The 114756-nt window shown below is 58.8% G+C and carries 104 protein-coding genes (2 of these 104 cut by a window edge); 64 read left to right on the forward strand and 40 right to left on the reverse strand.

Features of this window, described 5'->3' with window-relative positions; translation table 11 throughout:
• From ABDX87_RS13530 to coxB, 3 genes are all read right to left on the reverse strand, one after another.
• Positions 1-138: the 5' portion of a cytochrome c oxidase assembly protein gene (locus tag ABDX87_RS13530; protein ID WP_346833279.1), read on the reverse strand. 426 nt of this gene lie to the left of the window's left edge; only the first 138 of its 564 coding nucleotides appear in the window; its start codon is at positions 136-138; its stop codon lies off the left edge, out of view.
• A 14-nt stretch (positions 139-152) separates the two neighbouring features.
• Complete coding sequence (gene ctaD / locus ABDX87_RS13535; RefSeq protein ID WP_346833280.1) at positions 153-1739, reverse strand: cytochrome c oxidase subunit I; 1587 nt, start codon at positions 1737-1739, stop codon at positions 153-155.
• A 178-nt stretch (positions 1740-1917) separates the two neighbouring features.
• On the reverse strand, positions 1918-3045 hold the full coding sequence (gene coxB / locus ABDX87_RS13540; protein ID WP_346833281.1) for a cytochrome c oxidase subunit II: 1128 nt from the start codon (positions 3043-3045) through the stop codon (positions 1918-1920).
• 419 nt (positions 3046-3464) lie between these two features.
• Here coxB and ABDX87_RS13545 point away from each other — a divergent pair, with 419 nt between their 5' ends.
• Positions 3465-4115: a hypothetical protein gene (locus tag ABDX87_RS13545; protein WP_346833282.1), complete on the forward strand. Its 651-nt coding sequence runs from the start codon at positions 3465-3467 to the stop codon at positions 4113-4115.
• 1135 nt (positions 4116-5250) lie between these two features.
• Here the strand turns inward: ABDX87_RS13545 and ABDX87_RS13550 are convergent.
• The 3 genes from ABDX87_RS13550 to ABDX87_RS13560 all read right to left on the reverse strand — a co-directional run bounded on the left by ABDX87_RS13550 (position 5251) and on the right by ABDX87_RS13560 (position 9062).
• Positions 5251-6780: a SulP family inorganic anion transporter gene (locus ABDX87_RS13550; protein ID WP_346833283.1), complete on the reverse strand. Its 1530-nt coding sequence runs from the start codon at positions 6778-6780 to the stop codon at positions 5251-5253.
• A 140-nt stretch (positions 6781-6920) separates the two neighbouring features.
• Positions 6921-7649 carry a carbonic anhydrase gene (locus tag ABDX87_RS13555; RefSeq protein WP_346833284.1) on the reverse strand — a complete coding sequence of 243 codons (729 nt, stop codon included), beginning with the start codon at positions 7647-7649 and terminating at the stop codon, positions 6921-6923.
• Between the two features lie 354 nt (positions 7650-8003).
• Positions 8004-9062, reverse strand: a complete 1059-nt coding sequence (locus tag ABDX87_RS13560) for a PA0069 family radical SAM protein (RefSeq protein ID WP_346833285.1) — start codon at positions 9060-9062, stop codon at positions 8004-8006.
• Between the two features lie 203 nt (positions 9063-9265).
• Between ABDX87_RS13560 and ABDX87_RS13565 the strand changes: the two genes are divergently transcribed.
• Positions 9266-9943 (forward strand): dual specificity protein phosphatase family protein, encoded by a 678-nt coding sequence (locus ABDX87_RS13565; RefSeq protein WP_431061254.1) that lies wholly within the window; start codon positions 9266-9268, stop codon positions 9941-9943.
• Between the two features lie 62 nt (positions 9944-10005).
• Here the strand turns inward: ABDX87_RS13565 and ABDX87_RS13570 are convergent, their stop codons facing one another.
• Both ABDX87_RS13570 and prlC read right to left on the reverse strand, forming a co-directional pair.
• Complete coding sequence (locus ABDX87_RS13570; RefSeq protein WP_062386358.1) at positions 10006-10293, reverse strand: YheV family putative zinc ribbon protein; 288 nt, start codon at positions 10291-10293, stop codon at positions 10006-10008.
• The gene (gene prlC, locus ABDX87_RS13575; protein ID WP_346833287.1) at positions 10290-12341 is read right to left on the reverse strand and encodes an oligopeptidase A; all 2052 of its coding nucleotides are present in this window, start codon (positions 12339-12341) and stop codon (positions 10290-10292) included. Before prlC ends, ABDX87_RS13570 begins: the two co-directional genes overlap by 4 nt.
• Positions 12342-12431: 90 nt before the next feature.
• Between prlC and ABDX87_RS13580 the strand changes: the two genes are divergently transcribed.
• Positions 12432-12980 carry a gamma carbonic anhydrase family protein gene (locus tag ABDX87_RS13580; protein WP_346833288.1) on the forward strand — a complete coding sequence of 183 codons (549 nt, stop codon included), beginning with the start codon at positions 12432-12434 and terminating at the stop codon, positions 12978-12980.
• Positions 12981-13151: 171 nt separating this feature from the next.
• On the forward strand, positions 13152-13802 hold the full coding sequence (locus ABDX87_RS13585; protein WP_346833289.1) for an HAD family hydrolase: 651 nt from the start codon (positions 13152-13154) through the stop codon (positions 13800-13802).
• Positions 13803-13838: 36 nt separating this feature from the next.
• On the opposite strand, the gene ABDX87_RS13590 is transcribed toward ABDX87_RS13585, so the two are convergent.
• Positions 13839-14900 carry an aminopeptidase gene (locus ABDX87_RS13590; protein WP_346833290.1) on the reverse strand — a complete coding sequence of 354 codons (1062 nt, stop codon included), beginning with the start codon at positions 14898-14900 and terminating at the stop codon, positions 13839-13841.
• A 111-nt stretch (positions 14901-15011) separates the two neighbouring features.
• Between ABDX87_RS13590 and ABDX87_RS13595 the strand changes: the two genes are divergently transcribed.
• Complete coding sequence (locus ABDX87_RS13595) at positions 15012-15428, forward strand: hypothetical protein (RefSeq protein WP_346833291.1); 417 nt, start codon at positions 15012-15014, stop codon at positions 15426-15428.
• Between the two features lie 151 nt (positions 15429-15579).
• Here the strand turns inward: ABDX87_RS13595 and ABDX87_RS13600 are convergent, their stop codons facing one another.
• Both ABDX87_RS13600 and ABDX87_RS13605 read right to left on the reverse strand, forming a co-directional pair.
• Positions 15580-15813: a DUF1161 domain-containing protein gene (locus ABDX87_RS13600; RefSeq protein WP_346833292.1), complete on the reverse strand. Its 234-nt coding sequence runs from the start codon at positions 15811-15813 to the stop codon at positions 15580-15582.
• 132 nt (positions 15814-15945) lie between these two features.
• A complete protein-coding gene (locus tag ABDX87_RS13605; RefSeq protein WP_346833293.1) occupies positions 15946-16377 on the reverse strand; it encodes an OsmC family protein in 432 nt (143 codons plus the stop codon).
• A 290-nt stretch (positions 16378-16667) separates the two neighbouring features.
• Between ABDX87_RS13605 and ABDX87_RS13610 the strand changes: the two genes are divergently transcribed.
• Complete coding sequence (locus ABDX87_RS13610; RefSeq protein ID WP_346833294.1) at positions 16668-17669, forward strand: LLM class flavin-dependent oxidoreductase; 1002 nt, start codon at positions 16668-16670, stop codon at positions 17667-17669.
• A gap of 60 nt (positions 17670-17729) precedes the next feature.
• Here the strand turns inward: ABDX87_RS13610 and ABDX87_RS13615 are convergent, their stop codons facing one another.
• Positions 17730-17954, reverse strand: a complete 225-nt coding sequence (locus ABDX87_RS13615) for a DUF1161 domain-containing protein (RefSeq protein WP_346833295.1) — start codon at positions 17952-17954, stop codon at positions 17730-17732.
• Positions 17955-18103: 149 nt separating this feature from the next.
• Positions 18104-18319 carry a dodecin gene (locus ABDX87_RS13620; RefSeq protein ID WP_346833296.1) on the reverse strand — a complete coding sequence of 72 codons (216 nt, stop codon included), beginning with the start codon at positions 18317-18319 and terminating at the stop codon, positions 18104-18106.
• A gap of 202 nt (positions 18320-18521) precedes the next feature.
• Here ABDX87_RS13620 and ABDX87_RS13625 point away from each other — a divergent pair, with 202 nt between their 5' ends.
• Positions 18522-18848, forward strand: a complete 327-nt coding sequence (locus ABDX87_RS13625) for a DUF883 family protein (protein WP_346833297.1) — start codon at positions 18522-18524, stop codon at positions 18846-18848.
• On the opposite strand, the gene ABDX87_RS13630 is transcribed toward ABDX87_RS13625, so the two are convergent.
• Positions 18849-19748: a LysR family transcriptional regulator gene (locus ABDX87_RS13630; protein WP_346833298.1), complete on the reverse strand. Its 900-nt coding sequence runs from the start codon at positions 19746-19748 to the stop codon at positions 18849-18851.
• Positions 19749-19868: 120 nt separating this feature from the next.
• Here ABDX87_RS13630 and trpB point away from each other — a divergent pair, with 120 nt between their 5' ends.
• From trpB to ABDX87_RS13645, 3 genes are all read left to right on the forward strand, one after another.
• Positions 19869-21095: a tryptophan synthase subunit beta gene (trpB, locus tag ABDX87_RS13635; RefSeq protein ID WP_346833299.1), complete on the forward strand. Its 1227-nt coding sequence runs from the start codon at positions 19869-19871 to the stop codon at positions 21093-21095.
• Positions 21095-21907, forward strand: a complete 813-nt coding sequence (gene trpA, locus ABDX87_RS13640) for a tryptophan synthase subunit alpha (RefSeq protein ID WP_346833300.1) — start codon at positions 21095-21097, stop codon at positions 21905-21907. The genes trpB and trpA overlap by 1 nt, the downstream gene beginning before the upstream one ends.
• A 125-nt stretch (positions 21908-22032) precedes the next feature.
• Entirely contained in the window at positions 22033-22533 is a 501-nt protein-coding gene (locus tag ABDX87_RS13645; protein ID WP_346833301.1) for an anti-virulence regulator CigR family protein, read from the forward strand.
• A 136-nt stretch (positions 22534-22669) separates the two neighbouring features.
• On the opposite strand, the gene ABDX87_RS13650 is transcribed toward ABDX87_RS13645, so the two are convergent.
• Positions 22670-23002, reverse strand: a complete 333-nt coding sequence (locus ABDX87_RS13650) for a DOPA 4,5-dioxygenase family protein (RefSeq protein ID WP_346833302.1) — start codon at positions 23000-23002, stop codon at positions 22670-22672.
• Between the two features lie 87 nt (positions 23003-23089).
• Here ABDX87_RS13650 and ABDX87_RS13655 point away from each other — a divergent pair, with 87 nt between their 5' ends.
• Entirely contained in the window at positions 23090-23758 is a 669-nt protein-coding gene (locus tag ABDX87_RS13655) for an NAD(P)-dependent oxidoreductase (RefSeq protein ID WP_346833303.1), read from the forward strand.
• Positions 23759-23811: 53 nt separating this feature from the next.
• Here ABDX87_RS13655 and ABDX87_RS13660 read toward each other — a convergent pair whose 3' ends face one another.
• Both ABDX87_RS13660 and ABDX87_RS13665 read right to left on the reverse strand, forming a co-directional pair.
• Positions 23812-24735 carry a hypothetical protein gene (locus tag ABDX87_RS13660; RefSeq protein WP_346833304.1) on the reverse strand — a complete coding sequence of 308 codons (924 nt, stop codon included), beginning with the start codon at positions 24733-24735 and terminating at the stop codon, positions 23812-23814.
• Positions 24736-25175: 440 nt separating this feature from the next.
• Positions 25176-26126 carry a choline sulfate utilization transcriptional regulator gene (locus tag ABDX87_RS13665; RefSeq protein WP_346833305.1) on the reverse strand — a complete coding sequence of 317 codons (951 nt, stop codon included), beginning with the start codon at positions 26124-26126 and terminating at the stop codon, positions 25176-25178.
• A gap of 114 nt (positions 26127-26240) precedes the next feature.
• Between ABDX87_RS13665 and betC the strand changes: the two genes are divergently transcribed.
• Complete coding sequence (gene betC, locus ABDX87_RS13670) at positions 26241-27746, forward strand: choline-sulfatase (RefSeq protein WP_346833306.1); 1506 nt, start codon at positions 26241-26243, stop codon at positions 27744-27746.
• A gap of 38 nt (positions 27747-27784) precedes the next feature.
• Positions 27785-28711 carry a choline ABC transporter substrate-binding protein gene (gene choX, locus ABDX87_RS13675; protein ID WP_346833307.1) on the forward strand — a complete coding sequence of 309 codons (927 nt, stop codon included), beginning with the start codon at positions 27785-27787 and terminating at the stop codon, positions 28709-28711.
• Positions 28712-28905: 194 nt separating this feature from the next.
• On the opposite strand, the gene aroE is transcribed toward choX, so the two are convergent.
• Positions 28906-29733 carry a shikimate dehydrogenase gene (gene aroE, locus ABDX87_RS13680; RefSeq protein ID WP_346833308.1) on the reverse strand — a complete coding sequence of 276 codons (828 nt, stop codon included), beginning with the start codon at positions 29731-29733 and terminating at the stop codon, positions 28906-28908.
• Positions 29733-30653, reverse strand: a complete 921-nt coding sequence (hemF, locus tag ABDX87_RS13685; protein WP_346833309.1) for an oxygen-dependent coproporphyrinogen oxidase — start codon at positions 30651-30653, stop codon at positions 29733-29735. The genes aroE and hemF overlap by 1 nt, the downstream gene beginning before the upstream one ends.
• 214 nt (positions 30654-30867) lie before the next feature.
• On the opposite strand from hemF, the gene ABDX87_RS13690 reads away from it, so the two are divergent.
• Positions 30868-31845, forward strand: a complete 978-nt coding sequence (locus ABDX87_RS13690) for an NADPH:quinone reductase (protein WP_346833310.1) — start codon at positions 30868-30870, stop codon at positions 31843-31845.
• A 472-nt stretch (positions 31846-32317) separates the two neighbouring features.
• On the opposite strand, the gene ABDX87_RS13695 is transcribed toward ABDX87_RS13690, so the two are convergent.
• The 3 genes from ABDX87_RS13695 to ABDX87_RS13705 form a co-directional block, all read right to left on the reverse strand.
• The gene (locus tag ABDX87_RS13695; RefSeq protein WP_346833311.1) at positions 32318-32875 is read right to left on the reverse strand and encodes an L-threonylcarbamoyladenylate synthase; all 558 of its coding nucleotides are present in this window, start codon (positions 32873-32875) and stop codon (positions 32318-32320) included.
• A 39-nt stretch (positions 32876-32914) separates the two neighbouring features.
• On the reverse strand, positions 32915-34027 hold the full coding sequence (dprA, locus tag ABDX87_RS13700; RefSeq protein ID WP_346833312.1) for a DNA-processing protein DprA: 1113 nt from the start codon (positions 34025-34027) through the stop codon (positions 32915-32917).
• A 124-nt stretch (positions 34028-34151) separates the two neighbouring features.
• Positions 34152-35177 carry a LysM peptidoglycan-binding domain-containing protein gene (locus tag ABDX87_RS13705; RefSeq protein ID WP_346833313.1) on the reverse strand — a complete coding sequence of 342 codons (1026 nt, stop codon included), beginning with the start codon at positions 35175-35177 and terminating at the stop codon, positions 34152-34154.
• A 142-nt stretch (positions 35178-35319) separates the two neighbouring features.
• Between ABDX87_RS13705 and def the strand changes: the two genes are divergently transcribed.
• From def to ABDX87_RS13730, 5 genes are all read left to right on the forward strand, one after another.
• Entirely contained in the window at positions 35320-35826 is a 507-nt protein-coding gene (gene def / locus ABDX87_RS13710; protein ID WP_346833314.1) for a peptide deformylase, read from the forward strand.
• Between the two features lie 125 nt (positions 35827-35951).
• Positions 35952-36911: a methionyl-tRNA formyltransferase gene (gene fmt, locus ABDX87_RS13715; protein ID WP_346833315.1), complete on the forward strand. Its 960-nt coding sequence runs from the start codon at positions 35952-35954 to the stop codon at positions 36909-36911.
• Entirely contained in the window at positions 36908-38230 is a 1323-nt protein-coding gene (gene rsmB, locus ABDX87_RS13720; RefSeq protein WP_346833316.1) for a 16S rRNA (cytosine(967)-C(5))-methyltransferase RsmB, read from the forward strand. Before fmt ends, rsmB begins: the two co-directional genes overlap by 4 nt.
• Positions 38231-38384: 154 nt before the next feature.
• Complete coding sequence (trkA, locus tag ABDX87_RS13725) at positions 38385-39758, forward strand: Trk system potassium transporter TrkA (RefSeq protein ID WP_346833317.1); 1374 nt, start codon at positions 38385-38387, stop codon at positions 39756-39758.
• A gap of 36 nt (positions 39759-39794) precedes the next feature.
• A complete protein-coding gene (locus tag ABDX87_RS13730) occupies positions 39795-40085 on the forward strand; it encodes a tetratricopeptide repeat protein (protein ID WP_346833513.1) in 291 nt (96 codons plus the stop codon).
• Between the two features lie 149 nt (positions 40086-40234).
• Here ABDX87_RS13730 and ABDX87_RS13735 read toward each other — a convergent pair whose 3' ends face one another.
• Both ABDX87_RS13735 and ABDX87_RS13740 read right to left on the reverse strand, forming a co-directional pair.
• Positions 40235-41122 (reverse strand): lysophospholipid acyltransferase, encoded by an 888-nt coding sequence (locus ABDX87_RS13735; protein WP_346833318.1) that lies wholly within the window; start codon positions 41120-41122, stop codon positions 40235-40237.
• A gap of 200 nt (positions 41123-41322) precedes the next feature.
• Positions 41323-41910, reverse strand: a complete 588-nt coding sequence (locus ABDX87_RS13740) for a DNA-3-methyladenine glycosylase I (protein ID WP_346833319.1) — start codon at positions 41908-41910, stop codon at positions 41323-41325.
• Between the two features lie 82 nt (positions 41911-41992).
• Between ABDX87_RS13740 and glyQ the strand changes: the two genes are divergently transcribed.
• Genes glyQ through ABDX87_RS13760 form a run of 4 tightly spaced genes read left to right on the forward strand, consistent with a single transcriptional unit; the run spans position 41993 to position 46396 of the window.
• The gene (gene glyQ, locus ABDX87_RS13745; RefSeq protein WP_074757446.1) at positions 41993-42940 is read left to right on the forward strand and encodes a glycine--tRNA ligase subunit alpha; all 948 of its coding nucleotides are present in this window, start codon (positions 41993-41995) and stop codon (positions 42938-42940) included.
• The gene (gene glyS / locus ABDX87_RS13750) at positions 42937-44991 is read left to right on the forward strand and encodes a glycine--tRNA ligase subunit beta (protein ID WP_346833320.1); all 2055 of its coding nucleotides are present in this window, start codon (positions 42937-42939) and stop codon (positions 44989-44991) included. The genes glyQ and glyS overlap by 4 nt, the downstream gene beginning before the upstream one ends.
• Before the next feature lie 26 nt (positions 44992-45017).
• Positions 45018-45569: a D-glycero-beta-D-manno-heptose 1,7-bisphosphate 7-phosphatase gene (gmhB, locus tag ABDX87_RS13755; RefSeq protein WP_346833321.1), complete on the forward strand. Its 552-nt coding sequence runs from the start codon at positions 45018-45020 to the stop codon at positions 45567-45569.
• A gap of 56 nt (positions 45570-45625) precedes the next feature.
• On the forward strand, positions 45626-46396 hold the full coding sequence (locus tag ABDX87_RS13760; protein WP_346833322.1) for a lysophospholipid acyltransferase family protein: 771 nt from the start codon (positions 45626-45628) through the stop codon (positions 46394-46396).
• A 183-nt stretch (positions 46397-46579) separates the two neighbouring features.
• Here the strand turns inward: ABDX87_RS13760 and ABDX87_RS13765 are convergent, their stop codons facing one another.
• Both ABDX87_RS13765 and ABDX87_RS13770 read right to left on the reverse strand, forming a co-directional pair.
• On the reverse strand, positions 46580-47767 hold the full coding sequence (locus tag ABDX87_RS13765; RefSeq protein ID WP_346833323.1) for an MFS transporter: 1188 nt from the start codon (positions 47765-47767) through the stop codon (positions 46580-46582).
• Between the two features lie 71 nt (positions 47768-47838).
• Entirely contained in the window at positions 47839-50484 is a 2646-nt protein-coding gene (locus ABDX87_RS13770; protein ID WP_346833324.1) for an MGH1-like glycoside hydrolase domain-containing protein, read from the reverse strand.
• 270 nt (positions 50485-50754) lie between these two features.
• Between ABDX87_RS13770 and ABDX87_RS13775 the strand changes: the two genes are divergently transcribed.
• Complete coding sequence (locus tag ABDX87_RS13775; RefSeq protein ID WP_346833325.1) at positions 50755-51870, forward strand: acyltransferase family protein; 1116 nt, start codon at positions 50755-50757, stop codon at positions 51868-51870.
• Between the two features lie 58 nt (positions 51871-51928).
• Here the strand turns inward: ABDX87_RS13775 and gyrB are convergent, their stop codons facing one another.
• Genes gyrB through dnaA form a run of 4 tightly spaced genes read right to left on the reverse strand, consistent with a single transcriptional unit; the run spans position 51929 to position 58146 of the window.
• A complete protein-coding gene (gene gyrB / locus ABDX87_RS13780) occupies positions 51929-54346 on the reverse strand; it encodes a DNA topoisomerase (ATP-hydrolyzing) subunit B (protein WP_346833326.1) in 2418 nt (805 codons plus the stop codon).
• 4 nt (positions 54347-54350) lie between these two features.
• Positions 54351-55454, reverse strand: coding sequence for a DNA replication/repair protein RecF (gene recF / locus ABDX87_RS13785; protein WP_346833327.1), 1104 nt, complete (start codon positions 55452-55454; stop codon positions 54351-54353).
• 14 nt (positions 55455-55468) lie between these two features.
• Positions 55469-56572, reverse strand: coding sequence for a DNA polymerase III subunit beta (gene dnaN, locus ABDX87_RS13790; protein ID WP_346833328.1), 1104 nt, complete (start codon positions 56570-56572; stop codon positions 55469-55471).
• 35 nt (positions 56573-56607) lie between these two features.
• On the reverse strand, positions 56608-58146 hold the full coding sequence (gene dnaA / locus ABDX87_RS13795; RefSeq protein ID WP_346833329.1) for a chromosomal replication initiator protein DnaA: 1539 nt from the start codon (positions 58144-58146) through the stop codon (positions 56608-56610).
• 588 nt (positions 58147-58734) lie between these two features.
• Here dnaA and rpmH point away from each other — a divergent pair.
• The 24 genes from rpmH to ABDX87_RS13915 all read left to right on the forward strand — a co-directional run bounded on the left by rpmH (position 58735) and on the right by ABDX87_RS13915 (position 82624).
• Positions 58735-58869, forward strand: coding sequence for a 50S ribosomal protein L34 (rpmH, locus tag ABDX87_RS13800; protein ID WP_002551315.1), 135 nt, complete (start codon positions 58735-58737; stop codon positions 58867-58869).
• Between the two features lie 16 nt (positions 58870-58885).
• Complete coding sequence (rnpA, locus tag ABDX87_RS13805; protein WP_062386236.1) at positions 58886-59287, forward strand: ribonuclease P protein component; 402 nt, start codon at positions 58886-58888, stop codon at positions 59285-59287.
• Positions 59280-59525 carry a membrane protein insertion efficiency factor YidD gene (yidD, locus tag ABDX87_RS13810; RefSeq protein ID WP_062386233.1) on the forward strand — a complete coding sequence of 82 codons (246 nt, stop codon included), beginning with the start codon at positions 59280-59282 and terminating at the stop codon, positions 59523-59525. Before rnpA ends, yidD begins: the two co-directional genes overlap by 8 nt.
• 2 nt (positions 59526-59527) lie before the next feature.
• Positions 59528-61207, forward strand: coding sequence for a membrane protein insertase YidC (gene yidC / locus ABDX87_RS13815; RefSeq protein WP_346833330.1), 1680 nt, complete (start codon positions 59528-59530; stop codon positions 61205-61207).
• 78 nt (positions 61208-61285) lie between these two features.
• On the forward strand, positions 61286-62656 hold the full coding sequence (gene mnmE, locus ABDX87_RS13820; RefSeq protein ID WP_346833331.1) for a tRNA uridine-5-carboxymethylaminomethyl(34) synthesis GTPase MnmE: 1371 nt from the start codon (positions 61286-61288) through the stop codon (positions 62654-62656).
• A 529-nt stretch (positions 62657-63185) separates the two neighbouring features.
• The gene (mnmG, locus tag ABDX87_RS13825) at positions 63186-65084 is read left to right on the forward strand and encodes a tRNA uridine-5-carboxymethylaminomethyl(34) synthesis enzyme MnmG (protein WP_346833332.1); all 1899 of its coding nucleotides are present in this window, start codon (positions 63186-63188) and stop codon (positions 65082-65084) included.
• A 5-nt stretch (positions 65085-65089) separates the two neighbouring features.
• Positions 65090-65725 carry a 16S rRNA (guanine(527)-N(7))-methyltransferase RsmG gene (gene rsmG / locus ABDX87_RS13830; protein ID WP_346833514.1) on the forward strand — a complete coding sequence of 212 codons (636 nt, stop codon included), beginning with the start codon at positions 65090-65092 and terminating at the stop codon, positions 65723-65725.
• Between the two features lie 18 nt (positions 65726-65743).
• A complete protein-coding gene (locus ABDX87_RS13835; protein WP_062386221.1) occupies positions 65744-66538 on the forward strand; it encodes a ParA family protein in 795 nt (264 codons plus the stop codon).
• A gap of 9 nt (positions 66539-66547) precedes the next feature.
• Positions 66548-67420 (forward strand): ParB/RepB/Spo0J family partition protein, encoded by an 873-nt coding sequence (locus ABDX87_RS13840; RefSeq protein ID WP_346833333.1) that lies wholly within the window; start codon positions 66548-66550, stop codon positions 67418-67420.
• A gap of 146 nt (positions 67421-67566) precedes the next feature.
• Positions 67567-67974, forward strand: a complete 408-nt coding sequence (locus ABDX87_RS13845; protein ID WP_074757410.1) for a F0F1 ATP synthase subunit I — start codon at positions 67567-67569, stop codon at positions 67972-67974.
• Positions 67975-67990: 16 nt separating this feature from the next.
• Positions 67991-68860 carry a F0F1 ATP synthase subunit A gene (gene atpB, locus ABDX87_RS13850; protein ID WP_074757408.1) on the forward strand — a complete coding sequence of 290 codons (870 nt, stop codon included), beginning with the start codon at positions 67991-67993 and terminating at the stop codon, positions 68858-68860.
• Positions 68861-68997: 137 nt separating this feature from the next.
• The gene (gene atpE, locus ABDX87_RS13855) at positions 68998-69255 is read left to right on the forward strand and encodes a F0F1 ATP synthase subunit C (RefSeq protein ID WP_002555987.1); all 258 of its coding nucleotides are present in this window, start codon (positions 68998-69000) and stop codon (positions 69253-69255) included.
• A gap of 57 nt (positions 69256-69312) precedes the next feature.
• Positions 69313-69783, forward strand: a complete 471-nt coding sequence (locus ABDX87_RS13860) for a F0F1 ATP synthase subunit B (protein ID WP_062386210.1) — start codon at positions 69313-69315, stop codon at positions 69781-69783.
• A 12-nt stretch (positions 69784-69795) separates the two neighbouring features.
• Positions 69796-70332 carry a F0F1 ATP synthase subunit delta gene (locus tag ABDX87_RS13865; RefSeq protein ID WP_346833334.1) on the forward strand — a complete coding sequence of 179 codons (537 nt, stop codon included), beginning with the start codon at positions 69796-69798 and terminating at the stop codon, positions 70330-70332.
• Between the two features lie 21 nt (positions 70333-70353).
• Entirely contained in the window at positions 70354-71898 is a 1545-nt protein-coding gene (gene atpA, locus ABDX87_RS13870) for a F0F1 ATP synthase subunit alpha (protein ID WP_074757406.1), read from the forward strand.
• A gap of 50 nt (positions 71899-71948) precedes the next feature.
• Positions 71949-72809: a F0F1 ATP synthase subunit gamma gene (gene atpG / locus ABDX87_RS13875; protein WP_110951681.1), complete on the forward strand. Its 861-nt coding sequence runs from the start codon at positions 71949-71951 to the stop codon at positions 72807-72809.
• Between the two features lie 28 nt (positions 72810-72837).
• A complete protein-coding gene (gene atpD, locus ABDX87_RS13880; protein ID WP_062386203.1) occupies positions 72838-74214 on the forward strand; it encodes a F0F1 ATP synthase subunit beta in 1377 nt (458 codons plus the stop codon).
• 44 nt (positions 74215-74258) lie between these two features.
• Positions 74259-74684, forward strand: coding sequence for a F0F1 ATP synthase subunit epsilon (locus tag ABDX87_RS13885; RefSeq protein WP_081564627.1), 426 nt, complete (start codon positions 74259-74261; stop codon positions 74682-74684).
• A 124-nt stretch (positions 74685-74808) separates the two neighbouring features.
• Positions 74809-76176, forward strand: a complete 1368-nt coding sequence (glmU, locus tag ABDX87_RS13890; protein WP_346833335.1) for a bifunctional UDP-N-acetylglucosamine diphosphorylase/glucosamine-1-phosphate N-acetyltransferase GlmU — start codon at positions 74809-74811, stop codon at positions 76174-76176.
• Between the two features lie 189 nt (positions 76177-76365).
• The gene (locus tag ABDX87_RS13895) at positions 76366-77133 is read left to right on the forward strand and encodes a DeoR/GlpR family DNA-binding transcription regulator (RefSeq protein WP_346833336.1); all 768 of its coding nucleotides are present in this window, start codon (positions 76366-76368) and stop codon (positions 77131-77133) included.
• A gap of 11 nt (positions 77134-77144) precedes the next feature.
• Positions 77145-78980, forward strand: coding sequence for a glutamine--fructose-6-phosphate transaminase (isomerizing) (glmS, locus tag ABDX87_RS13900; RefSeq protein WP_346833337.1), 1836 nt, complete (start codon positions 77145-77147; stop codon positions 78978-78980).
• Between the two features lie 194 nt (positions 78981-79174).
• Positions 79175-79984, forward strand: a complete 810-nt coding sequence (locus tag ABDX87_RS13905) for a helix-turn-helix transcriptional regulator (RefSeq protein ID WP_346833338.1) — start codon at positions 79175-79177, stop codon at positions 79982-79984.
• Between the two features lie 96 nt (positions 79985-80080).
• A complete protein-coding gene (locus ABDX87_RS13910; protein WP_346833339.1) occupies positions 80081-81490 on the forward strand; it encodes an NAD-dependent succinate-semialdehyde dehydrogenase in 1410 nt (469 codons plus the stop codon).
• A gap of 39 nt (positions 81491-81529) precedes the next feature.
• A complete protein-coding gene (locus ABDX87_RS13915; RefSeq protein ID WP_346833340.1) occupies positions 81530-82624 on the forward strand; it encodes an alkene reductase in 1095 nt (364 codons plus the stop codon).
• Positions 82625-82825: 201 nt separating this feature from the next.
• On the opposite strand, the gene ABDX87_RS13920 is transcribed toward ABDX87_RS13915, so the two are convergent.
• Positions 82826-83746 (reverse strand): LysR substrate-binding domain-containing protein, encoded by a 921-nt coding sequence (locus ABDX87_RS13920; protein ID WP_346833341.1) that lies wholly within the window; start codon positions 83744-83746, stop codon positions 82826-82828.
• Positions 83747-83936: 190 nt separating this feature from the next.
• Positions 83937-84860, reverse strand: a complete 924-nt coding sequence (locus ABDX87_RS13925; protein WP_346833342.1) for a DMT family transporter — start codon at positions 84858-84860, stop codon at positions 83937-83939.
• 157 nt (positions 84861-85017) lie between these two features.
• On the opposite strand from ABDX87_RS13925, the gene gcvA reads away from it, so the two are divergent.
• From gcvA to ABDX87_RS13970, 9 genes are all read left to right on the forward strand, one after another.
• The gene (gene gcvA, locus ABDX87_RS13930; RefSeq protein WP_346833343.1) at positions 85018-85926 is read left to right on the forward strand and encodes a transcriptional regulator GcvA; all 909 of its coding nucleotides are present in this window, start codon (positions 85018-85020) and stop codon (positions 85924-85926) included.
• Positions 85927-86241: 315 nt separating this feature from the next.
• A complete protein-coding gene (locus ABDX87_RS13935; protein WP_346833344.1) occupies positions 86242-86685 on the forward strand; it encodes a cupin domain-containing protein in 444 nt (147 codons plus the stop codon).
• The gene (locus tag ABDX87_RS13940) at positions 86685-88193 is read left to right on the forward strand and encodes a methionine--tRNA ligase (RefSeq protein WP_346833345.1); all 1509 of its coding nucleotides are present in this window, start codon (positions 86685-86687) and stop codon (positions 88191-88193) included. The genes ABDX87_RS13935 and ABDX87_RS13940 overlap by 1 nt, the downstream gene beginning before the upstream one ends.
• Before the next feature lie 15 nt (positions 88194-88208).
• Positions 88209-89333: an NAD(P)/FAD-dependent oxidoreductase gene (locus ABDX87_RS13945; RefSeq protein ID WP_346833346.1), complete on the forward strand. Its 1125-nt coding sequence runs from the start codon at positions 88209-88211 to the stop codon at positions 89331-89333.
• Entirely contained in the window at positions 89330-90277 is a 948-nt protein-coding gene (locus tag ABDX87_RS13950; RefSeq protein ID WP_346833347.1) for an ABC transporter substrate-binding protein, read from the forward strand. Before ABDX87_RS13945 ends, ABDX87_RS13950 begins: the two co-directional genes overlap by 4 nt.
• Positions 90278-90330: 53 nt before the next feature.
• Positions 90331-91689 (forward strand): SidA/IucD/PvdA family monooxygenase, encoded by a 1359-nt coding sequence (locus ABDX87_RS13955; RefSeq protein ID WP_346833348.1) that lies wholly within the window; start codon positions 90331-90333, stop codon positions 91687-91689.
• Positions 91686-92705 carry a 2,3-diaminopropionate biosynthesis protein SbnA gene (gene sbnA, locus ABDX87_RS13960; protein WP_346833349.1) on the forward strand — a complete coding sequence of 340 codons (1020 nt, stop codon included), beginning with the start codon at positions 91686-91688 and terminating at the stop codon, positions 92703-92705. The genes ABDX87_RS13955 and sbnA overlap by 4 nt, the downstream gene beginning before the upstream one ends.
• A complete protein-coding gene (sbnB, locus tag ABDX87_RS13965) occupies positions 92698-93705 on the forward strand; it encodes a 2,3-diaminopropionate biosynthesis protein SbnB (RefSeq protein ID WP_346833350.1) in 1008 nt (335 codons plus the stop codon). The genes sbnA and sbnB overlap by 8 nt, the downstream gene beginning before the upstream one ends.
• Positions 93696-95495 (forward strand): FAD/NAD(P)-binding protein, encoded by a 1800-nt coding sequence (locus tag ABDX87_RS13970; protein WP_346833351.1) that lies wholly within the window; start codon positions 93696-93698, stop codon positions 95493-95495. Before sbnB ends, ABDX87_RS13970 begins: the two co-directional genes overlap by 10 nt.
• Positions 95496-95674: 179 nt before the next feature.
• Here ABDX87_RS13970 and ABDX87_RS13975 read toward each other — a convergent pair whose 3' ends face one another.
• From ABDX87_RS13975 to ABDX87_RS13995, 5 genes are all read right to left on the reverse strand, one after another.
• Positions 95675-96460, reverse strand: a complete 786-nt coding sequence (locus ABDX87_RS13975) for a substrate-binding periplasmic protein (RefSeq protein ID WP_346833352.1) — start codon at positions 96458-96460, stop codon at positions 95675-95677.
• 168 nt (positions 96461-96628) lie between these two features.
• Positions 96629-97912 (reverse strand): hypothetical protein, encoded by a 1284-nt coding sequence (locus ABDX87_RS13980; protein ID WP_346833353.1) that lies wholly within the window; start codon positions 97910-97912, stop codon positions 96629-96631.
• Positions 97913-97927: 15 nt separating this feature from the next.
• The gene (locus ABDX87_RS13985; RefSeq protein WP_431061255.1) at positions 97928-99229 is read right to left on the reverse strand and encodes a hypothetical protein; all 1302 of its coding nucleotides are present in this window, start codon (positions 99227-99229) and stop codon (positions 97928-97930) included.
• Positions 99230-99678: 449 nt separating this feature from the next.
• Positions 99679-101298: a glucan biosynthesis protein D gene (locus ABDX87_RS13990; RefSeq protein WP_346833355.1), complete on the reverse strand. Its 1620-nt coding sequence runs from the start codon at positions 101296-101298 to the stop codon at positions 99679-99681.
• A gap of 180 nt (positions 101299-101478) precedes the next feature.
• Positions 101479-102108 carry a LysE family translocator gene (locus ABDX87_RS13995; RefSeq protein ID WP_346833356.1) on the reverse strand — a complete coding sequence of 210 codons (630 nt, stop codon included), beginning with the start codon at positions 102106-102108 and terminating at the stop codon, positions 101479-101481.
• A gap of 152 nt (positions 102109-102260) precedes the next feature.
• On the opposite strand from ABDX87_RS13995, the gene ABDX87_RS14000 reads away from it, so the two are divergent.
• Positions 102261-102734 (forward strand): Lrp/AsnC family transcriptional regulator, encoded by a 474-nt coding sequence (locus tag ABDX87_RS14000; protein WP_431061256.1) that lies wholly within the window; start codon positions 102261-102263, stop codon positions 102732-102734.
• 171 nt (positions 102735-102905) lie between these two features.
• On the opposite strand, the gene lpdA is transcribed toward ABDX87_RS14000, so the two are convergent.
• Both lpdA and ABDX87_RS14010 read right to left on the reverse strand, forming a co-directional pair.
• Positions 102906-104306 carry a dihydrolipoyl dehydrogenase gene (gene lpdA, locus ABDX87_RS14005; RefSeq protein ID WP_346833358.1) on the reverse strand — a complete coding sequence of 467 codons (1401 nt, stop codon included), beginning with the start codon at positions 104304-104306 and terminating at the stop codon, positions 102906-102908.
• 232 nt (positions 104307-104538) lie between these two features.
• Positions 104539-105219 carry a CDP-alcohol phosphatidyltransferase family protein gene (locus tag ABDX87_RS14010; RefSeq protein ID WP_346833359.1) on the reverse strand — a complete coding sequence of 227 codons (681 nt, stop codon included), beginning with the start codon at positions 105217-105219 and terminating at the stop codon, positions 104539-104541.
• A 284-nt stretch (positions 105220-105503) separates the two neighbouring features.
• Between ABDX87_RS14010 and hflK the strand changes: the two genes are divergently transcribed.
• The 5 genes from hflK (at position 105504) to cfaB (ending at position 112998) form a co-directional block, all read left to right on the forward strand.
• Positions 105504-107465, forward strand: a complete 1962-nt coding sequence (hflK, locus tag ABDX87_RS14015) for a protease modulator HflK (RefSeq protein WP_346833360.1) — start codon at positions 105504-105506, stop codon at positions 107463-107465.
• Between the two features lie 11 nt (positions 107466-107476).
• Positions 107477-108517 carry a protease modulator HflC gene (gene hflC / locus ABDX87_RS14020; protein WP_346833361.1) on the forward strand — a complete coding sequence of 347 codons (1041 nt, stop codon included), beginning with the start codon at positions 107477-107479 and terminating at the stop codon, positions 108515-108517.
• Positions 108514-109581: an SPFH domain-containing protein gene (locus ABDX87_RS14025; protein WP_346833362.1), complete on the forward strand. Its 1068-nt coding sequence runs from the start codon at positions 108514-108516 to the stop codon at positions 109579-109581. Before hflC ends, ABDX87_RS14025 begins: the two co-directional genes overlap by 4 nt.
• Positions 109578-111533 (forward strand): cation-translocating P-type ATPase, encoded by a 1956-nt coding sequence (locus ABDX87_RS14030; protein ID WP_346833363.1) that lies wholly within the window; start codon positions 109578-109580, stop codon positions 111531-111533. Before ABDX87_RS14025 ends, ABDX87_RS14030 begins: the two co-directional genes overlap by 4 nt.
• A gap of 280 nt (positions 111534-111813) precedes the next feature.
• On the forward strand, positions 111814-112998 hold the full coding sequence (cfaB, locus tag ABDX87_RS14035) for a C17 cyclopropane fatty acid synthase CfaB (RefSeq protein ID WP_346833364.1): 1185 nt from the start codon (positions 111814-111816) through the stop codon (positions 112996-112998).
• A gap of 129 nt (positions 112999-113127) precedes the next feature.
• Here the strand turns inward: cfaB and cls are convergent, their stop codons facing one another.
• Positions 113128-114567, reverse strand: a complete 1440-nt coding sequence (cls, locus tag ABDX87_RS14040) for a cardiolipin synthase (protein WP_346833365.1) — start codon at positions 114565-114567, stop codon at positions 113128-113130.
• A gap of 170 nt (positions 114568-114737) precedes the next feature.
• On the opposite strand from cls, the gene ABDX87_RS14045 reads away from it, so the two are divergent.
• Positions 114738-114756, forward strand: partial view of a DUF3617 domain-containing protein gene (locus ABDX87_RS14045; RefSeq protein ID WP_346833366.1) — the 5' portion only. It continues 503 nt past the right edge of the window; the window shows 19 of its 522 coding nt (coding positions 1-19); the start codon lies at positions 114738-114740; the stop codon falls past the right edge of the window.

Consider the following 114756-nt stretch of genomic DNA (forward strand, 5'->3'; position numbering starts at 1 on the left):
GGTCTTGCCGTTGATGCCCAGCGCCTTGCACATCACGTCATACAGCGGCACCAGCGCGAAACCGAACGCGAACATCGCCACCACCAATATCAGCAGGCGGGTGACGAGTCGCTTGTTCGGGCGCGGTGTATCGCTCATCTCACGTCGCTCTCTTATTTGACTTCCGGCGGCGTCACGAAGGTGTGATACGGCGCAGGCGAAGGCACCGTCCACTCCAGCCCGTCGGCGCCGTCCCAAGGTTTGGCCGGTGCTGGCGGACCGCCACGGATGGTCTTGATCACGATGAACAGGAAGAAGATCTGCGTGGCGCCGAACGTAAACGCGCCGATCGAAGAAACCATGTTGAAGTCGGCGAACTGCAGGTTGTAGTCCGGTACCCGACGCGGCATGCCCGCCAATCCGACGAAGTGCATCGGGAAGAACGCCATGTTCATGCCGATGAAGGACAGCCAGAAATGCAGCTTGCCCAAGGTTTCGTCGTACATGTGGCCGGTCCATTTCGGCAGCCAGTAATAGGCCGACGCGAAGATGCCGAAGATCGCACCCGGTACAAGCACGTAGTGGAAATGCGCGACGACGAAATAGGTGTCCTGGTACTGGAAGTCAGCCGGCGCGATGGCCAGCATCAGCCCGGAGAACCCGCCGATGGTGAAGAGGATCACGAAAGCCACGGCAAACAGCATTGGCGTCTCGAACGTGAGTTCGCCTTGCCACATGGTGCTGACCCAGTTGAACACCTTCACCCCGGTCGGCACGGCGATCAGCATGGTCGCGTACATGAAGAACAATTCGCCCACCAGCGGGATGCCGACCACGAACATGTGGTGCGCCCAGACGATAAACGACAGGAACGCGATGCTCGCCGTGGCATAGACCATCGAGGTGTAGCCAAAAAGCGGCTTGCGCGAAAACGCCGGAATGATCGAACTGACCGCGCCGAATGCCGGCAGGATCATGATGTACACCTCAGGGTGCCCGAAGAACCAGAACACATGCTGGAACAACACCGGATCACCGCCACCCGCCGCGCTGAAGAAGCTGGTGTGGAAGTGAATGTCCATCAGCATCATGGTCACGCACCCCGCGAGCACCGGCATCACCGCGATCAGCAGGAACGCCGTGATCAGCCAGGTCCAGACGAACAGCGGCATTTTCATCAGGGTCATGCCGGGCGCGCGCAGATTGAGGATGGTGGCGATGACGTTGATCGCCCCCATGATCGAGCTGATCCCCATCAGGTGAATGGCGAAGATGAAATAGGTGACGCTTTCCGGCGCGTATGTCGTGGAGAGCGGGGCGTAGAAGGTCCAGCCAAAATTGGGTCCGCCGCCCGGCGTGAACAGGGTCGACACCAGCAGCAGGAACGCCGCAGGGAGGAGCCAGAAACTGAAGTTGTTCATGCGCGGCAACGCCATGTCCGGCGCGCCGATCATCAGCGGGATCATCCAGTTGGCCAGCCCGACGAAGGCCGGCATCACTGCACCGAACACCATCACCAGCCCGTGCATGGTGGTCATCTGGTTAAAGAATGCTGGCTCCACGATCTGCAAACCGGGCTGGAACAGTTCGGCACGGATCACCATGGCAAACGAGCCGCCGAGCAGGAACATGCAGAAGCTGAACCACAGGTACAGCGTGCCGATGTCCTTGTGGTTGGTGGTCAGCACCCAACGCATCAGGCCCTTGGCCGGACCATGCGCATGGCCCTCGTGGCCATGGTCGTCAATCACTGCACTCATGTCCTGTCTCCTGCGCAAATCTCGCGCCAAGCTCTGAATCCGGTGAAGATACACACCCCTGTGGGAGCGAATTCACTCGCGATGCTGTGGTACAGCCGATCAATAGGTATCGGATGTACCGCCCTCTCGCGAATGAATTCGCTCCCACAGGTTTCCCGGCGTGCTTGCTTTATTGCGTTCATTTCGCGGCCGCCTGTTTGAGCGCCAGCACGTCTTTCGGGGTCACCATGTCGCCCTTGTTGTTGCCCCACGCATTGCGTTCGTAGGTCACGACGGCGGCGATATCGACTTCCGATAGTTGCTTGCCGAACGCAGCCATCGCGGTGCCCGGCCGGCCGTTGAATACGGTGGCGAGGTGTTCTTCTTTCGGGCCCAACACGGTTTTTGAGCCTTTGAGCGCCGGGAACATCGGTGGCAGGCCCTGACCTTCGGCCTGGTGACAGGCCACACAGGTGGTGTGATAGACCTTGTCGCCTTGGGCAACCAGCTCTTCAAGCGTCCAGTCCTTGCTGGTCAGCTCCTTGAGTTTGGCGGATTCAGCCTTGCGCTCGGCTAGCCAGGTGTCGTAATCGGCCTGGGTCTTGGCCTCGACCACGATGGGCATGAAGCCGTGATCCTTGCCGCACAGTTCCGAACACTGGCCGCGATAGATCCCGGGTTTCTCGATCCGGGTCCAGGCCTCATTGACGAAACCGGGAATGGCGTCGCGCTTGACCGCGAACGCAGGCACCCACCAGGAGTGGATAACGTCGGCGGCCGTCACCAGAAAGCGGATTTTCACACCCACAGGCACCACCAACGGCTGATCCACCTCAAGCAGGTAGTGCTCGCCCTTGGCTTCCTTGTTGTGGATCTGATCGGCGGGAGTGGCCAGGTTGCTGAAGAACTCGACGTCCTGACCCAGGTATTTGTACTGCCACTTCCACTGGTAACCGGTGATCTGGATATCCAGACCCGATTCAGTGTTGTCATACATTTGGATCAGGGTCTTGGTCGCAGGGATTGCCATGACGACCAGAATCAACAAAGGCACGACGGTCCAGAGAATTTCCACCGTGGTGCTTTCATGAAATTTGGCGGCAACCTGCCCGGTTGAGCGCCGATGAACGATCATCGACCAGAACATCGCGCCGAACACGATGATCCCGATCACCACACATATCCAGAAAATGGTCATGTGCAGGTCAAAGACCTCGTGACTTACCTCGGTCGCTCCAGGTGCCATATTCGTGGTCCAGGCGGCATGCGCCTGACCGAATATCGACCACAACAGGAGGCCCATCCAGACATGTGGATGTCGCATCATTGCGGGTTCCCCTCTTGTTCTTCTTATTAGCCAGCAGTCATTTCAGGCGGGGTGAAAACGATGCCGAGCGCAGCGTCGTCACAAGTGCCTGTGCGGGCGAGGGAGCGGTCAAGTAAGCAGCTAGAGGACCGGGGCCAGGCCTGCGTCACATTCCAGTTTCATCAGCCAACTCATCACAAACCCGAGTATAGACACGGGCAATCCGTCCGCAATGCACTGGAGAATCCGCAAAATCCAGCTATACGCACGCGCATTTACTGAAAAAAAACGAGAGAAAACGGGGAAAAGTGGCCTTTTAATAGCGGATGCACATAACCATGAAGTGGTTATGACAATTACGTCTTAGCGTCGTTGATAAGCAAGCTAACGTATGACTTCCCTATAATGACCGCCTGGTTTTATTGCCTTATGGAGCATCCATGAACACCGCCGCATTGCGCGAGCAGATCACACGAGCACAGGAACACGAGACCCAGACCGGTCAGTTATTGCGCCAACTCGAATCGCAACTTCCCCATCTGCACCCTGCCATCCATTTGCCCGATGTCGATGCCAGAGGTGTACTGGCGCGTTTTGTGATCGCTTATATCGAACAGGTTCCGGATTTGCTGGACGCCGCCCACGACGTGGCGCTGCAAGCCGGGATCGACAGCCAGATCAAACCCGTGCTGAAAATCGCCGAGCAGTTCTTCAGCGCACCGCCAGCAATCATGGACGGCCATGAAGGCCTGGATGGCCTGCTCGACGAAGCCTACCTCGCTCATCGTCTGGTGGAAGAGGTCAACGACCTGTACATCGTGCATTTCGGACAGCCGCTGATCCCGGTGAACACGACCGTCGCCAGCGTCATCGCGCATCAGTTGATCGGTGAGGACTTCGCCAACCAGCTCGATGAAGTGGTGCATCACGCCATCGATGAATTGCTGGACGAGGACAGTTTCTCGCTGGAGTCGGTAGAAGCCTACCGCGACCAGCTCGCCAGCCCGGACACCGAAGCGGCCTGGAAGCGCTGGCCGAGTCTGTCTCGCCAGCTAGGGGTAGGGCTTGAGATGGAATGCACCAAAGATTGACGGGGTTGGGGTCATAACGCAGGCATGATGCCGCAACGCGATTCCCGTGGGAGCTTGCCCGGTATAACTTGTGGGAGCTGCCGGAGGTTACGACGGTGGCGAATGCGGTCTTTGGGCCGGCAGAGGTGTGTTGACTGCCCCGGCCCCTTCGCGACCCTCGTAACCTCGGATTGCTCCCACAGAGACCGCGTGTTCGCCATCGACACCCAGCCTTTTGGGGCTGCCCGGCACAGAACCTTTGGAGGCATCCGGCACAGACCCTGTGGGAGCTGCCGGAGGTTACGACGGTGGCGAATGCGGTTTTCGGCCGGCAGAGGTGTGTTGACTGCCCCGGCCCCTTCGCGACCCTCGTAACCTCGGATTGCTCCCACAGAGACCGCATGTTCGCCATCGACACCCAGCCTGTTGGGGCTGCCCGGCACAGAACCTTTGGAGGCATCCGGCACCGACCCTGTGGGAGCTGCCGGAGGTTACGACGGTGGCGAATGCGGTCTTTTGGCCGGCAGAGGTGTGTTGACTGCCCCGGCCCCTTCGCGACCCTCGTAACCTCGGATTGCTCCTACAGAGACCGCGTGTTCGCCATCGACACCCAGCCTTTTGGGGCTGCCCGGCACAGAACCTTTGGAGGCATCCGGCACAGACCCTGTGGGAGCTGCCGGAGGTTACGACGGTGGCGAATGCGGTCTTTTGGCCGGCAGAGGTGTGTTGACTGCCCCGGCCCCTTCGCGCCCCTCGTAACCTCGGATTGCTCCCACAGAGACCGCGTGTTCGCCATCGACACCCAGCCTTTCGGGGCTGCCCGGCACAGAACCTTTGGAGGCATCCGGCACAGACCCTGTGGGAGCTGCCGGAGGTTACGACGGTGGCGAATGCGGTCTTTTGGCCGGCAGAGGTGTGTTGACTGCCCCGGTCCCTTCGCGACCCTCGTAACCTCGGATTGCTCCCACAGAGACCGCGTGATGCGATGGATACCGCCCGGCACAAACCCTGTGGGTGTTGCCCGACACAAATCCTGTGGGAGCGAGCTTGCTCGCGAAGAGGCCAATACAGTCGACATCCATCTGTCGGCTGTCATGTCGCTTCGCGAGCAAGCTCGCTCCCACGGGGAATGGTGGAGGGCTGCCTCACTCTGACATCAATGCAACGCCGCGCCACCAATCGACGTCCGGATCCGCCCTTCAACGCGCCGCTTGAGCAAGCGCTGTTCCAGCAATAAGCGCGAGCCTTGCGCGGCATTGGCGCGCCCCCATTCCTCCAGCAACTCAAGACAGGAATGGTCGATGTAACTCAGGTTACTCAGCGGTACGTGCAGCGTTGTGCCCGGCGGCACCGCCCCCAGCGCCTGGGTCAGCGCCGGAACCTTGAGGAACGTCGCGGCGCCGTTCAGACGCAACTCCATCTCTCCCTCGGCCTCCAGGTCCACGAGGTTAATCTTCAGACGGGATGCATTGAGCGCCAGCTTCACCAGTGTCAGTCCGAAGCCAATCAGCACGCCGGTCAACAGATCCGTCAGGATGATCGCCGACGCTGTCGCGCCGTAGATGAACATCGGCATCCGGCCATAACGACCCAGACCCCGCAATGCCTTGAGGTCCACCAGTTTGAAACCGGTGTACACCAGCACGCCCGCCAGACTCGCCACCGGAATGCTTTGCAGCACGCTGGACAGCAGCAACACGAACGCCAGCAGCCACAGGCCGTGGAACATCGCCGAGAGGCGCGTTTTCGCACCGGCTTGCACGTTGGCCGAGCTGCGCACGATCACGCCTGTCATCGGCAGCGCGCCGACCAGACCGCAGAGCATATTGCCAACACCTTGAGCGCTGAGTTCCTTATCGAAATCCGAACGCTGGCCGTCGTGCATGCGATCCACCGCAGCAGCGGACAACAGCGTCTCGGCGCTGGCAATGAATGCCACGGCGATGGCCGCGATCAGGATCGCAGGGTCAGCCAGGTTCAGCAGGTCGGCAGGGCGCAGCCAGTCGATGGCTTCAGCGAGGTTGGCCGGCACTTCCACGCGCTTGACCTGCAAACTCATGAACAGACTCACCGCCGTGGCAATGCCCACGCCCAGCAGCGCACCTGGCACAAAACGCAGTGCATGAGGCCGGCGCTTTTCCCACAACCACATCACAGCGATGGTGCCCAGGCCGAGCAGACCGGCTTGCATGCCGCTGCCCGGACCGACAGCGCCCAACAGGGTCTGCGGGAAGGCGATCAGGTTATCCAGACCGGAGGGTTTGGGCCCGCTGTCGAACATCACATGGGCTTGGGATAGCACGATTAAAACACCAATCCCGGCGAGCATCCCGTAGACAACCGCAGGCGCCGTCACGCGAAACCAGCAACCGAGCTTGAAGCGGCCCGCCAGCAGTTGCAGGGCGCCGGCCAACAGCAGAATCGGCCCGAGCATCGCCATCCCATGCTCACGAACCAGCTCGAACACCAACACCGCAAGACCTGCCGCCGGACCGCTGACCTGCAACGGCGAACCCGCAAGCCAGCCGACCACCAGGCCGCCAATGATGCCGGTGATCAGGCCTTTGGCTGGCGGCATGCCCGAGGCGATGGCGATACCCATGCACAGTGGCAGGGCCACCAGAAACACCACCACGGAAGCCAGCAGCTCCCGTGGTAACAAGGATTTGAGATCAGTAGTAGCCATGACGACTCTCCGGTAAATCTTCAGACGTGACAACGCCCGACGGCACGCGCAAAGCGCGGCCGCTACGAGCTTGAATGAGGTTCGAACCGTCAGTTGTGAAGTGGATTCACAGGCTCTTGGGTGTGATCAGTCGCTGATCGTCAATAGCGCTTTCGAGGCGTCGCCATTGGAATGGAGTGTTCGCCGTCGAGGGGCAGGAATGTCCCTTGCTCGGCATCGTACGCCCGGATTTCACTGGTCTCGATGTCGTACACCCAGCCATGAATGAACAACTGCCCGGCGGCGATCTTCGAGGCCACCGAAGGATGCGTCTGCAAATGGCGCAATTGCGCGATAACGTTTTCTTCGGTCAGCACGTGCATGGTTTCGTGCTCGCCCGTGCAGCTGCAATTGTCCTGCACAACGGTCTTGGCGACTTCGGCATGACGCAGCCAGGCTTTTACCGTCGGCATCTTCTCCAGGGTGTCCGGGTTGAGTACGGCACGCATGGCGCCGCAATCGGAATGTCCGCAAATGATGATGTGCTGCACACCCAGCGCCAGCACGGCGTACTCGATGGCGGTTGAAACGCCCCCGTTCATCGGCCCGTAAGGCGGTACGACGTTGCCCACGTTACGCGTCACGAAAAGATCGCCCGGCGAGCTTTGGGTAATGAGCTCAGGAACGATGCGCGAATCGGCACAGGTAATGAACATCGCTCTTGGATGCTGTGCCGTCGCGAGTTTCTTGAACAGCTCTTCCTGCTGCGGGAAAACGTCATGGCGGAAATGCTTGAAGCCATCAACGATGTGCTGCAGCGCTACATCAGCGGACTCTGTAGTCGAAGCGCCTGCCGAGGCGGCCGACTGCGGCTTATCCTGGTTACTCATGTCTGATCCTCACTGTCGGATTGAAGTGGATTTTCCCGTGTTTCCCGGTGGACGACCCACTTTTTTCTGGCATTACGGACAATTCCCTTTGCACGCGACCAGCCGGTCACTTGCGGTTACCCTAACGGCCCAAACTTAATTGAAACTGAATGCATCGCTCTAGACCGCGGGTCTTGCTTAAGAAAATCTTAATCTCGGCAAGTCTGCAGGCGCGTGGCTTGTCCCGCGATTGCTTCGGGGTCGCTTCCGAAGGTAGCCGTCGTGCTACCGCTTCGCGGCAGATCGTCCGGATGCGGCCCAGAAACAGCCACGCGCCTACAGATCAGCCGCAATACAGTTAAGACGCCACTCGAGTCACAACAGCGACATCTGCCCACCCGGAGGACAGAACGCCTCGCAATCGAGTTTGAAACTGTCTCGCGCGTTCAGGCCCAGTTTCTTCACCGCAATACTGTAGCGCTGTGCCAGCAGCTCTGCGAATACTCCTTCGCCGCGCATTCGCGAACCGAAGCGGCTGTCGTACACCTGACCGCCACGACTCTGCCGGACCAGGCTCATCACGTGCTCGGCCCGTTGCGGATAGTGCGCCTGCAACCACTCCTCGAACAGCGGCGCGACCTCCAGCGGCAGCCGCAGCATCACGTAGCTCGCACTCAAGGCACCGGCGGCCTTGGCCTCGCTCATCAGCTTTTCAAGTTCCATGTCGTTGATCATGGGAATGATCGGGGCCAGGAGCACGCCCACGGGCACACCGGCGTCGCGCAGCACCCTGATGGCCCGCAATCGGGCCTTGGGCGCCGCCGCTCGCGGTTCGAGAATGCGTTTGAGCTCGTCGTCCAGTGACGTCAGGCTGATGAACACCGATACCAGGCGTTGCTTTGCCAATTCCGCCAACAGGTCCAGATCGCGCAGAATCAACGAACCTTTGGTGATGATCGTCACCGGATGACGGTAGCGCAGCAGCACTTTCAGCGTGGCGCGAGTGATCTTGTACTCACGCTCGATGGGCTGATACGGGTCGGTGTTCGCGCCCAGGGTGATCGGCGCAACACTGTAGCCCGGCTTGGACAATTGCTGCTCAAGCAACGCCGCAGCGTTCGTCTTGGCAATCAGCTTCGTCTCGAAATCCAGCCCCGGCGACATGTCCCAGTAGGCATGACTGGGCCGCGCGTAGCAGTAGATACAGCCGTGCTCACAACCACGGTAAGGATTGATCGACCGATCGAAAGGAATGTCCGGCGAGGAATTACGCGCAATGATGCTTTTGGCGGTTTCCAGCGTGACGGTGGTGCCTTGAGTGACAGGGACCTCCTGATACCAGCCATCGTCCTCGGCCACTGATCGATTCGGCGCAAAACGATTATGCGGATTGGTGGCGGTGCCGCGACCGCGCGGGGGCAATGAAGTGGACATGCGATCAATCCCGATAACTGTTTATACATACAGTACAGCGGAAATTCGACGCCCTCCACGCTTGCGCCGCAGAAAGGTCGGTTCGCTGATGAGCGGCAGCTACCCGTTCCACAAAGTTTTTACACAGCCCTCACATCGTCTTGACCCTGGACGGCAGAGACTCGCCGCACCTTTTAACCCTTCATTCGCACGGTGTGTTTTCGATGCGCATTCGCTTGCTTGCCCCATTGGTTGCCTGCTTGTTGGCGCTTTCTGTTTTGGATATTGCTCAGGCCGACGAGACATTGCCCACACCAACCACGCGTCCGAGCGAATGGGCGCAGCCGGTCGATCCCCACTACAACCTCTATCGCATCACGCCGACGCTGTACCGCAGCCGCCAACCGGACGCTGCTGCGCAGCCGTTGCTCGAACACCTCGGGGTGCATACAGTCGTGAACTTCATCAAGGTGAGCGACAGCAACTGGCTGTCGGACCCATCGATCACGCAAGTACAGATCCCGCTGCAAACCGTACACGTCGACGATGCCGACATGATTGAAAGTCTTCGCGCGATACAGAAGGCCCAACAAAACGGACCGGTATTGATTCATTGCAAGCACGGCCTGGACCGTACGGGTCTGGTGGCGGCGATGTATCGCATTGTCGTGCAGGACTGGAGCAAACAGGCAGCGCTCGATGAGATGGAGCACGGCGGGTATGGCGATGAAGACAACCTCAAACACGGCATCGACTACATCAACAAGGTCGATGTAAATGCGCTGAAGACAGCGCTGGACAGCGGCGCGTGCAGCACCAGCGCATTTGCCCGTTGCGCGATAAAAGGCTGGTTTCAGAAGACTGATGTTGTGGGGGTGCAGACCATTCTGTGGCGGTTGTGAGGTTACACGCCGCCCCCTGTCATGCCCACGGGTGAGGCATGACAGGATTTCCACGTTTTTTTCTAGCTGGGATCCACCGGCTTTTTCAGCTTCGGGTTCGGGAAGAACTGCACGCCCTGAACCTTCGGATCGGCGGGTTTTACCGGCGCCTTGTTGACACGAGTCCCCAGTTCCTTCGGGATCGACTGACCCTGGGCATTGAGCGTGTCGGAATACCCGCAGGCCACGCATTCGCGGTGCGGGACATCGTCTTCGCTCCACATCATCAACTTGTCAGGCTCGCTGCACGCCGGGCAGACCGCCCCGGCGATGAAGCGTTTCTTGGTAATCACGTGCGGTGTATCGGTCATGCTGCCGCTTCCTCACTCAAGCCGGAGTGGCGCAAGAGTGCGTCAATCGAAGGCTCGCGTCCGCGGAAATCGACGAACAGCACCATCGGCGCCTGGGAGCCGCCACGGGCCAGAATCGCTTCACGGAACGCGCGACCGGTTTCGGCATTGAGTACGCCGTCTTCTTCGAACTTGGAGAAGGCGTCTGCCGACAGCACTTCAGCCCACTTGTAGCTGTAATAACCTGCCGCGTAACCGCCCGCGAAGATGTGCGCGAAGCTGTTGGGGAAGCGGTTGTACGCAGGCGGACGCATCACTGACACCTCGTCACGCACGCCTTCCAGCACTTGCAGCGTGGTGCGACCGTCGCCGTGGGTGGCGTGCAGTTCGAAGTCGAACAGCGAGAACTCCAGTTGGCGGACCATCATCAGGCCGGACTGGAAATTCTTCGCCGCGAGCATTTTTTCCAGCAGGTCCTGTGGCAGCGGCTCGCCGGTTTCGTAGTGACCGGAGATCAGCGCCAGACCTTCCGGCTCCCAGCACCAGTTCTCCATGAACTGGCTTGGCAGCTCGACCGCATCCCACGCCACGCCATTGATGCCCGAGGCGCCCGCATGTTCGACGCGAGTCAGCAGGTGATGCAGACCGTGGCCGAATTCGTGGAACAGCGTCGTGACTTCATCGTGGGTCAGCAGGGCAGGTTTGCCCGGTGCCGCCGGGGTGAAGTTACACACCAGATTGGCGACAGGGCTTTGCAGCGAGCCGGCCGACGTGCGACGACGGTCACGCGCACCGTCCATCCATGCGCCGCCACGCTTGTTGGCGCGGGCATAGAGGTCGAAGAAGAAGCGGCCGACGTGCTGACCGTTTTCCTTGATCTCGAAGAGGCGAACGTCCGGGTGCCACGTATCAAAGCCTTTCTGCTCGGCGATTTCGATGCCGTACAGTTTTTGCACAATGGCAAACAAGCCGGTCAACACCTTGTTGATCGGGAAGTAAGCGCGCAGTGCTTCCTGAGAGACGCTGTAACGCTGTTCACGCAGTTTTTCGCCGTAGAAGCCGCTGTCCCAGCTTTGCAGGTCCGGGCAGCCCTGTTCGGCGGCATAGGCTTTCAGCTGTTGCAGGTCTTGAGCGGCGAACGGCTTGCTGCGTTTGGCCAGGTCACGCAGGAAACTCAGCACCTGATCGCTGGACTCGGCCATCTTGGTCGCCAGGCTCAGCTCCGAGAAGCTCGCGAAACCCAGCAGTTTTGCCAGCTCCTGGCGCAGGTCGAGGATCTGTTCCATGACCGGACCATTGTCGTTCTTGCCGGCGTTCGGGCCTTGGTCCGACGCACGGGTGCAGTAGGCGGCATAAACTTCTTCGCGCAGCGCGCGGTCCTGGGCGTAGGTCATCACCGCGTAGTAGCTCGGGAATTCCAGGGTAATCAGGTAACCGTCGAGGTCTTTGGCCTTGGCCGCAGCGGCCATTTGCGCCTTGGCCGAATCGGTCAGACCGGCGAGAACCGCTTCGTCCGTGACGTGCTTGGTCCAGGCTTGCGTTGCATCGAGCAACTGGTTGGAGAACTGGCTGCCCAACTCCGACAGTTTGCTCTGCACTTCGGCGTAACGCTTCTGCTGCTCGGGCGGCAGGTCGATGCCCGACAAACGGAAGTCACGCAGCGAGTGTTCCAGAATGGTTTTCTGCGCCACGTCGAAACCGGCGGCTTCCGGGCTGTTGGCCAAGGCTTCGAATGCCTGGAACAGTTCGCGGTTCTGGCCCATTTCAGTGGAGTACGCGCTCAATGCGAGCAGGCACGACTCGTAGGCTTCGCGCAGTTCGGCGCTGTTGCACACGGCGTTCAAGTGGCTGACCGGGCTCCAGGCCGCGCCCAGACGATCATTCAGCTCGTCCATCGCCAGCACCAGGCCAGCCCATGTAGGCTGCTTGCCTTGCTTGGCGAGGATGTCGGCAATCGCGGCGCGGTTGTCGGCAAGAATCTGGTCAATGGCAGGTTTTACGTGCTCGGCGCGGATCGCCGAGAAAGGTGGCAGGTCGTACGATTGCAAAAGAGGGTTGTTCGCGCTCACGGTTTGGCACCTTGGCTGGAAGAAACACCTGAGCATCTTAATTACAATCGGCGCTGACCGCAGCTATCAGCGCCAGAGAAGGAGCCTATTGTGGCTATTCGCACTTTCCAGAATCACACCCCGGCCCTTGGCGACCGGGCGTTTGTCGATCATTCAGCCGTCGTCATAGGCGATGTTGAGATCGGCGCTGACAGCTCCGTCTGGCCACTGACGGTAATTCGCGGCGACATGCACCGCATCCGTATCGGCGCCCGCACCAGCGTTCAGGACGGCAGCGTGCTGCACATCACCCACGCCGGGCCCTTCAACCCGGACGGTTTTCCGCTGTTGATCGGCGACGAAGTGACCATCGGCCACAAAGTTATGCTGCACGGCTGCACCATCGGCAGCCGCATCCTGATCGGGATGGGCAGCACGATCATGGACGGCGCCGTCGTCGAAGACGAAGTGATCATTGGCGCTGGCAGCCTGGTGCCGCCGGGCAAGCGCCTGGAAAGGGGGTTTCTGTATGTCGGCCGGCCGGTGAAACAGGCTCGCCCGCTGACCGAGAAGGAAATCGCCTTCTTCCCCTACAGCGCGGCCAATTACGTGAAGCTCAAAGACCAGCATCTGGCCGAGGGTTTCGACAAACCCTGCTGAGCTAGACAGCTTTCCCCTGGACACTGATCAACCTGTGGGAGCGAATTCATTCGCGAGACGTCGGTCCATTCGACGCATTTTCTAAAGAACTACGGGCCTCTCGCGAATAAATTCGCTCCCACAGGCTAAGTGCATCACCCACACATTCTCTTCAAGCTTCTGAGAGACGACATGCATTACCAGAATATTCTGTTCGACCTGGACGGCACGCTGACCGATCCACGCGAAGGCATCACGCGTTCGATCCAGTTCGCCCTGAGCAAACTGGGGATCGATGAGCCCGACATCACTCGCCTTGAGCACTTCATCGGGCCGCCCCTGTTGCAGCAATTCATGCGCGCCTACGATTTCGATGAGGCCAAAGCGTGGGAAGCGGTAGGTTTCTATCGCGAGCGTTTCAAGGTCACCGGCCTGTACGAAAACCTGGTGTTCGATGGCGTTTTCGAGCTGCTCGACTTGTTGTCCGATCAAGGCCGCACGTTGTTTATCGCGACGTCCAAGCCGTGGGTATTCGCCCATGAGATCGCCCGGCATTTCGACTTTGCGCGGCACTTCAAGCTGATCTACGGCAGCGAGCTGGACGGCACGCGGACCGATAAGGTCGAATTGATTCGTCACCTGCTGGACGAGGAAAAACTCGATCCCAAGCAGACATTGATGATCGGCGACCGCAAACACGACCTGATTGGCGGCAAGCGCAACGGGCTGGACGTGGCGGCGGTGGGGTATGGGTTTGGCAGCCGCGAAGAGTTGGAAGCTGAAGCGCCGACGTATCATTTTGAGTCGCTGATGGCGCTGCATCAGGCGTTTCTCAAGTCCTGACAGCCCCGCATCCCGTTGTAGGATCCGAGGTAACGCTCAAGGCTTCGCCAATCGCTCCAGCGCGGCCTTGCGCTCGTCCTTGGGCAAGCCGCCGATCTTTTCGACGGCTGCATAAAACGCCGTCCAGTCACCGTTCACCTGCCTGAACAGCGCCTCGAACGACGGCACCCACTGATCATAAAGCCCGATCGGCAATAGCCGGGCGTTGTTCATGGGCGCGTACACCCACGCGTCGAAACGCTTGTCGCCGCCCCATTGGCTGTCGCGCATCTGTTGGTATTCACTGCGCAGACGCTCGAATTCTGCCGCTTTTCGCTGGCGCATGGCGTCCGCGTCGAGAGGCTCGGCGTAAAGCGCTTTGAGACGATCCCGGGTATTGAGCACAAGTTGCGTGAGTTGATCGCGACGTTGCGTTTCCGACGACGCTGTCTCGGGCGGCAATCCTCGAGCCGCCCGCCACTGCCGAGTGCCTTCTTGTTCAACGAAGGTGGCGTAGGACTCATTGAACTCACTGTCGTCCTTCACATAAAACCGCTGGTGCGCCAGCTCGTGAAAAATCAGCGTCGCCAGCCGTTCATCACCCCAAGTCATCATTGAGCTGATGATGGGGTCGTTGAACCAGCCCAAGGTCGAATAGGCCTCGACGCCGCTGACGTAAACGTCCTTGCCTTCAAGCTTCTGCAACGCCGCTTCCCCTCGCGCCGCGTTCTGGTCGTAGTAACCGCGATAGGCGACGCAACCTGCGATGGGGAAGCAGTGGGTCACCGGATCAAGGGAAAACTCGCCCGTGGCGAAGACGTTCCAGACCACATAGGGCCGGTGGATGTCGGCGAACAGTCGATAGCTTTGGTTATCCGGCAGATGCAAATGCTGGCTGGCGAACTCGCGGGCCTGCTGCGACTTGAGCAACCGGTCGCGCAGCTTGGGATCACGCTGCGGATCGGCAATGACATCGCTCACTGGCTCGCGCGCCCGGAGCAAGGCCAACTGGCCGCTGGCCAACTGCGTGTAATAGGAAAGACTGGAACAGCCGCTGAGGAGTAAAATCGCTAGCATCGGCAAGCCGCGCCGGAACCACGTCATTTTGAATCGATTCATTCAGCGGCCTTAACGAAGAAAAAACACAAGATGCACAGCGTCAGCTGTTATGCCGCAGAGCCGGCCTGCGACGCAACCACCCTCGTCATCAGCCTGAATGCGGAGTCTGCCATGCGCCTGCCCCTGTCGATCATTGCCCTGATTCTGCTGGCCGGATGCGCAGGGCCATTGCCCGCGGTCGATCCGCAACAAGCCTGGGTCGACCTTCACACCTACACCGGCAAGACGCTGATGGCTGACAAGCTGGACGGTGTACGTACGGAAGATGGCCGCTATTTTCAGGTCACGCCAGGCAAGCACAAGCTGGAAGTGCGCTACGACTATGAGTACGCGCCCGGTGGACTGGGGCTTTCGATGGACATTTACAACGAGCTGACCTGCTACGTGACGATCAATTACGACCATTTCGAGGCAGGCCACCGTTATCGCCTCGACGTGCGCCATATCGCCAACAGCATCGACGCCCAGCTACGAGACGAACAACGCAAGGTCTTGGCGGAAGAGGGCGATATTTTCTGTATTCCGTGACATCGCTCGTCGCTACACGGTGTTTTGCCGGGTGATGATTTGTGGGAGAGAGCTTGCTCGAATACTGGGTGACAGACCCGGAAGCGTGATGGTTGTCACGGCCTCTTCGTGAGCAAGCTCACTCCCACAGTAGAGTGTTCGGTGTACGAACTCACTGATCATTCTTTTGGTAAATGATCTTCTTCGTGCCGTTTTCGCAGGTGCCCACGACCATGTTCTGGTCGTGAACTTCTTCGTTGCTGACGACTTCCAGCGTGTATGAACTGACGTTCTGCGCCTGGATCTTGGCTTCGATTTCGGCCTTGAGTTCTTCGCAGGGTTTGGGAGCAGCGAACACGCTGGTGGTCAGTGCACTGATGATCAAGGTTGCGGCGATGCGTTTCATGTTCGACTCCTTCGATGCCGTGCGAGTCGCATCGGCCCTGCATATGACCTTGCCGCGACGAGCCGGTTCTCTCAGGCCCAAAACGCAGATGACCCGCATGTGCGGGTCATCGGGTATTGCAACACCGAAGGATCAGCTCAGCAGCGTGGCATCCAGCGTGATTTTGGCGTTCAGCACTTTGGAGACCGGGCAGCCTTCTTTGGCCATTGCGGTCAATTTCTCGAATTGCTCTTGAGTCGCGCCTGGCACCTTGGCTTTCAGGGTGAGGTGCACAGCAGTGATCGCGAAGCCGCCATCGACCTGATCGAGTGTGACGTCAGCGGTGGTGTCGATGCTGTCGGCTTTCAGGTTTTCACCGCCCAGAATCATCGACAGGGCCATCGAGAAGCAACCCGCGTGGGCTGCGCCAATCAGTTCTTCAGGGTTGGTGCCTTTACCGCCTTCGAAGCGGGCCTTGAAACCGTAAGGGGCTTCACGCAGTACGCCGGTTTCAGTGGAGATGCTACCGATACCTGTTTTCAGGTCGCCTTCCCAGTGGGCGGATGCTTTCTTGACGATGCTCATGGTGTCTCCTCATGAATGAAAAAGTGCGAGTGATCGCACGTGGACCAAAAGTCTGAGGAGTGTAGGCGGGAGTTAGTTCAACGGTTATGACATGCGTGCTGAATTTGTCTTTTTTTTAAGATGGAAAATCCGACCAAATTAGTAGGAATTTTCTCTCTGCCCATTGCAACCTCAAAATCCGGCCTTATCCTATGGCTTAACGCAAATATTTAGGCTTAACGCAGGCTTTGCTCTCACGCCTCAAACGTTTAAGGCGTCAGACCAAGCCCCAAGAGGATCAACGGCGGCCTATGAAACGATTAGCTGATGTGAAGATTTCCACCCTCGACCTGGTGCCGGTTCGCGAGGACAAAGGCCCGGCCGTCTCGCTGCGCAATTCGCTGGACCTGGCGCAACACGTCGAAAAATGGGGATACAACCGATTCTGGGTCGCTGAACACCACAACATGGACGGCATCGCCAGTTCGGCGACTTCAGTGCTGCTGGCGTATCTGGCGGGCGGCACGTCGACCATCCGCGTCGGTTCGGGGGGCGTGATGCTGCCCAACCATGCGCCATTGGTGATCGCAGAGCAGTTCGGCACCCTTGCCAGTCTGTTTCCGGGCCGTATCGACCTGGGTCTGGGCCGCGCGCCGGGCTCCGATCAGATGACCGCACGCGCCCTGCGCCGTGAACGCTCCGGCAGCGCTGACGACTTCCCCGATGACGTCGCGGAACTCATGAGCTACCTCGGTCCGCGCCAGCCGCACCAACGCGTCATCGCCGTACCAGGCACCAACACCAACGTGCCGATCTGGTTGCTGGGTTCAAGCCTTTTCAGCGCCCAACTGGCCGGTCAGCGTGGATTGCCGTATGCGTTCGCCTCGCACTTCGCACCGCGTTACATGCACGAAGCCATTCGGGTCTATCGCAACCACTTCCAGCCTTCCGAGGTGCTCGACAAGCCTTACGTCATGCTTGGCGTGCCGTTGGCCGCCGCCGATACAGACGAGCAGGCGGAGTATCTGGTGACGTCGGTGTACCAGCGCATTCTTAACCTGATGCGCGGGCAGAGCCTGATGCAGAAACCCCCGGTCGAGAGCATGAACGGCCTGTGGCTGCCCCATGAACGCGAAGCGGTCATGGACTTCCTGGGGCTTGCGATGGTGGGCGGCCCGGAGAAGATCCGCGCCAAGCTGGACGTGTTGCTGGAGCAGACCGACGCCGACGAGCTGATTTTTACCTGCGACATGTATGAGCACGCTGACCGGCTGCGCTCTTACGAGATTCTGGCGCAGGTCGCGAAAGGCTAGTTTCCGCACACAAAAAAACCGACGCCAAACGCGTCGGTTTTTTGTGTACAACGGGCTGAATCAGCCGCGCTTGTAGACAATTTCCTTGCTGCCGCCGTCGCAGGTGCCTACGACCTTACCGTCTGCGGCGCTGCCTTTGTCCACCGCCTCCAGCGTGTAGGACGACACACCTTTGGCCTTGATCTTCGCGTCGATGTCCGCCTTCACGTCATCGCACGACTTCCCGGCCGCCAAGGTGGTGCCCGCAATACTCAACAACCCAACCGCCAAAAGAATCTTCTTCATCGGTCACACTCCCTCGTCAGGCGCTTTCAAGCGTAATAGGCCGCTGGTGATCAGCGGCCCGTCACAGAGTCCTCGCGTCCGAGTTCACGAACGGCGGGGTATGTATAGCGAAGGTTGTGGCACTCGGCCAGTCCAAAAGTTCAGGTTTTTCAGCTGTTATCGATGCGGAAGCCCACTTTGATGGTCACTTGAAAGTGAGCCACTTTCCCGTCCTTGATGTGCCCGCGGGTCTCCAGCACTTCGAACCACTCCATGAGCTTGACGCTCTTGGCGGCCTGGGCAATCGCATTCTGAATCGCATCATCAGTGCTGGTGGTCGACGAGCCGACCAGTTCGAGCATCTTGTAGGTGTGGTGATCAGTCATGGCAGTTTTCCTCAAATGGTCTTCGATTGGAGCGTAGCAGCGAATGTGCTGCTGACATCCGGTGTGGCTTGCCTACCTTTGAGGCGCCCAATTGAGCTGAAAAGTTCATAAAAAGCGGCTCTTCGAAACGCGCACTGCACTTTCTGAAAACCCTGTAGTCGGAAACAACACACGCCACTCATCATCGCAGGAGAGTCAAATCATGGCATTCACGTCATCCCGTAAAGCGTCATTGCAAAGCATGGAAGCCGAGATCGAGAGTCTGCTCAAGTCACTTGAGAGCTTGAAGTCGGACGCTTCGGACGAGTCGCGCAAGACCTTGAAGACCCTGAAAGCCAACGCCGAAAGCGCGCTGAGCCATTCGCGCAGCCTGCTGAGCGATGTCTATGAAGACGTCAAAGTGAAAACACGCGAAACCGGCGTTGCCACGCGTGACTACGCCCAGGAACACCCTTGGACCACTGCGGGTGTCGCCGTGGGTGCAATCGGTCTGCTGGCAGCATATCTGCTGGTCAAGCGCGGTCACTGATTACACCTGACCCGAACGCTCAAGCTCGTTTTTGAGCCACTGAGCAAGCTGCTGCGCGCGTCCGTCCGCAGCACGTTTGGGTACCCACAACGCCAGTTGCGCCGGGGTTTCACTGAAACCCCATGGCGCAGCGAGGCGTCCTGCTTTTAGGTCGTCCGCGACCAGCGGCTCCGGGGCGATGGCAATTCCAAGTCCTGCAACGGCAGCCTCCAGCAAGTAATAAAGATGCTCGAAACCCTGGCCGTAGTGCAGCGCGTCGGGATCGATGCCGTTCTGCTTCGCCCAACTGGGCCATGCTTGCAAACGTGACAAGGTTTGCAGAAGAGGCTCGCCCTGCAATGCGTGCGCCGGCGCGTGGCGGAGTGTCTCGAATCGCGCGAAACGAGGGCTCAAGACCGGGCCGATGCGTTCACTCGCCAGTTCGAAGACCTGCATGTCCGCAGGCCAGGGCGGCTCTGCAAAGACCAGCAATGCATCCAGACCCGGTCGTCGTGGATCAAGATCCCCTTCGCCAGCGGACAAATGCAGCCGCAGATCAGGAAGGTCGCTGTTCAGCCTTCCCAGCCGAGGGATGAACCATCGCGCCAGAAGACTTCCCGAGCAGCCGAGTACGAATGGCGCATCGGCGCTGCCCTGACTCAGTTCGGCGCAGACGCTGCGCAGTCGATCGAACGCTTCGCCGCTGACATCTCTCAGACGAATGCCCGCATCTGTGAGTTTCAGGCCGCGACCGTCCTTGCTGAACAGGCTGACGCCCAAGTGCTCCTCCAGAACCTTCAGCTGTCGGCTGACGGCGCCATGAGTCACGTGCAGTTGTTCCGCAGCCTGACTGACGCTGTTAAGACGGGCGGTGGCTTCAAAGGCGCGCAACGCGTTCAGCGGGGGAAGGTCTCGGCTCATGGTATCTGTGAGTTTTCCTGACAGGTTACGGCGATCTTATCGGTTTTCATCTGCCATGGCGCTGTTAAAGTGTGTTCACTGCCTCAACGGCTCACCCTATTCGTCACTTTGGAGGTTCCTATGTCCCAGACTGAGACCCAATATCGCAATGGCCCGGACGTGCGCGGCATGTTCGGCGCGTTTGGCGGTCGCTATGTGGCCGAAACCCTGATGCCGCTGATCCTCGACTTGAACCGTGAGTACGAGATCGCGAAAGAAGACCCCGCCTTCCTCAAGGAACTGGCCTATTTCCAGCGCGATTACGTGGGTCGTCCAAGCCCGCTGTATTTCGCAGAACGCCTGACCGAGCACTGCGGCGGCGCCAAGATTTACCTCAAGCGCGAAGAGCTGAACCACACTGGCGCGCACAAGATCAACAACTGCATCGGCCAGATCCTGCTGGCCCGTCGCATGGGCAAGAAGCGCATCATTGCCGAGACTGGCGCAGGCATGCACGGCGTGGCGACCGCCACCGTGGCCGCGCGTTTTGGCCTGGAATGCGTGATCTACATGGGCACCACTGACATCGAGCGTCAGCAGGCCAACGTGTTCCGCATGAAACTGCTGGGCGCCACGGTGATTCCGGTCGTTGCCGGCACCGGCACGCTGAAAGACGCGATGAACGAAGCCCTGCGTGACTGGGTGACCAACGTCGACAGCACGTTCTACCTGATCGGCACCGTTGCAGGCCCACACCCTTACCCTGCGATGGTTCGCGACTTCCAGGCCGTCATCGGCAAAGAGACTCGCGAGCAGCTGCAAGCGCAAGAAGGCCGTCTGCCAGACAGCCTGGTGGCGTGCATCGGCGGCGGTTCCAACGCCATGGGCCTGTTTCACCCGTTCCTCGATGACACCTCCGTGCGCATCATCGGCGTCGAGGCGGCCGGTCACGGCATCGAAACCGGCAAGCACGCGGCGAGCCTGAACGGCGGCGTTCCGGGCGTACTGCACGGTAACCGTACGTTCCTGCTGCAGGACAACGATGGCCAGATCATCGACGCACACTCGATTTCTGCCGGTCTGGACTACCCAGGCATCGGCCCGGAACACGCGTGGTTGCACGACATCGGTCGCGTCGAATACACCTCGGTCACTGATGATGAGGCCTTGGCCGCGTTCCACCAGTGCTGCCGCCTGGAAGGCATCATCCCGGCACTGGAAAGCGCTCACGCCCTGGCTGAAGTCTTCAAGCGCGCGCCAACGCTGCCAAAAGATCACCTGATGGTGGTCAACCTGTCCGGTCGTGGCGACAAGGACATGCAAACCGTCATGCATCACCTGGATTTGTCCAAGCAGGAGAAACACTGATGAGCCGCCTGCAAACGCGTTTTGCCGACCTCAAAGAACAAAACCGTGCCGCCCTGGTGACCTTCATCACTGCGGGCGACCCGGCGTATGACACGTCGCTGGCGATCCTGAAAGGCCTGCCAAAAGCCGGCGCCGACGTGATCGAACTGGGCATGCCCTTCACCGACCCGATGGCCGACGGCCCGGCGATCCAGCTGGCGAACATTCGCGCACTGGACGCCAAGCAGAACCTGGCGAAAACCCTGCAGATGGTTCGCGAGTTCCGCGTCGACGACAGCACCACGCCGCTGGTACTGATGGGTTACTACAACCCGATCCACAACTACGGCGTGGAGCGTTTTATTGCCGAAGCGCGTGAATCGGGTGTCGACGGTCTGATCGTGGTCGACCTGCCTCCTGAGCACAACAACGAGCTGTGCGACCCTGCGCAGGACGCCGGCCTGGACTTCATCCGCCTGACCACGCCGACTACCGATGACAATCGTCTGCCGACGGTTCTCAATGGCAGTTCGGGCTTCGTCTACTACGTGTCGGTGGCCGGTGTAACGGGTGCTGGCGCGGCAACCATTGAGCACGTGAAGGAAGCCGTGACACGTTTGCGTCGCCATACTGATCTGCCCATCAGCATCGGTTTCGGCATTCGCACACCGGATCAAGCCGCTGCGATCGCCCGTGTCGCCGAGGGTGTGGTAGTCGGGTCTGCGTTGATCGATCAGATCGCCAACGCGCAGTCCGCCGACCAAGCCGTCAGCGGTGTGCTGAAGCTTTGTGCCGAGTTGTCCGAAGGCGTGCGTAAGGCCCGTGTGTCCTGAAGGTAAAGTTTCTGATACAGAGGAATCTCCACCTTTGTTAGCAGACTAAGCAGTACAGCAAAGGGGTTCAGAACCTGATTCTGAACCCCTTTTTGCTGACTCGAATTTGCTCAGGAGCACGCTACATGAAAGTCTCGAATCGTTTGATCGCCGGGTTGGGCGTGCTGATGGTCAGTGCCAGTGCGCTGGTCCACGCAGCACCACCGGATCAACGTGGCGGCAATGACGACCATGGCCCTGGCCAACATCAGGACCGCGGCCCGCAAGGCGGTCCCCAAGACAATCGAGGCAATGATCACGGCAACGACCATCGCAATGACCCGCGTCCTGACAACCGTGGCAACGATCATCGCGGCGGCCGTCCGCCTTCAGATTTCGGCGATGTACGCCGCACGATCCAGGAGCATCGCGAAATCATCGGCCGCGGCCAGCCGCTGCCGCCCAATGTTCACATTGTGAGAGGCCATCCACTGCCACGGGGCTATGGCCGTCGTCTGGATGAACGCTCGCTGCAGTACCTGCCGCGTTACGACGGTTACGAATGGCGTCGTCTGGGGCCAGATATCGTCCTGATCGCGGTAGGCAGCGGGATCGTGTACGAGATTCTGGAAGGTGTTTTGAACTAAGCCACACCCGATCCATGTAGGAGCGCGCTTGCCCGCGATTGCGGTGTGCCAGGCAGCATTGATGTGTCAGAGAAAACGCAATCGTCCGGATGCGGCCCAGACCAAGCGCGCTCCTACAAGGGTTATGCGTCCGATATCACTTCTTGAACATCCCCACATTCAATTCCCGCATCCCGCCCATCCAGATCGCATGCTCGGTGTGGTCGGCGAGGTCATCGCCGGTGTCCGGATGCGTGAAGATCACCAGTCCGTTGCGATTCAGCGCCAGATACAGCATCACATCGGCAAACTTTTCGTGCTCGAACGCCAACTGACAGCTCCAGTCCGGGTGCGGGCCTACGGGACGCTCATGCACTCGCCCCATGCGGATATCGAATTTCGCCGCAACGCTCTCGCACAACGCGCGCGCCTGCTCGATGGTCTGGGCATCGAAATAAACGTGGGCGTGGTAACCCTGAACAGCTGACATGTCCGGTCCTCCTTAAACGTAGAACAGCCCTTTCGCTGCTAGTCTGAATGAAGGATAAGAGTTATCCACAGACCCGGATCAATTGCCATGAAGAATGCAGAAACGCCGGTGATGAAGGTGACGCTGTTTGGCGCGATCAGCAGCTTTGGCAGTGCGCTGATGGCGGAGATGCTGCGTCGCCAGCACGAAGTCATCGCCATTGTCGACGACCTCAATGCGTTGGCACCGCGTCCGGGCCTGCGCACCAAAACCGGCAATCTGTTCGACAGTCAGCGTGTGAGTGAAAGCATCGCGGGCTGCTCGGCGGTGGTCTGCCTGCTCGACGCCAAAGTGCTGCCCGTTGGCGCCGAGCACACCCGCGCACCGATTGGCCTCACCCCCGAAGAACAACTCATCGCCACCCACACGTTGCTGAGGTGCTTGAGGACCGCGCAAATCAGACGCCTGATACTGGTTGCGGACATCCAGCTGTTGCACAACCAGCCATTGGCCGATTACCAAGACCCTGACCTCGACCAGCACCAGGCCTCGGCCCTGATCGTCGATGCCCTGCGTAAAAGCGACGCCGACTGGACGCTGGTCAGCGCGCCGCAGGGCGTTGCGGGCTTGAGCATCGAGCACTTCAGCCACACCAGCAGCATCGTCGAACCCGGGCTGGAAATCCCGCTTGAAGTGCTGGGCAGGGTGGCATCGGGGATTGCCGATGAGCTGAAGCTCAACATGCACGTTCGTCAGTATGTGAATTTCGTGGTTTGAGCCGTAACGGCTTCTTCGCGCGGCACAGCGAAGAAGCCAACAACCATTGCACTCTAAGGGTCCAGTCTAAGCCGAGGACCAGTATTGGCTGAACTGCTTTGCCCATATCCACTGCCTGGATGACCTTGATGAGTCGTGGGCGGCGGAAGTCTCGGTCTTTTACGAGGTTTATGGGCAGGGCTGACGGGCACGTTCGGCGCGGCCGGGATTGAAGGAAGGACGGTTGTCATATTGGGTGTTGGTAACGGGGTCGGCGGAGGAACAGGCACCCAATCGGGAATGATTGCCCCTGGCGGTACTTGGCCAAGAACACTTTCTGATATTTCATTGAAGAATGCGTTAATCCGATCCGCGACCATACCCGCCGCGTTTTTTCCAGTGGCCACGATGGCCGCCGGCGTATCAAGTCTGTCGCGCCAGTTTTGCACTACTTTTTTCACGTCCTGCGACCCTACTACTGATGCAGTTGCCATGAAGCTTTCTGTCCTGACTAAAACGATAGCCTCCGAAACAGGATCACCCGCGGCGGCAAGAATCTCGGACCAGTAACGCTCCCTCACCGTATCATTCGCCATAATTGCGAAAACTGAATTCAGCGTCCACGCATCTGGCGACAATCCAAAAGCGGCAAAGGATTGGCTATGAAAATCCCAAGCTTCGCGATGGCTAATATCTCGATTGACCATTCCCTGCGCCTTATACTGGGCAGTCAGCGCGTCAAGATAACCGCGAGCCATCCGACGGTATATAAATTCTACGATATCGTCGGAGATTGCTATTCCCTCTCCTCGTGCAGTAACGCGCATGAAATGATCGGCGGCGGCCCCTGAGAGTGAGTTGTCACGTACGACACCATCCGCGAGGACAGCATACTTATAACCCTTTGATTGCAACATGGCGTACATGCTTGATGCAGAATCGTAGGTCAGTAAAATCTCAAGTGTGTCTAAATCTTTTTTCGTTAAAATATCTGGCATTGTTATCTCCTTTTATTTTTATTGACTCATAGAAACTTAGAAGAACGTAGACATACTGTAATAACCTGCGAAGCAAAACAGTATGAACGCGATGAGTGAAAACCTGATCAGGTTGAGGAAGACGTTAATATACTGCCTGTTAATCCTTTCACCCAACCATCGCCACGTCGTGATAACGAGTACTCTGATGGCAAAAAATACAGGACTTAGTTTAGTCATCGTTCCTTAACCGCGATGCGGCCATTATCTATTTTTCACTAAGAAAAATGTTGCTGGTGTTCAAGCGACATCAACTAAATAACTCTAATTTTTCGATCATGCATACCCCAATAGGTCCTATCGAACCGTAGGAAATTTCCTAAACAAGCACACTGTTTTATAATCGGCTGACAGTTTGAGCAGGTGTTTCCAGATGGCCCATGCGGGTATTTTTTTAAAGATCAGATAGCAATCGACGGCATTGGCTTGCCGACCAACGAATCCCCACTCAACGCCTGCTCACTTTTTAACCAATCGACGAAACGTTGCACGATCTGCACCCGTCGTTTGCGCTGCGGCAAGACGATGTAATACCCATAACCAGAGATCGCGGTCGCTTCGATGGGACGGCACAACAAGCCTTGATCCAGCAGATCGTCCACCAGGTGCCGCCAGCCAATGGCAACACCTTGGCCACCAATCGCGGCCTGAATCAGCAACGTGTAGTTGTCGAATCGCAGCTGTCCCGGCGCGGGTGCCTGGGCGATGTTCAGCGCGCGGAACACGCCACCCCAGTCGAACCAGTTGGTGCTGTTTTCGCCACGCAGGTGCAGCAAGGGAAATTCCTTCAGCGCCTCATTGGGCAAGGGCAGGGGACGTGCGGCGAGCAGTTTCGGGCTGCAGACCGGGAACACTTCTTCGCTGAACAACCAGTGGCTCTCTCCCTGCTTGAAGCGCCCGTCACCAAACAGCACGGCAACGTCGATATCGGCCCGTAACATGCTGTGGCTGCGTTCACTGGTCACCAGGCTTACGTCGACATCAGGGTTGTCTTTGTGGAAACGATGCAGGCGTGGCATTAGCCAATAAGCGGCAAAGGCAAAGTCGGTCGCGACCTGTAGCACCTCATGCTGACGCTGCTCGGTGATGAGGCTCAAACCGGCATCCATCGACTGCAATCCACTTTGCACGTGGTTGAACAGAATCTCGCCGGCGTCGGTGAGTTCAATGCCTCGGTAGATGCGATCGAAGAGGCGCGTTGCCAGTTGTTCTTCTAACCTTTTGATTTGCTGGCTAATGGCCGGTTGAGTGGTGCCGAGTTCAACGGCAGCGGCCGTAAAGCTGCGAAGCCGGGCGGCGGCTTCGAAACCGCGCAGCAGGTCCAGCGACATATCACCGAGGGCTTCAAACATAAGCGTGGCTTATCCTAGGCATTGCGTTTTATAGGCTTTACCGCTGATCCCATGGGTCTCATTCTCTGGAGCAGCAATTTCGCATAAATATTCACTATGGAATGCCGCGAAGACATGAAGCGCAAGAACATTCTTTTCATCATGGCCGATCAGATGGCCGCGCCGATGTTGCCGATTTACGCCTCATCTCCAATCAAAATGCCGAATTTGAGCCGCCTCGCTGCTGAAGGCGTGGTGTTCGACGCTGCTTACTGCAACAGCCCACTGTGCGCCCCATCGCGCTTTACCCTCGTCAGCGGTCAGCTCCCGAGCAAGATTGGCGCGTATGACAACGCCGCCGACTTCCCGGCCGACGTCCCTACGTACGCCCACTATCTGCGTCGCCTCGGCTACCGCACGGCGCTGTCGGGCAAGATGCACTTCTGCGGCCCGGACCAACTGCACGGCTATGAAGAGCGCCTGACCAGCGACATTTACCCCGCCGACTATGGCTGGGCGGTCAATTGGGACGAGCCTGATGTTCGCCCAAGCTGGTATCACAACATGTCGTCGGTGCTGCAAGCCGGCCCGTGCGTGCGGACCAACCAGCTCGACTTCGACGAAGAAGTGGTCTTCAAGGCGCAGCAATACCTGTTCGACCATGTGCGTGAAGACGGCGACCAACCTTTCTGCCTGACCGTGTCGATGACTCACCCGCACGACCCGTACACCATTCCCAAGTCGTTCTGGAATCTCTATACCGACGACGAGATTCCCATGCCGTCTGCACCGCCCGCGCAGGCCGACCAAGACCCGCACTCCCAGCGCCTGCTCAAGGTCTATGACCTGTGGGACAAGCCGCTCCCGGAACAGAAAATCCGCGACGCTCGCCGCGCGTACTTCGGTGCGTGCAGCTACATCGACGACAACGTCGGCAAGTTGCTCAAGACTCTGGAAGACACCGGCCTGGCCGACGACACCATCATCGTGTTCTCCGGCGACCATGGCGACATGCTCGGCGAACGTGGTCTCTGGTACAAAATGCACTGGTTTGAAATGTCCGCCCGTGTGCCACTGCTCGTGTACGCTCCGGGTCAGTTCAAAGCCGGCCGCGTGAAGGCCGCCGTGTCCACCGCCGACCTGTTGCCGACCTTTGTCGCGATGGCGCAAGGCGAGCTTGAGGCGGGCCTTCCACTCGACGGCCGTTCGTTACTGCCGCACTTGGAGGGGACTGGCGGTCACGATGAAGTGTTCGGCGAGTACATGGCCGAAGGCACAAACAGCCCCTTGATGATGATTCGTCGCGGTGCTTACAAATTCATCTATTCGGAACAAGATCCATGTCTGCTGTATGACGTGTACAACGATCCGAAAGAGCAGGAAGAGCTGAGCCAGTCCGAGGCTCATCGCGACCTGTTCAACGCGTTCCTGGCCGAAGCAAAGGCCAAATGGGACATTCCGGCGATACACCACCAGGTGCTCGCCAGCCAGCGTCGTCGGCGTTTCGTCGCCCAGTCGCTGGCCCTCGGCAAGCTGAAGAGTTGGGATCACCAGCCGCTGGTAGACGCCAGTCAGCAATACATGCGCAACCATATCGATCTCGACGATCTGGAGCGCAAGGCCCGTTATCCACAACCTTGAACCCTGCCAACACTTAGAAAACCAAAAAGGGGCACACCATGAAGAAGTTGTTCACAACGCTGGCGGTTGCGGTGATGAGCTTGAGCAGCGTCGTTGCACACGCCGCTGACGCAAGCTGCAGTACGGTCAAGATGGCCGATCCAGGTTGGAGCGACATCGCTGCAACCAATGCCACGGCGGGCTTTCTGCTCGACGGCATGGGTTACAAGACCAAGGTCGATACGCTGGCAGTGCCGATTGCCTATGGTGGTCTCAAAGACGGTCAAATGGACGTTTTCCTGGGCAACTGGATGCCTGCGCAGCAGGGCTTTTATGACAAGTTCATCGCCACCGGCGATGTAACGCAATACGCGAAGAACCTGGAAGGCACCGAGTTCACCCTCGCCGTGCCGGACTACGTCTACGACGCCGGTGTGCATAACTTTGCCGACCTGAACAAGTTCGCCGACAAGTTCCACAAGAAGATTTACGGCATCGGCTCGGGGGCTCCGGCCAACGCGTCGATTCAGGAGATCATCAAGAAGAACGAGTTCGACCTGGGCGACTGGAAGCTGGTTGAGTCCAGCGAACAGGCGATGCTGGCCGAAGTGCAGCGCAACGTGAAGAAGAAGGAGTTCGTGGTGTTTCTGGGCTGGACGCCGCACCCGATGAACGTGCAGATCAAAGGCATGCACTATCTGAAAGGTGGCGAGAAGTACTTCGGTGACACCGGCAGCGTCTACACCGTGACCCGCAAGGGCTACGCCGATGCCTGCCCGAACGTGGCCAAGCTGTTCTCCAACCTGACGTTCACCCAGGACATGGAAAACACCATCATGAAGAACGTGGTGGACAATAAAGTCAGCAATACCGAAGCGGTCAAAGCCTGGCTCAAGGAAAACCCGGCAGTGCTTGAGAAGTGGTTGAGCGGCGTGAAAACCATCGACGACAAAGATGCGCTGCCAGCGGTCAAAGCCAAGTTGTAAGCGTCCTCCAGACCTTGGGATCAATTTGATCTCAAGGCTGCAGACTGACCTGTGGGAGCGAGTTCATTCGCGAGGCGGCGGTACAGGCGACAGAAATGTGTCTGATGTAACGGCGAATCGCGAATGAATTCGCTCCCACAGTAGATCGACAGCATCAAGTAGATCGGCGACCGCCAGCAGCATCCACTTCTTGATCAACCCTCAGCCATCAACCGCCGCAACTCGGCCAGCACCGGCGCTGAGTCCGGGCGCACGCCGCGCCACAGGAAAAAGGCTTCCGCCGCCTGCTCGACCAGCATCCCCAGACCATCGACGGCTTGCCCGGCTTTATGCTCGGTTGCCCACCGGCAGAACGCCGTGGGTTCCTTGGCGTACATCATGTCGTAGCAGAAGGTTTCGCCCGGTTGAATCAGACTTGGCGCAATCGGCGGGACGTCTCCCGAAAGGCTGGCGGACGTCGCGTTGATGATGATGTCCACCGGCTCTTCAAGCCAGTCGTAACCAGCGGGCAGCACCGGACCAATATCCGCAAATTCCTGTGCCAACCGTTCAGCCTTTTCCACCGTGCGGTTAGCGATGACCAACACGTACGGCTCTTCAGCCAGCAGTGGTTCCAGCGCGCCCCGTACCGCCCCGCCAGCACCCAGCAACAGCACGCGCTTGTCCTTGAGAGTCACGCCGTGGTTGACCGTCAAGTCACGCACAAGACCCGCACCATCGGTGTTATCGCCCAACAGGCTGCCGTCCGCTTGTCTCGCCAGGGTATTCACCGCACCGGCCCGACGACCGCGTTCAGTCAGTTGATCCGCCAACCGATAGGCCTCTTCCTTGAACGGCACGGTGACGTTCGCACCCAGCCCGGACACGAAGAACTGTTTGGCGAACGCCGTGAAGTCATCGAGTGGCGCCAAAGCGGTCTGGTAATCCAGCGCCTGCCCGGTCTGCTCGGCAAACAGGCGATGAATCAGCGGCGACTTGCTGTGTGCGATCGGGTTGCCGAAGACGACGTAATGGTCAGTCATTACTTGTTTTCCTCAGCGAGCCAGTCGCGATCCTGCAGGAAATATTCAGTCAAGCGCGCTTCCTCGCTGCCCGGCGCGGCTTTCCAGTCGTAGCCCCAACGCACCTGCGGCGGCAGGGACATGAGGATGGATTCGGTACGGCCACCCGACTGCAATCCGAACAGCGTGCCCCGGTCGTAGACGAGGTTGAATTCCACGTAACGACCACGGCGGAATTCCTGGAATTCGCGTTGCTGTGCCGTGTAAGGCGTGGCCTTGCGACGCTGCACGATGGGCAGATAGGCGTCCACGAAGGCATCGCCGATGGCCCGCAGGAAAGCGAAGCTGGTATCAAAGTCCCACTCGTTCAGGTCATCGAAGAACAGACCGCCCACGCCGCGCGGCTCATTGCGATGCTTGATATGGAAATACCGGTCGCACCACGCCTTGTAGCGCGGATAGACATCGGCGCCAAACGGGGCGCAGGCCTGCTCGGCAACACGGTGCCAGTGCACACAGTCTTCTTCGACGCCGTAGTAAGGCGTCAGGTCGAAACCGCCGCCGAACCACCAGACCGGCTCTTCGCCTTCTTTTTCAGCAATGAAGAAACGCACGTTGGCATGTGAGGTCGGAACATGTGGGTTATGCGGGTGCATGACCAGCGACACGCCCAACGCCTCAAAGCCGCGTCCAGCGAGTTCAGGACGATGAGCACTGGCCGAAGGAGGGAGTCCTGCACCGAAGACATGGGAGAAATTGACGCCGCCTTTTTCGATAACGTCGCCGTTCTCGATCACTCGGGTTCGTCCGCCGCCACCGGCAGGTCGCTCCCAGGCGTCTTCGACGAAACGTGCGCTGCCGTCTTCCTGTTCCAGCGCGGCGCAGATCCGGTCTTGCAGATCCAGCAGGTAGGCTTTGACGGCGTCGGTGCGAAAGGACATGGCAGTACCTTGAGAGAACGTGAAACCGGTGTTTGTGAGCATCGTTTTGGGCGCAGTCTCCCGCTGAGAAGACCGTTGCTCATCAAAACGCTGCCGCGAAAGTGGCGCGTAGCATATCACCGGCTTGGCCGGTGCCGCAGTTGACGAAGACCGAACGAAGGAGTCCGATAGAGCCCTTTCGTACAAAAGTTTCGATCCATGACGGAGAAAGCAAATGGCAAAGCGTATCCAGTTCCGCGCCCACGGCGGCCCTGAAGTTCTTGAGTACGTTGACTTCGAGCCGGCCGCTCCCGGTCCGAAAGACGTGCTCGTGCGCAACAAAGCGATTGGCGTCAACTTCATCGAAACCTATTTCCGCACCGGTCTGTATCCCGTTGCCTCAATGCCCTCGGGCTTGGGCAACGAAGGTGCAGGCGTGGTCGAGGCGGTCGGAGCAGAAGTCACCCACGTTAAAGTCGGTGACCGCGTGGGCTACGGCACCGGTCCGCTGGGCAGCTACGCGGACCTGCACCTGACGCCGGCCGCCAACGTGGTCAAACTGCCCGACGACATCAGCTTCGAGCAGGCCGCCGCGATCATGCTCAAGGGCCTGACGGTGCAGTACCTGTTCCGTCAGACGTACGAAATTCGTCCTGAAGAAATCATCCTGTTCCACGCCGCCGCCGGGGGCGTAGGCTCAATCGCCTGCCAGTGGGCCAGCGCCATGGGTGTGAAGCTGATCGGCACGGTCAGCTCGCCGGAGAAAGCCGCCCACGCCAAAGCCAACGGCGCATGGGAAGTCATCGACTACAGCAAGGAAGACGTCGCCAAGCGCGTGCTTGAACTGACCGATGGCAAGAAAGTGTCGGTGGTCTACGACGGCGTCGGCAAAGACACCTGGGAAACCTCGCTGGACTGCCTGGAGCTGCGCGGACTGCTGGTGAGCTTCGGCAACGCTTCAGGTGCTGTATCGGGCGTTAACCTGGGGATCCTGGCGCAGAAAGGCTCGCTGTACGTGACCCGCCCGACCCTCGGTTCCTACGCCAACACCCCGGAAGCGTTGCAGGCGATGGCCGACGAGGTGTTCGCGATGGTGTCCAACGGCAAGGTCAAGGTGGACGACCTGAAAAAATTCGACTTGAAGGACGCGGCCAAGGCACACACCGAGCTGTCGGCACGACGCACCACCGGGTCGATTATTTTGGTGCCTTAGTCCGACGACTCAATACCTGTAGGAGCTGCCGCAGGTTACGACGGTGGCGAACGCGTTCTGCCTGACACACCGCATTCGCCACTCTCGTAACCTCGCGCAGCGCCTACAGGGTCGTGCAAACGGCATCACCCCGCTCGCACGACCTCAGCCGTCACCAGATCACGAATCACACTCGGATTACGCCGCCCAGCTGTAGGAGCTGCCGGAGGTTACGACGGTGGCGAATGCGTTCTGCCTGACACACCGCATTTGCCACTCTCGTAACCTCGCGCAGCGCCTACAGGTCGTGCAAACGGCATCACCCCGCTCGCACGACCTCAGCCGTCACCAGATCACGAATCACACTCGGATTACAACGCCCAACTGTGGGAGCTGCCGGAGGTTACGACGGTGGCGAATGCGTTCTGCCTGACACACCGCATTCGCCACTCTCGTAACCTCGCGCAGCGCCTACAGGGTCGTGCAACCGACATCACCCCGCGCGCACGACCTCGGCCGTCACCAGATCACGAATCACACTCGGATTACGCCGCCCACCCAGCGAGCCACCCAGAACCATGTCCAGTTGGTTGTGGAAGTACTGCTCGATCCGCAACCGCGAACGCGCGGCAGGTCGGCCGGTCGGGTTGGCCGACGTTGACACGAGCGGGCCGGTCAAGGCGCATAGCTCACGCACCAGAGGATGATCGCTGACACGCAGCGCCACGGTGTCACGGCCGCCCGTGATCCAGTCAGGCAACAGGCCCTGATGCGGCACCAGCCAGGTGTTCGGACCCGGCCAGGTGCTGGCCATGCGATCAATCCAAAGCTCGGGGAAATCCTCGAAGAGGAAATCGAACTGGCGAATGTTGTCAGCAATCAGGATCAAGCCTTTTTCAACAGGCCGCGCCTTGATTGCCAGCAGGCGGTAAACCGCTTCCGCATCCCAAGGGTCGCACCCCAGCCCCCATACCGCTTCGGTTGGATAGGCAATCACCGCCCCGGCCCGGATCTCTCGTGCGGCTTGTTGCACACGCCAACTGCTGACCATCGTTCACTCTCCGAATTAACGCTGGCGGGCAGTTTAACCTCAGGGGGCCCGGGCAAACCATCGCCCGGCGTCACACGCCACGCTGTTGTCGAGTTCAAGTTCGGTCAGGGCCGCCAGTACCTTGGGCAACGGCCAGCCACTGCTGGCTGACAATCCCTCGCTGGTCTGCGGCGCCGCATGCAGCAACGCCAGAAGGGGATGGGTGGGCCCAGGCTTGGTTTCCCCTGGCTCATTGCTCGGCGGCAGGTTTTTCCAGCCTTGCAGCGCTTCCAGAATGTGATCGATCGTCTCCACCAACACCGCGCCTTCACGGATCAGTTGATGACAGCCCCGAGCGCCCGGGTGATGAATCGATCCGGGAATCGCATAGACCTCCCGGCCCTGCTCAGCCGCCAGGCGCGCCGTGATCAACGAGCCACTGGCGACACTGGCCTCCACCACGAGTACGCCCAACGACAGGCCGCTGATAATTCGGTTGCGTCGCGGAAAATTGCTGGCGTGGGGACCGGCATCCAGCGGAAGCTCGGAAATCACCGCGCCACCCTGCGCCACCATGGTTGCTGCAAGTTGACGATGCCGCTGTGGATAAAGTTTTTCGATGCCTGTGCCAAGTACCCCGATCGTGGCACCTTTTACATCCAGCGCACCCTGATGGGCAGCAGCATCAATGCCGAGCGCGAGGCCGCTGGTGACGACAAATCCAGCCCCCGCCAAGCTGCGGGCAAACGCCTTCGCCGTATCGAGTCCCGGCCTGGAAGCGCGTCGACTGCCGACCATTCCGAGCTGCGGACGATCAAGCAACGTGCGATCACCGGCGATGAAAAGAAGCGGAGGGGGATCGGAAATTTCACCCAGTAAAGCAGGGTAGTCAGCATCGTCCCACATCAGCAAATGCTGGCCCGGACGCTCCAACCAGGCCAATGCGGCGCTGGCGCCGTCACGCACTTCCGGGCTGCGCCGGGCGTCGGAACTGGCGGCCGGCAGCCGCAAGGATCGCCACGCAGAGGCTGGAGCGCTCAGGGCAGCAGAAGCACTGCCGAAGGCATCGATAAGGGTATGAAAACGCTTCGGACCGATTTCGGGCAATCGATGAAGGCGCAGACGCGCCTCCAGCTCTGCAGGCGACTGCCCGGCTTTTTCGAACAACGGCATGAGATCTTCCTTGATCCGTGGCCCACTTCAATGAGTGGGCAAACCTGTGGATAAGTCTGTTAACAACAATTAGATAAGTGAAGCATGCCGGTGGGAAAAAGTGTTTTGGAGCTGATACATAGCATTACGGATTGCGCACCCGGTCGTTCACCGCCAGAGATCTGGACGCATGAAGCACCATCGCGTAGCTCAAGCGATTGTAAGTACGGAATACCATCAGCAGACCGGAACGCTCGTCCGGGATTTTTACCTGCTCGCCCGTGATGCGGTCGCGAACGGTTTCGCCCGCCTTGTAGATCGCCAGCACGTTACCTTCAGCCAGACCGTCGAGGCGTCCACGGTCCAGGGTGACCACGTCAAACTCGCCGATCTGTGTGACGCCGCGCGGCACATCGATGATCATGCCCCTGATCTCCTGCTTCGGCTCACTCGGCAGAAAGTTGGAGTTGATCGCGCGCTCTTCACTGACGAACAGGCGGTCGCCCAGCCGGACCTCTTGAGTCGAACGCTGCATCTGCACCGTCGCCACGTCACCTTCGCGGGCTACCACCTCACCGCTGCCGATGTCGTCGCCGTTGATACCCAAGGGCTCATCGGTTTCTGGATCGTAGTAGGTCTTGCCCTTGCGGAAGATGCCGTAGGACACGTGGGCCGGGTCAAAACTGCCGCGCGCATAAATCCGGTCCCCGGCGCCGCTCAGGACGCGCTCGCCATTGCCGGCGACGATGTACGGCGCATCCTCGAACTGCTCGGCGGTGTCCATGATCCGGTTGTTGAGCAGGAAGGCATTGATGGCACCCAGCGGAATGGTCGGAATCGCATCGGCGATAGGCGTGCTGCGCACGCGCGGGGAGAGTTTGATCGTGCCACGAGACTCACCGCGGTTGAGGACAATCCTCGGCTGGCCGTCCACATAAATGAGGTTCAGCGTGTCGCCAGGGTAGATCAGATCAGGGTCGTGGACCTGCGGGTTGGCGCGCCAGAGCTGCGGCCACTTCCACGGCTGGCTCAGAAACTTGCCGGAAATGTCCCAGAGTGTGTCACCGGCGACAACGGTGTAACTCTGTGGATGGCCATCCCTGAGTTGTACTTGCGCCTGGACAAGGCCTGTCGCGGCCAACAGCAGCAGGGCGAGTAGTGATTTCCTCATGCGGTGAATCCCTTTATCATGTTGGCTTCGCGTGAAACATTGAGTCTTGCGAGACTTCGGTTTTACAAGGGTTGCCCGCTTGTGACGTCCACAGCCTAGCAGCCGATTTTGACTTTACCCTACAAGTGCAGCTCTTACGTATATGGCCATTTTAAACATTCTCGAATTCCCCGATTCGCGCCTGCGCACCATCGCCAAGCCGGTGGTTGCTGTGGACGACGGCATTCGCCAGTTGGTCGACGACATGTTTGAAACCATGTACGAGGCTCCTGGCATCGGTCTGGCGGCGACGCAGGTTAACGTACACAAGCGCGTCGTTGTAATGGATCTCTCCGAAGATCGCAGCGAGCCACGGGTTTTCATCAACCCCGAGATCGAGGCGCTGACCGACGAAATGGATCAGTATCAGGAAGGCTGCCTGTCGGTTCCTGGCTTCTATGAAAACGTCGACCGTCCTCAGAAGATCAAGATCAAGGCGCTGGACCGTGACGGTCAGCCTTACGAACTCATCGCCGAAGGCCTGCTCGCCGTGTGCATCCAGCACGAATGCGATCACCTGAACGGCAAGCTGTTCGTGGACTACCTGTCCAATCTCAAGCGTGACCGGATCAAGAAGAAGCTGGAAAAACTGCACAAGCAGAACGCCTGACCCCTCTCTATCCGTAGGAGCGCGCTTGCCCGCGATTGCAATCTGTCTTTGACGCACCCGGCGGCTGACACCCTGCAATCCCGGGCAGACGCTTTCCTGCGGCCATACTCCTCAACGAGAAGCCCATGACTGAGCCACTGCGCATCGTCTTCGCCGGCACCCCTGAATTTGCCGCTGAACACCTCAAAGCCCTGCTCGACAGCCCTTATGACGTGATCGCGGTTTACACCCAGCCCGATCGCCCGGCGGGCCGTGGCCAGAAGCTGATGCCTAGCCCGGTCAAGCAACTCGCCCTGCAGCACGATATCCCTGTGCTGCAACCGCCCACTCTGCGTGCGCCTGAAGCACAAGCCGAGCTCGCCGCTCTCAAGCCCGATCTGATGGTGGTGGTCGCCTACGGCCTGATCCTGCCGCAGGTGGTGCTGGATATTCCGCGCCTGGGCTGCATCAACAGCCACGCATCTCTGCTGCCACGCTGGCGTGGTGCAGCGCCGATCCAGCGCGCCGTGCAGGCCGGCGATGCTGAAAGCGGCGTCACGGTCATGCGCATGGAAGCCGGGCTGGACACAGGACCAATGCTGCTCAAGACCGTAACCGCGATTACCGGCGAAGACACTGGCGGCACCTTGCACGATCGCCTGGCTGAACTCGGACCCGTTGCCGTTCTACAGGCCATCGCAGGCCTGGCCGAGGGTTCACTGGTGGGCGAAGTGCAGGACGACAGTCTCGCCACCTACGCTCACAAGCTAAACAAAGACGAAGCACGCATCGACTGGACGCGCCCGGCGGATGAACTGGAGCGCCTGGTTCGCGCCTTCAACCCTTGGCCGATCTGCCACAGCACCCTCAACGGTGAAGCGCTGAAAGTGCTCGCTGCTCACGTCGCCGAAGGCGAGGGCGAGCCCGGTACGGTACTCAGCGCCAGCAAGGACGGTCTGGTGGTGGCCTGTGGACAAAACGCCCTGCGCCTGACGCGCTTGCAATTGCCGGGCGGCAAACCGCTGGGCTTCGCGGATCTGTTCAACAGTCGCCGTGAGAAATTCGCTGTCGGCACCGTATTGGGCGCTCAGGTGGACAGCCAATGAATCCGCGTCTCGCCGCTGCCAAGGCATTGGCTGCCGTACTCAGCGGTAAAGCGTCGCTCAACAGCTCGCTGCCCACTCAACTGGACAAGGTCGACGACCGTGATCGCGGCCTGACCCAAGACCTGGCGTTCGGCACCGCTCGCTGGGAACCCCGGTTGTCAGCACTCGCCGCGAAACTGCTGCAGAAACCGTTCAAAACCGCCGACAACGACGTTCAAGCTTTGCTGCTGGTCGGTCTGTATCAGCTCTTCTATTCGCGCATCCCCGCCCATGCGGCCATCGGCGAAACCGTCGGTTGCGCAGACAAACTGAAAAAACCGTGGGCCAAGGCCTTGCTCAACGCGGTCCTGCGTCGTGCTCAGCGTGAGGGCGAAGCGTTGCTGACGGAGCTCGAACACGATCCTGTCGTGAGAACCGCTCATCCGCGCTGGCTGCAAAAAGCCCTGAAAGCCGCATGGCCGGAGCATTGGGAAGCGATTTGTGCTGCGAACAACGCACACCCGCCGATGATCCTGCGGGTCAATCGTCGTCATAAAACCCGTGATCAGTACCTTCAGTTGCTGCAGGACGCAGGCATTGCCGCCACTGCCAGCACCTTCAGTCAGGAAGGTATCGTGCTGACCGAACCGGGTGACGTCCGCTCGCTGCCGGGTTTCGCTGAGGGCTGGATCAGCGTGCAGGACGAAGCTGCACAACTGGCGGCCGATCTGCTGGAGCTGGCGCCGGGTCAACGGGTGCTCGATGCCTGTTGCGCACCGGGCGGCAAGACCTGCCATTTGCTTGAGGTACAGCCGGGGCTCGCGGGCGTTGTCGCCGTGGACCTGGAAGCCAAGCGCATGGTGCGCGTGAAGGAAAACCTGGACCGTCTGGGCCTGAGCGCCGAGCTCATTGCCGCCGACGCCCGTGCGACCGATCAGTGGTGGGACGGCAAGCCGTTCCAGCGCATTCTGCTCGACGCGCCGTGTTCGGCGACGGGCGTCATTCGTCGTCACCCGGACATCAAGCTGACCCGTCAGGCCGATGACATTCCGGCCCTTGCGACGCTGCAAGGCGAACTGCTGGATGCGTTGTGGCCGACCCTGCAAGTGGGCGGGATTCTGCTGTACGCCACGTGCTCGACCCTGCCCACCGAGAACACCGAAGTGATCGACGCCTTCCTCGCCCGCACGCCCGGCGCACGAGAGCTGGACATCGCCGGTCAGCAAGGCAATCCGCCGCCGGGCCTGAAACAGCCCCACGGCCGCCAGCTGCTGGCGCAGGAAGGTGGCCATGATGGCTTTTATTACGCCAAACTGATCAAGATCGCCGCAACGTCATAATCCATTTCTGTAGGAGCGCGCTTGCCCGCTATTGCGGTATGTCTGTGGCGCATTCGTCGACTGACACGACCCTTTCGCCCGGGTGCGGTCCAGACCAAGCGCGCTCCTGCAGAGATCGGCGTCGTGGGAATCATCATTTCAAGGGAGAGATTGATTGAAGATCATCATTCTCGGTGCAGGACAGGTCGGTGGCACGCTGGCGGAGCATCTGGCCAGTGAAGCCAACGACATCACCGTGGTCGACACCGACGCCGATCGGCTCCGCGCGCTGGGTGACCGTCTGGATATCCGCACCGTTCAGGGCCGCGGCTCTTTCCCGACCGTACTCAGGCAAGCCGGCGCCGACGATGCCGACATGCTGGTGGCCGTGACCAGCAGCGATGAAACCAACATGGTCGCCTGTCAGGTCGCCTACACGTTGTTTCATACCCCGACCAAGATCGCCCGGGTTCGGGAATCGGCCTACCTGACCCGTGCCGGACTGTTCGACAACGACGCCATTCCGGTGGACGTTTTGATCAGCCCCGAGCAAGTGGTCACCAATTACATCAAGCGTCTGATCGAATACCCAAGCGCCCTCCAGGTCATAGACTTTAGCGGGGGCAAGGTGCAACTCGTTGCCGTGAAGGCGTATTACGGCGGCCCGTTGGTGGGTCAGCAACTGCGTCAGTTGCGCGCGCACATGCCAAATGTCGACACCCGCGTCGCGGCCATTTTCCGCCGGGACCGTCCGATCATTCCCCAAGGCGATACCGTCATCGAGGCGGATGACGAAGTCTTCTTCATTGCAGCCAAGGCGGACATTCGTGCGGTGATGGGCGAAATGCGCCGTCTGGACGAGAGCTACAAACGCATCGTCATTGCGGGTGGCGGGCAGATCGGCGAGCGTCTGGCCGAGGCCATCGAAAATCGTTACCAGGTAAAAATCATCGAGATGAACCCGGCACGCTGTCGCTATTTGTCGGACACGCTCGACAACACCGTGATCCTGCAAGGCAGCTCTTCGGACCGCGACCTGTTGGTGGAAGAAAACATCGACAATGCCGACCTGTTCCTTGCGCTGACCAACGATGATGAAGCCAACATCATGTCATCGTTGCTGGCCAAGCGGCTGGGCGCGAAAAAAGTCATGACCATCATCAACAACCCGGCGTATGTGGACCTGGTGCAGGGCGGGGAAATCGACATCGCGGTCAGCCCGCAGTTGGCGACCATCGGCACCTTGCTCGCTCACGTGCGGCGCGGCGACATTGTCAGCGTGCACTCGTTACGGCGCGGCGCTGCGGAAGCTATCGAGGTCGTGGCCCACGGCGATGCCAAGTCCAGCAAGGTGATCGGCAAGGCCATCAAGGACATCAATCTACCGCCCGGCACGACCATCGGCGCCATCACCCGCGCCGAACAAGTGTTGATCGCCCACGACAGCACCGTGATCGAATCCGGCGACCACGTGGTGATGTTCCTTGTGGATAAAAAGTACATCCGCGATGTTGAACGGCTGTTTCAGGTAGGGCTGAGTTTTTTTTAAGCCGGGAGGACCGACGTGCTCGAATCGCTGGAAAAGATGCTCGCCAAGGGCATGGACAACGCCTTGCTCAGATTCGGGCTGGGCAAGGGTTATCTCGATGCGGGAGATCATCAGAAAGCCGTCGAGCACTTGCAGCGCTGTGTCGAGTTCGACCCGAAATATTCCGCGGCGTGGAAACTGCTCGGCAAGGCCTGGCTGGCGTCCGGGGATACCGCACAAGCCCGTCAGGCCTGGGAGCAGGGGATTTCAGCGGCAGTCGGCCATGGCGACAAACAGGCCGAAAAAGAGATGACGGTGTTTCTTAAAAAGCTGGATCGCAAAGCGTAGCGCCACAGATCCCACATCGGAATGCAATTGATTGCAGGAGCCGGCTTGCTGGCGAACCCGATGCGTCATTCAACATTGATGCATCAGGACGGCTCCATTCGCCAGCAAGCCGGCTCTTACAGTAATGACCGAGCTTGCTCAGGCCAGACTCAATACCAGCGCGCCTCACCCTCAGGCCGCTTCTTGAAGCGCTTCATGGTCCACATGTACTGGCTCGGGTAAGCGCGCACGTACTTTTCAACGACCTTGCTCATCGCCGCAGCCGAGGTTTCGGTGTCGGTGCTGTACATGTCTTCCGGCGCTGCTTCCAGAACCACTTTGTAGCCTGAGCCGTCGTCCAGGCGCATGGCGTGCAGAAACACACCGACCGCTTTGCCGCCCGCCAGCATATTCGGCACGAACTTGCTGGTCAGCGCCACGGTGCCGCAGAAAGGCACGAAGATACCGGCCGACTCAGCTGGCTCCGGATCCGCCGGAATTCCCACAGAACCGCCTTTGCGCACTTCCTTGATCACGCTGAGAATCCCTTCCTTGGTCGACGCCGCCACGCGGTTACCCAACTGCACGCGCTGCTTACGCAGCAGTTCATCCACTGCCTTGAGCTTGGGTGGACGATAGAAAATGATCGGTTTGCACTGGCTGCAGTAGAAGTGGTTGAGCACTTCCCAATTGCCCAGATGGCTGGTGATACCGACCACACCTTTCCCTGAAGCCAGCGCGTCCTTCAGCACCTGAAGGCCTTCGACTTCCCGGACCAGGTTGATCGATTTTTGAGCAGGCCAGATCCACGCACAGGCGCTTTCGGTCAGGGTCTTGCCGATGTCCATCAGACTGCGACCGACCAGCGCCTCAAGCTCGGCAGGGCTCAGCTCGGGAAAACATTTGGAGAGGTTGATGCGGGCAACTTCGCGGGAACGGTTGGGCAGCTTCCACATCAACCAGCCGATGCCGGTACCGACCCATTGCACAGCACGCCACGGCAACAGGGCAAACAACCGCAACGCCCCGACCATCATGGCGCCTTTGAACTTATCCACAGATCACTCCTGAATCGATGAGTTGGGCATTGTAACCGCTCAGCATTAAAGGTTCGCCAAACCATCGGCACTGCCGCCTATAAAGAGACGCCGCCCCCTGTGGGAGTGAGCTTGCTCACGAAGACTGACACTCAACCGCCAAAGATTTAACGGATGTGCCGGCCTCTTCGTGAGCAAGCTCACTCCAACAGGGATCTTCGCTAGCCAAGTGGCGCTTCAGAGAAACAGACCGCTTGAACCCCAACCAACTGCGCATACCGATCACAATCCACCGTATGGTCCATGACCATCCCTGTGGCTTGCATGTACGCATAGCAAATGGTTGGGCCGACGAAAGTGAAGCCGGCTTTTTTCAGGGCCTTGCTCATGGCTTCGGCCTCGGGCGTGATGGCCGGGACTTCGCTGCGGTCTTTGAAGTGATTGACCTTGGGCTGGCCACCGACGAACGACCAGACGAAAGCAACCGGGTCTTCCAGACGCAGCCAGGCCTGTGCATTCTTTCGCGCGGCGTTGAGTTTCAGGCGATTGCGGATGATGCCCGGCTCAAGCATCAATGCCTCGATCTCGGCATCGGTCATGTTTGCAATGCGCTGCACTTCGAAGTTGAACATCACTTCGCGATACCGCGCGCGCTTCTTCAAAATCGTGATCCACGACAGACCCGCCTGGAACCCTTCGAGCAATAGAAACTCGAACAGCATCTGCGCGTCGCGCAACGGCACGCCCCACTCCTGATCGTGATAGTCCATGTAAAGCGGATCTTCGTTGCACCAAAAGCAGCGTGGCATAGGGCTCCCAAGGGTGGAGGCGCTGCTGAATCGGGTATACTCCCGCTCTTTAAATCGCAGCCCCCCAGTACAGGTGAATTTCGTGAGCCAGCCTACGCCAGCCGTGCGTACCTTCCAAGACTTGATCCTCGCCCTCCAGCAATACTGGGCAGAGCAAGGTTGTGTGGTACTTCAGCCCTACGATATGGAAGTGGGCGCCGGCACTTTCCACACCGCCACGTTTCTGCGCGCCGTCGGCCCGGAGACCTGGAACGCCGCCTACGTACAGCCGAGCCGTCGTCCTACTGATGGCCGTTATGGCGAGAACCCTAACCGCCTGCAGCACTACTATCAGTTCCAGGTTGTTCTGAAGCCAAACCCGGACAACTTCCAGGAGCTGTATCTGGGCTCGCTGAAACATGTCGGCCTCGATCCACTGGTCCACGATGTGCGTTTCGTCGAAGACAACTGGGAATCGCCAACCCTTGGCGCGTGGGGCCTGGGCTGGGAAATCTGGCTGAACGGCATGGAAGTTTCTCAATTCACCTACTTCCAGCAAGTCGGTGGCATCGAGTGCTACCCGGTCACTGGCGAGATCACCTACGGTCTCGAGCGTCTGGCGATGTACCTGCAAGGCGTTGAGTCGGTCTACGACCTGGTCTGGACCGACGGTCCATTCGGCAAAGTGACCTACGGCGATGTGTTCCACCAGAACGAAGTGGAGCAATCGACCTACAACTTCGAACACGCCAATGTCGACAAACTGTTCGAACTGTTCGATTTCTACGAAAGCGAAGCCGTGCGCCTGATCGCTGCTGAACTGCCGCTGCCGAGCTACGAAATGGTGCTCAAGGCGTCGCACACCTTCAACCTGCTGGATGCCCGTCGCGCGATTTCCGTGACCGCGCGTCAGCAATACATTCTGCGCGTGCGCACGCTGGCGCGTTCCGTTGCCCAGGCGTACCTGATGGCCCGGGCCAAGCTTGGCTTCCCGATGGCCGCACCTGATATTCGCGATGAAGTGTTGGCTAAGCTGGAGGCTGCACAATGAGTGCTCAAGATTTCCTGGTTGAATTGGGCACCGAAGAACTGCCACCCAAAGCCCTGAACACCCTGGCCGATGCATTCCTGGCCGGTATCGAAAAAGGCCTGCAGGCTGCGGGTCTGACCTACAGCGCCAAGCAGGTGTATGCCGCGCCGCGTCGTCTGGCGGTGCTGATCACCGAACTGGCGACTCAGCAACCGGACCGCAGCGTCAATCTGGACGGCCCGCCACGTCAGGCTGCGTTTGACGCCGAAGGCAATCCGACCCAGGCAGCACTGGGCTTCGCCAAGAAGTGCGGCGTCGATCTGAGCGAAATCGACCAGAGCGGTCCCAAGCTGCGTTACAGCCAGAGCATCGCCGGTAAGCCGACGTCGAGCCTGCTGCCGACCATCATCGAAGACTCGTTGAATGACCTGCCGATCCCTAAGCGCATGCGGTGGGGTGCTCGCAAGGAAGAGTTCGTTCGTCCGACCCAATGGTTGGTGATGCTGTTTGGCGATCAAGTGATCGACTGCACGATCCTGGCTCAAACCGCAGGGCGTGAGTCCCGTGGTCATCGCTTCCACCACCCTGAAAGCGTGCGCATCACTTCGCCAGCCAACTACGCCAGCGACCTGCGCGCGGCCCATGTCCTGGCCGACTTCAACGAGCGCCGTCAGCTGATCAGCAAGCGCGTCGACGAGCTGGCCACCCAGCACGAAGGCACTGCGATCGTCCCGGCTGCACTGCTCGACGAAGTGACCGCGCTGGTCGAGTGGCCGGTTCCGCTGGTGTGTTCGTTCGAAGAGCGTTTCCTGGAAGTCCCTCAGGAAGCCTTGATCACCACCATGCAGGACAACCAGAAGTATTTCTGCCTGCTGGATGCCGACGGCAAGCTGCTGCCGCGCTTCATCACCGTCGCCAACATCGAGAGCAAGGACCCGTCGCAGATCGTCCTGGGTAACGAGAAAGTCGTTCGCCCACGTCTGACCGACGCCGAGTTCTTCTTCAAGCAGGACAAGAAGCAGAAGCTGGAAACCTTCAACCAGCGTCTGCAGAACGTCGTTTTCCAGGCTCAGCTGGGTACCGTCTTCGACAAAGCCGAGCGCGTTTCCAAACTGGCCGCGTTCATCGCGCCGCGCATTGGCGGCGACGCTCAGCGCGCCGGCCGCGCTGGCCTGCTGTCCAAGTGCGACCTGGCGACCGAAATGGTCGGCGAGTTCCCTGAAATGCAGGGCGTAGCGGGTTACTACTACGCGCTGGCGGATGGCGAGCCGGAAGACGTAGCGCTGGCGCTCAACGAGCAGTACATGCCGCGTGGCGCTGGCGCCGACTTGCCAAGCACCCTGACCGGCTCGGCCGTGGCGATCGCCGACAAGCTTGACACGCTGGTCGGCATCTTCGGGATCGGCATGTTGCCGACCGGCAGCAAAGATCCGTACGCACTGCGTCGTGCAGCGCTGGGCATCTTGCGCATCCTGATCGAGAAGAAGCTGGACCTCGATCTGATCAAGACCGTGCAGTTCGCCGTCACCCAGTTCGGTGCCAAGGTCAAATCGGCCGGTCTGGCCGAGCAAGTCCTTGAGTTCATCTTCGACCGCCTGCGTGCGCGTTACGAAGACGAAGGCGTGGATGTGTCGGTTTACCTGTCGGTACGTGCCCTGCAACCAGGCTCGGCCCTGGATTTCGATCAGCGGGTGCAAGCCGTTCAGGCATTCCGCAAGCTGCCTGAAGCGGCGGCACTGGCGGCCGTGAACAAGCGTGTGTCGAATCTGCTGAGCAAAGCGGAGGGCAGCATTGCCCACACCGTCGAGCCGAAGTACTTCGACAACGCCAACGAGTTTTCGCTGTACTCGGCGATTCAACAGGCTGATCAGGCCGTCGCGCCGATGTCTGCCAACCGTCAGTACAACGAAGCCCTGACACGTCTGGCCGCCCTTCGCGAACCCGTGGACGCCTTCTTCGAAGCCGTGATGGTGAACGCAGAAGATGCGAACGTGCGGGCCAACCGTTATGCGTTGCTGGCACGTCTGCGCAACCTGTTCCTCGGCGTCGCCGACATTTCCCTTCTGGGTTAAGCCGGGCTGAAGCAGGAGAACATGATTTGAAGCTGCTGATTCTCGATCGGGACGGAGTGATCAACGAAGACTCCGATGCTTACATCAAGTCGGTGCAAGAGTGGATTCCGATCCCCGGCTCGATCGAGGCGATCGCGCAACTGAGCAAGGCCGGCTGGACGGTGGCAGTCGCCACCAACCAGTCCGGCATCGCTCGCGGCTATTACGATCTGGCCACCCTGGACGCCATGCACGCACGGTTGCGTGAACTCGTAGCGGCGCATGGCGGCGAGGTCGGTCTGATTGTTTATTGTCCTCATGGGCCGGATGAAGGGTGCGATTGCCGCAAACCGAAGCCGGGCATGTTGCGGACCATTGCCAGCCATTACGCCGTCGATTTGCACGGAATCTGGTTTGTCGGCGACAGCAAGGGTGACCTGGAGGCGGCGGTGGCCGTCGACTCTCAACCTGTTCTGGTCATGACGGGCAAAGGTCACAAGACGCGGAGCAATCCATTGCCCGCGGGAACGTTGATTTTTGACGATCTGGCGGCGGTTGCCGCCGAACTTATCCACAACAGCGCTTCGTTGAACGGCTGACCGGTCGTTCAACGGCACGCTCAATCCGGGCACTGCCCGTAATGGTAAAAGCAGCTATGTCGATAGTGCAGGCCATCAGGATCTTCTTCTTTTACCTGCTGCTGGGCACCAGCGCTCTGCTGTGGTGCTCGCTGAGTTTTTTCATCGCGCCTTTCCTGCCATTCCGCATTCGTTATCGCTTCATCAATGTCTATTGGTGTCGCTGTGCGGTCTGGCTGACCAAGGTGCTGCTCAACATCCGGGTCAATGTCACAGGCCAGGAAAACGTCCCCAAGACGCCTTGTGTGATCGTTTCGAATCATCAAAGCACGTGGGAAACGTTCTTCCTGTCCGCGCACTTCCAGCCGCTGAGTCAGGTGCTCAAGCGTGAGCTGCTGTACGTGCCGTTCTTCGGTTGGGCCATGGCGATGCTGCGACCGATCGCCATCGACCGCAACAACCCCAAGGCCGCGCTCAAGGTCGTGGCGAAGAAGGGCGATGAGCTGTTGAAGGACGGCGTATGGGTAATGATCTTTCCGGAAGGAACGCGGGTGCCTTACGGCCAGATCGGAAAATTCTCGCGCAGTGGTTCAGCGATGGCCGTCAACGCCGAGTTGCCGGTGCTTCCAATCGCCCACAATGCGGGCAAATATTGGCCGAAAGAAGGTTGGGGGAAAAAACCTGGGACCATTGAGCTGGTGATCGGCCAACCCATGTATGCGGAAGGCACAGGGCCGCGCGCTATCGCAGCGCTGAACGACCGTGTCTATGCCTGGAATGAAGCCACTCAGAAGGCTTTGGGCTCGCCAGCCATGCCTGTGCCCACACCTGAAAAATCACCCGCGTGAATTGTGGATAACCTGTGCACCAATTGTGTGAGATTTTTGATAAACCGATCTAAGTGTCTAATTTAATTACTTATTTCTGTCGGTCATTATCAAGCCTAAAACGTGCATAAGTTTTTCTGAGCACTCATTTTCAGCGCTGAACCTACCGGTCTTGAGCCTTCTCGGTCAAGGCCGGTTTTGTTTTCAGGCCGCTTGAGTCCGTTTCGATATCCACAGATCGCACAACGCCGCGATTGCGATTAAAACCAGCCCGCCACACGCCGCTGCCACGAACCCCATTGCGGGTGACAGGCTATCAATTGCATACCCCACCAACGGCATGGACAGGGTCTGGCCCATTCGATTCGCTGAGTCCTGCAGCCCCATGACCTGACCTCGCACACTGGCTGGGGCGAGCTGCGCGACCGCTTCGGAGCTCGCCGCCAGCGTCGGCGTACACAACAGGTTGGTCGGCAACAGCGCCAGTAACAGCCACCACCAGACATGGTCGAAGAAGACGACAGGCAGCAATAACAGACTCATGGTCACTGCCAGCCGGTTCAACGACCAGGACCTGTGGACAATCCCGTGAACGAAACCACCGGCAATCGACGCAATCGACATGGCTGCGATGACATAGCCGGTGTAAGCGATCTCGCCGTTTTCCCGCAACACCGCAATCAACGCCAGTTCCGTCCCGAACAGCACAAACAGTGCGCCCGAGCTGATCAGCAACACGCTGATCAACCGTGCATTGAGCCACTCACGCAACTTCGGCCGGGCAGGCTCCGTCACCGCGACGACTTCATCGGGATTGCGGATCGGCCAGTTCAACAGGTAAAGCGCCACGTACGACAGCGCACGCCAAATGCCGATACCCACCAGCACCGCGGTAGCCGAATAAGCCGTTATCAACAGAATGCCGACAGCAGGCGTGATGACAAAAGAGAGCTCCATCAGCATCGTCGTCAGCGAATAAGCAGGACGACGCTGATCCTCCGGTACCAGACTGGCGACGAACTGCCTTGAGAGGGAGCCGGTGGGTATAGTGAAAACGCCGGCAGCGAAGGCCAGCGCGACGAACAGCGAGTAGTTCACCAGTGGCAGCAGAACCCAGGCGATTGTGGATAACGCACCGCAGACCGCGACCACAGGGCGTAGACCGTGCCGATCCATCATGCGTCCCAGTAACGGTGATCCCACCGCAAATCCCAATGCCGTGGCCGTCGCCACCAGGCCGGCATCGAAATAACTGCGCCCCATCTCATTGAGGACGTGAAGGCTTAACGTCAGCGTCATGATCGTCAGCGGTAGACCCGCGACGAACATAAACAGCGTGGCCGGCAATACCCTCGGGATCGCCAGCACTTTCTTGTATTTGCGAAACGACATCCGGTTACAGCTCCTTGACCCGTCTTTTTCCTGGTACCGCGATTCCGATGTTCACCGAGCGGTTGGCAAGTCTATTCCTTCGGCTGAAGGAGAAGGGCCACCAGCGCACTCCAGCCAGTCTGGTGTGACGCCCCTAAACCGCGCCCGTTTTCGCCGTGGAAATACTCATGAAACAACACCAGATCCCGACTTTCGGGATCTATTTCAAGCTGTGGATAACCCGCCATGGAAGGGCGATTGCCTGCCTCATTTCGTAGGAAAAGGCTGTTTATGCGATGGCTTAGCCCGTCTGCCACTTCATCCAGTGACGCCAGATACCCCGAGCCGTTGGGGTATTCAACGGAAAAATTCTCGCCGTAGTAGCGATGAAACTCTCGCAAGGATTCGATCAGCATGTAGTTCAGCGGCATCCACACCGGCCCGCGCCAGTTCGAGTTGCCGCCGAACAAACGAGAGTTCGATTCCGCTGGCTGATAATCGGCACACAGCGTGCTGCCATCCACCTGCATCTTGAACGGCTGATCGCCATAGTAACGGGACAAAGACCGCACACCGAAGCCCGAAAGAAACTCGCTTTCATCGAGCATGCGCTTGATCAGATCTTTGGTGCGCTGTCCACGCAACAGTGCCAGCAGCAAGCGGTTGCCCTTGCCCGGTTCGGTCCAGCGAGAGATCAACGCCGCAAGGTCGGGGCGATGGTGGAGAAAGCCCAGCAAACGCTCACGCAGTCCCTTCAAACCTTCATGCTCGCGCTGCTCCAGAACACGCACGGCAAACAGAGGGATCAGCCCCACGAAAGAGCGAAGCCGAACGGATTCGCGCAGACCGTCAGGTCGGTGCAGAACATCGTAGAAAAAGCCGTCGTCTTCATTCCAGAGTCCCTCTACATCCTCCTTGTCGACCTCGTTGATCGCCCCGGCTATATAAAGGAAGTGCTCGAAGAACTTCACTGCAATGTCGACGTACACCTCATTGTGCTGAGCAAGCTCCAGCGCAATACGCATCAGGTCCAGCGCGTAGCCCGCAACCCACGCAGTGCCGTCCGCCTGGTCCAGCTGGTAACCGGGGGCGAGGGCGGCTGAGCGATCGAACAGACCAATGTTATCCAGTCCCAGGAAGCCTCCCTGAAAGATGTTGTGCCCCTCGGCATCCTTACGATTGACCCACCATGAAAAATTCAGCAGCAGCTTGTGTAAAACTCGCTCCAGGAAAACCACGTCTCCCTTGCCGGTTTGCGTTTTTTCCATTTGATAGACACGCCACGTCGCCCAGGCATGGACCGGTGGGTTGGCGTCGTCGAAACGCCACTCATAAGCTGGAAGCTGGCCGTTGGGATGCATGAAGCGGTCTTTGACCAGCATCAGTAACTGGTCCTTGGCGAACTCGATGTCGATCAATGCAAATGCCACGGCCTGAAACGCCAAATCCCATGAGGCGTACCACGGGTACTCCCATTTATCGGGCATCGAGACGATGTCGAAATTGCACAAGTGGCGCCACTGGTTGTTGCGAATGTGCGAGCGCCCTGTGGGCACAGGGCCCTTTCCTGAATCACCCTCCAGCCAGGCTTTGACGTCGAAATAGTAAAGCTGCTTGGACCATAGCAATCCCGCCAGCGCCTGACGCTGGACATTGCGGGCATCCTCATCCTTCAGCGCGTGCTGAAGCGCACCGTAATACTCGTTGGCCTCGGACGTGCGCTGTTCAAACAGGGCCCTGGCATTCACGTGAGCCGACCCGGCCGGCGCAAAGCGCAGGTAAACGACCTCAGATGCGCCGGCTTCAAGGTGCATGCGGAAATGCGCGGCAACCTTGGTGCCTGTATCACGTCGAATCGCATCGGGGTGGGCGCCGACAATGTAATCATTGATGCCATCCTTGAAAGGCCCACTGGCAGGCTCGCCGAACAGTCGAGGAGTGTTGGTGCTGTTCTCGCAAAACAGCCAGTCGCAGGGCTGCTTTCCCCAGGCGGTGACTTCCTTGTCAGGCTGTGATGGGTGACGAGCGACCACTCGATCGTTCTGCAGCGAGAGGGCAGGGCGGTCGACGGGCTCGCCGGTCCAGCTCCAAATATCCCGCGCCCACAGCTGTGGCAACACGCGCAGACTGGCCGAGCAATCGGATCGGTTGACCACGGTCACCCGCATGAAGATGTCATCGGGCGTGTGCTTGGCGTATTCGATGGTCACATCAAAATAATGATTGTCGTTGAACACTCCGGTATCGAGCACTTCGTACTCGGGATCGTCCAGCCCGCGTCGTGCGTTTTCTTCAACGAGATCACTGTAAGGAAAGGCAGCTTGTGGATATTTGTAGAGCATGCGCATGTAGGCATGACTCGGCAAACCGTCAACGTGGAAATAAAGTTCTTTCACGTCCTCGCCGTGGTTGCCTTCGGCGTTGTTCAAACCGAACAGGCGCTCCTTGAGAATCGCATCACGCTCGTTCCATAACGCCAGTCCGATACACCAGTGCTGCGACTTGTCAGAGAACCCCGCCAGACCATCTTCGCCCCACCGGTAAGCTCGGCTGCGAGCATGATCATGCGGGAAGTAAGCCCACGCGTCGCCGTCGGCACTGTAATCCTCTCGCACCGTCCCCCACTGACGATCACTGACATACGGTCCCCATTCCCGCCAAGGGTCGGCTGCGTCCCCTACAAGGCGTAATCCCTCGGTGGTCTGCTGCAGGGCTTTACTGATTGTTTCGGCAGGCATGTTCACTTTCCAGAAAGTCAGATTGGCCGGTTCAAGACAGGCGCTGATTGCAAGGAAATCTATCGGGGGCCGCGTTCGGTCAAATTATTGGCAACCCGGTAATTCAAAGGGCGATTACGCATGGCAATTAGACCCTGTACACCGCCGGTGTATGGTTCGAGCGTGGGACCACACTTTTTGCCTCTCGGTATTGCGCGTTGCTCAGGACGTGAAGCATCACAGCGGTGAACGGATCGAAATGCAGTTGCCCTGATCGCGGGCGGAGGCGGTATGAATACATTGGGTGACTTGGCGTCCAGACGAAACAATAACTTCAGCCTGATCAGAATGCTTGCTGCAACGGCGGTTCTGATCTCCCACAGTTATCCACTTGCGTTGGGCAGTACAGCCGTTGAGCCTTTATCCGGTTGGCTGGGGCTGTCGCTCGGTGAGCTGGCGGTGATCACCTTCTTCTGCGTTTCCGGCTTCTTCATTTCCCTTAGCCGTGACCGTGCGCCGACAAATCTGGATTTCTTCTCAGCGCGGTTTCTGCGCATCTACCCGGGTCTGTCCCTCGTCCTGCTACTGAGCGTCTTTCTGATCGGCCCCCTCTTTACGACACTGGGCACGCTGGAATATTTCCGCTCGGGTGCAATTTACAGTTACCTGAGTAATAACCTCATGCTATTCAGCATGAAGTTTCAGCTACCCGGCGTCTTCGAGGATAACCCGTGGCCTGGTATCAACGGCTCACTGTGGACGCTGTTCTACGAAGTGACGCTGTATGTGCTGGTCGGCGGGTTAGGCGCTTTTGCGTTCTACGGACGAGGCGTGCGGTTCGCCGGGTTTCTGCTTGTTTACGCGATCGTCTACATCGCTTTCAAGATTACTTTGGCAAACACCACGATGCTGAACGAACTACACCGGGCACAGTTCTTCTTCACCTGGAGCCTTCCGTTCGTACTCGGCATGTCGCTGTACCGTTATCGTCAGCACATTCAACACCGCTTCGTGTGGTTCTTGCCGCTGGCGGCGTTGGCTGCGTGGTCTTATCAAAAGCCTTGGTTCTTCGAGTGCTTCGTGGCCGCCTGGACTTACCTGATCTTCTACCTGGGCTTCGCCACCAACCGTTTTGTGGACCGCTACAACCAGTTGGGCGACTACTCATATGGCGTCTATATCTATGCCTTCCCTGTGCAGGAGATCCTCGCGCATCAGGTCAAAGGCATTGATCCGATCAGCATGATGCTGGTGGCGTTCCCTATCGTCCTGGTTGCCGCGATCTTCTCTTGGCACGTCATCGAAAAGCCAGCCATGGCGCGACGACATGCATTTGCTGCGCAGCTTGCGTCCACGATGACAGACTTGAAAACGTATTGGGCAGGTGTGCGAAGCGGGTCGGCCTGAAAAATAAAAACCCCGGCCGATGCGTATCGGCCGGGGTTTTTGTTGGGGCGATTGAACCTTAGAAATCCAGGTTCGAGACCGCCAGGGCGTTGGCTTCGATGAAGTCGCGGCGAGGTTCTACGGCGTCGCCCATCAGCGTGTTGAAGATCTGATCGGCAGCGATCGCGTCTTCGATGGTGACCTTCAGCATGCGACGCACGCTCGGGTCCATCGTGGTTTCCCACAACTGATCAGGGTTCATTTCACCCAGACCTTTGTATCGCTGAATGGTGTGGCGCTTGGTGCTTTCGGCCATCAGCCAGGCGAGGGCTTCCTTGAACTCGGTAACCGGCTTCTTGCGCTCGCCACGTTGTACGTAGGCACCTTCTTCAAGCAGCGTGCTGATCTGCGCGCCCAGAGCGGTAACGGTCTTGTAATCGTTACTGCCGAAGAAGTCGCGGTTGAACGTCACGTAGTTGGACAGACCGTGAGAGATCAGTTCGACCTCCGGCAACCATACGTTACGTTCACGGTCTTCCCGCAGGCTGGCCTTGTAAACCAGACCGGATTTTTCGCCGACACGCAGGCGCTCGTCGAACTTGGCCAGCCAGTCCTGCATAGCGGCGTGATCCGACAACTGTTCCATCGCTACAGGCGGCAAGTACACGAAGTGCTCAGTCAGCTCCTGAGGATACAGACGCGACAGACGCTTGAGCGTCTTCATGACCATACGGAAGTCATTAACCAGCTTTTCCAGTGCAGGACCGGAAATCCCAGGCGCCGACTCGTTCAAGTGCAGGCTCGCATCTTCCAGGGCCGACTGCGTCATGTACTCTTCCATGGCGTCGTCGTCTTTGATGTACTGCTCTTGCTTGCCTTTCTTGACCTTGTACAGCGGCGGCTGAGCGATATAGATGTAGCCGCGCTCGACCAGCTCCGGCAACTGACGGAAGAAGAATGTCAGCAGCAGGGTACGGATGTGCGAACCGTCGACGTCAGCATCGGTCATGATGATGATGTTGTGATAGCGCAGCTTGTCGATGTTGTACTCGTCGCGACCGATGCCGCAGCCCAGTGCGGTGATCAAGGTGCCGACTTCCTGCGAGGAAATCATCTTGTCGAAGCGGGCTTTTTCAACGTTCAGGATCTTGCCCTTGAGCGGCAGGATGGCCTGAGTCTTACGGTTACGTCCCTGCTTGGCGGAACCGCCAGCAGAGTCACCTTCCACCAGATACAGTTCGGAGAGGGCAGGGTCCTTCTCCTGGCAGTCAGCCAGTTTGCCTGGCAGACCGGCAATATCCAGGGCGCCTTTACGGCGGGTCATCTCACGCGCTTTACGCGCAGCTTCGCGGGCACGGGCCGCGTCGATCATCTTGCCGACAACTGCCTTGGCTTCGTTCGGGTTTTCCAACAGGAAGTCAGAGAAGTACTTACCCATCTCTTGCTCGACTGCGGTCTTCACCTCGGAAGAAACCAGCTTGTCCTTGGTCTGCGAACTGAACTTCGGATCCGGAACCTTAACCGAGATAATCGCCGTCAAGCCTTCACGCGCATCATCGCCAGTGGTCGCGACTTTGTGCTTCTTCGCCAGACCTTCCTGCTCGATGTAGTTGTTCAGGTTGCGCGTCAGCGCGGAGCGGAAGCCCACAAGGTGAGTACCACCGTCCCGCTGAGGAATGTTGTTAGTGAAGCACAACAGGTTTTCGTTGAAGCTGTCGTTCCACTGCAGGGCAATCTCGACACCCACGCCGTCATCGCGCTGAACGTTGAAGTGGAAGACCTGGTTCACGGGCGTCTTGTTGGTGTTCAGGTATTCGACGAATGCACGCAATCCGCCCTCGTACTTGAACAACTCTTCCTTACCGCTGCGCTCATCTTTAAGGACGATACCTACACCAGAGTTCAGGAACGACAGTTCGCGAATGCGCTTGGCCAGGATGTCCCAGCTGAAGTGGATATTCTTGAATGTCTCGGCGGAGGGTTTGAAATGGATCTCGGTGCCCGTGGTGTCGCTCTCACCGACGATTTTCATCGGCTCTTGTGGAACACCATGAACGTAGGTCTGTTCCCAGATTTTGCCGCTGCGGCGAACGGTCAGGTTCAGCTCTTCAGACAGTGCGTTCACAACGGAGACACCTACACCGTGCAGACCGCCGGATACTTTGTAGGAGTTGTCATCGAACTTACCGCCAGCGTGTAGCACGGTCATGATGACCTCTGCTGCGGAGACGCCTTCTTCCTTATGCACATCAACCGGGATTCCGCGACCGTTGTCGCGCACGGTGATGGATTCGTCCGGATGGATGATGATGCTGATATCGTCGCAGTGGCCAGCCAAAGCTTCGTCGATGGAGTTATCCACCACTTCAAACACCATGTGGTGAAGACCACTGCCATCGTCCGTATCGCCGATGTACATACCGGGACGCTTGCGTACGGCATCAAGTCCTTTCAGCACTTTAATGCTGGACGAGTCGTACGTTTGATTTTCGCTCATGCATTCACTCCCGATGGTCGTGGGTCTGGGTGATACTGCCATGTTCCACGTGGAACAAAGCCACTGGCGTTTCCGTCTGCCAGCCTTCCCTCAACAATTCATGATCTACACAGGTGATAAATACCTGGCAGCGTAATTCTTCCAGCAAGCGACACAATGCGCTGCGGTGATGCTCGTCGAGCTCCGATGGCAGATCGTCGACGAGATAAATACATTGGCCGCGGCGAGCCTGACTAACGAGATGGCCTTGAGCAATGCGTAACGCGCAGACCACGAGTTTCTGCTGTCCGCGTGACAGGATGTCCGCCGCGTTATGGCCACCGAGCCTAAGACGCAAATCAGCGCGCTGCGGTCCTGCTTGCGTGTGACCCATCTGCTGATCGCGATAGAGAGATGAGGCGAGCACAGTGCTCAAGTCTTTCTCTTTGTCCCATCCGCGGTAATAACTCAGGGTCAAACCTTCAAGCTGAACCAGTTCGCTTAACGTCTGCTCGAACACGGGTTTCAGGGCTTTGATATAAGCCCGGCGAAACTCATCGATTTCGTCACTGGCAAGGCACAGTTCCCGGTCCCAGGCCGCCTGCGAAGCGCCGTCAAGTGTACCATGCCGAAGCCACGAGTTTCGCTGCCGGAGGGCCTTCTGAAGACGCTGCCAAGTGGGCATAAAGCGAGGTTCCACGTGGAACACTCCCCAATCCAGGAACTGGCGACGGATCTTCGGAGCACCTTCAAGGAGGCGAAAACTGTCAGGATTGATCAGCTGCAGCGGCAACGTTTCCGCCAGTTGCGCCGCACTTTTAGCGTTTTGCCCGTCGATACGAATTTGAAATTCGCCTTGGCGATCACGGGAAATACCTAGATTGCTGTGCCCACCTTCAGCAAGTTCAACCTGTCCGAAGACGGTGCACGCAGGCTGTTCATACTGGATAACGGGTTGCAGGCGAGCGCTGCGGAACGAACGAGCAAGCCCAAGCAGATGGATCGCCTCGAGGACACTGGTTTTACCACTGCCGTTGGCGCCATAAAGAATATTGATGCGAGGAGAGGGGGAGAAGGTCACCGGGTGCAGATTGCGCACCCCGGTGACCGAGACGCGACTGAGAGACATCTATCGTCTGCTGATTACAGGCGCATCGGCATGACAACGTAAGCCGAATCGTCATTGCCGGACTCTTGAACCAGCGCACTGCTGTTCGAGTCGGAAAGGATCAGACGCACTTGCTCAGTGGTCATAACGCCCAACACGTCGAGCAGGTAGCTTACGTTAAAGCCGATTTCCAACGAGCTGCCGTTGTAGTCCACGCTGATTTCTTCTTCTGCTTCTTCCTGCTCAGGGTTGTTTGCCTGAATTTTCAGCTGACCGCTGGCCAGTTGCAGACGAATGCCGCGGTACTTCTCGTTCGACAGAATGGCGGTACGGCTGAATGCTTCGCGCAGCGCCTGACGATCACCCACCACCAGTTTGTCGCCACCTTTAGGCAACACGCGCTCGTAGTCCGGGAATTTGCCGTCCACCAGTTTCGAGGTGAAGGTAAATTCGCCGGTCGTTGCGCGAATGTGATGCTGACCCAGCACGATACTGACAAGACCGTCCTGCTCGGTGAGGAGGCGTGCCAGTTCCAGGATACCCTTGCGCGGCACGATGACCTGATGACGATCAGCGTGCTCAATCTCTGCAGCCATCGAGCACATCGCGAGACGGTGGCCATCGGTAGCGACAGCGCGCAGAACGCCTGATTGCACTTCCAGCAGCATGCCGTTCAGGTAATAGCGAACGTCTTGTTGAGCCATGGCGAAGCTGGTGCGCTCGATCAAACGGCGCAGCTTGCTTTGCACCAGGTTGAACGTCAGCGAACCTGGACCTTCTTCTACCGTCGGGAAATCATTGGCCGGCAACGTCGACAAGGTAAAGCGGCTGCGGCCGGCCTTCACGACGAGCTTTTGCTCATCGACTTTGATATCGATCAAGGCGTCGTTCGGCAGGCTTTTGCAGATATCCATGAGCTTGCGAGCAGGTACAGTGATCTCGCCCGGTTCAGCAGGCTCTTCCAGCTGAACCCGTCCAACCAGCTCGACTTCCAGGTCGGTACCGGTCAAGGACAGCTGTTGTCCTTCGACAACCAGCAACACGTTCGACAGAACCGGCAAGGTCTGGCGGCGTTCTACAACGCCCGCGACCAGTTGCAGGGGTTTCAACAGGGCTTCGCGTTGAATGGTGAAATGCATGGTCTAGTCCCTTGCCTTGAAAAGCTGCGTCAGCATCACGTAGTCAAAGTACGCAGCAGGTTCTTGTAGTCCTCGCGGATATCCGCATCGGATTCTTTAAGCTCATTGATCTTGCGGCAGGCGTGCAGCACGGTGGTATGGTCGCGCCCACCGAACACATCGCCAATCTCCGGCAAACTGTGGTTGGTCAATTCCTTGGACAACGCCATCGCGACTTGCCGCGGCCGTGCAACCGACCTGGAACGACGTTTCGACAGAAGGTCGGAGATCTTGATCTTGTAATACTCAGCGACAGTGCGCTGAATGTTATCCACACTCACCAGCTTGTCCTGCAATGCCAGCAGGTCCTTGAGCGACTCGCGAATCAGCTCGATGGTGATGTCGCGTCCCATGAAGTGGGAGTGAGCGATGACACGCTTGAGCGCACCCTCCAGCTCACGCACGTTGGATCGAATGCGTTGCGCGATAAAGAAAGCGGCATCGTGTGGAAGTTCGACCTTCGCCTGATCTGCTTTCTTCATGAGGATCGCCACACGGGTTTCCAGCTCGGGCGGTTCGACCGCTACGGTCAATCCCCAGCCAAAACGGGATTTGAGACGCTCCTCAAGCCCTTCGATTTCCTTTGGATAACGGTCGCTGGTCAGGATGACCTGCTGGCCGCCTTCAAGGAGGGCGTTGAAGGTGTGGAAAAACTCTTCCTGTGAACGCTCTTTGCGCGCGAAAAACTGAATGTCATCGATCAGCAGGGCGTCGACAGAGCGATAGAAACGCTTGAATTCATTGATGGCGTTCAGTTGCAGCGCTTTAACCATGTCTGCAACAAAACGCTCCGAATGGAGATAAACAACCTTCGCATTCGGGTTCTTCTTGAGCAGGTGGTTACCCACAGCGTGCATCAAGTGGGTTTTACCCAAACCGACACCACCATAAAGGAAGAGCGGGTTGTACCCATGCTTGGGGTTATCCGCGACCTGCCACGCTGCCGCCCGCGCCAGCTGGTTGGACTTACCTTCGACGAAGTTCTCGAACGTGAAGGTGCGGTTCAGGTAGCTGGTGTGCTTGAGCGCTCCTTCAACCTGAACATTGCGCTGCTCAGCACGAGCCGGGGCCTGCTGAGAGCTTGCGCCTGCCATCGGATCGAAACTTGCGCGCGAAGGTTCGTCATCTACATCCAGCGCTACTTGCACCACCGGCGAAGCAGGTGCTGACGCGGGCGTGGGAGCCGGAGCAGATGAACCGGGGGCGTGGTTTGCTGCGCTTTGAGCAGCCTGCGACGCGGCAGCGGCAGCCGCCAACGGAGCATTGGGCGCGGCCCGGGGAGCAGAGCTTCGTTTGCTGCCTATTAATAAGGAAAGGGAAGGCGCAATGCCCTGGCCTTGTTCCGCCAACAATTCGAGCACGCGACCAAGGTACTTTTCATTGACCCAGTCAAGCACGAACCGGTTGGGCGCATAGACACGCAACTCGTCGCCTTCGGCTTCGACCTGTAGCGGACGGATCCAGGTGTTGAATTGCTGGGCAGGCAGCTCATCGCGCAAAAGCTCCACGCACTGCTGCCAAAGTTCCACTGACACGGATATCCCCTAAGTTTCGAAAGCCGGTGAGGCAAAAACAAGCGCCCATTGTAACCACCCCCAGCAGACTTATCCACATGTAGGTCGCTAACGGGCATCTCAAAATCAACATCTTATGAGGATAAATCCCGACCGGTGGCATGTGCATAAGCCCTGTGGATAACCATAACTCAGCCCATTGCATAACTCGGGTCGGAAATCTGTGGGTAACTGCCCTGTGGATAACGTCACGTTTCACACACAGGTTTTCCGAGGGCGCAGCACAGGACCGACACCGCTTTTAGACAGAGTTGTGATTCTCTGTACACCGCGATTTAAAGGCGCTTAAGCTACTTATCCACAGAGAGCAGCGACCCCAGTCTTTATAAGCTTTACAGAAAAGCTTTAAATACTTTCCTTCTTTATTTTTATGTCTAAGGTTCCGATGTGTCACTCCCGACCGTGCCTGTCCCCTCAGGAATGCACATAAGAAGTAAATGGAAGAAACGTTGGTTGGAAATTGACCTGCGAGCTTGCTTTCTCTAGAATCCCCGGTCTCTTAAAACGGGGGCCATTCCGGCCCGTTGTGGACGAACCAGGTAACACGCCATGAAACGTACTTTCCAACCCAGCACTATCAAGCGCGCCCGCACCCACGGTTTCCGTGCTCGTATGGCCACCAAAAACGGCCGTGCAGTTCTGTCGCGTCGTCGCGCCAAAGGCCGTAAGCGTCTGGCAGTTTGATTAATCGGTACAGGTGGTGAGTCGAGACTTCAGTCGGGAAAAGCGTTTGCTGACACCCCGGCATTTCAAGGCAGTCTTTGACTCCCCCACCGGCAAGGTTCCGGGGAAAAATCTCCTGCTCCTTGTGCGCAACAACGACCTGGATCACGCCCGCTTGGGATTGGTGATCGGTAAGAAGAGCGTGAAGCTCTCCGTCGAGCGCAATCGCTTGAAACGCCTGATGCGCGAATCGTTTCGCCACCACCAAGACAACCTGATTGGTTGGGATATCGTGGTTGTCGCGCGCAAAGGCTTGGGTGACATTGAAAACCCCGAATTGATTCAGCATTTCGGCAAGCTCTGGAAACGTCTGGCGCGCAGCCGGCCAACCTCAGAAGTCAAAACCGAAACTGCGGGGGTAGACAGTCCTGATGCGTAAACTGGCGCTCGTTCCGATCCAGTTTTACCGCTATGCCATTAGTCCTCTGATGGCCAGTCACTGTCGTTTCTACCCCAGTTGCTCCTGCTACGCGTACGAAGCCATTGAAAATCATGGCCTGGTGCGCGGCGGCTGGCTGACCTTGCGTCGCCTAGGTCGCTGTCATCCGTGGAATCCCGGTGGTTTCGACCCGGTTCCACCAGCTCCCACCTCCCGTTCCTCTTCGATGGCCGAGTAATCATGGATATTAAACGCACGATCCTGATCGTCGCCCTGGCAATCGTGACCTATGTCGGTGTCCTGAAATGGAACCAGGACTATGGTCAGGCTGCCTTGCCGACTCAGAATGTTGCCGCCAACACCAATACATCCGCTCTTCCTGACACTCCGCAAGGCACGGCTGCTGCCAACGCAGACGTTCCGAGTGCAACAGGTGAAGTCGCTGCACCGACCGAAACTCCGGTCGTTGCCAGCAAAGACTTGATTCAGGTTAAAACCGATGTGTTGAATCTGGAAATCGATCCAGTCGGCGGTGATGTGGTGCAACTTCGCTTGCCACTGTATCCGCGCCGTCAAGACCATCCGGAAATTCCGTTTCAGCTGTTCGATAATGGCGGCGAGCGTACCTTTCTGGCACAGAGCGGCCTGACGGGCGCAAACGGTCCGGATGCCCGGGCTTCAGGTCGCCCTGTCTACGTTGCGACTCAGAAAAGTTTTCAGTTGGCCGATGGGCAGAACGAACTCGTTGTCGATTTGAAATTCAGCGATGCCGGCGTCAACTACATCAAGCGTTTCACCTTCAAACGCGGCCTGTATGACCTGACCGTTTCTTATCTGATCGATAACCAGAGCGCTCAGGCGTGGAACGGTAATCTGTTCGCTCAGCTGAAACGCGATGCAAGCGCAGATCCATCGTCGACAACCGCCACCGGCACCGCCACTTATCTGGGTGCGGCCATGTGGACACCGTCGGAGCCTTACAAAAAGGTTTCGATGAAGGACATCGATAAAGGCTCGGTGAAAGATACGGTTCAAGGTGGTTGGGTCGCCTGGCTGCAGCACTATTTCGTGACGGCCTGGATCCCGAACAAGGCTGACAGCAACACGGTAACCACTCGCAAAGACAGCGCGGGTAACTACATCATCGGTTTCACCGGTCCAGCATTGACCGTTGCGCCAGGTGCGAAGGCTGAAACGACCACCACGTTGTACGCCGGTCCGAAGAGCCAGGCCGTGCTTAAAGAGTTGTCCCCAGGTCTGGAACTGACCGTCGACTACGGCATCCTGTGGTTCATTGCCCAGCCGATTTTCTGGCTGCTGCAACATATCCACAGCATTGTGGGTAACTGGGGCTGGTCGATTATTTTCCTGACCATGCTGATCAAAGGGCTTTTCTTCCCTCTGTCCGCAGCAAGCTATAAATCGATGGCACGTATGCGTGCCGTTGCGCCACGTCTGGCGGCCCTGAAAGAACAGCACGGCGACGACCGTCAGAAGCTTTCGCAGTCGATGATGGAGCTTTACAAGAAAGAGAAGATCAACCCGCTGGGTGGTTGCTTGCCAATTCTTGTACAGATGCCAGTGTTCCTGTCGCTGTATTGGGTATTGCTGGAAAGCGTCGAGATGCGCCAGGCGCCTTGGCTGCTGTGGATAACCGACCTGTCGATCAAGGACCCGTTCTTCATCCTGCCGATCATCATGGGCGCGACCATGTTCATTCAGCAGCGTTTGAACCCCACCCCTCCGGATCCGATGCAAGCCAAGGTCATGAAGCTGATGCCGATCATCTTCACCTTCTTCTTCCTGTGGTTCCCGGCGGGTCTGGTGCTGTACTGGGTTGTAAACAACACCCTGTCCATCACTCAACAGTGGTACATCACGCGCAGCATCGAAGCCAAGGCCAAAAAAGCCGCCGCTTGATCTACCCTGTGAATAAGTCTCTCAGAACGCCCCCTCGTGGGGCGTTTTGCTATCCGTCAGTTATTCAGGAGCCGGGCCATGAACGTCCCTCGTGAAACCATCGCCGCGATTGCCACCGCCCAAGGACGAGGTGGCGTTGGCATTGTGCGTATCTCCGGTCCCTTGGCCGCCGCCGCCGCAAAGGCGATCATTGGAAAAGAACTGCAGCCTCGTCATGCGCACTATGGCCCATTCCAGGACGAGTATGGGGAGGTGATAGACGAAGGCATTGCCCTGTATTTCCCCGGACCGAACTCCTTCACGGGCGAAGATGTTCTGGAGCTCCAAGGCCATGGTGGCCCTATCGTTCTGGATATGTTGCTGCAGCGCTGTGTACAACTGGGAAGCCGGCTGGCACGCCCCGGCGAATTCAGCGAACGGGCGTTTCTTAACGATAAGCTTGATCTTGCCCAGGCTGAAGCCATCGCTGACCTGATCGAAGCCAGTTCTGCACAAGCGGCGCGCAATGCGTTGCGATCCTTGCAGGGTGCGTTCTCTCAACGTGTGGATAACCTCACCGAGAAACTGATCAGCTTGCGGATATACGTAGAAGCCGCCATCGACTTTCCGGAAGAAGAAATAGACTTTTTGGCTGATGGGCACGTCCTCAGCATGCTGGATGACGTTCGGCTTCAGTTATCCACGGTCTTGAGAGAGGCCAATCAAGGTGCGCTTTTGCGTGACGGCATGACCGTCGTGATCGCCGGTCGACCGAATGCTGGCAAATCCAGCCTGCTCAATGCGCTGGCCGGACGGGAAGCAGCGATCGTCACCGAGATTGCCGGCACGACCCGTGACGTGCTGCGTGAACATATCCACATCGACGGCATGCCGCTGCACGTTGTTGACACTGCAGGCCTTCGCGATACCGAGGACCAAGTAGAACGGATTGGCGTCGAAAGGGCGCTCAAGGCTATTTCGGAAGCTGACCGGATACTCCTGGTGGTGGACGCCACAGCGCCGGAGGCGGTCGATCCGTTTGCCCTCTGGCCTGAATTCCTTGAACAGCGTCCGGATCCCGCGCAGGTCACGCTCATCAGAAACAAGGCCGATCTGAGTGGTGATCCCGTAGGACTTGAGGTCAGTGAAGATGGCCATGTCACGATCAACCTCAGTGCCAAGGCCGGCGGCGAAGGGCTTGAGCTTCTGCGAGATCATCTGAAGGCGTGCATGGGTTATCAACAAACCTCTGAAAGCAGCTTCAGTGCTCGACGTAGGCATCTGGAGGCGCTGCACAAGGCCAGTGCCTCGCTCGAGCACGGCCGCTCGCAGCTGACCCTGGCGGGTGCGGGTGAACTGCTGGCTGAGGATCTGCGCATTGCTCAGCAGTGTCTGGGAGAGATCACCGGCGCGTTCAGCTCTGACGATCTGCTGGGACGAATCTTCTCGAGCTTCTGCATCGGCAAATAATCGCGGTTTTTCTCCACAGACAGGTCATTTTCCGACCTGTCTGCCCTTGCTTTATCCCCCTCCTAAAAATTAATCCACTCCTCTGAGCGTCAGAGCGCATTCGTACGCGCAATTTTCGTCCGTCCAAAGGAGGCTAGCCGGCCGGATAAGCCCTGTGCATAACCACGATTCAGCTCAGTTGATAAGTGGGCCTCAAATCGGAGGATAACCTCGCCTGTGGACAACCATCACTTTAATCCACAGGCTTAGACACGTTATCCAAGGGCCTCATCGGCACATGAACACAGACTTTTAAATCTCTGTACAGCACGTAATATATGGCCTGTAGAAATCTATCCACAGAAAGGGGCCTCTCTAAACATAAACATAAAAACAAAGATTTTATAAATTTCTTTCTTTTTAATTTCTTTAACCGCCTTTCATCCACAGCTGGTTAAATTTTGCGCAAAAGGTTCCTTTCAGGGGGGCGAAGTCCCTATACTTGCCGCCAATTTCCTATTCCCCCCAAAAAACAGGCACGAGGTGCGTGGTGGATTTCCCTTCCCGTTTTGAAGTGATCGTCATCGGCGGCGGTCATGCCGGTACCGAGGCAGCACTTGCGTCTGCACGCATGGGTGCGAAAACCCTGCTGCTTACGCACAACGTGGAAACCCTCGGGCAAATGAGCTGTAACCCCGCGATCGGCGGCATCGGAAAAAGTCATCTGGTTAAAGAGATCGATGCGCTCGGGGGGGCAATGGCCGCCGCCACCGACCTGGGCGGTATTCAGTTTCGCGTGCTCAACAGCCGCAAAGGCCCGGCAGTGCGGGCTACTCGTGCTCAGGCTGACCGAATTCTCTATAAGGCAGCTATCCGCGAGATCATTGAAAACCAGCCGAACCTGTGGATATTTCAGCAGGCCTGTGACGATCTGATTGTCGAGCAGGACCAGGTACGAGGCGTGGTGACCCAGATGGGTCTGCGTTTCATGGCGGACTCTGTGGTATTGACCACCGGCACCTTCCTCGGCGGACTTATCCACATCGGTTTGCAGAATTACTCCGGTGGTCGGGCAGGTGATCCACCGTCCATCGCGCTCGCACGTCGTCTTCGCGAATTACCCCTGCGCGTCGGACGTCTGAAGACCGGTACGCCTCCACGCATCGATGGTCGTTCTGTGGATTTCTCGGTGATGACCGAGCAACCTGGCGATACGCCTATCCCTGTCATGTCGTTCCTGGGTTCCAAGGAACAACATCCACGTCAGGTCAGCTGCTGGATTACCCACACCAACGCGCGCACTCACGAAATCATCGCTGCGAACCTCGATCGTTCGCCGATGTATTCCGCTGCCGGCGAAATCGAAGGTGTCGGCCCGCGTTACTGCCCGTCGATCGAAGACAAGATCCATCGCTTTGCCGACAAGGAAAGCCACCAGGTCTTCATCGAACCAGAGGGCCTGACCACGCATGAGCTTTATCCGAACGGGATTTCGACTTCGCTGCCATTCGATGTGCAGTTGCAGATCGTGCGATCGATTCGAGGCATGGAAAACGCCCACATCGTTCGTCCGGGTTACGCCATCGAGTACGACTATTTCGATCCGCGAGACCTGAAATACAGCCTGGAGACGAAAGTCATCGGCGGCCTGTTCTTCGCTGGGCAGATCAACGGCACCACCGGTTACGAAGAAGCCGGCGCACAAGGTTTGCTCGCCGGTGCCAACGCAGCACTGCGTGCTCAAGGCAGGGAAAGCTGGTGCCCGCGTCGCGATGAGGCGTACATCGGCGTGCTTGTGGATGATTTGATCACCCTGGGTACGCAAGAGCCTTACCGCATGTTCACGTCTCGTGCTGAGTACCGGTTGATCTTGCGCGAAGACAACGCAGACCTGCGCCTGACCGAGAAGGGCCGCGAGTTGGGATTGGTCGACGATGCCCGATGGGCTGCGTTCTGTGCCAAGCGCGAAGGGATCGAGTTGGAAGAGCAGCGTTTGAAATCGACCTGGATCCGTCCCGGGACCGAGCAGGGCGACGCCGTTTCCGCGCATTTCGGAACGCCACTGACCCACGAATACAATCTGCTCAACCTGCTGAGCCGTCCTGAAATCGACTACGCCAACCTCGTTGCGTTGACGGGCCAGGGTTCAATCGATCCACAGGTCGCCGAGCAGGTTGAAATCAAAACCAAGTACGCCGGTTACATTGATCGCCAGCAGGACGAGATTGCTCGTCTACGTGCCAGCGAAAATACAAAACTGCCGGACGACATCGACTACACGGCCATTTCCGGCCTGTCGAAAGAGATTCAAAGCAAGCTGGGGATAACGCGTCCTGAAACGCTTGGTCAGGCTTCGCGCATTCCCGGTGTGACGCCGGCAGCGATCTCGCTGTTGATGATTCACTTGAAAAAACGCGGCGCGGGCCGTCAGTTGGAGCAAAGCGCTTGAGTTCTATGGTCACCCCGCAGCATGCAGAAGAATTGAGCCAAGGCGCCCGCGAGTTGGGCGTTGATCTGAGTGAAGTCCAGCATGAAAAACTGCTGGGCTATCTGGCATTGCTGATCAAGTGGAACAAGGCCTACAACTTGACCGCTGTCCGTGATCCAGACGAAATGGTCTCTCGCCATCTGCTCGACAGCCTGAGCGTGGTGCCGTACATCCAGGGCGAACGTCAACTCGACGTCGGCAGCGGTGGCGGCATGCCCGGTATCCCGCTGGCGATCCTGTTTCCGGACATGAACGTCACGTGTCTGGACAGCAATGGCAAAAAGACTCGGTTTTTGACCCAGGTCAAACTCGAGCTGAAACTCGACAATCTCCAAGTTATCCACAGCCGTGCAGAGGCGTTCCAGCCGGAACAGCCGTTCACGGGAATCATCTCCCGCGCGTTCAGCAGCCTCGAAGACTTCACGCAGTGGACGCGTCACATGGGGGATACCCAGACGCGATGGCTGGCAATGAAAGGTCTGCATCCGGCTGACGAACTGGTAGCATTGCCCGCAGATTTTCGTCTGGAAAGCGCGCAAGCCTTGGCCGTACCGGGTTGCCAAGGCCAACGGCATCTGCTGATACTGCGCCGCACGGCATGACAGGGAACACACGCAAGAATGGCTAAGGTATTCGCGATAGCGAACCAAAAAGGTGGTGTGGGTAAAACCACCACCTGCATCAACCTCGCAGCGTCGCTGGTCGCTACCAAGCGTCGGGTGTTGTTGATCGATCTCGATCCACAGGGCAACGCCACCATGGGTAGCGGTGTGGATAAACATGGGCTGGAACATTCCGTCTACGATCTGTTGATCGGCGAATGCGACCTGAACCAGGCCATGCACTTTTCCGAGCACGGCGGTTATCAACTGCTGCCTGCCAACCGCGACCTGACCGCCGCTGAAGTCGTCTTGCTGGAAATGCAGATGAAAGAAGCCCGCCTGCGCACAGCGTTGGCGCCGATTCGCGAGAACTACGATTACATCCTGATCGACTGCCCCCCATCCCTGTCGATGCTCACGCTCAATGCCCTCGTGGCGGCGGACGGTGTGATTATCCCCATGCAGTGCGAGTACTTCGCACTCGAAGGTCTAAGTGACCTTGTGGATAACATCAAGCGCATCGCCGAGCTGCTCAATCCTCAGCTCAAGATCGAAGGCTTGTTGCGCACGATGTACGACCCGCGCCTGAGCCTGATCAACGATGTCTCTGCCCAGCTTAAGGAGCATTTCGGCGATCAGCTTTACGACACGGTGATCCCACGCAACATTCGACTGGCCGAGGCCCCGAGTTTCGGGATGCCGGCGCTGGCTTATGACAAGACCTCTCGCGGCGCCCTGGCTTATCTGGCCTTGGCGGGCGAAATGGTTCGCCGTCAACGCCGCGGATCCCGCGCCGCCGCCCAGCCCACTTAAGGAAATCCCATGGCCGTCAAGAAACGAGGACTCGGACGTGGGCTGGACGCGCTGCTGAGCAGCCCCACCGTCAGCGCGCTGGAAGAACAGGCTGTTCAAGCCGACCGACGCGAGCTACAGCACATTCCGCTGGATCTGATCCAGCGCGGCAAGTATCAGCCACGCCGGGACATGGATCCGCAGGCGCTGGAAGAACTGGCCAACTCGATCAAGGCTCAGGGTGTCATGCAGCCGATCGTAGTGCGCCCGATCGCCGACAACCGCTTCGAGATCATCGCCGGTGAGCGTCGGTGGCGTGCCAGCCAACAGGCAGGCATCGAAACGATTCCAGCGATGGTGCGTGACGTGCCGGATGAGGCCGCTATCGCAATGGCGCTCATCGAGAACATCCAGCGCGAAGACCTCAATCCGATTGAAGAGGCCATCGCGCTGCAGCGCCTGCAGCAGGAATTTCAGTTGACCCAGCAGCAGGTTGCAGAGGCTGTGGGTAAGTCTCGGGTGAGCGTGGCCAACCTTTTGCGTCTTATCGCGCTGCCAGAGGTGATCAAGACTATGCTGTCCCACGGTGACCTTGAAATGGGTCATGCCCGGGCCTTGTTAGGTTTGCCGGAAGAAAGGCAGGTCGACGGGGCGCGACATGTTGTCGCACGCGGGCTTACCGTGCGCCAGACTGAGGCACTCGTACGGCAGTGGTTGAGTGGCAAGCAGGAGCCTGCCGAACCCGTCAAAGCCGATCCGGATATCACACGACTCGAGCAGCGTCTGGCCGAGCGCCTAGGCTCTGCGGTGCAGATTCGCCACGGTCAGAAGGGAAAAGGCCAGTTGGTGATCCGTTATAACTCACTGGATGAGTTGCAGGGCGTCCTCGCCCACATCCGCTGAAACACATCGTGCGTAGCGTGTAGTCGGAAATCACTACCCGGCAGTTGAATAGGGGCTGAACCGCCCCTATACTCTGCGCGCATTTTGTCGGCACAAATTATGCCAAGTTATTGATTTTGGCGGCTGGCATACGAGGAGCCCATGTGATGGAGACACGCACGCCAAACCGCTTGCCATTCCATCGTCTGGCTGTTTTCCCGGTACTGCTGGCTCAATTGATTGTCTTGTTGCTGGCAGCGGTGACGCTTTGGCAGTGGCATGGAGTCGTAGCTGGATACTCAGGGCTTTGCGGAGGCCTGATAGCTTGGCTGCCCAATTTGTACTTTGCCCATAAGGCGTTCCGGTTTTCCGGTGCCAGGGCTGCCCAAGCCATCGTTCGGTCGTTCTACGCCGGCGAGGCAGGCAAACTGATTTTTACGGCAGTGCTGTTTGCACTGACCTTCGCAGGTGTGAAGCCGCTGGCCCCGCTGGCGGTTTTCGGCGTGTTCATGCTGACCCAGTTGGTCAGCTGGTTCGCACCCCTGCTAATGAGAACAAGACTTTTGAGACCTTAGGGCGTTTGAGGCAACCATGGCAGAGCAAACAGCTTCGGGCTATATCCAGCACCACTTGCAGAACTTGACCTTCGGTCATTTGCCTGACGGCACTTGGGGCTTCGCGCATTCCGCAGCAGAAGCAAAAGAAATGGGCTTTTGGGCTTTCCACCTCGACACGCTTGGCTGGTCGGTGGCGCTGGGCCTGATCTTTGTCCTGCTTTTCCGCATGGCCGCTAAAAAAGCGACCTCCGGTCAGCCTGGCGGTCTGCAGAACTTCGTCGAAGTCCTGATCGAATTCGTCGATGGCAGCGTTAAAGACAGCTTCCATGGTCGCAGCGCGGTCATCGCGCCGCTGGCACTGACTATTTTCGTCTGGGTTTTCCTGATGAACGCGGTCGACCTGGTGCCGGTTGACTGGATTCCACAGTTGGCGGTCATGATTTCCGGCGATCACCACATTCCGTTCCGTGCGGTGTCGACGACCGACCCTAACGCAACCATCGGCATGGCGCTTTCGGTCTTCGCACTGATCATTTTCTACAGCATCAAGGTCAAGGGCATTGGCGGTTTCATCGGCGAGTTGACCCTGCACCCGTTTGGCAGCAAGAACGTTGTCGTCCAGGCGCTGTTGATTCCTGTGAACTTCCTGCTTGAATTCGTGACTCTGATCGCCAAACCGGTTTCTCTGGCTCTGCGTCTCTTCGGCAACATGTACGCGGGTGAACTCGTGTTCATCCTGATCGCGGTCATGTTCGGCAGTGGCCTGTTGTGGCTCAGCGGTCTGGGCGTGGTACTGCAATGGGCGTGGGCTGTATTCCACATCCTGATCATCACCCTGCAAGCGTTCATCTTCATGATGCTGACCATCGTTTACCTGTCGATGGCTCACGAAGATAACCATTAAGACCCGCCTGGCGAGTCTGATGATCCCCTCATTGCGGTGAGGGGGCGCCCGCAAGGGCTTGATGTAAAAAACGATTTTGTTTTACCGCTTTAATCTAAAAAAACCTAACCAATACGACGTAAAAGTCGGGAGGAAAGATGGAAACTGTAGTTGGTCTAACTGCTATCGCTGTTGCACTGCTGATCGGCCTGGGCGCTCTGGGTACTGCAATCGGTTTCGGCCTGCTGGGCGGTAAATTCCTGGAAGGCGCAGCGCGTCAGCCAGAAATGGTTCCAATGCTGCAAGTTAAAATGTTCATCGTGGCTGGTCTGCTCGACGCCGTAACCATGATCGGTGTTGGTATCGCTCTGTTCTTCACTTTTGCGAACCCCTTCGTTGGTCAACTCGCTGGCTAATCGCTCGAATTTTCGAGTTGATTGGTGTGATGGACAACGAACGAGCGAGGTGTTGGCGTGAACATTAATGCAACCCTGATTGGCCAGTCCGTTGCGTTCTTCATTTTTGTGCTGTTCTGCATGAAGTTCGTGTGGCCTCCGGTCATCGCGGCTTTGCACGAACGTCAGAAGAAGATCGCGGATGGACTGGACGCTGCTACACGAGCAGCTCGCGACCTGGAGCTGGCCCAAGATAAAGCGGGTCAGCAACTGCGCGAAGCGAAAGCTCAGGCAGCTGAAATCATTGAGCAAGCCAAGAAACGCGGTACTCAGATTGTCGACGAAGCCCGTGAACAGGCTCGTGTCGATGCTGACCGCATCAAGGCTCAGGCTCAGGCCGAGATCGAGCAGGAACTGAACGGCGTCAAAGACGCGCTGCGCGCCCAACTGGGTAGCCTGGCGGTCAACGGCGCAGAGAAGATCCTGGGTGCCACAATCGATCAAAACGCGCACGCGGAGCTGGTTAACAAACTGGCTGCAGAAATTTAAGCGAGGGCGATCATGGCAGAACTGACCACGTTGGCCCGACCTTACGCTAAGGCAGCCTTCGAGCATGCACAGGCGCACCAGCAACTGGCCAATTGGTCAGCCATGCTCGGCCTGGCTGCTGCGGTGTCGCAAGATGACACCATGCAGCGCATGCTCAAGGCCCCGCGACTGACGAGCGCAGACAAGGCCGCCACTTTTGTTGAAGTGTGCGGCGACAAGTTCGATGCCAAGGCACAGAATTTCATCCACGTCGTTGCTGAAAACGACCGTCTCCAGCTTCTGCCGGAGATTTCCGAACTGTTCGAGCTTTACAAGGCCGAGCAGGAAAAATCGGTAGATGTGGATGTGACCAGTGCTTTTGCATTGAACCAAGAACAGCAAGACAAACTCGCCAAGGTTCTCAGTGCACGGCTCGGCCGGGAAGTGCGCCTGCACGCTGCGGAGGATGCTGCCCTGATAGGTGGTGTCATCATCCGCGCCGGCGACCTGGTTATCGATGGCTCAGTTCGCGGCAAACTCGCGCAACTAGCCGAAGCATTGAAATCTTGAGTTTGAAGGGGCAGCAGAGCAATGCAGCAACTCAATCCTTCCGAAATAAGTGAAATCATCAAGGGCCGCATCGACAAGCTCGATGTAGCCTCCCAAGCCCGTAACGAAGGCACTGTCGTCAGCGTGTCTGACGGTATCGTGCGGATTCACGGTCTCGCCGACGCTATGTACGGCGAAATGATCGAGTTCCCGGGCGGCGTCTACGGTATGGCACTCAACCTGGAGCAAGACTCCGTGGGTGCTGTCGTACTGGGCGCATACACCTCTCTTGCCGAAGGCATGAGCGCCAAGTGCACTGGCCGCATCCTGGAGGTTCCGGTTGGTAAGGAACTGCTGGGTCGCGTTGTCGATGCACTGGGTAACCCTGTGGACGGTAAAGGTCCTCTGAACAACACCGAGACCGACGCGGTCGAGAAAGTTGCTCCAGGCGTTATCTGGCGTAAGTCGGTAGACCAGCCTGTACAGACTGGCTACAAGGCTGTCGATGCCATGATTCCTGTCGGCCGTGGCCAGCGTGAGCTGATCATCGGTGACCGTCAGATCGGTAAAACCGCTCTGGCGATCGACGCGATCATCAACCAGAAAGACAGCGGCATCTTCTGCGTCTACGTAGCAATTGGTCAGAAACAATCGACCATCGCCAACGTTGTTCGCAAGCTGGAAGAAAACGGCGCTCTGGCCAACACCATCATCGTGGCCGCCAGTGCCTCCGAATCTCCTGCGCTGCAATTCCTGGCTCCTTATGCCGGTTGCACCATGGGCGAATACTTCCGCGACCGCGGTGAAGACGCGCTGATCGTTTATGACGATCTGTCCAAGCAAGCAGTGGCTTACCGCCAGATTTCCCTGCTGCTGCGTCGTCCACCAGGACGTGAAGCCTACCCAGGCGACGTGTTCTATCTCCACTCCCGTCTGCTGGAGCGCGCATCCCGCGTTTCGGAAGAGTACGTAGAGAAGTTCACCAACGGCGCAGTGACCGGCAAAACCGGTTCCCTGACCGCGCTGCCGATCATCGAAACCCAGGCTGGCGACGTTTCCGCGTTCGTTCCGACCAACGTGATTTCCATCACCGACGGTCAGATCTTCCTGGAATCGGCCATGTTCAACTCCGGCATTCGTCCGGCTGTGAACGCCGGTGTTTCGGTATCTCGTGTGGGCGGTGCCGCTCAGACCAAGATCATCAAGAAGCTGTCCGGTGGTATCCGTACCGCTCTGGCTCAGTACCGTGAACTGGCGGCATTCGCCCAGTTCGCATCTGACCTGGACGAAGCGACCCGTAAGCAACTTGAGCATGGTCAGCGCGTTACCGAGCTGATGAAGCAGAAGCAATACGCGCCAATGTCGATCGCTGACATGTCGCTGTCGCTGTATGCCGCTGAGCGTGGGTTCCTGACTGACGTCGAAATCGCCAAGGTCGGCAGCTTTGAACAAGCGCTGATTGCTTACTTCAACCGCGATCACGCCGATTTGATGGCGAAGATCAACGTGAAGGGTGACTTCAATGACGAAATCGATTCTGGCCTCAAAGCCGGTATCGAGAAGTTCAAGGCCACCCAAACCTGGTAAGCCGCAGCGGGAGCCGCGAGGCTCCCGCTTGCTAACCTGATAGGTGTTACATGGCAGGCGCAAAAGAGATTCGCAGCAAGATTGCGAGCATCAAAAGCACGCAAAAGATCACCAGCGCCATGGAAAAAGTGGCGGTCAGCAAAATGCGCAAGGCTCAAATGCGCATGGCTGCTAGCCGTCCTTACGCGGAGCGCATCCGCCAGGTGATTGGTCATCTTGCCAACGCTAACCCGGAATACCGCCACCCGTTCATGATCGATCGCGAAGTAAAGCGCGTCGGTTATATCGTGGTGAGCAGTGACCGTGGTCTGTGCGGTGGCTTGAATACCAACCTGTTCAAGGCTTTGGTCAAGGACATGGCGAAGAACCGTGAAAACGGCGTAGAGATCGATCTGTGCGTGGTCGGCAGCAAAGGTGCGGCGTTTTTCCGCAACTTCGGCGGTAACGTCGTCGCTGCGATCAGCCACTTGGGCGAAGAGCCATCGATCAACGATTTGATCGGCAGCGTCAAGGTGATGCTGGATGCCTACCTGGAGGGCCGTATTGATCGCCTGTCCGTGGTATCCAACAAGTTCATCAACACCATGACTCAGCAGCCAACGGTCGAACAGTTGATTCCGTTGGTCGCCACCCAGGATCAAGAACTCAAGCACCACTGGGATTACCTGTACGAACCCGACGCCAAAGAGCTGCTGGACGGCTTGATGGTCCGTTACGTGGAGTCGCAGGTCTACCAGGCGGTGGTCGAGAACAACGCAGCTGAACAAGCCGCGCGGATGATCGCGATGAAGAACGCCACTGACAACGCCGGTGACCTGATCAGCGATTTGCAGCTGATCTACAACAAGGCGCGTCAGGCAGCGATCACCCAAGAGATCTCGGAAATCGTCGGCGGCGCTGCCGCGGTTTAACGGTTCAAATATTCAGAGGATCCAGCTAATGAGTAGCGGACGTATCGTTCAAATCATCGGCGCCGTGATCGACGTGGAATTTCCACGCGACAGCGTACCGAGCATCTATAACGCGCTGAAAGTACAAGGCGCGGAAACTACCCTGGAAGTTCAGCAGCAGCTGGGCGACGGCGTAGTTCGTACCATTGCGATGGGTTCCACCGAAGGCTTGAAGCGCGGTCTGGACGTTATCGACAGCGGCGCAGCCATCTCCGTACCGGTCGGTAAAGCGACTCTGGGCCGGATCATGGACGTCCTGGGTAACCCGATCGACGAAGCTGGCCCGATCGACACCGAAGAGCGCTGGGGCATTCACCGTCCTGCACCTTCGTTCGCTGACCAGGCAGGCGGCAACGACCTGCTGGAAACCGGCATCAAGGTTATCGACCTGGTTTGCCCGTTCGCCAAGGGCGGTAAAGTCGGTCTGTTCGGTGGTGCCGGTGTCGGCAAGACCGTAAACATGATGGAACTGATCCGTAACATCGCTATCGAGCACAGCGGTTATTCCGTGTTCGCCGGTGTGGGTGAGCGTACTCGTGAGGGTAACGACTTCTACCACGAGATGAAGGATTCCAACGTTCTGGACAAAGTGGCACTGGTATACGGCCAGATGAACGAGCCGCCGGGAAACCGTCTGCGCGTTGCTCTGACCGGTCTGACCATGGCCGAGAAGTTCCGTGACGAAGGTAACGACGTTCTGCTGTTCGTCGACAACATCTACCGTTACACACTGGCCGGTACTGAAGTATCCGCACTGCTGGGCCGTATGCCTTCTGCAGTAGGTTACCAGCCGACCCTGGCTGAAGAGATGGGCGTGCTGCAAGAGCGCATCACTTCGACCAAAGAAGGTTCGATCACCTCGATCCAGGCGGTATACGTACCAGCGGACGACTTGACCGACCCGTCGCCAGCGACCACCTTCGCCCACTTGGACGCCACCGTCGTTCTGTCCCGTGACATCGCTTCCCTGGGTATCTACCCGGCGGTTGACCCACTGGACTCGACTTCGCGCCAGCTGGACCCGAACGTTATCGGCCAGGACCACTACGACACCGCTCGCGGCGTCCAGTACGTTCTGCAGCGTTACAAAGAGCTGAAAGACATCATCGCGATCCTGGGTATGGACGAGCTGTCGGAAACCGACAAGCAGTTGGTATCTCGCGCTCGTAAGATTCAGCGCTTCCTGTCGCAGCCGTTCTTCGTGGCTGAAGTCTTCACCGGTGCATCGGGTAAATACGTTTCCCTGAAAGACACCATTGCTGGCTTCAAAGGCATCCTCGCCGGTGAGTACGACCACCTGCCAGAACAAGCGTTCTACATGGTCGGCGGCATCGAAGAAGCGATCGAGAAAGCCAAGAAACTGTAATCCAGGCGCCCGGCAACGGGCGCTAATCAGGTTGAGGCAAGCAAATGGCTATGACAGTCCATTGCGATATCGTCAGCGCGGAAGGAGAGATTTTCTCCGGTCTGGTCGAGATGGTGATTGCACACGGTAACCTGGGTGATATCGGTATTGCTCCAGGTCACGCGCCGCTGATCACTGATCTGAAGCCGGGCCCGATCCGTCTGATCAAGCAGGGTGGAGAAGCCGAGGTGTTTTACATCTCCGGTGGTTTCCTTGAGGTTCAACCGAACATGGTCAAAGTGCTTGCCGATACCGTGCAACGCGCTGCCGACCTGGACGAAGCCTCTGCTCTGGAAGCCGTAAAGGCAGCCGAGCGCGCCCTGAACGAAAAAGGCGCAGATTTCGACTACGGGTCTGCTGCTGCACGTCTGGCGGAGGCCGCGGCTCAGCTGCGCACCGTTCAGCAAATTCGCAAGAAGTTCGGCGGCTAAGGCCGGCGCCTTTCATGCGCGATTGAGTAAAAGGGTAGCCTCGGCTACCCTTTTTCTTTTTTCGGCTCTTTCTCCTGAATCATCAGCCCGGCTCACGCTGCGGCTCGTTCGCCTGGAATCCCTCATGTCTCTCGATATCGTCATTCTTGCCGCGGGTCAGGGCACTCGCATGCGTTCCGCTCTTCCTAAAGTGCTGCATCCGGTGGCCGGTAACTCTATGTTGGGCCATGTTATCCACAGTGCTCGCCAGCTTTCGCCTGACAGCATCCAGGTGGTGATCGGGCATGGCGCCGATAAGGTTCGTGAACAGCTTGCCGCCGACGATTTGAGCTTTGTCTTGCAGGACAAACAGCTGGGAACCGGCCACGCAGTCGCCCAGGCCGTGCCGGCGTTAAGCGCTGACACCGTTCTGATTCTGTACGGCGATGTCCCGCTGATCGAAGTGGAGACATTGCAGCGTCTGCTGACGCTGGTGAACGATCAGCAGTTGGGATTGCTCACGGTGTCGCTGGAAGACCCGACAGGCTACGGTCGCATCGTGCGTGACGCGCAAAACAACGTCAGCGCCATCGTCGAGCACAAGGACGCCACTGACTCTCAGAAAGCCATTAAGGAAGGTAACACCGGGATTCTGGCTGTGCCGGGCAAGCGTCTGGCCGATTGGCTGGGGCGTCTGTCGAACAACAACGCCCAAGGCGAGTACTACCTGACTGACGTGATCGCAATGGCGGTGAACGACGGCCTGGTTGTCGCCACGGCCCAGCCACACGACCCAATGGAAGTGCAGGGTGCCAATGACCGTAAGCAGCTCGCCGAGCTGGAGCGTCACTATCAGCTGCGTGAGGCACGCCGCCTGATGGCGCTTGGCGTGACGTTGCGCGATCCGTCCCGCTTTGATGTGCGCGGTGATGTCACGGTGGGACGCGATGTCACCATCGATATCAACGTGATCCTTGAGGGGCGCGTAATCATCGAAGACGACGTGTCCATCGGCCCGAACTGTGTGATCAAGGACACCACGCTGCGCAAAGGCGCGATCATCAAGGCCAACAGTCACCTTGAAGGCGCCATCGTTGGTGAAGCGGCAGATGCAGGTCCTTTCGCCCGGCTACGTCCAGGAAGCGTCTTGGGCGCTCGGTCACATGTGGGTAACTTCGTTGAACTGAAGAACGCGGAGATGGGCGAGGGCGCCAAGGCCGGTCATCTGGCCTATCTGGGGGATGCAGTCATCGGCGCGCGCACCAACATCGGTGCAGGGACGATCACCTGCAATTATGACGGCGCCAACAAGCACAAGACCGTGCTGGGCGAAGACGTGTTCATCGGTTCGAACAACTCGCTGGTCGCGCCTGTGGATATCTCATCCGGGGCAACGACTGCAGCTGGTTCGACCATCACTCAAAACGTCGCAGCAGAGCAGCTGGCGGTTGCCCGCGCACGCCAACGTAACATCGATGGGTGGAAGCGCCCGGTCAAAACCAAGAAACACTGAAGTTATCCACAGTTGAATCAGGCCTGACTGCCAGCACACGTTCAGGCCTGATTCAGTCCCCCTGTGCCACGCTTTGAGTTATTCACTGTCGTCGGCCAATCCAGAAAAAACATCGATCCCCTTGACGAATATCTTTCGATAGGTTTTTATTCGCTTCGTTATCTTTCGAAACGAAACTTACGGGTCAGCATGTCAAAGCGTAATACCCCTCAACGTCGTCACAATATCCTTGCGTTGCTCAATGAACAGGGCGAGGTGAGCGTCGACGAGCTGGCTAAACGTTTCGAGACTTCCGAAGTTACGGTTCGTAAGGACTTGGCTGCACTCGAAAGCAACGGCTTGTTGCTGCGCCGATACGGCGGGGCGGTCCCCATGCCCCAAGAGTTAATCGGCGAACCGGGTCAGCCGGTGTCCCGATACAAGCAAGCCATTGCTCGCGCTGCGGTGAAGCGCATCCGAGAGCATGCCCGAATCATCATCGACAGCGGCAGCACGACCGCTGCCATGATTCCGGAGCTCGGTCAGCAGCCGGGTCTCGTTGTCATGACCAACTCCTTGCATGTTGCCAACGCTCTCGGGGAACTGGAGCACGAACCGGTGCTGTTGATGACTGGCGGCACCTGGGACCCGCATTCCGAGTCGTTCCAAGGCCAGGTCGCCGAACAAGTGCTGCGTTCGTATGACTTCGATCAGTTGTTCATTGGCGCCGATGGCATTGATCTTATGCGCGGCACCACGACTTTCAATGAACTGCTGGGACTCAGCCGAGTGATGGCCGAGGTTGCTCGTGAAGTGATCGTGATGGTCGAGGCCGACAAGGTCGGTCGCAAGATTCCCAATCTGGAACTGCCCTGGAGCAGTGTCCACACCCTTATTACCGACGATCGACTGCCTCAGGAGGCACGCGATCACATTCAGGCGCGCGGCGTTACGTTGATCTGCGCCGCTGTTTCCTAGGAGAAAAAAACATGTGTGGAATTGTCGGCGCTGTCGCTGAACGTAATGTCACCGCCATCCTGCTGGAAGGCCTCAAGCGTCTGGAATACCGCGGTTACGACAGCGCCGGTGTTGCGCTGTTCAGCAATGCTGGCGTGCTGGAGCGTCGTCGCCGCGTCGGCAAGGTCAATGAGCTCGAGCAATCGCTGGCGGGTGAACCGCTGGTTGGCCGTCTGGGTATTGCCCACACCCGTTGGGCCACGCACGGTGCGCCTTTGGAGCACAACGCGCACCCACACTTTTCCAGCGGCGAACTGGCCGTTGTCCACAACGGCATCATCGAAAACCATGAGCCGCTGCGCGATCGACTGAAAAGCCTCGGCTATCTGTTCACCTCCGATACCGACACCGAAGTCATCGTGCACTTGCTTCACCACAAGATGCAGGACACGCCTGATCTGACCGCAGCGCTCAAGGCAACCGTTAAAGAACTGCACGGTGCTTATGGCCTGGCGGTCATCAGCGCGAAACAACCTGATCGTCTGGTCGCTGCGCGCAGCGGAAGCCCGCTGGTGGTTGGCTTGGGTCTGGGTGAGAACTTCCTGGCCTCCGATCAATTGGCCCTGCGTCAGGTGACCGACCGCTTCATGTACCTGGAAGAGGGTGACATCGCCGAGATTCGCCGTGACAGCGTGCAGATCTGGACCGCTGCCGGTGTTTCGGTGGAGCGAGAAATCGTGCAGTACCGCGAAGGCGCCGAAGCCGCTGACAAAGGTGAGTTCCGCCACTTCATGCTCAAGGAAATTCACGAGCAGCCCAAAGTCGTGCAACGCACGCTGGAAAACCGTCTGGGTCAGGAGCAGGTGCTGGTTCAGGCGTTCGGCCCACAAGCGGCCGAGCTATTCGCCAAAGTGCGCAACGTACAGATCGTTGCCTGCGGCACCAGTTATCATGCCGGAATGGTTGCGCGTTACTGGCTTGAAAGTCTGGCTGGCATTCCCTGCCAGGTCGAAGTTGCCAGCGAATTCCGCTACCGCAAGGTCGTGGTCCAGCCGGACACGCTGTTCGTGTCGATTTCGCAGTCTGGCGAAACCGCCGATACCCTGGCCGCACTGCGCAACGCCAAAGAACTGGGCTTCCTCGCGAGCCTCGCGATCTGCAACGTCAGCATCAGCTCGCTGGTGCGTGAATCCGACCTGACCCTGTTGACGCAAGCCGGCCCTGAAATCGGTGTGGCCTCCACCAAGGCATTCACGACACAGCTGGTTGCGCTGATGCTGCTGACCCTGTCGCTGGGTCAGGTCAAAGGCACGCTGGCTGCTGGCGTTGAAGCTGAGCTGGTTGAAGAACTGCGTCGCCTGCCAACCCGTCTGGGCGAAGCGTTGGCGATGGACAGCACCGTTGAGAAAGTGGCCGAATTGTTCGCCGAGAAGAACCACACGCTGTTCCTCGGACGCGGCGCGCAATTCCCGGTCGCGATGGAAGGTGCCCTGAAGCTCAAGGAGATCTCCTACATCCACGCCGAAGCCTATCCCGCAGGCGAGCTCAAACACGGCCCGCTCGCGCTGGTCGACAGCGACATGCCCGTCGTGACCGTGGCGCCAAACAACGAATTGCTGGAAAAGCTGAAATCGAACCTGCAGGAAGTCCGCGCCCGTGGCGGCGAGTTGATCGTCTTCGCTGACGAACAAGCCGGCCTCAACAACGGCGAAGGCACCCACGTCATCTCGATGCCGCACATCATCGATGCCCTGGCGCCGATTCTGTACACCGTCCCGCTGCAACTGCTCTCGTACTACGTGGCCGTGCTTAAAGGTACGGACGTGGATCAGCCGCGCAACCTGGCGAAGTCGGTGACGGTGGAATAAGTTATCCACAGCGAGTTTCCGAGAATCAAAGCGGTCGCCGGTCAGCGATAAATTGATCGGCGACAGTCTTCACGTTCGGTCCCACCGCCCTGTCCCCACCTCAAGAAACGCCATCACCGGTTTCTCCCCGCAAATTTAAGCGCTATAACGGAACGCTTCAGAACGATTGACCGAAACTGGGCCCCGAGGGCGTTATGGCTAGCAGACCTTCTGTAGAACAACGACGCGAATTCGGTAAGTTTCTCTCCAGCCGACGCGCTCGCCTTGAGCCTAAGGATTTTGGCCTGCCCGAAGGACCCAGGCGAACGCCGGGATTGCGCCGCGAGGAAGTGGCGGTGTTGGCAGGGGTCAGCGTCAGTTGGTACACCTGGCTGGAGCAGGGCCGGGATATTCAGCCGTCTCCCGACGCGTTGCGACGCATCTCGAAAGTGCTCAAGCTTGATCGAGTAGAGTCCGCGCATCTGTTTGCGTTGTCCTCACTCGAAGCACCTCAGGCCGAGACCGGCGGCGGGGTCAGCGCAGGGCTGGAAATGCTCGTGCGGGCGATCAATCCCATTCCAGCTTACGTGCGTAACGCTCGACTCGACATCCTGGCGTGGAACGACGCCATCGCCGATCTGTTTGTCGACTACGGTTCGTTGCAGCCTCATGAGCGCAATACGCTGCGCCTGTTGTTCCTCTATATCCCTTATCGAACCGTGATCCTGGAGTGGGAGCAGATGGCGCGGGGAATGATCAGCGCGTTTCGCGCTTCACGTGCGCTGGCGCAGGACAAGGCGCCGTTCGACAGCCTCATCGATGAGCTGTCGGCGCTGAGCCCGGAGTTCCGCGAGTGGTGGCAGGATACGGAAGTCAAAGGCTTCGACGAAGGGCGAAAGCGTCTGCTGCACCCGGTCAGCGGTTACATCGATTTCACCTACGTAGCTCTGACGCCGGAGGGACGGCCGGATCTTTCGCTGGTCACTTACATCCCTCGACACACTGCCTATGACTCCCGGTCATAGGATAACAACACGCCTTCCTGGCCCTGTCGGGCTTACCTAGAGTGACGGTCATCGCAGCGCAAACCGCGCTGCTCCACCGCCAACGAGGTGATACCGATGAGCAACCCGAACGCAACTTCGACCCTCCCTGCCTTTGCCACGTCGCGTAACCCTGCGACCGGTGAACTGATCGCCACTTACCCGTTTCAGACACAGAGCGAAGTCGAGCAACTGCTGGACGTAAACGCCGCTGCCTTTCGCTTGTGGCGTGCCACACCGATGCGCGAACGTGTCACAGCCTACCGTCGGCTATCCGCTGTCCTGCGCGAGCGTTCGGACATCATCGCTGGGCTGATCACCGCTGAGATGGGTAAAACGCTCGCTTCTGCACGGGCTGAAGTTGAGAAGTGTGCGGCGACCATCGACTGGATTGCCGACAACGGCCCGGCGATCCTGGCCGATGAGCCTGTCAACGTAGACGGTGACGACGAGGTGCACGTTTCCTTCTTGCCGATCGGCACCGTGCTGGCGGTGATGCCCTGGAATTTCCCGCTGTGGCAAGTGATTCGCGCGTCGGGGCCGATCATGCTGTCGGGTAACGGCTTCATGCTCAAGCATGCGCCGAACGTCATGGGCTCGGCCTATGCCCTGCAGGACGCCTATGAGGCCGCAGGCTTTCCCAAAGGTCTGTTCGTCAACCTGATCGCTGATAACGACACCGTCGCTCGCACCATCGAAGATCCACGCATCGCAGGTGTGACGTTGACGGGCAGCATGCGCGCCGGTTCTGCCGTCGCGGCTACAGCGGGCAAGGCGCTCAAAAAGAGTCTTCTGGAACTGGGCGGCTCCGATGCCTTTATCGTGCTGGCCGACGCCAACATCGACCTGGCCGTGAAGGCTGCGGTTGAAGCGCGCTTTCAGAATGCTGGACAGGTCTGTCTGGCTGCCAAGCGTTTTATTGTCGAGCAGCCGATTGCCGAGGAATTCACCCGCAAGTTTGTCGAGGCGGTGAAGCAGCTGAAAGTTGGTAACCCGCTGGACAGCGCCAACAATGTCGGGCCAATGGCTCGCGGCGATTTGCGCGATGAGCTCGACGGTCAGGTACAGCGCACCCTTGCCGCTGGCGCAACCTTGCTGCTCGGCGGCAAGAAGATTGAAGGCCCAGGCAATTTCTACGAGCCAACGGTGCTGGCTAACGTCCAGCCTGGCATGGCCGCATTCGACGAAGAAACGTTCGGCCCCGTCGCAGCGATAACCGTCGCCAACAATGCCGAGCACGCCATCGTTCTGACCAACACCAGTGATTACGGTTTGGGTGGCAGCCTGTGGACCCAGGACATGGATCGCGCACAACGCATTGCGCGTCGGCTGGAAACGGGTGGTGTCTTCATCAATGGCTTCCCTGCAACCAACGCCCGTATTCCGGTGGGTGGCGTGAAAAAGAGCGGTTACGGTCGCGAGCTCTCGCATTTTGGCTTGCGGGAATTCACCAATGCGCAGGCCGTATGGGCCAAGAGCATTGACTGAACACCTCCGTAACGTGTCTGAATGGCAGAGAGAAAAATCATGAGTGATCGTTTCGCAAGCCCAATCCTGCAGCCCGTCAAACTGGGCGGACTGCAACTGAAGAACCGAATTGTGATGGCGCCGATGACCCGCAGCCGCGCGGACGATGCCGGTGTTCAACCTGACTACGTTGCTGAGTATTACGCCCAGCGGGCGAGTACCGGGCTGATTGTGACGGAAGCAACCAATATTTCCGCCCAGGCTCGGGGCTATACGCGAACCCCGGGGATCTGGACCGAAGCGCAGATCGCTGCATGGAAGCGCGTGACCGAGGCAGTGCATCGCCAGGACGGCAAGATCTTCCTGCAACTTTGGCACACCGGACGCATGTCGCACCCCGATATGCACAATGGCGATCTTCCCATTGCGCCATCGGCGATCAAGCCTCACGGACAGATCCGGGTGCACGAAGGCATGAAAGATTTCGTCACGCCACGGGCACTGGAAACCGCTGAAATCCCGCTGATCGTCGAGGATTATCGCCGTGCCGCTGAAAACGCCAAAGTGGCCGGCTTTGATGGTGTGGAGGTGCATTCGGCGAACAACTATCTGCTCGAGCAGTTCGTGCGTGACAGCACCAATGTTCGAACGGATCGGTATGGCGGCTCGCTGGAAAACCGTCTGCGCTTTCCTCTGGAGGTGGTCCAGGCAGTGATCGACGTGTGGGGTGCCGACCGTGTCGGTATCCGCATCTCTCCGGTGACCACCACGCCCGGCGAAACACCGCTGGACAGCAACACCATGGTCACCTTTGGTGCCTATGTTGCCGCGCTGTCAGACCTTGGGCTTCTGTACATCCATGAAATAGAGGGCGTTACTCAACTGAGCCGCGAAGAGGTCAATGGCGTCAACTTTGCCGAACTGCGGCAGCGTTTCAGCGGTGCCTATATTGCTAACAACCAGTACACGCTGGATCTGGCCGAGCAAACGCTGGCGGCGGGCGACGCTGATTTGTTCAGTATTGGTCGTCCTTTCATCGCCAACCCTGACCTGATCTACCGCCTGGCCAGCGGAGCGCCGCTGGCGGAAGCGCCAAAAGTCTATTGGTACGGCGGCGACGCCACGGGTTATTCAGACTGGCCGGCAATGGGCTGACGTCGCATCCCCTCGTTAATCCGCGCTCCATCCCAAGCCGTCGCCCATGCGACGGCTATTTCATGCGCCTGCAAACCCTTCGCCCGTCGCTCATCGACTCTGAAGAAAAAAACCTCCATGCTGGTGATCTGCGGCAACCTGCTGCCCCAGCCACTATTCGAACAGAGACGTCTTTCACGCCTGTTGATAACTCCGATCCGATCAAGCGGCATGCATGGCAGTCACGCGTTTGCCTTCCGATTTGCCCGCCTGCTGCACCGCCCAGTTCATGAATTCCACAATCGCCCATTCCTCGCGCCGTTCCTTGGCGCAGTACACGAAGTAGTCGAATTTCAGCTCTGACGTCGCGTTGGTGACTTGCACCAAGCGTTTGGATTGCAGGGCTTCGGAAGCGAAGACGCTGTTGACCAGCGCGATGCCCTGACCGGCGCACGCGGCACTTATCAACAGGGACTCGTCGCCGTAGCTCGAGCCTTGAATCATTTTGCGATTGCCCATGCCGAAGGCATTCATCCACACCTTCCAATAATTGCGCTCAGTGTCCTGCAGCAGTGGATAAGTCAGGCAATCCTGAGGGCTTTCGATCGTCCGTTGCTGGGTGAGCAAGTTCGGGCTGCAGACGGGGATCAGGTAAGAGGACCACAAGCGGGTGGCGTGATTATCCGGACTGCTGGCCATTTCCCGCTGAATGGAGATATCCACATGCCCGTGCTTGAGGTCCGAAAGGCCGTTGCAGATCTGGATCGAGATTTCGATGGTGGGGCAGCGCTCTTTGAAGTCACTCAGCGCGGGGATCAGCCAGGAGCTTGCGATGGTAGACGTTGTGCCAATGGCCAGCCGGGTTTGCCGAGGTTGTTTAAGCGCTGCACCCGACCAGGCTTTTTCGATGACGTCGAAGGTGTCGGACAGTTCGTCGAACAGGCTGCGGCCGCTGGCCGTGAGCTGAATGCCCTTGGCGTCGCGCTCGAACAGGCGCTTGCCGATCTGGTCTTCCAGGCCCTTGATCTGCTGGCTGATGGCGGCCGGGGAAACACACAGATGGTCTGCTGCACGTTTCATACTGCCGACCTTGCACACCTCGACGAAGGTGCGAAGGGCAATCAACGGGATCGCTCTGCTCATTGCGCATACTCCGCCCACATGTCACTGCCAGTCAGCCAAAGGGTCAATGCGTCTGATCGTGTAGCCATCTCGGTACGTCCTAAAACGGTTCTTGTCCCATGGCCGAGAAGAAAAAGCGGGCACGGCCGGGCCCCGTCTGGTTAGCGCCACCAGACAACTGCGTTTTGGGTTCATCTGTGGATAAGTGAAATCAGGTGGCGGCAGGCGAGTCCTGCGTTGATTGCACCGGCTTGGGCTTGCTCTTGCTGAGCACGAACCACACGGCCAGACAGATCAGGCCGCCGCCGTAGAGGTGGCCGGCGGACAGGTGTTCATCAAGGAACATCACGCCCCACAGCACGCCGAACGGTGGAATCAGGAAGGTCACGGTGAGGGAGCGGACCGGGCCGATGTCGGCGATCAAGCGGAAGTAAAGGATGTAGGCACACGCGGTGCAGATGAAACCAACGGCCGCCAGCGATAGCCAGACGGTGGAGTCACCCCAACTGGCGGGCGGATTAACGGTGGTCGAAATCGCGAAGAACGGCGCTAGGAACAGAGTGGCACCGACCTGACTGCCGAATGCGACCAGTTTGGCATCCAGGCCGCCTTTGTCGGCGATCCATTGACGTGTCAGGAAACCTGCTGCGCCATAGCAACTGGTGGCGACGAGGCAAGCCAGCGCGCCCATCACCACGGTGGTGGTAAAGGTCATCGGACCGGTCGTGGTCAGCAACGTGATCCCCAACAGGCCAATGAAAACACCCGCTGCTTTCTTGGGCGTCAGAGTGTCGTTGAAGAACATCGAGCCAATCAACACGCCCATCAGTGGCGTTGTGGCGTTGAGAATGGCGGAGTAACCCGCTGGCAACAACATGGCCGCCATGCTGTACATCAGGAACGGAATACCGGAATTGATAACGCCCAGTACCATCGTGGCTTTGAGTTTGCCCTGAAAGTCATGCTGCGTCTTGAGGATGGCGAGGATCACCAGTAAGCCGATCGCGCCGAGCAGCACACGAAAGAATGCCGTGGGTAATGCGCCCAGTACGGGAGCCGCTACACGCATGAACAGAAAGCTTGCTCCCCAGATCGCGGCGAGGAGCAGTAGCCGAACATAATCCGATGGCCTCATGAGACGTTCTTCCTGAATCTACTGCATTCAACAAAACGACCCGGAAGGTGTAGATTGACGCTCGCCGAGTCAGGGTGTGATGATTTGAGCAGTGTCTGAAGGCGTGCTCAAGCGAGCTTTTCTTAAGCACATTAGATTTTCTTAACTGAGGACCGGCATGAAATTCCCGCCCCTGCACGCGTTGTTGTGTTTTGAAGCGACGGGGCGTCACGCCAGCATGAAAAGCGCGGCGGGCGAGCTTTTCGTCACTCCAGCAGCCATCAGCCAACAGATTGCCAAGCTTGAAAAGGCGGTCGGCGTCACGTTGTTCATCCGTAACACCAAGCGCCTGGAGCTGACCCCGGAAGGCAAGATTTACCTGCGCGCCATTCGCCCGGCACTCGGACAGATATCCGACGCGACCCAGCGTCTGATGAGCGATAACGGCCCCAATACCATCACGGTCAGCTGCACCAGCGGCTTTGCGATGCAGTGGCTGCTGCCGCGCTTGCCTGATTTCCAGGCCATCTGTCCCGGTATCGAAGTGCTGATCAGCACCACCAACCGGCTGGTTGACCTACTCGGTGACGGCGTGGACTTTGCCGTGCGTCACGGCCTGGGTCGGTACCCAGGGCTTGAGGTTGAGATGCTGATCAATGACCGTCTACAGCCGGTGTGCAGCCCAAGTCTGTTGCCGGATTCGCGTTTTCTGTCGTCCCCCATCGATCTCAAGAACTACAACCTGCTCCACGATGAGCACCGCGAAGACTGGGCCTTGTGGCTCAGGGCGGTGGGGATCGAGGATGCCGAAGCCGCGGTGCACAAAGGGTCGGTTTTTGTGGATTCCAACGGCGTGATCGAAGCGGCCCTGGCGGGCATGGGGATTGCGCTGGTGCGTCGCTCGTTGATCCGCGAGGAACTGGCCTCAGGCCGTCTGGTGGTTCCCTTTCGCGCGACCATCGACACGCCGATCGCGTACTACCTGGTGTATGACGAGACCGCCATCCTGCCTAAGTCCAGCCGGCAATTCAGGGACTGGCTGGTCTCACAGGCCGTCGCCAGCCAGCGCGAATTCACGACGCGCTGATTACCTGCCTCTCAGAGCGCACCACGCTTACGGGCATCATGCTGTCTGCTTTTTTATTCGTTTTTTTGGGGCAGTTAAGCCCTGCTTCAGTGTCGATCGATGGATCAAGACCCACCCAAAACACACCTAATCCATTGATAAGTCAGATGATTAAGCAATGTTGAGTTAAGTCAAACTTAACCGGTAATTGCGTATTTCTTGTTTGCTCCCTCCTGCGATTTTCTTCAGCTTATCCCTCAACTCAACGGCGTTGTGCTGCACGGGCGTACGCCGATAAACAACGAGCAGAAATGCTCCGGGTTGAAGGAGAACTTCATGACTGACTTTCAAATTTTTCGCCCCATGGCCTGGGACAAACTGGTTCATGAATATGATCTGGACGGTTCCCGATTGCTGCCGTGGGACGGTTATCCGACGCCCATCGGCGGCGGCTGGTGCGTCGTGCGCCCGCACACTAAATCGTTGTCGCATACCCAGATCGATCAAGAGTTCTTTATCGGGATAAAAGGGACAGCCAAGTTGGTGGTCGGCGATCAGACGTACCCGTTCACCATGGGCGATATCGCCGCCATCCCCAAACACACCGATCACTACGTGTTGAATGACACGGACGAAGACTTCCACTTTTATGTGGTCTGGTGGGATCGCGATTCAGCCAACCGCTTCCTCGATGAAGACGCTCAGCAAGCCGTGGCTTCAAACGCATTTGCGCTGCAAAAGGCGACGGTACACGACGTGTCCGAACAGAGGGCTTCGTGATGGGCAAGTTACTGGTCACCATCACGCCGCCCACACCTAACGGCGACCTGCACATCGGTCACATGGCCGGTCCTTTCCTGGCCGCCGATATCTTCACGCGCGCGCAACGTCAGCGGGGTCATGACTGCACGCTGGTGTCCTACTCGGACGACTATCAATCGTACATGCTGCGCCGAGGCATCGAACTGGACCGCGCGCCGCAGGAGCTGGCGCTGGAGAACACCGACAAGATCAACGACACCCTGAAAAAAATGGGGATCGAGGTCGATTTCTGGATGCGTCCGTACCGCAACAATTACTTCAAGAAAGCTGTGGAGGAAATGTACGAGTACGCGGTGAAGGCGGGTGCCATTTACAAGAAAGTCAGCCAGGAACCTTACTGCGAGCACTGTGACAAATGGGGCTACGAGGCGTTCGGTCGTGGTAACTGCGACTACTGCGGCTCGGACTCCGATGCGAGCCAGTGCGAAGAATGCGCGCACACGCCCAATGCCCCGAAGATGAGCAACTTCCACTGCAAACTCTGCGCCTCGCAAATGATCTGGCGGCCAGTGGAGCGCGAGTTTCTGGCGCTGTCCAACTTCCGTAATCACCTCAAGAGCAGCTTTGAGCACGCGCCGCTGCGCCCGTTCATTCGTCGCTTTCTGAACGAAGAGTTCGAGCTGGGTCCGCTGGACTGGGCGATCACCCGTCCTCACGACGGCGGTCTGGACCTTAAACCCGATGGCAGTCGGCGTATCCACACATGGGTGATGGGGTTGTCCGGCTACCTGGGGGCCTTCCGCGAATACCTCAACGAGCACAAGCACGCGCCGTGGGAATACGACGAGTACTGCCGCTCTGGCAAGGGCCGGATGGTGCATTTCCTGGGCTATGACTGCGCCTTCAGCCACATGATGGTGTATCCATCGCTGCTGCAGACCATGCATGGCTACCGCATGCGTCAGACCTTCTACACCAACCAGTTCCTCACCCTGAATGGCAAGAACCTGTCCACCAGCCGCAACTATGCGATCTGGGCTCGCGACCTGGTTGACGAAGCCTGCACCGACAGCGCTCGGTTCTACCTGGCATTGATCGCGCCCGAACAGGACACCGATGACTTCGACGTGGAGAAATTCGCCGCCTGGCGCGAAGAGACCTTCAACGAAGTGCTGGTCAAGTTGGCTGCACAGGCCGAGCGCGAGCGTGTCGACGGCGACAGCCTGAAGGTGACATCGGCGGATGCTGCGGCGATCAAGATCCTCGTTGCGCGCTGGTTCGAGGTCACATCGGTGGATCACTTCACCATGAAAGGTCTGGCCGTGTTGCTGTCCGACGTGATCAACGCGGCCCGTGATCGCCAACTGCTCGGCAAACGGATTTTGCCGTACATGGCGTTGATCGGTGCCATTGGCGCGCCGGTGTTTCCGGACCTGGCCCGGCAGATTTTGCGCTACTGCCGTTTCACCGAGAACGAAGTGTTTCAACAGCTGGTGTACGTCAGCGCCGTGGAATACGAGATCTGATCAGGGAGGCCGCTGATGAAAACCTCATTCGATGTGATCGTGATCGGCGCCGGTGTCATGGGCGCCTCGATTGCTGCGGCGCTGGTCGAGAACGGCCTGGACGTTGCACTTATGGAGAAGGGCATCGGCGGCGGTCAGGGCGCGACGCGCGATACCGGTGGCATCGTTAGAGGCCTGGAGCTTGACCCTGAACTGCGTCCGCTCACCCGTCGCGGGGCGCACCATGGCAGCACCGGCATTGTTCATGCGTTATTCGAACAGGCGCTCAAGCGCACCGGTGTCGCTTACATCGCAAGCTCCGAGGTGTGTGGCCAGTATCTGGATGCCGTGGGCACTGAAGGCACTCAGAACGTCGAGTTGCACGCGTCCGTGAGTGCGTTGGATAACGGACGTTTTTCAGCGTTCTGTCCGGACGAATGCCTGCTCATCGAGCGCAATGGCGGCATGGTCGATGCGCGGGTCACGGTGTCCAATCTGTGCCGCTACGTCAGCGAAAAGGCGACGTTCCTGGATCATCTGGCGGTTGACCGCTGCGTCGAGCTCGATGGGCATGTGCAGGTTCACGCGGGCAAATTGTGCCTGGAGGCCACGTGGATCGTTGATGCCTGCGGCGCTGACGGGCCGCTGGCGCGGCCTCATGGGGCGGTGCATGCGCGCACCATCCCGTACACCCGCCTGGGCTGCGACCAGGCGCCGAGCATGCCGGTCATTGCGCATCACCTCAATACCTATCTGCTGCCGCTCGGACGCAGTCTGATGCAAGTCGGCGGTCAACGGCGTCAACGCGCGGCGCATGCGAGTCAGTTGAACCTGTCGTTGATGGACAACGAGCAGGATGTGATGGAACGCGTGGCCAGGCTGGGTTACGACAAACATCACTGCACGCCCGTCGTGACCCAGATCGCCTGGGACGCCTACACCGATGATGGACGCCCGTTGATTGGCCGTTCCTCCAGCAAAAGCCATGTCTACCTCGCGACAGGGTTCTGCGGCATCGGCTTCAAGATGGCGCCGAGCGTCGCCGAGCTGCTGGCATTCGAGTTGGGTGGGTTGATGTCCGGCACGTCGATGGACGCCGGCCATCGCACCATCATGCAAGCCTTCTGCCCGTCGCGATTTACCGAGGTCGCCTTGTCATGATGCGCCTTGGAATCTGTGCGGCGCTGGACGTCGGTACCACCTTGCATGCACGCAGTTTCCTGCGGGGCGTTTACCTCTCCAGCCATTTGTTCAGCAACGTGCGCACGGCGAGGCATTTTTACTTTGATGATGGCGCCAGTGCCGAAGGAGGAAGGGCGGCGGCAAGGTATTTCATCGATGCGAAAGTCGATGCAGTGATCGGCCACTTCGCCTCCGAATCGGCGGCCGCCGTGGTGGAAAGTTATGCACAGGCAGGCATTCCCTTGATTCTTCCGGCGTCCACCTGTGCCGCGCTGACCGAAGACGGCCGCACCACGTTCAGGGTGTGCGCGTCCGACCGTGTGCTCGCCAGGCGCCTGTTGGCATTTGCCGAAACTCAAGGTCTCGTAAGACTCGCGCTGTTCGCCGATCCGAGTCTTCATGGGCAGCAACAGTTACGCGAACTTCAAACCGCAGCGAAGTTATCCACAGTCGAGTTGGTAAACGACAGTGCAGATGCCGACGCCCTGGTATTTTGCGGTCGCTTGAAAGCCAGCCGCCAGTTCCTTGTGGAAAACCGGGCATCGGGTTGTGGATTACCCCTTTTGTTTACCGACGATGCGGCGTCGCCTGCGCTGGTCGCGGGATTGGCACACCCCGGGACCGTCTATGTCGTCAGCTTCCCGGTGGCCAGTGATCTGCCTGAAGCGCAGTCAGTCGACCTGGTTTATCAGCGCCTCTATGGCGAGCAAGCACCGGTCTACGCCATTGAAACGCTGGCGGCGTTTTCGCTGGTGGATCTGGCGGCTCGTCAACGCGGCGGGCTGCTCGATGCGCTGCGCTATGAACAGTTTTCCACGCCTGCCGGCCCTATCAGTTTCAGCAACGGGGAGAACGATCACGCCCGGGTTTCGCTGTGGGTCTACACCGACGAGCACGTCCATGAGCGACGTCTGCTGAGTTGAATCGAGCCGATCCACGGCTCGCCAAGTCTTTAAACCTTTCAGGAAGAACCACCATGAATCAGTTTGAAATCGAGGGTTTGCGTCAGGAGCTGGACGTCGTGTCGGTCGGCTTCGGTCCCGCCGGTATCGCGCTGGCCTGTGCGCTGGAAGACGAGGCAGAGGACAACGGCAAGAAGCCGTTTGCGCGCGTAAGGTTTTTCGAAAAAGGCCGCGATTCGACCTGGCATGGCGCGTTTCTGCTGGCGGGCACCGACATCAACCATCATGTGTTTCGTGACCTGGTGACCCCGCGTAACCCGCGCAGCCGCTTCTCGTTTGCCATGTACCTGAAAGAAAAAGGGCGCCTGTACAAATTCGGGTTGTTGGGTCGTCCGGCCAGTCGAGTGGAATGGTCCGACTACATCGGTTGGGTTGCCGCACAGTTGAAGGACTATGTGTCCTACGACGAAGGCGTGCTCGACGTATTGCCCGTCGCGGAAAAAGGCATTTTGCGCGCTGTCGATGTGGTGACCGCTCAAGGCACCTATCGCACAAAGCGTCTGGTGCTGTCCCACGGCAGCCTGCCGAGAATTCCTGAAGCGTTCAGCGCTCATCTGGGTGGCCGCGTGTTCCACACCTCGCAATACCTCAAGAACATTCATCTGGGCGGCGGCCCCATTGCCCAGCGCTGGTTGGTGCTGGGCTCAGGCCAAAGCGCGGGTGAGGCCGTGGCGCATCTGCTGGGCGCCGCGCCGACCACCCAAGTGCATTCGGTACACCGAGGCGTGGGTTTCCGCGTCGGTCAGTTGGGGCAGTTTCCCAACATGGCGTTCCTGCCCGAACAGGTGGATTACTTCCATGAGCTGGAGCCCGCGCGTCGCAGCAAGGTGTTCGACGAGATTCGTTCGACCAACTATGCAGGCATCGACGCCGACGAGAGTCAGGCCTTGTACTCATTCATGTACGAAGGTGAGGTGAGTGGGCATCAGCGTCTGAATCTTCACACCTGGTCCGACGTGGTGTCTGTGGAAAAAGTCGGTGATGCCTACTCGGTGGTGCTGCGTGACAGCAACACCGGTCTGGAAACCACGTTGTATGTCGACGGCATCGTGCTTGGTACGGGCTACGAACAACTGGCGGTGCCGCCGTTGTTGACGTTGCTGCAACCGTGGCTGCTGCGCGACGAGGACGGGACCCTGGCCGTGGATCGCCACTACCGCGTTGGGTTGCAGAACAGCGAAGGCGTGCAGATTCTCGCCAACGGCACGTCTGAAAAGACTCACGGCATCAGCGATGCGCAGTCGTTTTCGATGGTGGCGCTGCGGGCCCAGCAACTGACCGATGCGCTCCTGGCGACCCAACCACGGCAACTGGCGCCCGTGGTCGCGCACCCGGCGCGATCCAGGTCGGTACGCGTCGAGGCACGGCCATGAATTACATCTCTCACATCGTTGGCGATTCGAATTTCGTTCGCCTCAAGGGGCTGGGTTTCGAGAACCTGCATTTGAAGCTCGAGTCCTGCAACCCGGCGGGCTCGATCAAGATGAAAACCGCCATCGGCTTGATCGACTCCTACGCCGAGCGTCGACTTATCCACAAGGACACGGTGCTCATCGAATCGTCCTCGGGCAACCTCGGCGTGGCGCTGGCTATGATCTGTGCCGAACGTGGTTACGCGTTCTGCTGCGTGGTCGATCCCAATACCAACCTGCACAACATCAAGATGATGGAAGCGTTTGGCGCGAAGATCGTCATCGTCACCGAGCGTGACGACAACGATGGCTACCTCGGAACGCGCATTCGTTACATCCGCGATACCGTTGCCCGCGACCCTCGCTACTTGTGGCTCAACCAGTACAGCAATCCGGCCAACGCGCGCACCCACGAACTGACAACGGCGCGATCGATCCATATCGCCTTTCCGGCCCTGGACTACCTGGTGGTCGGCGCCGGCACCACCGGAACGTTGATGGGCTGCGTGCAGTATTTCCGCAAGCATTCGCCGCGGACCAAGATCATTGCCGTGGACAGCACGGGATCGGTGACGTTCGGTCAGGCGCCGGGCAAGCGGTTCATTCCTGGCTTGGGTTCCAGCCAGATGCCGCCGATCTTCCGCGCCAATCATCTGCACAAACAGCAAGTGGTGGACGAGCGCGCCACGGTCGCCATGTGCCGCTGGCTGGCCAAGTCCAATGGCGTCCTGGCAGGAGGCTCGACCGGCACCGTGGTCGCCGGCTTGGCAGCGCCCTCGCTGGGGATTCCCAAAGACGCCGTGATCGTGGCGATCTCTCCGGACGCCGGCGAGCGCTATCTGGAAACGATCTACAACGACGAATGGGTGATGCAGAAGTTCGGCCGCACCGAGCTGGCGGCGCTGAGCTCGCAACCCATTAGCCGCTACCTGAAAAACTACGTTCACACCTTCGAAGGAGAAGCGCTGAATGTCTGATTTTCATGTCATTCCGGGGGCGGTAATCAAGGACATTCTCGACAGCCAGTCCCACACCATGGTGGCGCGGGTCGAGCAGGTGTACCTGCAGCATCACGACGGCCAGACCCTCAACCCGGACAGCTATTTCCTGCGTTTTCCACAGCAACCCGCCAACCGGATCATCGCTCTGCCTGCGTCCCTTGAGGGCGACGACGCGGTGGCGGGCATCAAATGGATTTCGAGTTTTCCGGGCAACGTGGCGCAGCAGAAACCTCGTGCTTCGGCGGTGGTGATCCTCAACGACCGCGAGACGGGTTATCCCTATGCATGCCTGGAAGGCGCGCAGATCAGCGCGGTCAGAACGGCTGCTTCGGCTGTGTCGGGCGCTTACTGGCTCAACGGTCAGTCGCACAAGGCTGCGTCCGTAGGATTTGTCGGCGCGGGTGTCATCGCACGCAACATTGCGCGAATGCTGGCTGTGGAAAACTGGAAAATCGGGCACGCCCTCGTGCACGATTTCGATGATGCTTCGGCCAAAGCGCTCACGGCGTATGTCGAACAGATCGACTTATGCACAGCCCGCGGCGGGTCGCTGGAAGAAGTGCTTGCCGCCGATCTGGTGATCTTCGCCACCACTGCTGGCGAGCCGTACGTCAAGCCGCCGATGGGTTTCCGAGCCGGTCAGGTCGTGCTGAACATTTCGTTGCGTGACATCGCGCCGCAATTGCTTCTTGCGGCCAACAACCTGTGCGATGACGTCGAGCACTGCATGAAGGCCAACACCTCACCCAATCTGGCCGAGCAACTTACCGGAAACCGCGACTTCATGAATGGCACCCTCGCGGGCCTGATTCGCGGTGAGGTCACGCTCGACCCTGGCAAAGCGTCGATCTTCTCGCCGTTCGGCCTGGGTGTGCTGGACCTGGCGCTGAGCAAATTCATCGTCGACACCGCGCTGGCTGAGTCACGCGCTGTTGCCATTGATTCGTTCTTTGGAGAAACACTGAGATGGAACTGAGCACCGCGCTGCCAACGGAAAGACTGGCTGTGGACGGCAAGCAGAAGCCTGCCATCAAGATCGGTATCGTCGGCTGCGGTTCTCGCGGGCTGACGGTGCTGGAGCGCTTGTGTGCATTGGCGGGCACCGGCGAGCGACGCATCGAGATCAATCTGTTCGATCCCCATCGACCCGGTCCGGGCCTGCATTCGGTGGAGCAGCCGGAGTATTTGATGCTCAACACCGTGGCGTCTCAGATCTCGATGTTTCCCGATCAGGCTGCGCTCGGTGGTTTCAGTGGCCGCCAAGGGCCTGACTTTTACCAATGGTGCCTGCGTTTCAAGTCCGCAGAGCGAACTGTGCAGCCCAACGCATTCCTCCCTCGGGCGTGGCTCGGGGAATACCTCGCCTGGACGTATGAAGAGGTGATCCGTTCCCTGCCAACGAACGTGCGGGTGAAACATCATGCCCGGGTTGTGGATAACGTTGAACACACCGATCTGGGCGGGTTTGTCTTGTACACAGGCGCTCAAAAACACCCGGTTGATTGGTTGCTGATAACGGTCGGGCACGCCGAAAGTGCTCTGCCGGTGAACATTTCCAACGGTCTTACAAAAAGCTTTCAGGCTTATCCACAGCCCTATGCGCTGGAAGGGATTTCGTCCACAGATGCGGTCGGTATCGAAGGGCTCGGGTTGTCCGCGATGGATGCTGTGGCGGGCCTGACGGTCGGTAGAGGCGGGCAGTTTGTGCAAGCGCCTGAAGGCTTGCATTATCGGGCTTCTGGCCAGGAACCCCGCCTGTTCATGTATTCACGCAGTGGCCTGCCATACCGGACCCGGCCGGACATCACGCCACACCGTGTGGGCGGTTCGCCGCTGATCTTTACCTTGTCGGCGGTTGCTGATCTGCGCGCTGAAAACCCACAGGGGCTGGACTTCGAAGCCCAGGTCCTGCCGCTGCTCAAAGCTGAAATGCTGGCTGAATACTTCGGCATGATTGCAGCGCTCCAGGGCGAGTCCTCCTTGAGAATCAAATCCGAGATCGCCAACGCTTTTCTGATGGGCGAAATCCAGACCAAAGCGGCTGAGCTGGCGCAGCGGTTTGCTGTGCCCATGCTGGAAGACAGTGCCTTTAACCCTCGGTACCTGAAGGCGCCTGTGGATAATTATTCAAGGTGGGTCAAAGCCTTCATTGAAAACGATGTGAAGGAGAGCATTCTCGATCTCGATCACAGCCCGATCAAAGCTGCAGTGGAGGTGTGGAGGAGCTGCCGTGAACAATTGCGTCGCGTTGTGGATAACCAGGGCCTGACGCCTGAGTCTCACCGGATTTTCTTCAACGAATACGCGCCGCTGGTCAATCGCATGGTCGCCGGCCCTCAAAAGGAACGTCATCAGGAGTTGCTGGCGTTGGCTCAGGCGGGCGTTCTGCAGTGGGTGCATGGCTCAAAGGTTATCCACAGCGCCAGCACGTCAGACGTTTCAGTCACGCTCGACGATGGACAGGTGTTAGTGCTCGACGCGGTAATCCAAGCCCACGTCAGCGATAACCGCACGACCGCCTCGCAGCCGCGCATCATCCGTCAACTCCGCGAAAGCGGAATTATCCACAGCGTCAACGGCAACGGTGAAGCGCCCTTCGTCGACAGTCACGGCAAGGCACAGCCGAATCTGTGGATAACCGGCCCCATCGTCGAAGGCGCGACGTATTACAATCACTATGTGCCTTCATCAGGCAGTTACTCGAGGGCGTTCGTGGATGCTGACCGGATAGCGCGGGAGATGCTGGGTATGGCGGTCACTGCTTGAAAGTTAATCGCAGCCTTGCTGAGGCCCCTTTCCTCTGTGGGAGCGAGCTTGCTCTGGGCAGCATCCGGACGAATACGGAGTGTCTGCAATATCAAAGGTGAATGACACGGCGCATTCGTCAGCAAGCTGGACTCCCACAGAGGCATGTTTCAGATCCGGAATCGTCATGAACCCTATGCTCAACACATCGTCCCCGAAGCCGCGCAACTCAACCCGGCTTTCACCGGCAAATACTGGCGGCGGATGCGCTCCAGCTCCCCGCTGGCGCGCAAGGTGTCGATCGCGTGATTGATGGGCGGCAGCCATTGCGCGTGCTGGGGCTGAAGCTTGAACACCAGTGGCGCTTCGCTGAGTTTCGCCCCCTGGCTGAACAGATGGGGGTCCAGGTGGTTGCTGGTCACTAACGCGTCGAAGATATCGTCGACCATCGCGATGGCGTCGACACGTCCGTTTCCGAGCAATTTGATCAACGCGTCCTCTTGAGACGTCTCAAGCCGATCGAGCCTGTGTGCCGCTATGGCCGGATCCAGTGCCCAGTAGGTATAGCCGCGTACCATGCCGATCGTAAGCTGATTCAGCTGCTCGATGGACTGCTTGCGTGCAGGGTGATCGGCGAGGAAGTAGAGGTGCTCGTTGACCTCGGAGTAGGGCTTGGAAAAGACATAATGGCTTTGTTCTTCCGGGCTGTTCCAGATCAGCGCATCGGCGTAATTAATGTCGATTTCGCCTTTCTGCAGCATGGATTGAAGGCGGTTGACCGGGTAGGTGACGAAGGTCACGTCGACATTCGCAAGCTGCATCACCCGCCGCGCGATGTCGACTGACACGCCGAGCAAGTGACCGTTCTCGTCTTCGTAGGCGTAAGGCTTCCATTGCGCGCCGCCCGCCACGTAAGGGCCTGCCAGTACAGGCAGCGCGAGCACGCAAAGCAAACAACCGCCCAACAGTCTGCGTCGAAATCCCATGCGATCCGTCAGCCCAGGCCCAAATGGATCCTAAGCCTAACAGTGGAAAATGTCGGTGATGTGTCGTAATGCCACTATTTGCAGGCGGCTTCACGAAAAATCCGCAAAAAAAGCCCGCGCTGACGGGATCAGGCGGGCTTCGGGTATTGGGAGCGTAGCGGCGAAGGCTCAAGCGCCGGGACTTAAGCGGATGATCTTGGGAAATTCGGACAGCGTCACAGGCGCCGAGCACCGGTCGCCTGTGCATCGCCAGCGCTGTTCGCTGTCGGTCATTCCTTTGTTCGGGGACTGTGTGTCCAGCACGCGGACGGGACCGTTCTTCATCGCCGTGGCAGTGACCTGATCCTCACGCGGCCTCCCGGTCGCCCAGACCACCATGATGCGTTCGCGGCCATCGCTGAAGGCCAGCTTGTAGACGTTATCGGCTTGCAGGCTGTTGCTGGCGTCGTAGTTGAAGTCGCGCAGATACGGACTGATTGCCTTGAGCGTCGAGTAGGCGGGCTTGGGGCTCAGGTCGATATTGAGCAGTCCGAAGTTATGCTCCTGATCGTCGCGCGCCGTGCCGTCATTGATCAGGTCGTACCACCACATACCCTTGATGTTGGGCACGGTGCGGGCCAGGAAATAGGCGCGGGCGAGATACGCCGACTGACGCACCGCGCTGATGCCGCAGTTGCCCTCGTGGCTGGGCCACGCCATTTCGGTCAGGTACAGCGGCACAGGCTTGCCGGCTTTGCCGGAGAAGCGACGGTCCAGATCGCGCAGCCAGTTGATCCAGCTTTCCGGGGTGTTGTGATCGCGGCCTTCGCAATGCACATAGGGGTGCAAGGAGAGGCCGTCCGCGTACTTGAGAACGCCAGCGGCCAGCATGCGGTCAACGAAGCCCCCTTTGATGCCCGCCGACGTAACGGCGCCCGCCAGTACTTTTGCCTGTGGATTGTTCTTGCGAATGATCGGCGTAGCGTCCTTTACCAAGGCCACGTAATCGCTGCTCAGGCGCGCATCGCTCGGGCCTTCGATGTCCCACTCGTTCCAGACTTCGTAATACTTCACCGGGTTGCCAAGCTGCCGGGTGGTGTAGTCGACGTAGTTCAGGTACGGGATTTTGATTTCAGGCTTGCGCGGCTTCGCGTTACCGTTGAACGAGGTGCCGTAGCCCAGAATGACCATGGGGCTCAGGTCCAGTGCGTTGGCGGCGTTCAGCCACGCGCGCCATTGCGGGATGACGCGCAGTTGTTTGGGTGTCGGCTCGGCCGTGGACCAGAAGGCGTCGTCACGTACCGAAGTGACGCCTGCGGCCGTCGCCAGCTCAAGGCTGCGCAACGGCTGGGCCAGGTTGTTCATCGAGTGCGTAGCCACCCCGACAATGAAGGGCTCCGCTACGGCAACGTTAACCATGAACAGGCTGGACAGTAACAGCAGGCCTTTACGGCCAATACTCAGTGCATTCATTGGGAAACTTCCGTGTCAGCTCAATCCGGGCAGGCCGGTCCATTGCGCATGTTCAATCGGCTTTGGGGCGGAGGCCTTCGCGTGCGACCTCGCTGCGAGCGCATGCCCGATGGCCATACCGAGAAACAGGTTGGCCAGGGTCACTTCCAGTGTATCGGTGGTCCAGCTGACGATGCAGATGCAGAAACCGGTCGCCAGCATGGCGCGGCCATAACGAGTGACGCTGTCGGCAAGGATGAAAAACAGCGGGATATGCATGGCATACAGGAACAACCCTGCCAGGCCAAAGGTCGCCCAGAGGTAAACCACCGTGCTGTCGGACACCATGAAAATGTCCGCACCGACCACCGGGAACGCCGCCACGGCACTGCCGACCAGGCCGAAGCCTGCTCCCGTGTACTCACGGTCTTCGTTCAGCAGTACTCTGATCACGTTGGGCCAGGTGTTGACGAGTCGGTCGTAGATCGATGACAGCGAATCGCCCGTCGAGACTTTGTTGGGATCGAAGTCGAACGCCATTGCAATGAATGGCAGTGACATACCGAGCAATACCGCCGCGATGATGACGCCGCGAGTGGTCCAGCGAAACCGCGTGATCATCAACAGGCCAACGCCGCCGATAAACGCCAGCGCCGGCGCCTTACTGGTGGTCAGCACAACGCCGGCAAAACCGATGGCGCAAATGCCCAGCACCAGTGTTTTTGAGCGCAGGGTGGCCATCAGGTACAGGCTGAAGATGGAGATGATGATCGCCAGCGCACTGGAAATCCGGGCAAATCCGGCCGGGCGGTCGGCTTCTTCCGTCGCCCACGTGGTGTTCGCGCTGAGTTCGGTGCCGCCGATGCTGTAGCTGTAACCCTTCCATGGCAATTCTGTGTACTTGTCCAGCGCAATACCGGCGAGTGATGCCAGCAGCGCGAAAGCGATGGCCCACATGAACAGGCGTTTATGCCGGGTGATCTGTTCGCCGCACGCCATGCCGAACAGCAGTGGGCTGATGCCATACAGCGCGAATGCAAAATTGCCCGCACTCGCGCCGTTCAACGCAGCCCAGGCCGCAGACAAGAGCAGCACCAGAAAGCTCAACCACACGCCTGGCCCGGCTTTGAAGCTGCGCAGTTCGAGGGCGAAAAACAAGAGACAGGCGACTTTCGGTGCGTACAGCAGTACCGAAATCCCGGCCTTGTCCAGATAGAAACGCAGGGCGCCGGAAAAGGTTTCGACCAGAATCAGACTGATCGCGACCAGCACGATGGCGGTGGACTTGTCGAACGACAGCATCGACGGCTTTTCAGTGTAAGCAGGGGAGGTCGACATCATGGGTACAGCCCCTCGGGAGCGCAGAAATAGGGAAGAGATCATCGGGCGTGGAGGCGAAAGGCGAGGACGTCGCCTGCAAGGCAAAGCTACCGCTCATCGAAGTCGGCAGTGGCCGTCGATTGAGCTGAAGAGAAGGTCAAGGTCGCAGGCCATATCGGGGAGGTGACGGCCGTTCAGGGTCCCTCTCACGCGGCGTGACAGGGGATATATCAGCCTCAGAAGCGGGGACTGTCAATCAATTAGTCAAATTTTCGGACAGATCTCGTGGAGCCCGAAAATCACAGTCTGTAACTTGTTGAATTGATTGATAGATAAAAATTTGACGCTATAAAACAGGAGGGGAAACGAGCCATAAGCAGCGTTGCCTATGACTCATTTTCGTTACAGATCAGGTGAAGACCTGCCTTTGCTTCAAACTGCTGCGACCCCGTGGGAGCGGTCAGGCATCAGGTGTACTTGCGCTTATCGGGCGCGGGCGGGAAGTACTGATACAGCCACGTTTCGCTCAGTGTGCGATCGCCGGTCTTGATGAACATGCGCATCTCCACCGGGTCAACGGAATCGCTGGTGGGGTACCAGTCGAAAGTCACGCGGAAGCCCTTGATGTCAGGGAGCACCAGGACGTTGAAGTCCTGAACCTTGCCGTTCGACACCGTGACTACCGGCTCGATGCCCGAACCTTCTGGCAAGCGGTCGATCCCGCCGCCGTTGAAATCGACGGCAAAACGGCGGGCCCAGACCTCCGGGTAGTGCTCGCCGGGCGCCCAGCCTTCGATGAAGCCGCCCATGCCCGAACGGGTGGCATGAACCTGAGCCAAAGGCGTGCTCACTGGTGGCAGCGGGCTCCAATACAGCTTGTAGCCGTAGTTCATCGACATGCCGGCCTTGATCGGCACTTTCGGGTTCCAGAACGCAACGATGTTATCCAGCGTCTCTCCGGTCGTTGGCAGCTCCATCAGATCAATCGACCCTTCGCCCCACGCCGTGGTCGGTTCGCACCACAGGCTCGGTCGGCGGTGATACCAGTCGACGGTGTCTTGATAGGTTTTGAAATCGTGGTCGGTCTGCACGAGGCCAAAGCCTTTCGGGTCTTTGTCGGCGAACGCGTTGAACTGCAATTTCGCCGGGTTGTTCAGCGGGCGGCAAATCCACTCGCCATTGCCGCGCCACATCGCCAGGCGATCCGAATCATGGATCTCCGGGTGAAGGGTGTCGCACATACGGCGCTCATGGGTGCCGCAGCTGAACATGCTGGTCATGGTCGCAATACCCAACTGCTCAATGTCGGCGCGGGCGTTGATGTGGGCGTCGATGTCCATGACCACGCGATCGGCCTGACAGTCGATGTCGAAGCGATACGCGCCAGTTGCGCTTGGCGAGTCCAACAGCGCGTAGACCACGAAGCGAGTGGCGTCCTTTGTCGGTTTCTCGAACCAGAATTTGGTGAAGTCAGGAAATTCTTCAGGCTTGTGGGCGTAGGTGTCGATGGCCAGACCCCGCGCCGACAGGCCGTACTGCTTGTTGCTGTCGATCGCGCGGAAGTAGCTGGCGCCGAGGAACGAGAGAATGTCGTTGATCGCAATCTCCGGCGCCTTGAACAGCTTGAAACCGGCAAAGCCCAGATCGCCCTTGAGCTGACTCTGGTCAATGCGGCTGGCTTCGTAATTGAACAGCTCGGGACGGAAATGCACTTCACGCGCTTCTTGGGTCGCGGGGTCGACGCTGTACATGCGCACCGGGGTCTTGAAGCCCGCGCCGACGTGGAAGAAATGCACATCGAGCTGGCCTTTGACGTCGTTCCAAAGGGAATGACCGGCGTCGTATTTGATCGCATTGAACTGCTGAGGCGTCATGTTCGCCAGAGTGGGCGGCAGGTTCTGCTTGGTGCTGACATAGGCTTTGCCGGCCATCTGCTTGGCGAGGTCTTGCAAGGTCTTGAAGTCGAAATGCTCGATTTCGCCATCGGCCGCTGCGGCCAATGCACGTGCAGCGTAAAGGCCCGACGCGGGCAGCGCGCTATAGGCTGCCAACGCCATGGACGCTTTCAGGAGATTCCTGCGATTCATAAGGTGAAGCCTCTGAAGAAATGCTGTGCCTTCCTGCACAAAAAAGTGCGCTTTCCCAATCCTTGCCGAACGCAAATTACCAACAAACAGATAACAATCTCGGCATCTTGTTCGCAAAAAACATAAAAAAACGTTTCAGAGCGCTACTTTCCTGTCTTCAGCGTGTTTCCGATTGTGTCCTCAGGCCTCCTGGATGAACGCCAGGCGCACGGCGAAGCCGATCAGCAGACTGCCGAACAGCCATTGCTGTATCCGTTGCGCCGTTGCATTGCGGGCCAGCCATTTGCCGACCCAACCACCCGCCATGGCGTAGACGCTGTCGAACGATAGGCCGATCAGCACCAGGATCACACCCAGTTTGGCGAATTGTCCGGCGACCGAACCCGCGTTTGCGTCGATGAACTGCGGCAGCAGCACCGAACAGAACAGCAGCGCCTTGGGATTGAGGAGATTGGTCAACAGGCCGCGCAGAATGGCCGTGCGCCAGGAGATGACCGATTCGCCGGAGGTGTCTGCATTTGCCCCACTCATGACGCCCGGCTTGAACATCTTCAGGCCAAGCCACAGCAGATAAGCTGCCCCGCCCATGCGCACGATTTCAAAGGTCCACGGTGAGACTTTGAACAACGTCGCCAACCCCAATGCCGCCAGCGCCACATGGCAACCTCGGGCGACGGCCAGGCCCAAGGCGGTCGCCAATGCCTTGCCACGACCTTGGCGCGCCCCGGTTTGCAACAACAGGATCATGTCCGGGCCGGGCATCAGCAAGACCATGGACAGGGCGAGTACAAACAGCGCGAGGTTTTCCATTCTTCAGCTCTCCGGCGGCGATAACGGAAGAAAATTCTACGGCCGAAGGACGGGGCAGGTGGTTGCGTGTTTGACCCTGCTAGCGCGTAGTATTGGCAGTTTCTGCCCATTAACAGACTGAAAAGGCCGCTGGTATGCCAAACCGCCTAAATGTGAAGCTGGACGCGTATGACCGGCGCATTCTCAACGCGCTTCAACGGCACGGTCGTCTGACCAACGTGCAGCTCGCCGATGAGATCGGATTGTCTGCGTCGCCTTGCTTGCGGCGAGTTCGCCATCTGGAGGACACCGGGGTCATTCGCGGTTATCAGGCAGCGCTGGACGCCGAGACGCTCGGCTTGGGCCTGACGGTGTTTATCGGGGTGAAGGTCGACCGTCACCATGAGGACGAAGCGCAGAAATTTCATCAGGTGGTGTCTGAATGGCCTGAGGTCATCTCGGCGTATCTGGTGTCCGGCGAGGCGGATTTCCTCCTGCAGGTGGTCGTGCCCGACTTGCGCGCGTACGACCGGTTTCTCTCCGATACGCTGCTGAAAATGCCGAGCGTGCGGGACATCCGCAGCAACTTCGCGATCCGCACGCTCAAGCCACAAGGGCCACTGCCGCTCGGGCATTTGCCGGTTTGAATTCATCCGCCTGAAAACCTGTGGGAGCGAGTTGGTCTGGGCGGCATGCCGACGAATGCGGTGGATCAGCACAATAGATATCGGCTGACCGGTCGCATTCGCTGCCGTCGTAACCTCCGACGTCTCCTACAGGTTCTGTGCTGGCGTTTACAACGATCTGTGATTGGTGCTTTACGCCTGCGTCGTGTGCCCTCCGGCGCCCATCGCCGCCTGGCGTAAGGCCTCGGAGCGGGTCGGGTGAGGGTGACAGGTCAAGGCGACATCTTCTGCTGACGCCGCAAACTCCATGGCCACGCAGTACTCGGCAATCATTTCGCTCACGCTTGGGCCGACCAGGTGCACACCCAGAATTTCGTCAGTCTTCTCATCAGCGAGTACTTTCGCAAAGCCGTCGGTTTCGTGATTCACCTTCGCCCGACTGTTGGCGCTGAAAGGGAACTTGCCGACCTTGTAGGCACGACCTTCCTCTTTCAACTGCTCTTCGGTCTTGCCGACACTGGCCAGTTCCGGCCATGTGTAGATCACATTGGGGATCAGGTTGTAGTTGAGCTCGCCTTTCTTGCCGACAATACGTTCCACGCACACCGCCGCTTCGTCCTCGGCCTTGTGCGCGAGCATTGGCCCCGACGTTACATCGCCGATCACCCAGATACCGTCGACGGCCGTGCGATGGCCTTTGTTGGCGAGCACGCCGCGCTTGTCCACTTCAAGGCCGACGGTTTCCAGGCCCAGACCTTTCGTCACGGGACGACGGCCGATGGAAACCAGCACGTAATCCGCTTCGATCACCTCTGCTTCGCCGCCTGCAGCGGGCTCGACGGTCAGGCTGACGCCTGAATCGCTCGCAACGGCCGAGGTCACTTTTGAGCTCAGCTTGAAGTTCATGCCCTGACGCGACAGCGAGCGGTGCAATGTCTTGCCGGCTTCCAGATCCGTGCCGTGGGCAACGTGGTCTAGGAACTCGACGACCGTGACTTTCGCGCCCAGACGCCGCCAGACCGAACCCAGCTCCAGACCGATCACGCCGGCACCAATGACTACCAGATGCTTGGGCACTTCACTCAACGACAGCGCGCCGGTCGAATCAAGAATGCGAGTGTTGTCGATGGTCACACCGGGCAGCGGCGTAGGCTCCGAGCCTGTGGCAATGATGATGTCCTTGGCTGTCAGCTCGGTTTCTGCACCGCTGGCGTCCTTGACGATAACCTTGCCGGGGCCTGCAATGCGTCCCCAGCCCTTGATCCATTCGGCCTTGTACTTGCGGAACAGGAACTCGATGCCCTTGGTCAGGCCCGTCACGCTCTCGGCTTTCTGCGCCATCATTTGCGCGAGGTTCAATGTGGGCGTGACCTCGATACCCAGCTTCTTGAATTCTTCTCCCGCCGCCGCTTCATATAACTCGGACGCATGGAGCAAGGATTTGGACGGGATGCAGCCGACGTTCAAACAGGTGCCGCCCAAGGTCTCACGGCCTTCGACACAGGCAACTTTCAGACCCTTCTGGCCAGCGTGAATGGCAGCGTTGTAGCCGCCTGGACCGCCACCGATGATAACGACGTCGTAGTGACTCATGAGCGCACTCCTGGAGAAAAAATCGACAATGGAGGGAAGCGTAGACCTCTCTCCGAAAATGTCCCGAAAGAACCGGGAACACTTAAATTATGATCATAATATGTGTTCAGGTTGGATTTGAGGTCAAGCACTGTGCATTTCAAGGGGCAATCAAGGTGCGAAGCGCTGCTGCGATGCTTGCCTGTGGATAACGTGTTGGCAGGTTGTGTGTAAAGCTGTTGAAACAGTTCGCTCAGTCCGGTGCATAAACTTTCACCGTCGCAGGTTTGGTCACCTCCGCAACGGCGCGACGGATGCGGGCAACGATGGTAATCAACAACAGGACAGTCATCACGGCGAGGGCAATATTGATCGGCGCAGTGAGCACATAGCCAGAGCCGATTCCCGCGCCAAAGACCCCAAAGCACACCAGACGCATGTCACTTTTCAGGGGGCCGTCATGGCGTCGTGACGCCTTGATCAGCGGACCGAGCAGACCCGCAAATTCACTGAAAATAGCCAGAAAGGTCACCGTCAGTACCAGCAGTATGCTGACCTTCGGAATGACCGCAAACGGCAGGAATAGAGCGGTTTCGGCTACGATACGGCTGAGCTCGTGGGCGCAGGTTCCGAGGCGGGAATGCTGTCCGAACTCGCTGATCAACACCGCTTCCACGGCATTGAAGAGCATGCGGATCAGCATCCAGATCGGGATCAGGACAAAGATCCAGGGATGAAAGGCAAACGCCGCGACAAGCACGCCGACTGCCACTGAAATAAGCCCCGCGCAGGACGTTACATGCACAGCGCGTACGCCGTCATCGAACAGGATTTTGGCCACCGGATGCAGAAGTTTCTGCAGCCCGGTTCTGAGTGGAGTGAGCATGATCGCAGGCCAGCTCCCTGTGGATAACTTTCTGGGAGCATAGTGCAAGGTTTTCGGTTGTGCAGGCCCGACGCGCTGACGTTTCGAGACGCTCTGATGAAAAGTCGGCGCGCTGAAAGCCGGAAGGGTTTTTACCCATGACGGGCTAACCTGTCTGCGGGCTGTCTGAGTGAATAATTCCTCATGCAGAGCAGCAATTACCGGACGAAAATTTCACCACTTCTGTTATATCGTAACGCCCCGTAAAACAGTGTTTCGGCGTGTTGATAAGCGGGCCGAAAAACGCACGGGAAGGGTGATGAATACAGCGTTCAGCAGGTTCTGGAGTGTCGATGCGGGTTGATCTGGATGTTGTAGGGACTGAGCCGGCAAGCCTGCCGAGGTTCCAGCGTGCGAGTTTTCAGGCCAGACGCCTGTCGCGACTGACCTATGTGCTGGGCGCCATGGGTGTGCTCGGTCTTGTGGTGTCGTTGTTCGTCGATCTTTTTTCTCCCAATTCGCTGTGGACCGCGGTGATCACCAACAGCGCGGCCAGTCTGCTGGTGCTCGCTGCGGCGCTGCAGTCGGCGCAGGTCGTTGCGCTGTGGCGCGCCCATGTCATTGCACCTGATGAAGCAGTGATCTCGGTCGAGGAACAAGCCGAGATCGAGGAGCCGGGTTGGTATGACCGCCTGCTTGGGCGTATCGGCGGTGCCGGGACGTCGATGGTCGGGCAGATCGGAGCGCCGGTATTCTGGTTGGCGGGTTGGGCGCTGCTGGCGCTGATCAGTATTTCGATGATCTGGAACATGGCCCTGGTCGGCAGCAGTGTCGGCCTGACGGGCAGCGTGGCCGGTGGAGTGTTGCTGCTGATCGGCTTTGGTCTGCTGGTGCTCGAGCGTCAGTTCAGCAACGAATCCGAAGCGAGCTGGCCAGAAGCCGAGCAGTTGGCGCAGATCAGCCGTGTGGCCATCGGTACGTTGCTGATCGCCGCGTTCTGTCTGTTCTTCTCTTCTGCAGATCGCGTCTGGCCCGCCCGACTGGCCGTGCTGATCGGGTTGCTGCCGGGGCTGGTCGCGGTCGAGCTGCTGATTCGTGCCTTGCTGTCGATCTTCAGTCCGCGCAACGAGCGCCTTGAGCCGCGTCTGGTCGCCAGCAGCTTCGTTGCCGGCTTGCTGCGCTGGCCACCGCGTCCGCTGACGGCGTTGCAGAACGAACTGCACAATCGCTTCGGCATCGACTTGCGACAGATCTGGGCGTTTACCTACATGCGTCGGGCGTTTCTGCCCGTGATGGCGGTGATTATTGCCCTTGGTTGGGCCCTCAGCGGCGTCCACGAAATTCCAATGCAGGGCCGAGGGATCTACGAGCGTTTCGGCAAACCGGTCGAGGTCATGGGACCTGGGCTGCACGCTGGCCTTCCGTGGCCATTCGGGACGGTATTGCCGGTCGAGAACGGGGTGGTTCACGAGCTGGCGACCAGCGTCTCCGAAGGCGCCAGTACCGAGCAGACCCTGGATCCCGCCGAAGGTCCGCCGCCTGCCGTGGCCAATCGACTGTGGGACGCAACGCACATCAACGATAAGTCGCAGGTGATCGCCAGCGGCTCGGGCGACAAGCAGAGCTTCCAGATCGTCAATATGGACGTGCGCTTCGTCTACCGCATCGGGCTGGACGATCAGGCTGCCATGGCGGCGACGTACAACAGTGCGGACATCCCCAGCCTGATTCGCAGCACCGCCAGCCGCGTGCTGGTCCACGATTTCGCGTCGCGCACCCTCGATGAATTGCTCGGCGAGCAACGCACCGATCTGGCCGCCGACATCGGCAATGCCGTCGCGCGCGACTTGAAAAAGCTCGACAGCGGCGTGGAGATTCTCGCCACCGTGGTGGAGTCGATTCATCCTCCCGCGGGCGCCGCCAATGCCTATCACGCCGTGCAGGCCGCGCAGATCAGCGCGCAGGCATTAATCGCCCGTGAGCGCGGCGCGGCGGCAGATCAGGCGAACCTGGCGCAACTGCACGCGAGCATCGCCCACGATCAGGCGGCCGCCAATTCGCGCGAAGTCATGTCGACCGCCCAAAGTGCCGACCTGCGTTTCGGTGCCGAGCAACAGGGTTATGCCAAGGCTGGTCAGGCGTTTCTGCTGGAGCAGTACCTGAGCCAACTGACGCTGGGCATGACCCACGCCAAACTGCTGGTGCTTGATCATCGTCTGGGCGGCAGCAGTGCACCCACCATCGATCTGCGTTCTTTTACCCTCCCGGTCGACCCCGCGTCGTCCAAGTCAGCTGAACAGCCTTCGGCTGAATAAGGAGTCCTCCCTTGAGTCTGTTTCATAATCACGATCACCACGACCATGCAGGTCATGACCACGGCGGCCATCATCACGGGCATCACCATCACGGTGAAGCGTCCGGGCCTGTGGGCTTTCCTTGGCGCCGGGCCTCACTGGCGGCCGTGCTGATTGCGTTTGCAGTGGCCGCTGCGAGTCTGGTGCAGGTGCGTTCCGGCGAGGCGACGGTGGTGACCCGCTTCGGCAATCCATCCCGCGTGTTGCTCGACCCCGGCCTGAGCTGGCGCTGGCCCGCACCGTTCGAAGCCGCGATTCCGGTGGACCTTCGCCTGCGCACTACATCAAGTGGCTTGCAGGATGTCGGCACCCGCGACGGCTTGCGCATCATTGTTCAGGCGTATGTTGCCTGGCAGGTGCAGGGCGATCCCGACAACGTGAAACGCTTCATGCGCGCCGTGCAGAATCAGCCTGATGAGGCCGCCCGTCAGATCCGCACCTTTGTGGGGTCTGCACTGGAAACCACGGCCGCGAGTTTCGACCTGTCGAGTCTGATCAACACAGACGCCAATCAGGTGCGCATCGCCGATTTCGAAAACCAGCTGCGCCAGCAGATCGACAAGCAATTGCTGACCACCTACGGCGTGCGCGTCCTGCAGGTGGGTGTTGAGCGTCTGACGCTGCCTTCGGTGACCCTCAACGCGACGGTCGACCGCATGCGCGCCGAGCGTGAAACCATCGCCACCGAACGCACGGCCATCGGCAAGCGCGAAGCCGCGCAGATTCGTTCGGCTGCCGAACGTGATGCCCGGATCGTGGAGGCAGATGCCACCGTGAAAGCCGCCGACATCGAGGCCCAGTCCCGTGTCGAAGCCGCGCTGATTTATGGCCGTGCTTACGCCAGCTCGCCGCAGTTGTACAACCTGCTGCGCTCGCTCGACACCCTCGGCACCGTCGTGGGGCCGACCACCAAGCTCATATTGCGCACCGACGCCGCACCGTTCCGTGTGCTGGTGGACGGTCCGCCCCAGCTGGACGGGAAGCAGGACAGCAAGGCTGGAACCCAACCATGAGTGAGCAGGACTCGATGCAGATCGAGCGTCCGGTGGTCAATAGCCCATGGTTGCAGGCCAGCCGGTTGGCGTTTTTAGGTTTGTACGTGGTTACGTTGCTGGCCGCGCTCGGCTGGGCCGTGTCCAACGTGCGTCAGATTGACCCGCAAAACCGTGCCGTAGTGTTCCGCTTTGGCGAGCTTGATCGTGTACAGAATGCAGGTCTGTTACTGGCGTGGCCGCAACCTTTCGAACAGGTCGTGCTGCTGCCCTCGGCAGATCGAGTGATTGAGCGGCATGTGGAAACCTTGCTGCGCTCGCCCACCGCATTGGCGGCTGACAAGGTCACCAGTTTCGCCACGCCCATGAGCGACGCGCTCGCGGGCTCTGGCTATTTGCTGACCGGCGATGCCGGTGTCGTGCAGCTGGATGTGACGGCGTACTACAAGGTCACCGACCCGCGTGAGTTCGTGTTGCAGGGCGAGCATGTGTTGCCTGCGCTGGACCGTCTGGTCAATCGCAGCGCCGTCAGCCTCACCGCCGCTCGGGATCTGGACACGATCCTGGTGGCACGTCCTGAGCTGGTCGGGTCGGACAGTCAGTCGGCCGAACGCCGTGAACGCCTGCGTGGCGATCTGGTGCAAGGCATCAACAAACGGCTCGATGAGCTGTCGGCAACCGGCGTCGGCCTGGGTGTGGAAGTGGTGCGAGTGGACGTGCAATCCAGCCTGCCCGCCGCTGCGGTAAACGCGTTCAATGCTGTTTTGACCGCCAGCCAGCAGGCCGATCAGGCGGTGGCCAACGCCCGTACCGATGCTGAAAAAGCCAATCAGACCGCCAACCAACAGGCGGATCGTACCTTGCAGGTCGCTCATGCACAGGCGTCCGAGCGACTGGCCAAAGCACAGACCGACACCGCTGCCGTGACCGGTCTGGCGCAGTCGATCCAGAACAAGAGCGACCCTGGCTTGCTGCTGCGTATTTACCGCGAACGTGTGCCAGGCATTCTCAAACAGGCCGGTTCCGTGACAACGGTCGATCCCCATGACGATTCACGCTTGATCATTCAGGGAGCCGACAAATGAGTGGCGAAGCTCTACACAACCATGCTGATGAGCATGCGCACGACCACAACGACTCGCCCGCGCCGGGCAGCATGCTGACCAGCAAAGAACAGCGCAGCGCCGCCCGCCAGCTGACGCTGGCGATGCTCGCGTTGGGCTTGTTGGCGTTGGGCTTGGTCTGGCGGTTTTTTGCGCCCGAGCAAGTCGGCGTCAGTCAGTTATTGCTGGGCGCCGCCTCGTTGCTGGTGGCGATTCCGGTGGTCAGCGCGGGTTGGCACAGCCTGCGCTATCCCAGCCTGCACGGCATCACTGACCAACTGATCGCGTTGGCGATGCTGGGCGCCTGGGCCACGGGTGACCTGATGACCGCAGCCCTGCTGCCCATCATCATGATCTTCGGCCACGTGCTGGAAGAGCGCAGCGTGATCGGTTCTCAGGAAGCGATTCAGGCATTGGGGCGATTGACTCGCAGCCATGCGCGTCTGATCGCTGCCGACGGCTCGATCCGTGAAGTCGACAACGGCTCGCTGGTAGCGGGTGATCGAGTGGAGGTGCGGGCGGGCGACCGCGTGCCGGCTGATGGTCTGGTGATGTCCGGACAGGCGAGCCTCGACACCGCGCCCATCACCGGAGAGTCGGTGCCGCTGGAAGCGCGTGCAGGCATGGAAGTGTTTGGTGGTGCGATCAACCTCGACGGCCTTCTGCGCATCGAAGTGACGCGCATCGGTAACGAGTCGACGCTGGGCAAGGTCATCGCCCTGATGCAGAGTGCCGAACGCTCCAAGCCACCGATCACGCGTCTGCTGGAGCGATATGCCGGCAGCTACATGGTGCTGGTGTTGCTGATCGCGGCAGTCACCTGGTTCATCACCAATAACGCGCAAGCGATGCTCGCGGTGCTGGTCGCCGCATGCCCCTGTGCGCTGGTGCTGTCGGCGCCCGCGACGGCCATTGCCGGGATCGCGGTGGCGGCGCGTCACGGCATTCTGATTCGCAGCTCGGCGTTCCTTGAGGAGTTGGCCGACCTGACGTCGCTGGTCGTCGACAAGACCGGCACGCTCACCTACGGCAGCCTTCGACTGCAGTCGATTCAGGCCGAGGAGGGCGCCAGCGAGGACGTTATCGCGCTGGCGGCAAGCCTCGGCTCGGCGAGCAGTCATCCGGTCAGTCGTGCGCTGGCCGGGTTGGTAGAAAAAGAGGCCTTGCTGGCGCTTGAAGACATTCGCGAGCGTCAGGGCCTGGGTGTCGTTGCGCAGACTGCGCGAGGCGAAGCCGCGTTGGGGCGTCCCGAACTGTTCGCCCAGTTGGGCATCCCGACTTCGCAGGTTCCCAACCACGACGGCCCGATTGCCGGACTGGCCGTCGATGGTGTGTTCCTCGCCTGGCTGCTGCTGGCCGACAGCCTCAAGCCTGAGGCGCGGCAAGCGTTGAGCGAGCTGCGTGAACTCGGGATGGGGCGTCAGTTGCTGCTGACCGGTGACCGCCAGAGTGTCGCCGACAGTCTGGGGCATGAAGTGGGCATCAGCGACATTCACGCGCAGGCGCTGCCTGAGGACAAGCTCAATCGCGTGATGGGCGAGATCAAGAACGGCTTTCGGCCGATGGTGGTCGGCGATGGCATCAACGACTCGCTGGCCTTGAAAGCAGGCGTGGTAGGCGTCGCCATGGGCGCTGGCGGAGCCGACATTGCGCTGGCGTCCGCCGACATCGTGCTGATTGGCAGCGACCTCCGTCGCTTGGGCACCTGCGTGCGTCTGAGCCGCCAGTGCCGACACACATTGCAGGTCAATGTGATCATCGGTCTGGGCTGGACGCTCGCCATCGTTGCGCTGGCCGCCTTCGGCGTTCTAGGTGCGGCAGGGGCGATGATTGCGGCGGTTTTGCACAACCTCAGCACCTTGCTGGTATTGGGCAACGCTGGCCGTTTGCTGCGTTTCCACGAACCGATCGCAAAATTTCACAATCCTGCGTAAGCCTTTGTATTCGGCGCTTTCTCTGAGAGCGCCGGGTTAGAGGCCTTGGCTAAGTATAAAAATTCGCTTGAGCTTTGAAGAACTCTGTAACAAATTATCCTACAGTCATGAAGAGGGTGCTCCATCGCAGGCTTCAAATTGGCTAGAACCCCAGGGCGCATGGAAGTACCCGCATTCCGGTTCACCGTCGTCATTCAAAAAAGCCGATAGCCTGACGGTTCCTAGCGTGGAACCGGTTTTGGACTACCCTTTTCCGTTCCTGGATCAGGGGGTTTTCTAAATGCTCGCGCAACTTCCACTGGCGTTACAGAAGCTTCATTTACCGCTGCGACTCAAGCTTTGGGACGGCAACGAGTTTGATCTGGGGACTGATCCCAGTGTCACCATCGTCGTCAAAGACCCCTCATTGGTTTCCGATTTCTCGCACCCCAGCCTTGACCTGCTGGGCAGCGCGTTCGTTGAAGGGCGACTTGAACTCGAAGGCTCGATCAGCGAAGTCATGCGGGTTTGCGATGAGTTGACCGCCGCGCTGGTGGACGAGGACGACGGTGTCGTTCCGGTCCGCACGGAACACGACAAGGAAACCGACGCCAAGTCGATCTCCTATCACTACGACCTTTCCAATGCCTTTTATCAGCTGTGGCTGGACAAGGAGATGGTCTATTCCTGCGCCTATTTCAAGACCGGCAACGAAACGCTGGAGCAGGCGCAACGGGACAAGTTTGATCATCTGTGTCGCAAGCTGCGCCTAAAACCAGGCGAATACTTGCTTGATGTCGGCTGCGGATGGGGCGGCCTGGCACGCTTTGCGGCACGAGAGTACGGCGTGAAGGTGTTTGGCATTACCTTGAGCCGCGAGCAGTTGGCGCTGGCCAAGGAGCGCGTGAAAGCCGAAGGCCTGGACGACCGTGTCGAGCTTCAGCTGCTCGACTACCGCGACCTGCCTCAAGACGGCCGTTTCGACAAAATTGTCAGCGTCGGCATGTTCGAGCATGTCGGTCACGCGAACCTCGAGCTGTACGCCAAGTGCCTTTTCGGGGCGGTGAAGGAGGGCGGTCTGGTGATGAACCACGGCATCACCGCCAAGCACACCGACGGTCGTCCGGTAGGGCGTGGCGCAGGTGATTTCATCGACCGCTACGTATTTCCCAACGGCGAGTTGCCGCACCTTTCGATGATGACCGGTTTCATCAGCGAGGCCGGACTGGAAGTGGTCGACGTGGAGAGCCTGCGTCTTCACTACGCCAAGACCCTGGATCACTGGAGCATGCGTCTGGAGGAGAAACTGGACGTGGCGGCGGCGATGGTGCCGGAGCAGGCGCTGAGAATCTTCCGTCTTTACCTGGCCGGATGCGCTTACGCGTTCTCCAAAGGCTGGATCAACCTGCATCAGATTCTGGCTGTGAAGCCGCGCGCCGATGGCAGTCATGACTTGCCGTGGACGCGTGAAGATCTTTACGCGTGAAGCGGGGCGAGGTCTGTTCTCTGTGGGAGCGAATTCATTCGCGATAGGGCGGCACAATCGCTGTAAATGTGCCGCCGGTAGCTCGGCTTCGTGAATGAATTCGCTCCCACGGTTTACAACTGCAGGATGTTAGAGAATCGGTGAAATTAAACGCGCCACGCGCATCCCCAACTGCTGCAGGTGATGCGTTTCCTTGCTGTCCTCAATCGAGATTTCAATCGCTTGCGCGAAGTCGTCGCTGAGCATCGCTTCGACTTCCCGGGCGAAATCCTCGTCCACGGTCAGCAGCATCAATTCGAAGTTCAGGCGGAAGGAGCGGTTGTCCAGGTTGGCGCTACCGATCGCTGAAATTTCGTTATCCACCAGCACGACCTTCTGGTGCAGAAAACCTGGCTGATAGCGGAACATCCGTACGCCCGCGCGCACCGCCTCAAAGGCGAACAGGCTGGACGCGGCGTAGACCGTGTAATGGTCGGGGCGCGAGGGCAGGAGCAGGCGGACATCCACGCCCCGTAGCACGGCCAGACGCAACGCTGCCGACACCGCTTCATCCGGGATGAAGTAGGGCGTTGTGATCCACACGCGTTCGGTTGCCGAGTGAATCGCTTCGACGAAGAACAGCGAGCACGTTTCCTGGGAGTCTGCTGGACCGGTCGCGAGGAACTGGCACAACACGCCGTCTTCCGGGTAGCTGTCAGGCAGGATCAGAGGGGGCAGTTGCCGAGTCGCCCAAAACCAGTCTTCGGCAAACGATTCCTGCAGACACGCTACGACCGGTCCGACGACGGCGACATGCGTGTCGCGCCAAGGCGCCAGCGGCGGCTTGAGGCCCAGGTATTCATCCCCGACGTTATGCCCGCCGACGAAACCCTTCACGCCGTCCACGACGACGATCTTGCGGTGATTGCGGAAATTGATCTGAAAGCGGTTGAGCCAGCCGCCGCGGGTGGCGAACGCCTTGATCTGCACGCCGCCTGCGCGGAGTTTCTCCACATAGCTGGCAGGCAACGCGTGGCTGCCGATGCGGTCGTACAGCACGAAGACTTCGACCCCTTCGGCCGCCTTTTCCAGCAGAAGCGCTTGCAGTCGTCGTCCCAGGCCGTCGTCATGAATGATGAAAAACTGCACGAACACCACCCGCTTCGCGGCGCGTATTGCGTCGAAAATCGCAGTGAATGTCGCGTCGCCGTTAATGAGCAATTTCACTTCGTTGTTGGCCAGGCAGGGCATACGCCCCAGCTTGGGCATGGCACGCAGCGATTCGTATGCATCGGAACGCCGGGCCGCGACGGCCTCTTCGATCCACGGCTTCCAGTTGAAGTCGACGATGGCATTGCGCATCTCGTTGTTAGCCTGGCGTCGTGCCTTGATGTAGGCGTCGAAGGTGCTACGGCCAAAAACGAGGTAGGGAATCAGGGTGACGTACGGGATAAAGATCAGCGGCATTGCCCATGCGATTGAGCCCTGTGCGGTGCGCACGGTCAGCAATGCATGAATCGCTGCTACGATGCCCAGCAGATGAGTGAAACCCAGCAGATAGCCAAAGAAATACGGGCTGTGATAATCCATGCGAACCTGTGCTGTAGGCGTCTTGGTGACTAACAGACCACAGTACGCGAGGATTGTCGCTATTTTATTAGGGCTGCAACTGGCAGCACGATTCGTCGTCTAAGCCTCATCGTCTACCGGCTCGAAAGGCCGTGTTCAAACTGCTTCAGAGCAAAAAGGAAATCAGGTTCATGAAAAAGCGCGTATTGG

This window comes from Pseudomonas abietaniphila, from assembly GCF_039697315.1.
Taxonomy (GTDB): domain Bacteria; phylum Pseudomonadota; class Gammaproteobacteria; order Pseudomonadales; family Pseudomonadaceae; genus Aquipseudomonas; species Aquipseudomonas abietaniphila_B.

What these genes read in the sequence shown, in the direction of transcription:
- ctaD (WP_346833280.1), bottom strand. Translation starts at nt 1,739, where the DNA reads ATGAGTGCAGTGATTGACGACCATGGCCACGAGGGCCATGCGCATGGT.
- coxB (WP_346833281.1), bottom strand. Translation starts at nt 3,045, where the DNA reads ATGATGCGACATCCACATGTCTGGATGGGCCTCCTGTTGTGGTCGATA.
- ABDX87_RS13545 (WP_346833282.1), top strand. Translation starts at nt 3,465, where the DNA reads ATGAACACCGCCGCATTGCGCGAGCAGATCACACGAGCACAGGAACAC.
- ABDX87_RS13550 (WP_346833283.1), bottom strand. Translation starts at nt 6,780, where the DNA reads ATGGCTACTACTGATCTCAAATCCTTGTTACCACGGGAGCTGCTGGCT.
- ABDX87_RS13555 (WP_346833284.1), bottom strand. Translation starts at nt 7,649, where the DNA reads ATGAGTAACCAGGATAAGCCGCAGTCGGCCGCCTCGGCAGGCGCTTCG.
- ABDX87_RS13560 (WP_346833285.1), bottom strand. Translation starts at nt 9,062, where the DNA reads ATGTCCACTTCATTGCCCCCGCGCGGTCGCGGCACCGCCACCAATCCG.
- ABDX87_RS13565 (WP_431061254.1), top strand. Translation starts at nt 9,266, where the DNA reads ATGCGCATTCGCTTGCTTGCCCCATTGGTTGCCTGCTTGTTGGCGCTT.
- ABDX87_RS13570 (WP_062386358.1), bottom strand. Translation starts at nt 10,293, where the DNA reads ATGACCGATACACCGCACGTGATTACCAAGAAACGCTTCATCGCCGGG.
- ABDX87_RS13585 (WP_346833289.1), top strand. Translation starts at nt 13,152, where the DNA reads ATGCATTACCAGAATATTCTGTTCGACCTGGACGGCACGCTGACCGAT.
- ABDX87_RS13590 (WP_346833290.1), bottom strand. Translation starts at nt 14,900, where the DNA reads ATGAATCGATTCAAAATGACGTGGTTCCGGCGCGGCTTGCCGATGCTA.
- ABDX87_RS13595 (WP_346833291.1), top strand. Translation starts at nt 15,012, where the DNA reads ATGCGCCTGCCCCTGTCGATCATTGCCCTGATTCTGCTGGCCGGATGC.
- ABDX87_RS13600 (WP_346833292.1), bottom strand. Translation starts at nt 15,813, where the DNA reads ATGAAACGCATCGCCGCAACCTTGATCATCAGTGCACTGACCACCAGC.
- ABDX87_RS13605 (WP_346833293.1), bottom strand. Translation starts at nt 16,377, where the DNA reads ATGAGCATCGTCAAGAAAGCATCCGCCCACTGGGAAGGCGACCTGAAA.
- ABDX87_RS13610 (WP_346833294.1), top strand. Translation starts at nt 16,668, where the DNA reads ATGAAACGATTAGCTGATGTGAAGATTTCCACCCTCGACCTGGTGCCG.
- ABDX87_RS13615 (WP_346833295.1), bottom strand. Translation starts at nt 17,954, where the DNA reads ATGAAGAAGATTCTTTTGGCGGTTGGGTTGTTGAGTATTGCGGGCACC.
- ABDX87_RS13620 (WP_346833296.1), bottom strand. Translation starts at nt 18,319, where the DNA reads ATGACTGATCACCACACCTACAAGATGCTCGAACTGGTCGGCTCGTCG.
- ABDX87_RS13625 (WP_346833297.1), top strand. Translation starts at nt 18,522, where the DNA reads ATGGCATTCACGTCATCCCGTAAAGCGTCATTGCAAAGCATGGAAGCC.
- ABDX87_RS13630 (WP_346833298.1), bottom strand. Translation starts at nt 19,748, where the DNA reads ATGAGCCGAGACCTTCCCCCGCTGAACGCGTTGCGCGCCTTTGAAGCC.
- trpB (WP_346833299.1), top strand. Translation starts at nt 19,869, where the DNA reads ATGTCCCAGACTGAGACCCAATATCGCAATGGCCCGGACGTGCGCGGC.
- trpA (WP_346833300.1), top strand. Translation starts at nt 21,095, where the DNA reads ATGAGCCGCCTGCAAACGCGTTTTGCCGACCTCAAAGAACAAAACCGT.
- ABDX87_RS13645 (WP_346833301.1), top strand. Translation starts at nt 22,033, where the DNA reads ATGAAAGTCTCGAATCGTTTGATCGCCGGGTTGGGCGTGCTGATGGTC.
- ABDX87_RS13650 (WP_346833302.1), bottom strand. Translation starts at nt 23,002, where the DNA reads ATGTCAGCTGTTCAGGGTTACCACGCCCACGTTTATTTCGATGCCCAG.
- ABDX87_RS13655 (WP_346833303.1), top strand. Translation starts at nt 23,090, where the DNA reads ATGAAGAATGCAGAAACGCCGGTGATGAAGGTGACGCTGTTTGGCGCG.
- ABDX87_RS13660 (WP_346833304.1), bottom strand. Translation starts at nt 24,735, where the DNA reads ATGCCAGATATTTTAACGAAAAAAGATTTAGACACACTTGAGATTTTA.
- ABDX87_RS13665 (WP_346833305.1), bottom strand. Translation starts at nt 26,126, where the DNA reads ATGTTTGAAGCCCTCGGTGATATGTCGCTGGACCTGCTGCGCGGTTTC.
- betC (WP_346833306.1), top strand. Translation starts at nt 26,241, where the DNA reads ATGAAGCGCAAGAACATTCTTTTCATCATGGCCGATCAGATGGCCGCG.
- choX (WP_346833307.1), top strand. Translation starts at nt 27,785, where the DNA reads ATGAAGAAGTTGTTCACAACGCTGGCGGTTGCGGTGATGAGCTTGAGC.
- aroE (WP_346833308.1), bottom strand. Translation starts at nt 29,733, where the DNA reads ATGACTGACCATTACGTCGTCTTCGGCAACCCGATCGCACACAGCAAG.
- hemF (WP_346833309.1), bottom strand. Translation starts at nt 30,653, where the DNA reads ATGTCCTTTCGCACCGACGCCGTCAAAGCCTACCTGCTGGATCTGCAA.
- ABDX87_RS13690 (WP_346833310.1), top strand. Translation starts at nt 30,868, where the DNA reads ATGGCAAAGCGTATCCAGTTCCGCGCCCACGGCGGCCCTGAAGTTCTT.
- ABDX87_RS13695 (WP_346833311.1), bottom strand. Translation starts at nt 32,875, where the DNA reads ATGGTCAGCAGTTGGCGTGTGCAACAAGCCGCACGAGAGATCCGGGCC.
- dprA (WP_346833312.1), bottom strand. Translation starts at nt 34,027, where the DNA reads ATGCCGTTGTTCGAAAAAGCCGGGCAGTCGCCTGCAGAGCTGGAGGCG.
- ABDX87_RS13705 (WP_346833313.1), bottom strand. Translation starts at nt 35,177, where the DNA reads ATGAGGAAATCACTACTCGCCCTGCTGCTGTTGGCCGCGACAGGCCTT.
- def (WP_346833314.1), top strand. Translation starts at nt 35,320, where the DNA reads ATGGCCATTTTAAACATTCTCGAATTCCCCGATTCGCGCCTGCGCACC.
- fmt (WP_346833315.1), top strand. Translation starts at nt 35,952, where the DNA reads ATGACTGAGCCACTGCGCATCGTCTTCGCCGGCACCCCTGAATTTGCC.
- rsmB (WP_346833316.1), top strand. Translation starts at nt 36,908, where the DNA reads ATGAATCCGCGTCTCGCCGCTGCCAAGGCATTGGCTGCCGTACTCAGC.
- ABDX87_RS13730 (WP_346833513.1), top strand. Translation starts at nt 39,795, where the DNA reads ATGCTCGCCAAGGGCATGGACAACGCCTTGCTCAGATTCGGGCTGGGC.
- ABDX87_RS13740 (WP_346833319.1), bottom strand. Translation starts at nt 41,910, where the DNA reads ATGCCACGCTGCTTTTGGTGCAACGAAGATCCGCTTTACATGGACTAT.
- glyS (WP_346833320.1), top strand. Translation starts at nt 42,937, where the DNA reads ATGAGTGCTCAAGATTTCCTGGTTGAATTGGGCACCGAAGAACTGCCA.
- ABDX87_RS13760 (WP_346833322.1), top strand. Translation starts at nt 45,626, where the DNA reads ATGTCGATAGTGCAGGCCATCAGGATCTTCTTCTTTTACCTGCTGCTG.
- ABDX87_RS13765 (WP_346833323.1), bottom strand. Translation starts at nt 47,767, where the DNA reads ATGTCGTTTCGCAAATACAAGAAAGTGCTGGCGATCCCGAGGGTATTG.
- ABDX87_RS13770 (WP_346833324.1), bottom strand. Translation starts at nt 50,484, where the DNA reads ATGCCTGCCGAAACAATCAGTAAAGCCCTGCAGCAGACCACCGAGGGA.
- ABDX87_RS13775 (WP_346833325.1), top strand. Translation starts at nt 50,755, where the DNA reads ATGAATACATTGGGTGACTTGGCGTCCAGACGAAACAATAACTTCAGC.
- gyrB (WP_346833326.1), bottom strand. Translation starts at nt 54,346, where the DNA reads ATGAGCGAAAATCAAACGTACGACTCGTCCAGCATTAAAGTGCTGAAA.
- recF (WP_346833327.1), bottom strand. Translation starts at nt 55,454, where the DNA reads ATGTCTCTCAGTCGCGTCTCGGTCACCGGGGTGCGCAATCTGCACCCG.
- dnaN (WP_346833328.1), bottom strand. Translation starts at nt 56,572, where the DNA reads ATGCATTTCACCATTCAACGCGAAGCCCTGTTGAAACCCCTGCAACTG.
- rpmH (WP_002551315.1), top strand. Translation starts at nt 58,735, where the DNA reads ATGAAACGTACTTTCCAACCCAGCACTATCAAGCGCGCCCGCACCCAC.
- yidD (WP_062386233.1), top strand. Translation starts at nt 59,280, where the DNA reads ATGCGTAAACTGGCGCTCGTTCCGATCCAGTTTTACCGCTATGCCATT.
- yidC (WP_346833330.1), top strand. Translation starts at nt 59,528, where the DNA reads ATGGATATTAAACGCACGATCCTGATCGTCGCCCTGGCAATCGTGACC.
- mnmE (WP_346833331.1), top strand. Translation starts at nt 61,286, where the DNA reads ATGAACGTCCCTCGTGAAACCATCGCCGCGATTGCCACCGCCCAAGGA.
- rsmG (WP_346833514.1), top strand. Translation starts at nt 65,090, where the DNA reads ATGGTCACCCCGCAGCATGCAGAAGAATTGAGCCAAGGCGCCCGCGAG.
- ABDX87_RS13835 (WP_062386221.1), top strand. Translation starts at nt 65,744, where the DNA reads ATGGCTAAGGTATTCGCGATAGCGAACCAAAAAGGTGGTGTGGGTAAA.
- ABDX87_RS13840 (WP_346833333.1), top strand. Translation starts at nt 66,548, where the DNA reads ATGGCCGTCAAGAAACGAGGACTCGGACGTGGGCTGGACGCGCTGCTG.
- ABDX87_RS13845 (WP_074757410.1), top strand. Translation starts at nt 67,567, where the DNA reads ATGGAGACACGCACGCCAAACCGCTTGCCATTCCATCGTCTGGCTGTT.
- atpB (WP_074757408.1), top strand. Translation starts at nt 67,991, where the DNA reads ATGGCAGAGCAAACAGCTTCGGGCTATATCCAGCACCACTTGCAGAAC.
- atpE (WP_002555987.1), top strand. Translation starts at nt 68,998, where the DNA reads ATGGAAACTGTAGTTGGTCTAACTGCTATCGCTGTTGCACTGCTGATC.
- ABDX87_RS13865 (WP_346833334.1), top strand. Translation starts at nt 69,796, where the DNA reads ATGGCAGAACTGACCACGTTGGCCCGACCTTACGCTAAGGCAGCCTTC.
- atpA (WP_074757406.1), top strand. Translation starts at nt 70,354, where the DNA reads ATGCAGCAACTCAATCCTTCCGAAATAAGTGAAATCATCAAGGGCCGC.
- atpG (WP_110951681.1), top strand. Translation starts at nt 71,949, where the DNA reads ATGGCAGGCGCAAAAGAGATTCGCAGCAAGATTGCGAGCATCAAAAGC.
- atpD (WP_062386203.1), top strand. Translation starts at nt 72,838, where the DNA reads ATGAGTAGCGGACGTATCGTTCAAATCATCGGCGCCGTGATCGACGTG.
- ABDX87_RS13885 (WP_081564627.1), top strand. Translation starts at nt 74,259, where the DNA reads ATGGCTATGACAGTCCATTGCGATATCGTCAGCGCGGAAGGAGAGATT.
- glmU (WP_346833335.1), top strand. Translation starts at nt 74,809, where the DNA reads ATGTCTCTCGATATCGTCATTCTTGCCGCGGGTCAGGGCACTCGCATG.
- ABDX87_RS13895 (WP_346833336.1), top strand. Translation starts at nt 76,366, where the DNA reads ATGTCAAAGCGTAATACCCCTCAACGTCGTCACAATATCCTTGCGTTG.
- glmS (WP_346833337.1), top strand. Translation starts at nt 77,145, where the DNA reads ATGTGTGGAATTGTCGGCGCTGTCGCTGAACGTAATGTCACCGCCATC.
- ABDX87_RS13905 (WP_346833338.1), top strand. Translation starts at nt 79,175, where the DNA reads ATGGCTAGCAGACCTTCTGTAGAACAACGACGCGAATTCGGTAAGTTT.
- ABDX87_RS13910 (WP_346833339.1), top strand. Translation starts at nt 80,081, where the DNA reads ATGAGCAACCCGAACGCAACTTCGACCCTCCCTGCCTTTGCCACGTCG.
- ABDX87_RS13915 (WP_346833340.1), top strand. Translation starts at nt 81,530, where the DNA reads ATGAGTGATCGTTTCGCAAGCCCAATCCTGCAGCCCGTCAAACTGGGC.
- ABDX87_RS13920 (WP_346833341.1), bottom strand. Translation starts at nt 83,746, where the DNA reads ATGAGCAGAGCGATCCCGTTGATTGCCCTTCGCACCTTCGTCGAGGTG.
- ABDX87_RS13925 (WP_346833342.1), bottom strand. Translation starts at nt 84,860, where the DNA reads ATGAGGCCATCGGATTATGTTCGGCTACTGCTCCTCGCCGCGATCTGG.
- gcvA (WP_346833343.1), top strand. Translation starts at nt 85,018, where the DNA reads ATGAAATTCCCGCCCCTGCACGCGTTGTTGTGTTTTGAAGCGACGGGG.
- ABDX87_RS13935 (WP_346833344.1), top strand. Translation starts at nt 86,242, where the DNA reads ATGACTGACTTTCAAATTTTTCGCCCCATGGCCTGGGACAAACTGGTT.
- ABDX87_RS13940 (WP_346833345.1), top strand. Translation starts at nt 86,685, where the DNA reads ATGGGCAAGTTACTGGTCACCATCACGCCGCCCACACCTAACGGCGAC.
- ABDX87_RS13945 (WP_346833346.1), top strand. Translation starts at nt 88,209, where the DNA reads ATGAAAACCTCATTCGATGTGATCGTGATCGGCGCCGGTGTCATGGGC.
- ABDX87_RS13950 (WP_346833347.1), top strand. Translation starts at nt 89,330, where the DNA reads ATGATGCGCCTTGGAATCTGTGCGGCGCTGGACGTCGGTACCACCTTG.
- ABDX87_RS13955 (WP_346833348.1), top strand. Translation starts at nt 90,331, where the DNA reads ATGAATCAGTTTGAAATCGAGGGTTTGCGTCAGGAGCTGGACGTCGTG.
- sbnA (WP_346833349.1), top strand. Translation starts at nt 91,686, where the DNA reads ATGAATTACATCTCTCACATCGTTGGCGATTCGAATTTCGTTCGCCTC.
- sbnB (WP_346833350.1), top strand. Translation starts at nt 92,698, where the DNA reads ATGTCTGATTTTCATGTCATTCCGGGGGCGGTAATCAAGGACATTCTC.
- ABDX87_RS13970 (WP_346833351.1), top strand. Translation starts at nt 93,696, where the DNA reads ATGGAACTGAGCACCGCGCTGCCAACGGAAAGACTGGCTGTGGACGGC.
- ABDX87_RS13975 (WP_346833352.1), bottom strand. Translation starts at nt 96,460, where the DNA reads ATGGGATTTCGACGCAGACTGTTGGGCGGTTGTTTGCTTTGCGTGCTC.
- ABDX87_RS13980 (WP_346833353.1), bottom strand. Translation starts at nt 97,912, where the DNA reads ATGAATGCACTGAGTATTGGCCGTAAAGGCCTGCTGTTACTGTCCAGC.
- ABDX87_RS13985 (WP_431061255.1), bottom strand. Translation starts at nt 99,229, where the DNA reads ATGTCGACCTCCCCTGCTTACACTGAAAAGCCGTCGATGCTGTCGTTC.
- ABDX87_RS13990 (WP_346833355.1), bottom strand. Translation starts at nt 101,298, where the DNA reads ATGAATCGCAGGAATCTCCTGAAAGCGTCCATGGCGTTGGCAGCCTAT.
- ABDX87_RS13995 (WP_346833356.1), bottom strand. Translation starts at nt 102,108, where the DNA reads ATGGAAAACCTCGCGCTGTTTGTACTCGCCCTGTCCATGGTCTTGCTG.
- lpdA (WP_346833358.1), bottom strand. Translation starts at nt 104,306, where the DNA reads ATGAGTCACTACGACGTCGTTATCATCGGTGGCGGTCCAGGCGGCTAC.
- hflK (WP_346833360.1), top strand. Translation starts at nt 105,504, where the DNA reads ATGCGGGTTGATCTGGATGTTGTAGGGACTGAGCCGGCAAGCCTGCCG.
- ABDX87_RS14025 (WP_346833362.1), top strand. Translation starts at nt 108,514, where the DNA reads ATGAGTGAGCAGGACTCGATGCAGATCGAGCGTCCGGTGGTCAATAGC.
- ABDX87_RS14030 (WP_346833363.1), top strand. Translation starts at nt 109,578, where the DNA reads ATGAGTGGCGAAGCTCTACACAACCATGCTGATGAGCATGCGCACGAC.
- cfaB (WP_346833364.1), top strand. Translation starts at nt 111,814, where the DNA reads ATGCTCGCGCAACTTCCACTGGCGTTACAGAAGCTTCATTTACCGCTG.
- cls (WP_346833365.1), bottom strand. Translation starts at nt 114,567, where the DNA reads ATGGATTATCACAGCCCGTATTTCTTTGGCTATCTGCTGGGTTTCACT.